The sequence below is a fragment of the Saprospiraceae bacterium genome (genome assembly GCA_016714025.1).
Lineage (GTDB): Bacteria > Bacteroidota > Bacteroidia > Chitinophagales > Saprospiraceae > Vicinibacter.
Genome location: JADJOB010000002.1, coordinates 2,363,429 through 2,478,771 on the forward strand (window position 1 = coordinate 2,363,429; position 115,343 = coordinate 2,478,771).

Consider the following 115,343-nt stretch of genomic DNA (forward strand, 5'->3'; position numbering starts at 1 on the left):
GGTGGATTAACTATGATACCGGTACCTGTTGATAACAGACCGTTATTCGCTGATGAAAGTTTTGTTAGCATTTCTAATTCATGTCCAGCTCAAATCAACTTTGGTGCACCCATGAGTCACCGGAGGATTGGATTAGGTTGGGCATCCTGGAGCCATGGCTATACAGGTGATGTGTATTATAACAATGGTGTGACTACTACTGTTATAACTCTCCCTGCTTGTTCTCGTGGTGTTTATTTTTATGTTGAACCAAATCCATTTGGATTTTTTGATGTTTCGGCATCAGCAAATGATGGAACAACTTCTGGAAATATATCAGTTGATGGTTTCGGAGGTGCTCATTATGTTGGTTTTTATACAACAAGTTCTTCTTGTTTATTGACAACGATCACAATTACATCCACAGTAGATTTTGCTATTGGTGAATTTGCTACTAATGTAAATTATGATGTTAACAATGGCGCATTAGCATGTAATGACAATGTGCAAATTAGTTTAGGTGTAAATTGTCAGGCGACCATTTCTCCGGAAATGATTTTGGAAGGAGAAAAAACTCCAATTTGTCCTTGCGATTACGTTGTTGTTGCAAGAGATTGGAATACGAATAAAGTGATCGATGTTGATCCAAATACTCCTGGAACTCAGATTGGTAGAGATCAAATTGGAACTACTTTAAAAATCACTGTAACGGATCCTTACACAGGAAATTCTTGTTGGGGAAAAGCATACATTGAAGACAAGTTACCACCAACACTTACCTGTCCAGACAATGTGACTATTGAGTGTTTTGAGGATATTTCACCTCGTTCAACAGGTGAACCAACAGTGTTTGAAGGTTGTGGATTTTACACATTGTCATATAAAGATGTGGTATCTAAAGGTTCTTGCAATTTAGGTTATGATAAAGTAATTACAAGAACATTTACTGCAGTTGATGAAACTGGAAATAAATCTACTTGTGTTCAGTTTATCACAGTTAGCTTAGGAAACCTTAACAATTTATCTTATCCATTAAATTACGATGGATTGGTATTACCAGGACACACTTATGCTTTAAAATGTGACGAGAAAATTGATAAAAATAAAGATGTCACGCCACATTTATTAGATGCGCCAACTTGTGTTGATGGATATTTGTTGGATTCTGCATATTGGCTTTCAACTAGTTTACGGGTTCCTAAAAAACTTGGTTGGAACTGTTTGGACTACGGTCAATATATTGGTCATCCAAATCCTCATGCTATCTATTATCCTGCTAAACCAGGATGTTGGGGAGAAAATGAATTTGTAATGTGGGAAGGTACAGGAGAACCTGGTAATGCAGGTTGCTCAAATATTGCTGTTACTTTCAGAGACATTCGTATTGATATATCCAAGCCAGGCTGCGATGCAGGACCGGTTGGATGTTATAAAGTATTACGTGTATGGACATTGTTGAATTGGTGTACAGGAGAGGTTAAAGACACCAATCAAATTATTAAAGTAATGGACAATGTTCCACCTAAAATATTATACCCGGATAGTCTGGTAGTTAGCACTGATCCATGGAGATGCGAAGGTCGTTGGGACGTCGCACCAGCATGGTTAGCTGACAATTGCTCTAATGAAATTCACTACACGATTCGTGTAGAGGATGGCACAGTATTAGGCAATGACAAATCAGGTTATGTCGTGGTAAATCTTCCTCTTGGTATCCAAAACGCTTATATTGTTGCAGAGGACTGTTGCGGTAATGTTACCGAGAGACGGATAGTCCTTGACGTTCAAGATAATACTCCTCCAAATGCAGTTTGTGATCAAAAAACTGTAGTCACCATTTCAGGTACTCAAAGCCCTGGTGACAACACAGCAAAAGTTTTTGCAGAAACTTTTGATGATGGTTCTTTTGATAACTGTTCTGCTCATTTGTCCTTTAAAGTAATCCGTATGGATGAACTGTTAGGAACGAATAATGGAAGTACTAAAGATAATACTGCAACCTGTAATGGCGTAAACGGAGATGATGATCTACGTGAACTCGGAAATCAGGTTTACTTTGATGATTATGTAAAATTCTGTTGTGCAGATGTTGGTAAATCCATCATGGTTGTATTCAGAGTTTATGATGTAAGCACAGGAGCAGGTCCGGTTCATCCAAATGCTATGAATCAAGGTGGCTATTTATTCGGTCATTTTAGTGATTGTATGGTTGAAGTAGAAGTACAGGATAAAAGTATCCCGACTGTTGTAGCTCCACCTGATGTCGTAATCAGTTGTAATTTCTGGTTTGATGTCAATACATTAGACAATCCAAATGATGCAACTTTTGGTAAAGTGGTTAATGATTTAGCATGGAGAGCAAAAGTGAAAACTTCAGATATTGTATGTCCATATTATTGCCAAAAGAATTTAATCACAGGATATCCAGGTGGTGTTGCAGGCAAACCAGCAAGTTTACAAACTGCTGCTGATAAAGCTTGTGAAGCATATACAACTTTATTTAATCCTGCTCATCCTGATGACAAGTATGATATTGTTTGGGGATTTGATGGATATGTCTTGTCTTCTTGTAATGTTACTCCATTAATTAATGTGAGGGATTTAAGGGTTTGTGGACAAGGAAGAATTTTAAGAGACGTAACGGCTAAAGGTCCAAATGGAGTTATAATTACAGCTACTCAAACAATTTGGGTTGTAAACTGTGATCCATTTTATGTAAACAGAGGCAATAATTGTGATCCAAATGATGATATTATCTGGCCTGATTGTCAAGGTTTAGGAACAACCATTGATGGTTGTGGTGCGGATATTAGCCCTGACAATCCAAAATTAGGTAGACCTGAAATTGTAAATGGCGCAAGAAATCATTGCAATTTGATCGCTATTGAACCTTTTGATGAAATCTTTACAATAGAACCAGACGCATGTTATAAGATATTGCGTAAATGGATTGTGATTGACTGGTGTCAGTATGATCCAAACATTGATCCTGAAAAAGGTCGTTGGGAATTTACTCAGATCATTAAAGTAAGAGATCAGGTAAAACCAATAGTAACTTGTAATGTTGGTAATTGCGAACCAGCGGTTTACAACACAAGCTTGCAATCATGTGTTGGTCATATTAACTTAACAGTTACAGCAACCGATTCATGCACGCCGAATGACTGGTTATTGGTTGAGTACAAATTAGATGCTTTCAATAACGGAACATTTGATTACAATGTTGGTAAATTAACTTTGAAGGAGTACAATCAGGGAATTAAACCTTCTATTCATAACAATCAATTTGCTGATAATCCGAATAATCCATTTGATGCAAGCGGTGTATATCCAATCGGTATTCACAGAATTTGTTGGTATGTTGAAGATGGTTGCGGAAATATTGGTCAGTGCTGCACATTGTTTGAAGTAAAAGACTGTAAAGCACCAACACCATATTGCTTGACAGGAATTATTACAGTTCCAATGCCAGCTACAGGTTGTATTGATATCTGGGCAAAGGATCTTGATTTTAATAGTTCTGATAACTGTACTCCAAGAAATAAATTGAAATTCTATTTTGATGGTGATACAGCTAAAAGAAGCATCCGAGTATGTTGTGATGATTTCGTAAGACAGCAAAAATCAGATGAATTGAGTATTTCAGTTCAGGTTTGGGTTGAAGACGAAGAAGGAAATAAAGACTATTGCGTTACAACAGTGATAGTACAAGACAATCAAAATATTTGTCCTAATCCTCCAACTGCAAATTCTGGAAATGTGAACGGTTTGATCCGCACTGAAAACGGTGACCTCACTGCAAAGGCAGGAGTAGAATTGTACAATAAAAATTTATTGACAAGAGAAACAACTACCAATAATTCTGGTTCTTATTTGTTCGGTGATTTATCATTGAATACAGAATATCAATTGAAATCTAAACGCAATGATGAAGCTGCAAATGGAGTTTCTACTGCAGACATTGTAAAAATTCAAAGACATATTCTTGGAATTGAAGAATTGGCAACTCCTTATAAACTGATAGCAGCGGATGTAAACAAATCCAATTCTATCACTGCATCAGATATTTCTGAAATCAGAAAACTGATATTAGGTATAAATGCTGAATTTACCAAAGTACCATCTTGGGCTATTATTCCATCTGATTACGTGTTTGTTACTCCTAAACAACCATGGGACTACTCAACTGAAAAGACCTTTGTTACGTTGAGTCAATCAAGCAAAGTTGATTTCATAGCTGTTAAAATGGGAGATGTTAACAATACTGCAAATGCAAGCAATGCGAATGGAAATGCAAGCACCAGAAGTGGTTCTAGCTTAAATCTGTTTGTTGATGAAAAACAACTTATTGCAGGTGAAAGTTATACTATGGACATTAAAGCAATGGATTTCAATAACGTAAATGGATTCCAGTTTACCTTGAATTTTGATCCTGCAGTTTTAGCTTTTGATGGTTATGAATCAAAATCGTTAGCTGTTGATGCATCTAATTTTGGAACTGTTAAATCTGAAAATGGTTTATTGACAATGAGTTGGGATGCAAAACAAGCAATGAATTTAGATGAAAATCAAATTTTATTCAGCTTGAAATTTAATGTACTTGCCAATTCAGCTAATAACAAGTTATTTGCAATTACAAGTGATATTACAGCTGCGGAAGCTTACAATGACAAACTTGATGTTAAGTCTGTTAAATTAAGTGTGCGTTCTGGTAAATCTATTGTTGAGTCAAGTATGTTTGAGTTATATCAAAATGCTCCAAACCCATTTGACAAAATAACAGAAATTAGTTTCAGAATGGCTGAAGATGCAATTGCAAATTTGAGTATTTATGATGTTACAGGTAAAGTAATTTACATCAAACAATTAAATGCTCAGAAAGGCCTGAACACAATTAAAGTTGAGCGTGCCGACTTAAATGGAGCCGGAATGTACTACTATCAATTGGATTCAGGAAACCATACAGCAACTAAGCGTATGGTGATTATCGAGTAATTCAGGTTTAATTTTAAATTAAAATACAAACAGCCCTTGCAAACAGTTGTGAGGGCTGTTTTTATTTTATACAAATTCTTCCTTTAATTCTAATGTTCTTTATATGTCTTTTATTTAGAACAAATAGGTTTCAGAATTAATGTTTGATAAATGATTTGGAGTTAATTCAAATTACACTATTAATTGCTGAAAACAAATGGAAGCTTCATGTGGTAGCCTTTTTGTGATTTCCAATATTTATATTCTGTATAGTAAGGATATAATTCGGGCATTTCTGACTTTAGTATGGATTTTGCCAATACTTCACTTTGATCTTCCTTTTTTCCTTGGATTGCATCGATCCATTTTTGCATCGGATCTTTTTGTGTCGGGAATTCTGAAATTCTATATTTGTCGACGGAAGCCATTCTTGAAGCACATTGTATCGCGTCTTTTAGTTCACCCAAAGCATCAACGAGTCCGATTTCAATTGCTTTTGTACCACTCCAAATCCTTCCTTTTGCTATTTCCTGAACTTTATCAATTTCTAATTTGCGGCCTTCGGATATCACAGAAATAAAACGATTGTATGTTTCGCTGATGTTTTCTTGTAGAATTCTGGCCTCATCAATTCCCCATGGTAACATTACATTAAACTTGCAGGCCATTGAGCCAGTTCCAACTGTGTCAATGTCAATGCCCATTTTATCACCACTTATTTTTGTGAAATTGGGAATGAGTGCAAATACCCCAATGGATCCAGTTAAGGTATAGGGATTGGCAAAAATACTGTCAGCATGGCAAGCGATATAATAACCTCCTGAAGCAGCATAGTTACCCATACTCACAACTACAGGCTTTCCTGCAGCTCGTATTAAATCTATTTCTTTAAGAATTTCATCACTTAACATGGCGCTGCCTCCGGGTGAGTTTACCCGCAATACCAAAGCTTTAATACTTTTTGTAGTTCGGATATCTCTAAAGATTTTAATGTATTTTCTACCAATCTGACCTTCTTCTCCAGTGGCATCAGTAATATCACCTTCTGCATAAACTACAGCTATTCGATTTGAACTGGAATAATCTTCATTTTTAGATTTGGCTGCTTCAAAATAATCTTCGATGGAGATGAAATTCAACTTGTCGGTTTCGTTTAATCCCATTTTGCTTCTCATATTGGTATATACATCTGACTCATAAGCAATAGAGTCGATGAGTTTATTTGTAAGTGCTAGTTTAGGAGAATAGCATTTATATAAATCAAATAAATTTTGCAATTCACTTTTATCTATCGATCGGGAATTAGCTATTTCAGTTAAATATTCTTGATATTCACTTTGTAGAAACTCTCTAAGTTGAAGCCTGTTTTGCGCAGACATTTTATTAAATCGAAATGGTTCTGTTGCGCTTTTAAATTCACCGGCATAATAAATATTAAAATCAATTCCGAGTTTGTCAAACAATTCCTTAAAATGCGGAACTGATGCCTGGAATCCTTTTAAATCTATGAATGTATATGGATGCGCATAAATTGATTGGGCAACAGATTGAAGATAATAACTTTTGTGATCTATAAATTGAGCATAAGTCACAATGAATTTGCCGGAGTTTTTAAATTCCAATAATGCATCGCGAATCACTTTCAGGCTTGCATACGGATGATTAAATCCACTGCTTTGAAGATAGATTCCTTTAATATTTTCATCAGTTGCAGCATTTTTAATAGCTTTAGTTAAATCATGCAAACCAATACTGATAGAATTATCCAAGTTAAATTTTTGCAAGGGTCTGTTATTTGACTGTTCTGGTAGTTCTTCCGGAATTACCAGTTTCAGAATAGAATTGGCTTGAACATGTTTTGTAGCATTTGATGTTGCTATAAAAGTTGAGCCAATACCAACAAAAACCAATATTAATACAACCAATGCCAATAATGTACCCAGACATGAAGAAAGGATGGATCCTAAGAATTTTTTCATTTGTTTAATTTAAAATTTTAATATGATGTAAACCTGGTGCGTATTTTGTGAATAATACCGTTGTTAATTCATTAAATAAATTTTGATTTTGAGTAAAATCCTGATCTGCAATGTCTATTACTACAATAGGAATTACAGTTTGGTTTTTAAAAAAATCAAAATAACTATCTTGTATTTTGTTGAGGTAGGTATCTGTTATTTCGTTTTCAAATAAGCGCCCTCTTTTGGAAATGTTGTTTTGAACGTGTTTGATTTCTCTGTGAATGTATACGATTAAATCTGGCTTTGGCAAACCTTGGGTCAAAGCCTGGTATACTTTAAAAAATAATTTGTATTCATCCGCTTCAAGATTGGCTCGTGCAAACAATAAACTTTTTAAAATTGTATAATCAGATATAATAAAATCGTTAAACAGATCTAAATTAGATGCTTCTTGCTGAATCTGTTTTTGACGTTCGGTAAGAAAAAATAACTCGACTGTCAATGCATATCGATTCGGATCTTTGTAGAAATATTCCAGAAAAGGGTTTTCAGTAAATTGTTCTAATATGATTTTACATGGAAAGTCTAGACTTATCAATTGACAAAGAGTGGTTTTGCCCGCTCCAATATTTCCTTCAATGCATATGTATTTGTTAGGATTGCTTTTCATAATGATGGTATTTTGTTATTTGGCCTATGTCTTCACAATCAATCAATAATTGTCTAATTGAAGTGGAAAATAGGGGATGGATGATTTCGCTATCTAGCTCTGCAAGTGGTTCCAAAACAAATTTTCGTTTTTGCATTTGAGGGTGGGGTATTGTTAGATTGTTATTTTTAAAATACATTGTGCCTAATAAAATAATATCTAAATCAATCGTTCTGGGACCAAATTTTATATCACGAAGTCGACCCAGATTTTTTTCAATATCAAAGAGTAGATCCCAGATTTTAAGTGGATGCAATTCGGTTTCAACTGAAATTACTTGATTTAAAAACGACTCTTGTTCTTTGAATCCCCATGGTTCTGATTCGTATATGGAAGAGCACATCAGTGCTGTACTAAATTTTAAACCAATTTGCGATTTGGCTGAATTTAAATAATGCAACCGATCACCTAAATTGCTACCAAGTCCAATAAAGAGTTTTCTAATTGCCATTATTAAAATATTTTCCGGACCATTTCAATTTGTCGGAAGTAAGTGTAATAAAATATATACCTGCAGGCATTTGAATCGCTGTCAATGGATTGGTTTGGTTGCCTAAAATATCTATTTCATGTGTTTCGATTAAATTCCCTGAAACAGAATAGATCTTGATTAATGCATCATTAATATTTATAGTAGAATTAAGTTGTAATATGTTGTTTATGTCAGAAACTGTAATTTTATCATTAACCCCATCTTGAATAGCCGTTCTCAAATCAACACTAATTTCAGTAGACACGCCATGTTGTGTTTCGGCCAATTCCATAAGAGTCGCAATGGATGCTTTTGTAACTTGGCTCATAAAATCAAAATTTAGAAATTTAACAGAATCCCTAATTGTGTGGTAATTCTTGTTTCTGAAATTGGCAGCATCTGTAATCATTAATGCGGGTATATTTTTAAGCCAAAAAGCAAAATGATCACTCCTGGTTAAATCTGGGGCAATTGATCCGTTTCCGGGTACATCAAGAGAAATAACCTTTAACTCCGGAACCCAGCTTGAAGCAAACTGTTGGAATTTTGAACGTAATGAATAGGATAATGTATTGCCCACATTTGTAATAAAATCACCTTTCCGGTTGTTTGCAATGACTTGATTGTAAGCATCAGGAAAGAGTATGTTGAATCCTGTTGGGAGATCTTGTGAATTGGCTTGTTCTGAATAAAATCCGATCATTTCAAAGTTTATCACACCTTGTATGCTATCCTTGGGATTCAATTGATTCGTTACATAATAAGTGCTTCCAACAAGTCCGGCTTCTTCTAAATCAAAAAGAACATATCGGATTGATTTTTTGCTGGCGTAATCGCCGAGAATACGAATGGCTTCTAAAACTCCTGCTACTCCGGATGCATTGTCATCAGCACCTGGTGCATTTGAATATGAATCGTAATGTGCATCAATTAAATAAAGTGCAGCTGGTTTTTCATAACCCAATTTTGTCGCTTCAAAATTTTTACCATTGTATTGTCCGGTATTGAAATTCAATTCGCGGGTAGGAACTGCTGAATTTAGCGTGGTGTATAAATACTCACGGGTTTGATCATAGAAAACCTGATTTCCAGTATTTCGTCTGCCTTGCAATAAGGTCACTTGCGCTTTTAGATTATTTGAGTCCACTTTAGAAATGATTTCCTGGATATTAATTGATTCGCGGTCCAACGCTACAAGTACAATTGATAACTTTTGATAAGGTAGGGCAGAGTTAAAATGAATACTAATTTGTTTATTTATTCCTTTGCCAATTGGAAATCCAATGTCTCCTGTGATTTGATCCGGTACGATTTCAATATATTTTGTTGTAGCATCTGCGCTAAATAGTTTGCATTGGACTTCAAGCATTGAGTTGTCAGCATCATCTAAATCAAAATTGATCAAGATTGTATTATTAAAAGCATCATAATTCAATATCTTATTTGATATTATAGGCAATTGATTTTGTGTCAATGCTTTTATATTCAATAACAAACAAATTGAAACGACAAGTAAATTTTTCATATGCTAAAATTAATAATTGCGAATTCTTTGATTTATTGGAAAGTAATTTTTTAAACCATTCTGATTTACTTTAAACCAGCCTAAGTGTGCAGATTTATAAACAGCTAGTAGCCATTTTGCTTTGATTTCTTTTTGTAAAGGGGCATAGGTTGCACGCAGAAAATTTAAGGCTTCCTTTAAGTCCAGGTCATATTTATGAATTTGTTCATTTAAGTGAATGCTCAATGCTAAACCGTGTTCAGGATAAACTGCAATTCCTTTCATTTGACAAACAGGAATCGCGCCTCCCGAGAAACGTAAAAACGAATTTAAATATGCAAACTGTTCTAGATGATTTTGATGCACTGCATAAAAGAGTTCTCTTACAGAGATAATTTGATATGCAGTTGAATTGTTTATCCAATCAGCCGGATTAAATTCCTTGTTGAATTTAATAGATGCTGATTTTAATTTAAAATTAAGTGAAATTAGTTCTTCTTGTTTTTGGATAACGCTTATAGTTAGACCTTCTGATGATAGTTTGTGAGGATAAAATCTATAAACAAAGACCTGCTTCTCTAGGTATTCTTGTGCAAAGTAATTGGGTAGTTGAATGCTTTTGAAACGTCCACCCAGTACATAAGGTGTTAATTGTTGCTCGTTTTCTTCTGAATTGTAAGTACAGGTTGAATAAATTATATAACCACCAGTTTCGCACAAGGCATCTGCAACTTTTAATATATTTTGTTGCATAACGGTGCAGGCTTTTACTTTTTGGGGACTCCATTGTTTTAGGGCCTCAGGTTCCTTTCGAAACATTCCTTCACCACTACAAGGAGCATCAACCAGAATAATTTTATAGCGCATTGATGAATTCGATAATTGTTCAAGAGATCCTTGGCTTACATAGGTATTATTTGTACCCCAGCGTTCCAGATTTTGTTTTAAAACTTTAGCGCGGTGTGGGTCATATTCATGACAATGGATAAATGCATCTTCAGAAAAATAGGATAATAAAAGCGTGGATTTTCCACCAGGTGCACTGCATAAATCTAAAACATTGCAATTTTTAGGTATTTTTAGTGCATTCAAAATATATTCTAAAAACATGGATGCAGGCTCTTGTACGTAATAATGACCTGCATGAAAAAATGGATCCAAAGTAAATGAAGGCCGTTCTGTTAAATAGTAGCCAGAAGAGCACCATGGAATCTGATCAGCTTTATTTAAGGTAAAATCATTTGTATTTTTATAGGGGTTTAAACGAATAGATACCGGTGAGTCTTTGTGTAAAGCATTTTCAAATTCAGGAAATTCCTCATTTAAAAGGCGCTTCATTTGTGTTACAAATTGTTCAGGGAGTTTCATGTGAAAAGGGTTCTCAATGAAGGCGTTTGATAAATGAATTGATCTACGATTTGACTGGTTTTAGGATCAATCTCTAATTCAGGTGCATGATGAGGTTTTTTCCTTGAGTCAATAACTAAAGTATTTTTACAAAACCAATGTTTATGAAGGAAACCGGAACTTACTCCATAAATGTCATTTGATGGATTGCTTCGTGTAAAGGTCACCCATAAGAAATTAGAATAACTAGCCGAACAAAATTCCGTATTGTCACATATTATTATAAGTGGAAAGCCGTGAAATTTTGACTGATTCAAATAGTCAGTAAGTACATTAAGTTCTTGTAGAGAGTCTATATAATTTGTAAATGGCTTTGTTTCTATTAAAACAATTCCCTTTTGAACCAATTTGCAGTTTTTATACACTGAGGGCATGTCATTAAAAGCTTGCAGGTCAATTGCTAGTTCTCTGCTTTTGTTTCTATTGCAGGCAATAACAAGTTTGGAACCACCATTCCATTGATCACCTGAGTAATCAAGCGTGTCAATGGTTGTATTCGTGTAGAAATGTAAATCTTTACTCCAGTCAATTCGTTCTAATATAAATTCAAAAAAATCTTTGATATTATGAACGTCTAATTGGCGACCTGGCTCTTCTGCAGCAATAAATACATACTTAGATAATGATGTTTGACCTTTGCCTAGAAGAAGGTTTGCACTGGTAAGCAATTCTTCTGGCTTTCTGTCCCGAAATGGCATGTAACGTTCAGATCCGACTGCCAATAATAAAGGATGTACACCTGTAGCATCTACAGCATGCAATTGTTTGATGCCTGGATATTCAACGGATGTTAATTCGGATACCATCTTGTGAATCAAATATCCAAAAGCAGAATCTTCTTGGGGAGGACGGCCGACAACGGTAAAGGGATAAATTGGATTCGGTTTATGGTATATTTTGATATCAGTTAAAAAAGGAAAAGGGTGTTGTAAACTATAATATCCTAAATGATCGCCAAAAGGTCCTTCTTGTTTTAATTCGTTCATCGAAACCTTTCCAGTAATACAAAAATCAATATCCTGAGGAATGAAATACGAATTATCTATGCAGTATCGATACCTTCTATTGTTTAAAAAACCACTAAAAAGAATTTCACTGAGTCCTTCAGGCAGTGGAAATATGGAAGCTAAAGTATATGCTGGGGGGCCACCAATTCCAATACTGATTCTAAAAGACTCCTTTGATTCTTTATATTGTTGATGATGAATTCCAATGCCTCTGTGCAATTGATAATGCAATCCAATTTCTTGATTAGTTTTATAATCATTACCATCCAATTGAATTCTATACATTCCAACATTAGCTTTCTTAGGATCTAGTGTTCCAGGTGGAAAACTGATTACTTGTGGGAGTGTAATAAAGGAGCCTCCATCTTTTGGCCAGGCTCTTATTTTTGGAAGTTCACTGAGGCTACATTCATGGTTTAAAACCTGTGCGTTTATTTTTTTAGGCAATCCTTTTATCAAAAAGGGGATATGTTTTAAAAGGCTGAAGGGCCTTTTTATTATTTGTTCTGGATCTGCTTTCAATTTGATTAACCATTCCAATTTATGCAGGACATCTTTAAATAAAAATTCACTTCTGACATTGGTCCCAAACAAATTGGAGACCCCTGGAAATTTTGAACCTTTAATTTTCTCAAAGTAAAGTGCAGGTCCCTGAATGGCTTGAACCCTTCTGTGCAATTCTGGAATAACCAAATTCCCATCAAGTTCATCCGGAATCCGGATTAACATCTTATTTTTCTCTAAATCAACACAGGCCTCCTGGAGGCTTTTGTAGCTCATGTTTTGGTTTGGCTGTAAAATTAAGTCCTTTTAGAAGGAGTAAAGAAATATTTGAAAAAATTATATTAAGAATATTTTAATATGTTTCTTTGCTTTCGAATTTAATATATGCAGGACTATTTAAACCTTCTCCGTAAGGTTAAGGATGAGGGAATTGAACGGACGGATCGGACTGGCGTTGGCACTAAAAGTATTTTTGGGTACCAGATGCGGTTTGATTTAGCAAATTCTTTTCCATTATTAACAACCAAAAAGCTGCATTTAAAATCGATCATTTACGAGTTGCTATGGTTTTTAAATGGAGATACCAACATCAAGTATCTCAATGATCATGGAGTTTCTATTTGGAATGAATGGGCAGATGAAAATGGAGATCTTGGACCTGTTTATGGAAAACAATGGCGCTCTTGGGAAACCAGAGAGGGTCATGTAATTGATCAAATGGCAGAATTGTTGAAAACCTTAAAGACTAATCCTGAATCTCGCAGATTGGTAATTTCTGCCTGGAATGTTGGGGATTTGTCCAAAATGGCCTTGAGTCCATGCCATTGTTTGTTTCAATTTTATGTGGCAGATGGCAAATTGTCTTGTCAACTTTACCAACGCTCGGCTGATGTTTTTCTGGGTGTACCGTTTAATATTGCCTCCTATGCTTTATTGACATTAATGGTAGCATCAAGTTGCGGTCTGAAGCCAGGGACATTTGTCCACACGTTTGGAGATGTTCATTTGTATTTAAACCATATAGAGCAAGCTGAATTGCAATTAAGCCGAACTCCTTTTAAAAGTCCAAAGATTATTTTAAATCCCACGGTAAAGGATCTTTTTAATTTTAAGTTTGATGATTTTGAACTGGTTGATTATCAGTGTCATCCATCAATTAAAGCACCAATTGCTGTTTAATTCATAACTAAATGCAAATGGCAAAACACGGATTAACTTAACGATATTTTAACTGTTGTGTTAATTAGGAAATTGAACTTTTTTACATATCAAATAAAACAATTTGATCAGATGTTTTGGGAAACACATTTCTGGGGTATTTTTGCAGGCGATTCGTTATGCGATTTAAAACATCGTTGTTTTTTGAAATCATATTCATCTAGTTTTCAATAATTTATGAGCTACAAAGGGATATTTGGAACTATTTTATTTGTGTTTATTTCGATTGGGGCTCTGATTTCTGCACCTGATATCGAAGTTGGCAAAAGTTCTTTTAAGAATAATTGTGCCAGTTGCCATAATAAAAACATGAAAGACCCTCTTACGGGACCAGCATTAGGTGGTTCTGTTGAACGTTGGGCTGCTTTTCCACGAGCTGATCTGCATAATTGGGTCAGAAACTCTCAAGCTTTAATAAAAGCGGGTCATCCAAGAGCCACTGAGCTGTGGAACCAATTTAAACCCACCGTCATGACAGCTTTTCCTAATTTGTCTGACGAAGAAATAGAAAGCATTTTCTTGTATGTTGATGGGGTTTATAAAGGAACCTATGGTCCAAAACCAGTTGCAGCCGTTGGCGGAACTCAAGCTCCTCAGAATCAACAAAGTGGACTTTCATTTTGGATCTATCTGATCTTTGCTTTGTTGATTGGGCTGGCTTTGTTTTTATGGAATTTAATGACAGATCTGGCTTATCAAATGAAAATTAAAGCTGGAGATACCACAGCTAAAAAACAATCTGTCTGGCAATTGATGACGAGTAAATCAGTTATCAGTTTTGTAATTTTTGCTCTTGTTTTATTTGGCGGGTATACTACTGTAAATAATGCAATTTCATTGGGCAGACAGCAAAATTATCAGCCGGATCAACCCATAAAATTTAGCCATGAAACGCATGCTGGGTTAAATAAAATTGATTGTAATTATTGCCATGATGGCGCAAGGAGGTCAAAACAATCATTAATTCCAGCCACAAATACCTGTATGAATTGCCATGCTGCAATAAAAAAAGGCAGTCAATTTGGTACAGCTGAAATTTCAAAGATCTATGCATCAATTGGTTATAATCCCAATACCGATAAATATATTGATCAATATGAGAAATTGACTGAGGATGAAATCGCAGCAATTTATAAGAAATGGATCGCTACAACGTATGCAAAAGACAACAATTTACGCGAAGGAGCTGAATCTGCAATTCGTGAATCAGAAACCCAATGGGAAGGAATTAAAAGTTCTTTGACCAGTGATACGAAATCAACCATTCCGGGTCCAATCGAATGGAAGCGAATTCATAATTTACCAGATCATGTTTATTTTAATCACTCCCAGCATGTGACCATTGGGAAATTGGCATGCCAAACATGTCATGGAAAAATTGAAAACATGCCGGTGGTCAAACAGTATGCACCACTTTCAATGGGTTGGTGTATTAATTGCCACAGACAAACGGACGTAAAATTTGCTGATAATAAATACTACGATAGTTATAAAACCTATCATGATGAATTAAAAGCTGGAACCAGACAATCTGTAAAAGTCTCTGATATTGGAGGTCTGGAATGTCAAAAATGCCATTATTGATCAGAAGCTATTAGAATAAAATGAAAATGAACGAATCAACAATTTGGATTGGAGAAGAAGATCTGGTAAGAGATCCGGATTTTATTGCTGCCAATAATTCTGAAATAAATCCTGTTAGTTTAGAATCTATATTGGATGATGAAAAAAGCGGAATGGTAGAAAGCAACCGCCGTGATTTTCTAAAACTTCTTGGATTTGGTATTGGAGCTGCCACTTTAGCTTCTTGTGAAATTCCAGTAAAAAAGGCAATTCCTTACGTAATTAAGCCTGATACCATCGTTCCTGGAATCGCAAATTATTATGCTTCAACGTTTGTAAACGGTGGAGACTATTGTTCTATATTAGTTAAAACAAGAGAAGGCAGACCTATTAAAATTGAGGGAAACGCACTCTCTTCTATTACTAAAGGAGGAACTAATGCCAGGGTTCAAGCTGCTGTTTTAAGTCTTTATGATTACAACCGAGTTAAATTCCCTGCTAAGTTGAGTCAAAATCAAAATTCGGAACTTAGCTGGAATGATTTAGACAATGAAATAAAAGCTGCTTTAGCATCTAGTAAAAATATTCGAATTGTAAGTAGCACTCAACTGAGTCCTACGGCATTGCAAGCTGTATCAGAATTTTGTACAAAATATTCTGGTGCGAAACATATTATGTATGATGCAATATCATCTGCTGCATTATTGGATGCTGGATTGCAATGTTTTGGAGAGCGCATCATTCCGGAGTTTAGATTTGATCTTGCCGAGTCCATCGTGAGTTTTAATGCAGATTTTTTAGGTACCTGGATTTCGCCTATAGAATATGCATCTATGTATGCTAAAACCAGAACTATTAAAGCAGATGCACCTAAAATGTCACAGCATACTCAAGTTGAATCACATATGTCCTTAACTGGATCAAATGCTGATAACAGAATTTTAGTAAGACCATCAGAGCAAGGCGCAGCTATTGCATTTTTATATAATGAGGTTGCTTCTAAAATGGGAGCTGCTACGGTTCCTGCTTTAGAATTAAACGATAAAGCTAAAGCAGCATTTAAAAAATTAGCGGAGCGATTAGTAACACAAAAATCAAAGTCATTAATAGTTTGTGGAACAAATAATGTTGGCGAACAAATTCTTTGTTACAGTTTAAATAATCTATTAGGTAATATAGGAACAACCATTGCTTTTGATAATGTTTCTTATCAAAGAAAAGGAAGTGATGCAGACCTGAATCAATTGATGGCTGAAATGAAAGCATCTACTGTGGATGCTATTATATTTTGGAATGCCAATCCGTGTTATGATTTACCATTTGCGTCAGAATTTGCGCAGAGTCTTGAAAACGTTAAAACAAAAATTAGCTTAAATGCTATAATTGACGAAACAAGTTCGCATTGTAATTATTTAGCTCCAGATCATCATTTTTTAGAATCTTGGGGTGACGTTGAAGCAAAGCGTGGAATTTTAAGTTTAATTCAACCCACCATAAATCCAATTTTTAATACGAGAGCAAGCGGGCATTCATTTCTTTCGTGGGCGACATCCCCAAATTTGAATGCTTCAGCAGAGCAACCTTATTATGATTATTTGAAAAAACAATGGGAAGGAAAATATTACACCAATTCTGCTTCGACAGGAGGTTTTCAGAATTTCTGGGACGAATGTGTACATAATGGCGTTTTTTCTTTCACAAAAGCAACTGCGATTCCAACCTTTAAAGGAGATCCATCTTTTGCCGCTTCTAAATTAACAAAACCTTCCGGTGCAGCACTTGAAATATCTTTCATAGAAACCGTCGGAATCGGAAATGGTGTATATGCTGTTAACCCTTGGTTGCAGGAAATGCCGGATCCAGTGACTAGATGTGCATGGGGTAATTACCTTATGGTTCCTATAAGTTTTGACGGAGATCGCAGATTCATAGCTTTCAACAATGTAAAGGAAAATGGGGAGTTAATTGATCTGTCCATTTCAGGTTCCAAGACTACTGTTGGTGCTGTTAAACAATTTGGTCAAATGCCAGGCACTTTAGCCATTGCCTTAGGTTACGGAAGAACGATGGCAGGAGATTGCGGTACCGGAGTTGGAACAGATTTTTATTCAGCTTGTAAAGTAGTTGATGGTTATATCCAATATTTTAATACAGAAATTGAAGTTTCACAGAGCAGCGGCAACATTGAAAAACATTTTGCATGTGTGCAACATCACCATACCTTAGGAGTCACAGCCATCGAAAAGAGTAGTGGTCAGAAATTTAATGCTGATGAAGCTGCATTGGTTGATGATGCTTTCAAAGGAATTGCAAAAGGATTTCAAGGTTCATTAACGGACCGATCTGTATTAAGACACAGTCATTTAAATGAAATAAAAGAGAAAATTGAAAGCTTAAAGGAAGAACGTGCAGAATTTCAAAAGTTGAATTCTCACACACTTTATCCTGGACATGAATACAGTTACAATACAGGCCATCATTGGGGTATGCATGTTGACTTAAATTCGTGCATCGGTTGTGGAACCTGTACCATTGCCTGCATGGCAGAAAACAATGTTCCTGTTGTTGGTAAAAAAGAAATTGCCAGACATCACGAAATGGCTTGGTTGAGAATTGATCGCTATTATTATGGCGATGTAGAAAATCCAAATGTTGTTTTCCAGCCAATGATGTGCCAACATTGTAATAATGCACCTTGTGAAAATGTGTGTCCAGTAAATGCAACCAATCACTCATCCGAAGGCATCAATCAAATGGCCTATAATAGATGTGTTGGAACCAGATATTGTGCAAACAATTGCCCTTATAAAGTAAGACGTTTTAATTGGTATGATTATACGACCGCAGATCTGTTTCCTGTTAATCAATTTAACATAGCAGGGGAAAAGAGCCAACCATTCTATTCTGATAATTTAGTTAGAATGGTTTTAAATCCAGATGTTACAGTTCGGTCAAGAGGTGTAATAGAAAAATGTTCTTTTTGTATACAACGGATTCAGGAAGGAAAGCTTTCAGCAAAACGTGAAAATCGCACGTTGACCGACAATGACGTAAAAACAGCTTGTCAAACAGCGTGTCCAACAGAAGCAATTACTTTTGGAGATATGAATAATCATGAAGGTTCTCTGTTTAAGAAAATTGAGAACCCATTAAATTATATTGTACTGGAAGAAGTCAATGTTAAATCTGTTGTGCACTACACCATGAAGGTGAATAACAGAGATGAAAATTTAGACGCATAAAACTATAAATACTAAAGCATGTCAGGAGGATTTGTAGCACCCGTAAGAAGGCCCTTGGTTGAAGGACACAAAACCTATCATCAAATTACTGAAGATTTGTGTTCTCCAACAGAAAGAACCCCTAGTAAAGCATGGGTTATAGCATTTATCATTGCAGCTTCAACGCTTGCTTTTGGTTTGTTTTGCATATGCTGGACGATCTGGATGGGTATTGGTTCCTGGAATGTGAACCGGACGATCGGTTGGGCTTATGATATTACAAACTTTGTATGGTGGATTGGTATTGGTCACGCCGGTACTTTGATTTCAGCCATCTTATTGTTATTTAGACAGCGTTGGCGTACAGGTGTAAATAGAGCTGCCGAAGCCATGACTATTTTTGCAGTTATTTGTGCAGCATTATTTCCGGTAATTCACGTTGGGCGTTTATGGGTTGTATTTTATTTTCTTCCTTATCCTAATACAAGAGGGTCTCTTTGGCCAAATTTTAATTCCCCTTTATTATGGGACGTATTTGCAATTTCAACCTATTTTTCTGTTTCATTATTGTTTTGGTATACAGGACTAGTGCCTGATTTTGCTACAGTAAGAAATCGTGCAACAGGTCTTCGTAAAAAAATATATAATTTCTTATCATTTGGGTGGACAGGTTCTGCTAAACAATGGCAACGTTGGGAATCCTTATCACTGGTTCTAGCAGGCTTATCAACTCCTTTGGTATTGTCAGTGCATACCATCGTTAGTTTCGACTTCGCTACTTCTGTTATTCCTGGTTGGCATACAACTATTTTTCCACCTTACTTTGTGGCTGGAGCAATTTTTTCTGGATTTGCAATGGTTCAAACACTCATGGTGATGACTCGTAAAATCCTTAAATTAGAAGAATACATTACGCTGGAACACATTGAATCCATGAACAAAGTAATTCTTGTAACAGGAACCATCGTTGGTGTAGCTTATTTGACAGAATTATTTATTGCCTGGTATTCAGGATATGTGTATGAGCAATTTGCATTTTTTAATAGAGCAATGGGTGTTTATTGGTGGTCATATTTTGGCATGATGGCCTGTAATGTGATTTCACCGCAACTTTTTTGGGTTAAAAAATACAGACGGAGTGTTTTTCTTACATTTTTCATGTCTATTTTCGTAAACATCGGTATGTGGTTTGAGCGATTTGTAATTATTGCTACTACATTGGCAAGAGATTATCTGCCTTCTTCCTGGAGTTATTATAGACCTACTTGGGTAGAGATTGGAATTTTTGTTGGAACACTTGGTTTGTTTTTTACACTTTACCTGATTTTTGTGCGTGTTGCACCAGTTGTTGCCATCGCTGAGATTAAGCACATTCTGAAGGTTGGAGGAGATCAGTATATAGGTGAGCATGCAACGCATAAACATCCTGTTTCAACTTCAGATTCACATGAACATCATCATTCCTAAATAAAAATAAATCATCCTAGCATGAGACAATTAAATAAAGATGTTATTTACGGAATATATTCCGATGAAGAAGAACTCTTAAGTGCTGTGCGGTTAGCAAAAAGTAAACATCTTGATATCATGGATGTCTTTACCCCTTTTCCTGTTCATGGAATGGAAAAAGCACTTGGTTTAGAAGAGTCCCGTTTGCACTATGCTGGATTTGTTTACGGTGCAATTGGTACTTTGACCGCTTTTCTTGGTATGACTTGGATTATGACAAGTGATTGGCCAATTATTTTTGGTGGAAAACCATACTGGCCGGTTCCTTCTTTCATTCCTATCGTATTTGAGTTGACAGTTTTGTTTGCTTCTTGGGGTATGACAATTACGTTTTATACAATAAGTGGATTGTGGCCAGGAGTACAAAACCCTCAATTGGATTTAAGAACTACGGATGATAAATTTTGTCTCGCTTTTGATCAACATCATATTTCCGAAACTGAAGCCAGATCTTTCTTTCAGGAGACTGGAGCAGAAGAGGTAAATGTTAAATCTATATAAATGATGAATCGGATTATTTTCATATTCATTTCAATAGTTAGCGCATTGAGTTTGTTTCAATGCAGTCCTGCAGGAGGCAATGCTACAGGAACAGAATACATGCCAGACATGGTTCATTCCGTTGCTTATGAACCAAATGTCAACAGTTATTATTACTACCATACTTGGGGAACATCTGCAGAAATTGCAAAATTATCTGCACCTAGATTTCCAGTAAAAGGTTCGATTGCTCGTGGAGGAATATCAATTTCAGATTCTGCACACGCAGCAATGTATACAGGCAGTTTGAGTTCAAATGCCATCCATACTCCAGTAAATGGATCTGTAAATTATTACTATGGAAATACAGAAGAGGAACGTCTTAGAGCTTCCAGAGAGATCACTACCAACAAGGTAAAGCTTACAACAGCAGGTCTTAATGAAGGAAAATTACTCTATAATATTTATTGTGGTATTTGCCATGGTGAAAAGGGTGATGGCGCAGGATATTTAGTACGGGATGATGGAGGAAAGTATCCTGCACAACCTGCTAATTTTCTTAAAGATGAATTTATTGCTGCATCAGAAGGTCGTTTTTATCATGGAATTATGTATGGAAAAAACATGATGGGCGCTTATGCTGATAAATTATCATATAATGAAAGGTGGAATGTTATACATTATATACGCTCCTTACAAGCAGCTTCTAAAAACTTAAAATATTCAGAATCAGAAAATACGTTTTCAGGTTCGCAAGCAGTTTTGGATGCAGCTAAATTAGCTGCAGCTGCAACTGCTCCGGTGGTTAATGTTAAAAAATAATTTGAATTTCAAGTAGGAAACAAAATGAATACGATACAGATACCAACAAAAGATAAAGTTGTATTAGGAGTGATGGGTTTTATAGGAATCCTGTCTCTGGTTACAATTTTGCTTACGGATGATGCTTATTTTACTCGCTTTTGGAGTAGTCTTCTGCAAAATGGTGTATTTTTTACATTAATTGCTTTAATGGCCTTGTTTTTTATTTGTGTCAGCCGAACCGCTTATGCAGGATGGAATGTTGGTTTTAAGCGAGTTTGGGAGGCGATGTCTGGATTTTTATGGGTTGGTTTTGCTATTATGTTTTTTATAGCCCTTGGGGTATATTTTAACTGGCATCATTTATACCATTGGTCTGATTCAGATATAGTTGCAAATGATGAAGTGCTTAAAGGCAAATCCAGTTTTTTAAACAAGCATTTCTACAGTGTTGTTGGTTTAGGCATTTTGGCAAGTTGGATATTTTTTGCTTCTAAAATGCGCAAATTAAGTGTTGAAGAAGATGATCATGGGGATCAACATTTTGAACACTATAATAAAATGAAATTTTGGGCTGCAATATTTTTACCAGTAGCTGGATTTTCAAGTGCTGCTGTTATATGGTTGTGGTATATGTCAGTTGATCCGCATTGGTATAGCACCATGTTTGCCTGGTATACAGGAGCCAGTTGTTTTGTAAGCATGATTGCACTAACCATCTTATTTCTGATTTATCTTAAATCCAGAGGATATTACCACAATGTAAATCAGGAACATTTTCATGATCTGGGTAAATTTATGTTTGCCTTCAGTGTTTTTTGGACCTATTTGTGGTTTTCACAGTACATGCTTATTTGGTATGGAAATATTGGAGAGGAAACAGTTTATTTTCAAACCCGGATTCAACAATATCCAATATTATTTTATGGGAACCTGGTTCTTAATTTTGCATTGCCTTTTTTAATTTTAATGCGAAATGATAATAAGCGTAAATACGGAACTTTAATTGCAGTTGGAATCATCGTATTTTTTGGCCACTGGTGGGATACGTTCCAAATGGTAAAACCAGGTACGTATCATACTTCACTTGAAATGAGTATGGAACATCACACTGGACCTGCAACAAATGAAGCATTGACTAAAGATACACATGCCGCGCCTGCACAACATGAAGTTAATGAACATGAAGGCCATGCAAATGATAAACACATGCCACCAGTAGGATATTTTATTCCAGGCTTGGCTGATATTGGGCTGATGATTGGTTTTTTGGCTTTATTTTTTGCAACCACCTTGCATTTTTTATCTAAAGCACCTTTAGTGCCAAAGAACGATCCATTTTTACAAGAGAGTTTACATCATCATGTATAGCAAAACGAAAAATTAAGACATGACTGCTTTAATTACAATATTTTCTATCATATTGCTTTTTGTAGTTCTACTTCAAATTGCTAAAATTAATGAGATCACTGCTGAAATGCGTGGTAAAGAGGAAACAGAGACTCACAGTGCCAATCAAAATGGCAAGTGGCTATTGATTTTTGGAGTCCTGTTTCTTGGTTCTTTTTTCTGGGGATCATTATACTATGCAAATCGGTTGCTAGGCTATGGACCCTTAAAAGCTGCTTCTGAACATGGTAGTTCTATTGACAGTATGTTTAATGTTACCTTGATTTTTACAGGAATCGTATTCTTGATTTGTCATGTTGCATTATTCTGGTTTTCCTATAAATTTAGGTATACAACCGGGAAGAAAGCCTTGTTCCTTCCACATGACAATCGGTTGGAAGTAATTTGGACCGCATTGCCTGCATTGGTCATGACAATTTTAGTTGTTCAGGGACTTGTAACCTGGAATAAAGTAATGGCTGATGTTACCAAAGGAGAAGATTTTATAGAAATAGAAGCAACAGGATGGCAGTTTGCATGGAACTTAAGATATCCAGGTCAGGATGGTAAATTAGGTGTTAAAGATTTTAGATTAATAAAACCTGGCGTAAATGAATTAGGTCAGGATTGGAACGATGATCGAAATCACGACGATTTTAATGCTGATGAACTGGTCATTCCCAAAGGGAAAAAAATACGGGTTAGAATTTCAGCCCGCGATGTATTGCATAATTTTTATTTACCTCATTTTCGGGTTAAAATGGATGCGGTTCCTGGAATTCCAACCTATTTTATTTTTACACCCATTAAAACCACAGAAGAGTTTCGTCAGGAATTAAGAAAGTATCCTGAATACCAAATGCCTTCTGATCCAAATGATCCCGCAAGTCCACCAAAATGGAAAACTTTTGAATACGAATTGGCATGTGCTGAATTATGTGGCAAAGGTCATTACAGCATGCGCAGATTGGTGAAGGTAGTTTCTCCGGAGGAATGGGAAATTTGGAATAAAAAACAAAAATCATATTATTTAAGCTCCATCCGAAATACAGATGAGGATCCATTGAAAGGCAAAGCAATTAAAGCAGAAGCTTTTATAAAAACCGAAGAAATGAAATCCATGCTTTTAAAGGCATTGGATTCAACCAATACCAATGCAGCAGATCGGATCATTCGATTGGATAATATATATTTTGAAACAGGTTCCGCAACATTGGATTCTATTTCTGAAATGGCATTGAATGTTTTAAAAGAAACTTTTGATCAATATCCAAAATTGAAAGTTGAAGTAAGTGGCCATACAGATAATACAGGCGCAGCAGATCTTAATTTAAAATTATCCAATGAAAGAGCAGCTGCTATAAAAAATTATTTGGTATCAAAAGGAGTGAGCAATGATCGGATTTCCGCTTTGGGAAATGGATCAAACAAACCAGTTGATTCAAATGATACAGAAGAAGGTCGAGCTAAAAACAGAAGAATTGAATTTAAAATTTTATCTTTTTAAAACATAAATTATGTCAGCTAATCATTCACCACTTGTTGAAAAAGATAAACTAATCCAGGAATTGGGTTATGATGATCATTTTCATGAACACCATCATGGCGACAAATACCAGACTAATTTTTTAACAACTTATATATTTTCGCAAGACCATAAAATGATTGCGAGACAATTCCTTATGACAGGAATTTTTTGGGCTGTTATTGGGGCTGCGATGTCTATCATATTTCGTCTGCAATTAGGCTATCCGGATGCAGATTTAAGTTGGCTAAAACCTGTTTTAGGTAAATGGATTACAATTAATGATGCCGGCATTGGCAGATTGGAACCTGAGTTTTATTATGCCTTAGTTACGATGCATGGAACGATTATAGTATTCTTCGTATTAACTGCAGGCTTGAGTGGTACTTTTAGTAACTTATTGATTCCACTGCAAATTGGAGCTAGAGACATGGCGTCTCCATTTTTAAATATGCTTTCCTATTGGTTCTTTTTCTTATCATCTGTAGTTATGTTCTACAGTTTGTTTTTAAGCACAGGACCTTTTTCTGGTGGATGGACTGCTTATCCTCCTTTAAGTGCATTGCCGCAAGCTTCTATAGGAAGTGGTGCAGGGATGACATTGTGGACTGTATCGCTTGTTTTATTTGTTGTTTCTGTTTTGTTAGGTGGTATGAATTATATCACAACTATTTTAAATCTCCGGACAAAAGGAATGAGTATGTGGCGTATGCCACTTACAGTTTGGGCTTTTTTGGTCACTGCAATTTTAGGACTTCTTTCGTTTCCTGTTTTGGCTTCTGGATTTTTTCTGATGCTATTTGATAGAAGTTTAGGTACAAGTTTTTACTTATCTGATATTTTTATTAACGGACAAGCATTGGACAGGATAGGAGGTAGCCCCATTTTATACCAACACATATTTTGGTTTTTAGGTCACCCTGAAGTTTATATCATTATTTTGCCCGCAATGGGTATTGTTTCTGAAGTATTATCAGTCCATGCCAGAAAGCCAATTTTTGGATACCGTGCGATGGTGTATTCAATTTTAGCCATTGCATTCCTTTCATTTATAGTATGGGCACACCATATGTTTATGTCAGGTGTAAATCCATTTATATCCAATTTCTTTGTAGTATTTACACTGATTATAGCAGTCCCTTCAGCAGTTAAGGTATTTAACTGGATTAGTACGTTATATGGCGGTAACATTCGACTAAATACTCCCATGCTATTTTGCATTGGATTTGTATCGATGTTTATTTCCGGTGGACTTACCGGAATCTTTTTAGGAAATTCTGCAATTGATATTCAGCAACACGACACGTATTTTGTTGTTGCGCATTTTCACATTGTTATGGGTGTCGCTGCTTTTTTTGGAATGTTTGCAGGAGTTTATAACTGGTTTCCTAAAATGTTTGGACGATTTATGAATGAAACTTTGGGTAAGATTCATTTTTGGGTCACTATGATAGGGGCATATGCAGTTTTTGGACCTATGCACTATCTGGGAATGGCAGGAGTTCCAAGACGTTATTATCGTTTTGATAACTTTGATGCATTCAAAGATTTTACAGACATGAATAAGTTTATAACAATAGCTGCAATTATTACATTTTTTGCACAATTATTATTTGTTGTAAATTTTTTCTGGAGTATGTATAAAGGTCGTAAGATGACAGAACAAAATCCATATGGCTCAAATTCTTTGGAGTGGACAACTCCAATTGAAACAGGTCATGGAAATTGGCCTGAAAAAATTCCAACAGTTCAACGTTGGGCTTATGATTACGGAAAAGATAATAAAGAGTTTATTCAACAACACGTTCCTTTGGCAGAAGGAGAGGAACACAGCAGCCATTAATTTCAATTAATTGAATCAGACAAACTCATCGGCATTAAATTATTCCTTTATCAAGGATATTGGTATATTGGTTAAGTTTAAACTTAGCCTGATGGTTATTTTATCATCAACTCTGAGTTATGTTATACTTGCAAAGGACCTTTTTAATATAAATACATTTGTATTTTTAATTTTAGGAGGAAGCTTTATAACCTTTGCTGCCAATGCAATTAACCAATGCCTGGAAAGAGACTATGATAAATTAATGGTGCGCACCGCATTGAGACCGGTTGCTGATGGCCGTATGTCGATTGCCACTTCCGTTTTAATCAGTGGTATATTTTGTACTTTGGGTGTATTGTTTCTTGCAATGATAAATCCGGTTGCAAGTTCTTTGGGTATGCTGTCTTTTGTTTTATATGCTTTTGTTTACACACCATTAAAAAGGTTTTCAACATTGGCTGTTCCTGTGGGAGCAATACCTGGAGCCCTTCCAACATTAATTGCCGGAGTAGCTGCCTCCAATGGATTTACCTTAGAAGCATTTTGTCTTTTTGGCATCCAATACTTATGGCAATTCCCTCATTTTTGGTCAATAGCATGGCTTGGTCATTCTGACTATCGAAAAGCAGGCTTTAAATTGGTAAAAGATGTAAACGGTAAACCGGATCCTAAATATGGATTTTATGCCGCCGTTTATTCTGCATTGAGTTTTGTATTCTTATTTTGGTTTGTCGTGAATGGCCTATTAAATACATTTGTTATTATTGGAATTTGCTTGTGTATTTTATTTTATATCTATTATAGTTTGAATCTTTTTAAACATAATAATGAGCAAGCCGCCAGAAAACTAATGTTTTGCTCTATCATTTATCTGCCTGTTCTATTATTCTTATTGCTCACTAATAATTTGCTTCATTGATGCCAATTATTCAGATGATCGATAAAAATCTGGCTCCAAGTCGCTATCAAGCATTAAAATTTGGACTGTGGATTGGAATGGCTTCAATCACCATGATGTTTGCTGCATTAACCAGTGCTTACTTGGTTAGGAGACCTGCAGGCAATTGGTATGAGTTTAAATTGCCTGTTCAATTTTTTGTAAGTACAATAATTATTATTGCTTCTTCAATTACTATGGAATGGGCATATAAAAGTTTAAAAAACCAGAATCAAAAGAATTATAATTATGGAATTGTTTTGACATTTGGATTAGGAATCTTGTTTTTGGTATCACAAATATTGTCTTGGAAAGCTTTGGTAGCAAGTGGCATTACCATTGATTTAAGTGTATCCGGTTCTTTCCTTTATGCATTGTCGGGAATTCATGCAGTCCATGTAATTGGAGGGATCGCTGCAATTATGGTTTGCGTTGCAAATGCTTTTTTGAATTCATTCACAGTCAGTTCTATGAGATTATTAAAAGTTGATCTTGTTAGACAGTATTGGCATTTTGTAGATATCCTTTGGATTTATTTGCTTCTGTTTTTAATATTACAATAGTATAAAATTAATATAATGGCATCCGATCAAACATTACAGGCGCAACAGGGACACGAAAACGAATCCGTATGGATGGGCGCAAAAGAACCGTTTAAAGCCAGTTATGGGAAATTAATGATGTGGTATTTCCTGCTTTCTGATGCATTTACGTTTGCGGGATTTTTAATTGCATATGGTACACTTCGTTTTAGTAGTCCAACATGGCCGGTTCCTGATTTTGTGTTTTCATCACTACCTGGAGGGATTCATCATAAACCTTTGATTTTTGTAACATTCATGACCTTTGTACTTATCGTAAGTAGTGTAACGATGGTTCGTGCTGTGCAAGAAGGACATCGCTACAATAAGAAAGGCGTTGTTTTTTGGATGTTGATGACCATTTTTGGTGGATTGTGTTTCCTGGGTTGCCAAGCATGGGAATGGACCACTTTGATGGGTGGAGAAAATATGTCAATCCATACAAATCCTTTTGGCACGCATACGGAATCGGGGGTTTACCTGGAAGGGGATGGACATGATATTAAAGCAGGGGATGCGTTTCATGCACATCAGACATATCTCATTCATCAGCATAATGGGGAATGGGCTCCACTAAAATATAAAACTGAATCTGGCTTAATAAAGGAACAACAGTTTGGGCCAAAAGCATTTGGTGCTCTTTTCTTTTTTATTACAGGATTTCATGGATTTCACGTTTTGAGCGGAGTCGTATTTTTATTGATCATTATGATCAATGTTGCAAGTGGCGTTTATGTCCAAAGGCGAAATCATTATGAAATGGTTGAAAAAATAGGATTGTATTGGCATTTTGTGGATTTGGTTTGGGTATTTGTGTTTTTAGTATTTTATCTGCTATAAATTAAACAATAGGATGGCACACTTAAATTACGAGGAAGGAAAAAAAGTTGTATTCAGAGGATTTGTCCTTTTAGGAATTGTTACTCTGTTGGAAGTTATGGTCGCTTTAGTAGGTAAAGGCTATATCATAGAAGGATTTCATTTACCTAGATTTATCATGTATTCATTAATGATTGGAATGTCTTTGTATAAAGCATATTTCATTATTTATGAATTTATGCATATGCGCTATGAAGTGCCGGGATTGGTAAGAAGTGTATTGATGCCTACAATGTTATTGATTTGGGCTATCATCGCTTTCTTTTATGAAGGAAATACCTGGTATCATTGGCGTAATAATATAAATGATAGACCAATTCTTGAGCTTACAGGTGGGGTTACAAAGCAAGTTGAAAAACATCCATCGAGCGGTGCTCATGACGCATCAGAAATGCATCAGGAAGCACCTGCTGCTGAGCCAAAAGATTCAAATGCCATTGAAAAACATCATTAATTTAAATTTGTATCTGATCATTTCAACAGATTAAATGAGAAAAGCATTTAATCTTATTTTAATCGCTGGTATCCTGATAGGACTTCCAATCTATGCTTGGTATTACTTATCAAAAGGAACCCAAATGCGAAAAGATGCAATGGCTGATTTAAGCCCGAAAGCTGAACTGACTAATTTTCAATCAAGTCTTGAAGATGATTCGATTTTCTATTCTGACAGCCTTTTGGGTAAAAATTGGATCGTAGCTGTTATTGGTGCAGATTCTCTTAGGGTTAAGCACTTGGATGTGTTGCGTAAAATATTCAATCAATCTAAAGAAGAGTTTTCAATCAACATATTTACAATTATTGGTTTATTTCCAGGTGAACTGATAAGAGACATGTCTCAAACGCTTCAAATGCCTGTTTCTAAAACCTGGCTCAAATCTTATATGGCAGCTAATCATGTTTATCCATTTAGCACAGAGGCGTATTCAATACCAGAGCAGTATAAGGATCAAGATGTGGTTCTTTTGTTAGATAAAAATGGTAAAGTCAGAAATTATTACAGTTTAAATAATCAAGAGGAAATTTTGGAACTCGTAAGGCATATCCCTGTATTTCTAAGTTTAAAAGATTCTAAATGAGTTGGACTCCGCAAGAAATCAAAAGACTAAATATTGCAGCGTCTTTTTTTAGTGCTTTGATTTTATTGGTAGTCGTTTTTATGCGCAAAATTCATATAGAAACAAACATTGATTTTTCTTTTTTACCAATTTTTCATTCAAGCCTAAATGCAGTTGCAGGGATTGTTTTGATTTTTGCATATATACAAATTAGGAAGGGTAACATTCAAAACCATAAACGATTGATGTCAACAGCATTGATCATGTCGGGTGTTTTTTTGATTTCTTATGTACTTTATCATATCACCACTCCTGAGCTTAGATATTGTGGAGAAGGTCCGATTCGCGCGGTTTATTTTTTGCTTTTAATTTCTCATGTGGTTCTATCAGGAATCTCATTTCCATTTATTTTATTTACGTTTATTCGAGGTCTAACTGATCAACGTGTACGGCATAAAAAATTGGCTAAAATTGTATTCCCGGTTTGGCTGTATATTTGTATAAGTGGACCCATATGTTTTTTAATGCTTTATCCATGCATGCGATAATTTTAACCCTATGAAAAAATTCATTTTTATAATAAGCATTATGTTGCTTTTCATTTTAATGCAACAAACTGGATTTTCTCAATGTCCTATGTGTAAGATGGCTGCTGAAAGTAATATGAAGAGTGGGGGTAGTGTTGGTAAGGGTTTAAATACTGGGATTTTATATTTACTCGCTATGCCCTATATAATTGTTACAGTTCTTGCCTATTTATGGAAACAAAATAAGCAAAAGGGCGAATCCATTTCTTAAAATCCATTTCTAAAAGAAAAAATAAAATAAGGGGAAAAAAAAAAGGGGGGGGTTTTGAAAAACATGCGACAAAATACGTGTGCCCATTCGTTCAATAAATTTACCGCAAATTAAACCTGACATAAAAAAAGCCTTGATGTTTCCATCAAGGCTTTAAATTATAATCGAATGATTTAATTATTTTAGTACATATCGAACGGCAATGCCTCCATAACCACCACCGAATCCATCTCCGAATCCGTTGACAAAAAATGTAGGAATCCAATCCAAACTAACATTTAATGGAATATTGGCAAATTTGTAATCGAAGCCTATTACTCCTGAAATACCAAGGGAAAAAGAAGAGTAATCATTATTTGGATAATAATCATTGTCAAATGACCAAATGTAAGCATTAGCTCCTCCACCTACATACCAAGATAAATTGTCTACACTTTTAATTGGCATGTGATGCTGATAATAACCACCGAAATTAAACCAATTGTAATATGTCCAACTTCTATAGCCGGCGGTAATTTCAATGGCGCCTTTGTCATTGATAAACGTTTTGTAAGAAACACTTAAAGGATAACCCAGACGCAATCCGATAGCGGATTTATAATCTTGGGCGTCAGCTGAATAGGAAATTGCTGCAATAGCAAGAACTAACAGAATTCTGAATTTCATAATGATTTGTTTTGAAGGTTTTTAATAAGCAAATTTATCTGATTTCTTGACACCATCAAAGCAGCTGACCGTTATTTATAGCTAAGAATTAAATTAATAACTTAACTAATTCACAATACATTGATTATGAGCCATATAATAAAAATTAAAGTCGTTCATTTCGAATGATATTAACTAATTATTAATCTAATATTTCCCAATCTATGGCAGCTTTTCCATGTTTTTGTAAATATTCATTGGTCAGTTTGAAATGATTGTTTCCATGAAACTTCCCACCTGCCAAAGGCGATGGGTGCGCACTTTCAAGAATTAAATGGCGGTTGGGGTTTATCAATGTTCTTTTTGATTTTGCAAAATTTCCCCAGAGCATAAATACCAGGTTTTCTTTGTGTATACTGAGTAAATTGATAACCTGATCTGTAAATTGATGCCAACCCAAGTTTTTATGTGAATTTGGAATTCTGTGCTCTACGGTTAATGAAGCATTCAAAAGCAAAACCCCTTGACTAGCCCATGAACTTAAATCTCCGTGTTTAGGAATTTTATAACCAAATTCTCTGTTTAACTCTTTATATATATTTTGAAGAGAGGGTGGAATTGGAATTGTTTTTGGAACGGAAAAGCACAGTCCCATTGCTTCTCCGGGTCCATGGTAAGGATCCTGCCCTAGAATGACAACCTTTAATTTGTCCAGTGGGCTTGAGTCAAATGCATTAAATATTAGCGGACCTGGAGGATAAATTGTTTTTCCAGCTGAAATTTCTGATTTTAAGGTCTTAATTAAATTTTGGAAGTAAGCCTTTTCAAATTCGGCTTTCAAAAAATCTTTCCAGCCGGCTTCCATTTTCAAGTCTTTCATATTAACTTGGCATAGTCTTTTAATAGATAAAGGTATTTAATTAAATGTTCAAAATTTTAAAATGAAAAAGTATCTCATAGTCTTCTGTTTGTGTGGAATTAATCTGGTTTTAACCGCACAGCCAAATAAAGTTTGGAGTAAAATATTTGGAGGAAATAATTCAGACGTTTGTACGACAATTTCGCAATATAATGACACCATGCTGATCGCAGCGGGCAAAAGTGCTTCAACAAATGTAGGTGGAAATAAAGGGGCCGATGATTTCATGGTCTGCCAGTTTAGACCAAATGGGGATCAAATTCGAATTAAAACCTTTGGAGGGCCTCAAATTGAGCAGATCAGCAGTTATGTTACGCTTGCAAATGGGAATCTAATATTGGGTGGATTTACCAATGGAAAAGGTTCGGATGTATCAAACTTGTATGGTTTAACGGATATATGGGTTGTAGGTTATAATCCACATACCGGAACTAAGCTTTGGGAAAAAAGTATCGGCGGTACCAATAATGATCAGTGCAACGATTTGTTTTACCTGGAACCGGGTAGGGTATTTATTGCGGGTCACACCAAGTCCTTAGATAAAGACGTTGTTGCAAGTCCTACTAAAGGGGGAAATGACGTTTTAATTACTTCAATAGATGAGAATGGTGCAATCATCAAAGCATTTACATTTGGAGGAACAAAAGATGAAACAGCTAAGAAAATTCTTCGTTCAGATGCGTTTGGTGGACAAATGTTAGTTTTTGGCGAATCTGAATCCAATGACATGGATTTTAATGGCTTGAGTAAAGGAAAGAAAGATATATTCATTTTAAAGATCAATAGAAATATTAATAAAGTATTTCTCACCACCATTGGAGGGCCGGGAGACGATCTGTTTGGAGATGCAATTAATTTAGGAGATAATGGAATGATAATTTTTGGAACCGTTGCTACTCCGGGTGGACAGGTTGACAGCTTAAAAGGGGCAAAAGATATATGGATGGCGAAATTGGATAAAAACGGGGTCTTGGAATGGACTAAGAATATTGGCGGTAAAAATGACGAAACGTCGGTAAAAGCGCAATTGGACAAAGATGGGAATATTATTTTTTTAGGAAACTCAAATTCGAGGGATCAGGATATTACTGGTAATTATGGAGGTAGTGACGTTTTACTAATGAAATTAGATACTTCAGGTACTATTTTATGGCAAAAAAACTATGGAGGAACAGCTGGAGATAATGCAGGAGCATTTTGTTTTGGAACAGATGGTTCAGTTTATGTTGTTTCTCAAAGTTTTAGTATTAACAACGATCTTCCGGCTAACAATACGGCTGCTCCGGATTTTTGGACACTTAAAGTGTTTGAGTGCACAGCAGTTGAATCAAATCATACTAGCTCAGTGTGCATAGGGGATACCATACTTATAAACGGAAGGAAATATTATTCTGGATTTGAAAGTGGTGTAGATACTTTAAAAAGGTCAACGATCAATGGCTGCGATAGCATCGTTCATGTAACAGTTATTGTAAATCCATCTTCTATTAACCAAATTGTCGATACATTGTGTTATGATGATTCTGTTCGCATCAACAATGTTGTGTTTACAAGACAAAATCCAATTCAGACATTTAAATTATCAAATCAATATGGTTGTGATAGTTTTCTGTTAGTAGATCTATTATTTAATTCTGAACTTTTACTAAAAGATAGTATCATAACAAAAGATGATGGAAATGGTACAGGCTGCATTACCATTGAGATGGAAGGAGGATGTCAACCGTATTCGTATCATTGGAATAATGGTGTATCCGGACCTTTAAATTGCAATTTAGTAACAGGAGTTTACACTGTTGAAGTAAAAGATTGTTTAGGTTGTACGAAAATATACACTTTTAAAGTTGGAACCACTGTTGGCAATAACAATGGCATTCCGGAGCCATTCCAATATTTAGTAACAAATGAAAAAATTCTGGTTCAATCTAATTTGGAATCAATAGTTTCTTATGAGCTGATAAGCTCAGATGGACGAATCATTCAGTCGAGATCGGTCAGGAATGCTCATTTTGAACTAATCAGAAGTGATATCCCAAGAGGCTGGCTAAATCTGAATTTTAAACTTAAAAATGGCCAAATCCGACAATTTAGTTTTGTGAACTAAGCGGTATTTCTTGGTTTTGTTTAATTTTGTGCGCTTTTTAAATAAGGGTTTTGATTTTTTGAGATATCGAGTCCAAAAATATCAAGGATACCAAAGCAATCTGTTTATAGAATTTTGGTCCCGTAGCTCAATTGGATAGAGCAACTGCCTTCTAAGCAGTAGGTTACACGTTCGAACCGTGTCGGGATCACTTCTTTTAAAATTCAATAATTTATGATCAGAAATTTAGTTGCCATTTCTTTCTTGTTTTGGCTCTGCACGTTTAATTCATTTGGACAATTTTCTAAAGGCATGATTCGAATGGAGGTTGCAGGTATGAAAATGAATGGAGAAGATGCACCCCCAGAAATGGCTTCCATGTTGGGCAATATGCAGGTTATTGTTTATTCTAATGGTATAATTCAAAAAAATGTAATGTCCATGATGATGATGAAAAATAGCACGATCCTGGACTCCAAAAAAGATTCTGTATTTCTTTACATGGATATGATGGGCAAAAAGTACTTAATCGCTGATCAAATGAATAAAGCTAATAAGGATGCCATTAAAGACAGTCCTGAGCAAGCCATTTCTGTGAAAGAATTTCCTGAAGACACGAAAGAGATTTTAGGGCATGTTTGTAAACGGGTCGATTTAAAAATGATGGTGCCTTCAATGGGTACAGAAGGGGGGAGCAATTCTGCAAATGAAATAACTATAAAGACATACGTGACAAAGGATTTAAATTTTGATCCATCCTTTATCAGTCAAAATAACCGTACCATAAAATTGGACGGGACTCCACTTGAATTCTCCATGCTGATGGGTACCGGTAGTTTCCAATTGGAATTGCAAATGGTAGCAAAAGAATTAAAAGCCGAAATTAATCCGGACGATTTATTGCCTCCATCAGGTAATTTCAAAAGGTATACAATGGAGGAATTTCAAAAAGAAGTTTCGAAAATGGGCCGTTAAATTTCGAGGAAATATTTGTCTCTTATAGCATCACTTGCTTCTTTAGAAATACTCGATTTCAAAACTTTTATAAAGCTTTTTGAATCTAATTGGAGCTCAATAACAAGATCATCAATTTTAGTTATCCGACCAATAATTCCTGATTGCGTTACAACCTGATCACCTTTTTTAATTTCTGTAATGAAAAGATTTTGAGCTTTTTGTTGTTTGGTTTTTGGAAGTATAAAAAATACATACATGATTCCAAAAAGAATTACATAAAGAATAATAATACTCATAAATAGTTTTTATTTTAGTACGTTGCCTATTAATTGAACTTTTGTTATCGCAGGATTTGTATTGGAATAGATGGTAAACGTTTTCTCTTGAGTTCCAATTTGGTCCTGCGTTGTAAAAATAATGTTTAATGAAGTAGAATCACCTGATTCTATTTGGTTTTTTGAAATTTCTGGTTTAGCGCATCCACAAGAACTGCTGACATTGCTGATAAGCAAGCTTGCTTTGCCGCGATTATATATAACAAACTCTCGACGGATGGTATCTCCACGATGTACCATTCCAAAATCGAGTACGCGCTCTTTAACATCCAGGATGGGTATGCTGACCGAATCAAGAATTCCTGACGCAGTAGTAGGGTTGTGAATCAGCTTATTGTATTCATTTACAGGGAGTTCTGTTTTGTTTCGACATGCTCCCCAAACTGTAAAAAATATAAGATATTTGCAGTAAGTAGTATTCACGCTACAAAAGTATTAAAAGCAATCTAATTGAAATGTCCACCTCTTAAGCCAAAACTTAGCCTGATTGGTATGCCAGGATCTGGTAAAACCTGGTTAGCGAACGCGCTGAAAACGGAATTAGGCTTGGATGTACTGGATCTGGATCATTATTTTGAAGCGCAATCCGGAATGACGATTCCTCAATTTTGGAAGCAATATGGAGAAGCACAGTTTAGAGTCCTGGAACGATATTATATGTTTGAATTGCTTGATTCTCAGGTTTCAATAATTGCAATGGGTGGCGGAACGCCTTGCTTTCTTAATAATCTGGATTGTATTAAAAAACAAAGTTTCTGTCTTTATCTTAAGGCTGATTTAGCTCAATTGGAAGCTAAAAATGATTTTAATAACAGGCCACAATTTGCAGGCAATGCAATTAATGCTTACTTTTTGGAAATGCTTTACCTAAAACGAAGGAAGTGGTATGAACGTGCTGATTTGATTGTTGAGAATGATTTCAATGAACTAAATGTACTTGATAATGTTAAAAATATTTGTATAAATTACTTTAAGAGCAAGTTACTTTAAAATGGAAAACAAAATTCATCATACGATAATCATTGGTTCTGGTCCAGCCGGTTACACAGCGGCCATCTACGCCGCACGTGCCAATATGCATCCACTGTTATTTACTGGCATAGAACCAGGAGGTCAATTAATGATTACTACAGAGGTAGAAAATTATCCTGGATATTTTGATGGTGTTCATGGGCCTAAAATGATGGAGGATTTTCAAAAACAAGCACAGCGATTTCATACAGACATACGATATGAAGTGATCGCTAAAGTTGACTTTTCAGGTCCAGTGCATAAAATCTGGACAGAATCAGGGGAAGAGTTTTTAGCACATACCGTAATCATATCAACTGGTGCAAGTGCTAAATGGCTTGGGCTTGATTCTGAAAAAAGATTAATGAATAAGGGAGTTTCTGCATGTGCTGTTTGTGATGGATTTTTCTTTAGAGGAATGGATGTTGCAGTGGTGGGTGCCGGTGACACAGCTGCTGAAGAAGCCAGTTACCTGGCTAAACTCTGTCCAAAAGTACATTTATTGGTTAGGCGTGATGCGATGCGGGCATCTAAAATTATGCAGGAACGCGTATTAAATAATCCGAAAATAATTGTTCATTGGGATACTGAAACCCAGGAAATATTGGGTAATGAAGAAGTAGAAGCAGTCCGTGTAATCAATAATAAAACACAAGCTATTTCTGAAATACCTGTTAAAGCATTTTTTGTTGCAATTGGCCACCAACCAAATTCTGGGCCATTTGTAAACTGGATAGACATGGATGAACAGCAATACATCAAAACTATACCTGGGACAAGTCGTACCAACCGCCCGGGGGTATTTGCATGTGGAGACGTTCAGGATAGAATCTATAGGCAAGCAGTAACTGCAGCTGGCACTGGTTGCATGGCAGCCCTTGATGCGGAGCGCTATCTGGTAGAAAACCACATAATTTAATTAATAACAACGGTGTTTAATAAGCTGGCAATGTAATTGCGCTGGTTTACAATATGTTGATGGGATTTTAATTCGAGTTGCAATTCTTCTTCAGGGATTTCATCAAGACGGATCCTTCGTTCGAATTCTGTTATGGCCTTATTGAATTTTTTCAACTTAAACCGCAGTATGGAATTCTCAATGTCTGATTTATAATTAAATTCCGGGGCTTGTTGTGTGCTTAGAAAAATGCCGTGTTTTTCTTCCCAATTGCTGCTGTATTCGTACTTATTTATACTAAAATTTAAAGCCAATTTTGAAATATTCGAATCTTGATGATTCAAATAATAATTTAAGTCTGGCGTTTTGCCATGACTGAGTTGATTCGAAACATCAAGAATAAATTGTTTTAGCAATTCGTTTTCAAAAAATGCAAGAGTATCCGCTATGTTTTCAATAATAAATTCTGCATAATGGATGTCATCTTGAGAATTTACTTTATGATGACCATATAATATAAGAATTCTACAAATGTCAATTTCTTGAAATTCATCATTTGAAATTGATATTTGGCCAGAATGTGATTTGATTGTTTCATCAGATGAAATTTCATTCAGTATTTTTTGATCATTTTCTAATGCTTCTCTTTTTTGCCTGAATGCTTTGTTTTTAATTTCGTCGCTGATTATCTTGTTGCATGCAGAAATTAAACTGACTTCATCAATTCCAAGAATTCCGGCAGCCTGCTGAAGATAGATACTTCTTTTTATTGGATCATCGACTTTTGCTATGGTTTGAATGATATCTTTTGCAGCAATCGATTTTTTTATCGGATCATTCTTTATTTCAGTAGAATGTAAGTTTAGTTTATAAATTATAAAATCTTTCGCCTCTTCTGCTACAAATTTTTCAAATGCTTCGGATCCGATTTTGCGAATAAATTCATCAGGGTCCTCATTTCCCGGGATTAATATTATTTTAACGTCCAACCCTCCTTGAATCAGTAAATCAATTCCGCGCATGGCCGCTTTGATTCCTGCGGGATCTCCATCATACAAGAGACTTACTTGTTGTGTGAATCGCTTTAGTAAATGGACTTGCTCTTCTGTCAACGAGGTACCCGATGATGCAACCACGTTTTCAATGCCGGCTTGGTGTAAAGCCATGACGTCAGTATATCCTTCAACTAAGAAACAATTGTTTTTGTCCCGAATGCTTTTCTTGGCTAAATGTAAACCGTAGAGTGTTTTGCTTTTGTGGTAGAGTTCGGTCTCTGGTGAATTAATATATTTTGGAGATTTAGAATCTGTAACCAAATGCCTTCCTGCAAATGCAATTGGTTTTCCTGTTAAATTATGTATAGGAAAAATGACACGGTTCCTAAAAAAATCTTTCTGTTGCGCGCTTACCAATCCAAGCTTTTGAAGGAATTCCAATTTATATCCTTCTTGCAACGCTTTTTTTAATAGGCCATCCGTTTCATCAAAAGCGAAACCTAATTCAAATGTTTCGATGGTTTGTTCAAGAAATCCGCGTTGTTTAAAATAGGATAATGCAACAGATTGACCAATTGGATCATTTGTTAAATTGTTTTTATAATAATTTAGAGCAAATTGGTTTATGATGTATAGACTCTCTAATTCCTGTTGTGTTTCTGGATTTACATCTGGTTTAAAAGTCTCTTCAAGTGTTATCTGATATTTTTTAGCAAGCGTTCTTATTGCTTCAGGAAAACTGAGTTGTTCAACTTCCATTACAAATTGAACCGTGTTGCCTCCTTTACCGCAACCGAAACATTTAAAAATATTCTTTGAAGGAGACACAGAAAAAGAAGGAGTTTTCTCCTTATGGAAAGGACATAAGCCAATTAAATTAGATCCGCGATTTTTTAAATCTACATAATCCCGCACTACGTCTTCAATACGCGCTATTTCAAATACTTCTTCAATTGATTTTGAACTAATCATATTCCTAATAAGAAACTCATAATAAGCTAAAGTGTTGACAATTAGATTAAATAGAATTTAATCCTAAAACATCCCGCATCGTAAAATTTCCTCTTTTTCCTATTAAAAATTCAGCTGCTAAAACGGCACCCAGGGCATATCCATCCCGATTGTGAGCGGTGTGTTTAATTTCAAGAGTATCAATAGTTGAGTTATAGTTGATTTGGTGAATACCAACTACAGGATCTTTTCGCTCAGAATATATTGGAAGTGTTTCAGATGAAAGTTGCTTGTCTAAACTCCAAGAGCTATAATTTGGATGGTTTCCAATAATATCCTGGGCCAGGCTGATTGCAGTGCCACTAGGAGCATCTTTTTTATGCGTATGGTGCACCTCATGAATTGAACACTGATATTCCGGCCTGGAACCCATTAATTGAGCCAACTTTCTATTAAGTTCAAAAAACAGTTGAACGCCAATTGAAAAATTTGATGCAAAAATGAATGCGCTATTTGATTGCTTTAAAGCATCCTGGATTTCATCCCAGGCATCTGTCCATCCGGTAGTGCCACAAATTACAGGACATTGCATTTTAAAACATGTTTTTAAATGATTTACAGCTGCTTCTGGAGAAGAAAATTCGATTGCGATGTCTGAGTCAGCAAGTGCTTTTTCAAGAAACGGTTCTTCATTTCTACCCAATTTATAAGCTACCTGATGACCTCTTAGTAAAAGTTGCTGCTCAATAGCACGACCCATTTTGCCAAATCCGATTAAACATACCTTCATATATTGCTATAAATCAATTAATTATAATTTTGTCACGCAAATTATTGCGTTAAGACTTAAGAATATCAAAATTAAAAGTCTAAGTTGGCAATTAAGCATAAATTTGTTTGTTACTAGGAAATAATTATCTAAAGAAAAGGCTTAAAATATGGGTTGGTTTAAACGGCTCAAGGAAGGTATATCGACTGCGACGAAAGTTAAAAAGGAAACCCCGGATGGAATTTGGTATAAATGTCCGGAATGTTCTGAAATGTTGACAACCAAACAATTAAAGGAAAATTTTCACAAATGTCCGAAATGTAATTACCATCAAAGGATTAGTTCTGACCAATATTTTGAAATCCTGTTTGATGGAAACTATGAGATTTTGTTTGATAATCTGGTTTCTTATGATTTCTTGAATTTTACAGATTTGCAATCTTATTCCAAACGGCTGGAAGATGCAAGAAAAACAGCGGATCACAAGGATTCCATAACTGTGGCTGCCGGAGTAATCAATGGTAGAAAATTAGTCATCGCTGCGATGGACTTTACTTTTATTGGGGGTTCAATGGGCAGTGTTATGGGTGAAAAAATCAGCCGTGCAATTGATTTTTGTTTAGAGCATAAAGCCCCCTTAATGATTATTTCTAAATCTGGAGGTGCGCGTATGATGGAATCTGCATTTTCCTTAATGCAAATGGCCAAAACATCGGCAAAACTAACTTTGTTAGCCAAAAATCAAATTCCCTATTTTTCCTTTTTGACAGATCCTACAACTGGAGGCGTCACAGCATCTTTTGCAATGCTTGGAGACATTAACTTTTCGGAACCAAATGCACTCATTGGGTTTGCCGGGCCAAGAGTTGTTAAAGAAACCATTAAAAGAGATTTGCCGGAAGGATTTCAAAGATCAGAATTCTTGTTGGAAAATGGTTTTCTTGATTTTATAGTAGACCGGAAAGATCTTAAAACTTCAGTCAGTGATTTATTGGATTTGTTTAATGTCTCTGAAAATTAAACCGTAGCTTCCTGAACTAAGTATAGTTTGTTTAAACCTGGTTCATACATTTGAATCAGGTAATTAATATAGGCTGGTCCATGTTTAAAATAATAAGGTAAAAAGTTTTGGATTCGTTCTTGAAGAGATTGATTCGGAAACAAATTGTCTTTAATTTTATGTATTTGAAGAATTTCCTGTTCCAATTTATTTTTTATTGCCTTCAAGTGTTTGTTCTCTATATGTTCTAATGACTTTATTATTTTATGAATTTCAGCCTCAATACTCGTTTTGGTTGATTGGTCCAATTGATTTGAATCTGTTTTAATTTTTTCTAATAGATTGGTGATCGCTTTAAAATCTTCCGGTTGTAAGACATGTGTATTATTTTGATTCTTAACAAATTTAGATTCTAATTGAGTGATTGGATCCAAAAAGTCAAGTTCCGTAAAGGAAGTTTTTGAAATTTTTTGAAGGATACTGGATTCAAAATAGATAGCAGAATACCTTCGGAACAGAAGGGGGTAGGGGATGTTTACATCATCGAAACAAGCTTTTAATTCGAGCCAATATGCGATTTCTCCACCTCCACCTACAAAGGCAAGATTTGGAAATAGGTACTCTTGAAATAATGGACGTAATAATACATTGGGGCTAAATCGCTCTGGATTTGATTCAAGTTCAGTTAAAATTTCTTCTTGGGTCCATTGATTTGCTGCATCAATTAATTTGTAAATTCCTGACTCAAATACCATTCGTTTTCGGCCATCTGCATGATGATAGAAAAGATTTAGTTCTCTTGGGTTTACTTGTGTATGATACCCGAGTTTTTCTATAACAGGTATGCTCTTTTTAGCATTTGAATATATAAATTGTTCAAGTAATTCCTTTTTAATAATTGGTGAAAATAATTTCTTTGCTGATTTGTTATCCGGGTTAAAAAACAACAGTCCATAAGAGCCAAAAAGTTCGTTAACAAAATGGCGGTAATAATCTACATAGGTATCTGTTTGATTAATCCATTCAATGTTTTTATTCAAAAACAATTTTGCCTGTTCTGAATTCGAAAACATTTTTTGCAAGGTTTCTATAACATGAGATAATTCTTTTGCATCTAATTGACCCACTGCATGCCCGGGAATCGTTTTCCACTCAATTTTTTGATTAAAAATCTGGAAATGGTTAATTTCTTCAAAGTCATGATCTTCAGCACCACAATAATAAACTGGGACAAAATGTTTATTGGGAAATTGAAGTTCCAAATTTTGACATAGTTTTATCGTTGTGGCAATTTTATAGATCCAATAAAGGGGACCACCCATTAAACAGGGTTGGTGTGCACAAATAACTGTAAACGAATCGCTCGATTTCAGTCGTTCGATATTTGTTTTAACACGATCCGTTAGTTTAATGCTGTTATATTGTTCGAATAATATCGTGCTAATTTCTGTTCTAAATGGAAAGTCTCTTTTTTTGCCAATTTGCTCAGAGAAATTATTTAGTTCAGCAGGATGGCTGATTAAGGAACTAAATTTAGTAGAATTTTGCCAATACGCTAAGTCAAAAGGATTGAATCCGTGTTTTATTTCAGGAAAAATGGCAATGCTTGTAAAACTATTTGATTTCTCTGGCATACTTAAGGTAAAGGTATTTACTTTTGTTTATAATCTGATTTCTCCGTGAGCTTGTTTTTGCTTAAAAAAATACTAATTGGTTTTATCTCCTTGATAGCTGTTATATTATCGATTAGTCTTATTATCTATATGGCTCCGGTAGATCCAGCCAGAATCCAGTTTGGTCAACGTGCAGATCCTGAAACCATCAATCAATTAAAAAAGAAATTTTATCTGGATCAACCCTATTACATCCAGGTCTATAGGTATCTGGAAGATCTTAGTTGTATTCAATATTTACATAATTCAGATCCTCGTTTAGAAGAATATAGTTTTCAAACGATCTTTCAATCTAATAATAACAAATTAATTGTAAAATGGCCATTTTTCAGAAGGTCCTATGTAAATGGTGAATTAGTGTCGGATCTTCTTAAAACAGCAATGATATCAACGGGCCTTCTTGGATTGTTTGCAATGCTTTTTGCACTGATTATTGGATTGATTTCAGGAACCCTGGCTGCAGTTTATTTTGGAACTTGGATTGATTCGGTGATAACTATGACCACAACGTTTTTTTATGCAATTCCCAGTTATATTTCGGCAGTAATCATTGCAATGTTACTGGGCTATTACCTGGTAGAATATACTCATTTGCCATTACAGGGATCTTTGTATTCCTTAGACGATTTTGGGAATGAAGTATTCAATTGGGATCGCTTGGTCTTACCCAGTCTTGCTTTGGGCTTGCGTCCGGTTGCAATGATTGCACAAATGACGCGGGCTTCCTTATTAGAAGTCCGATCAAAGGAATACGTAAGGACAGCCATTTCACTCGGTTCAAATACATTCAGAGTGCTTATTAAGCATATTTACCCAAATGCCATGAATCCCATAATTACAACACTCAGTGGATGGTTCGCTTCGTTGTTGTCGGGTGCTTTTTTTGTAGAATTTGTTTTTAATTTCAGAGGTTTGGGTGATTTAACCATTCAGGCTTTAAGTCAATTTGACATTCCGGTAGTGTTGGCGTGCTGCATCGTTACCGTTTGCATTTTTGTGACAATAAATATTCTTGCTGATGTAATTTATGCCTGGTTAGATCCGCGGGTTAAAATATAAGGCTAATACTACCAATGAGCCGAGAGGCTTTTTTATCAAAGTTTAATTGACTTCCAAAAAAATTAATATGATCACCATATTGGCTGAAATTCCCTTCATGGCGGATATCAATTCCAATTAAATTAAATAACTCAAAGCCAATACCTGCTTGATATCCAAAACTGGCAGTTTTAAATTTATCATTATAGCCATCTATATCGGTCAATTCAGAATTGTTGTTAATAAAAATATGCGCTACCGGACCTGCATAAAGGCGTATGATATTAAATTTAACTCCGAGCATTAAAGGAATGTCTAAATATTGATATTTTTCATCTCGTGCAGAATCTACCAACTGAGGTACATTGTAATTATTGACCTTGAAATGTGCATTATTTGAATTAAAAATAAACTCAGGATGCAAGTAAAAATTATTTAAATTAATCCGGAGTCCAATACCAAAGTGATATCCGTATGATGCATTTTTAAATGAAAATTTAAAGGAATCCAATTCGCTTTTATTGGTAACAACAAAATCCTTGGGACCAACATCAATACTATGCATTCCTCCTGTCACCGTAAAGTCAAGTTGAGCATGACAATAATATGCATTCAAACTAAAAATAATAAATACAATTATTCTACGCACGGTAATAATTTATATCAAATATACGAAAAAATCATAAGATGTAGTATGTGGATTTTTAATTTAGGATAAACTTAACGAACTTTGGACCCAATATGCATATAAAAGCACAGGAAGCTTTATTTTTAGGATCATTTGGAACCTTTGGTGAATTACCTGAAAGTCATTTGCCGGAATTCTGTTTTTGGGGCCGTTCGAATGTAGGTAAAAGCAGTTTAATAAATTACTTATGCAATCGAAAGCAATTGGCCAGGGTTTCCCGGACTCCGGGTAAAACCCAGACATTCAATTTATACAAGATGGATAACTCCTGGCTTGTCATGGATGTTCCTGGTTATGGATTTGCAAGTGTGTCAAAAAAATTAAAAGAGAAATGGGCTAAAGAGATAGGCAACTACTTAAGGAAAAGATCAAATTTATGCCTCGTATTTTTATTAGTGGATGCTTCTATTGATATCCAGAAAATTGATCTTGATACAATTAATTATTTAGGACAACTGGGGATTCCTTTTCATATCATTTTAACGAAGGCCGATAAAACGAAAGACAGACTGGTCACTGATTTTACAAAAAAATTAAAAGAAGAATTATTGAAAGATTGGAATGAATGTCCTCCAATATTTGTTACAAGTGCTGAAAAGCGGTTTGGTTCAGATGATTTGTTTTTAGTAATGGAGAATATTCTAATTCAAATTCAAAAAGAGACAAAACATGGAGGAATATAATCTGGCGAAGTATAGAAAATTTGAGCACATAGAAAAGGACATCAACAAATGGCCTATCAGTCTTTTCGCCAATACCAGAAAATCATTTTTGATTAAACTTCATAAAGATGTTTACAATTATTTTTCAAGTTTGCCTAAAGAAGATCTTGATCAGGCCATTGCCCGTGCGATCTATTTAGAAAAGCAACGCGTAAAATCCAATCCATGGAAAGCGGATCCTCCAAATGAAATGCAGTATTACCGCAAAATTCAAAAGGAATACAATGACAATCAACTGCATGCTGATAAACATGAGGCAAATAAAGAAACGCTGCTTCGTTTAATAAAACGATATTCCCTGGAAATAATTGGACATTTTAATCCTAAAACATTTTTAACGGCTCGCAAAATATGTGATTTCTTTTTTCATTTAATTCTGTATCCTTTTGGATGGCAGTCAGTAATTAATTTGAAACGAATGAACAAAAAAAATATGGAGGCAATCCATATTAATGGGCATTGTGAAGAGGTCAGAGCATTGTTTAAGGATCATTTAGTAATCTTGGTACCAACACATTCCAGTAATCTGGACAGCGTGTTGATTGGGTATACAGTAGACAATTTGCTTGGCCTTCCCGCATTTAGTTACGGTGCAGGTCTCAATCTATTCGATTCTGAATTTTTTGCTTTTTTTATGAATCGCTTGGGAGCTTACAAGGTAGATCGCAGAAAGAAAAACAGTGTTTATTTGCAGACTTTAAATAGCTATTCCAAGCTTTCTGTACATGATGGAGTAAATACCATATTTTTTCCAGGGGGAACCAGAAGCCGTTCAGGAGAATTGGAATCAAAAGTAAAATTAGGATTATTAGGATCTTTGGTACAAGCTCAACGCATTCTGATTGAAGAAAAAAGTCCAAAGAAAATTGTGGTAGTTCCTGTTGTATTGGGTTACGAAAGCGTTTTGGAAGCACGGTCCCTTATGATTCAACATTTGCAAATTACAGGGCAAGAAAAATATTCTGCAAGAGTAAAAAAAGAAGGGCTTGCCTCGTATTTAAAATTCATAAAGCGCTTGCTGGCTAAACCGACTCATATAGTTTTAACATTTGGAATGCCGATTGATGTTTTTGGAAATCGTGTGAATGAACAAGGATTAAGTCTCGATCATAAGGGAATTCAGATCAAGCAAGAGGATTATTTTCAATTGGATGGGAAAATTGTGGTGGATGCTCAGCGGGAAGGTATTTATACCCGTGAGCTAGGGGAGAAGATCTGTCAGGTTTATAAGAAGTATAATTATATTCTACCTTGTCACTTAGTAGCTTTTGCTGCATTTAAATTGTTGAGTAAGATGAACCCGCAAGCCGATATTTATGGCCTGGTTCAAATACCAGAAGAAGATTTTGTTTTTCCCCGTAATGCATTTGAAACACTTTGTTTGCAATTGCGAACCATCCTGATGGATTTGGTAAAAAACAATAAACTGATTGAGCCAATGGAACTGGAAGGGCCTATTGAAGAAGTTATAACAAAAGGAATCGCTGCATTGGGCATATTCCATATCAATCGAATTTTGTTTATAGATGAATTTGGTCGATTGTTAAGTCAGGATTTTATTGGACTACTTTTTTATTCTAATAAAATGGCTGTGCTGGAATTAGATGAACTGATTGATTGGTCGTCTGTTCAATGGAATGTGGATCGATTTTAATCAGTTCGATATACTATTTTTTATTTTAGACTATGGCTTATATTATTATTGATCTTGAAGCTACGTGTTGGAATCCCAACAGTGTGCAATATGAACAAGAAATAATAGAAATTGGAGCCGTTTATTTAGATTCTTTTCTTACGCCTGTCCGGCAGTTTTCAAAATTAGTGAGACCCGTTAAAAATCCTCAAATTTCATTATATTGTAAACAACTGACAGGATTGCAACAAATCGATCTTGACAAAGCAAAAGATTTTAAGTATGTTGTTGATGCATTTTTGGATTGGAGTTCACATCAGGAAAATAACAGTGTATTCTATACCTGGGGCTCAAAGGATTTAAAATTGATAAAAGATGATTGCAGGAATCATCGCATGGATTGCGATTGGATAAACGGACTTGTGGATTTGAAACCTCAATATGCTAAAATAAAAAATTTACCAAAACCAGTAGGACTGGATAAAGCTTTAAAAATTGAAAACATAGAATTTGAAGGAGGGCGTCATCGTGCCTTACCGGATGCCACGAATCTAGCAAAACTTTTTATTAAACTGTTTGAATATTGGGATAAATAATAATGGCCGTCATTGAGAAAGAAGCAGGACTGTGGCTCTTAGAGAAATCTTGGCAAATAATAGATGTACGATCTCCAATTGAATTTAAGCAAGGACATATACCGAGTGCTTATAATCTGCCTTTATTTAGTGATCAGGAACGTCATGACATTGGCATAGTGTATAAGAAGAACGGACCCAAGGAAGCCATGTTATTGGGATTGCAATTTGTAGGTCCTAAGTTGCGATATTTTGTGGAAGAAGTAAGCCAGTTAAAAAAAGACAGAAGTTTTTTAGTGCACTGCTGGAGAGGAGGAAAACGAAGTAAAAGCATGGCCTGGTTATTGGCAAATGCCGGCTTTGAAATCAATTTGCTCCATGGTGGATATAAGGCCTATCGTCAGATGCAAATGGAGTTTTACAGTGAAAAAAAATTTAAAATTATTATTTTAGGAGGTAGAACCGGGACCGCTAAAACGCAGCTCTTACATGCATTGGAAAAGCAAGGCGAACAAATCATTGATATGGAAGCATTGGCACACCACAAAGGTTCGGCATTTGGTTGGATCGGGGAGCCTGAACAAGAAACCAATGAACAATTTGAAAATAATCTCTTTTCAACAATTGCAGAATTAGATTATGAGCGTTGGATTTGGATTGAGAATGAAAGTCGAACCATTGGACGAAATTACATTCCGGAATTATTTTGGAAGCATATTAAAGCAGCTAGTTTAATTAATGTGGAACGTGATACATCGTTTAGAATAAATCATTTAATGGCCTTATATCAAAAAGAAGATGACAAAGCTTTGATCAGTTCATTTGAAAAAATAAGAAAGCGCTTAGGTCATGAAGCAGCGCAAAATGCAATTGATTTTATCAGCGTCCAAAATTATGAAGCTGCAGCCTGTATTGCTTTAAATTATTATGATAAATGTTATGATTACAATTTAGAGATAAATGGTTCACCTAAAATTATTAAATTGCAATTTGCAAGTCAAGGCAATGAAGCGGTGGTTGATGCATTGTTAAACTATAAAAAGAAATATTTTGAAATATAAATTAGAGCCAATTCGTCTTACTCAATTTAGTCATGGAGCTGGTTGTGGTTGTAAAATATCACCTGCGCTATTAGATCAAATTTTAAAATCATCTGGCAACAATCAATTTCCAGGATTATTGGTTGGTTACGAAGGACGCGATGATGCAGCCGTTTTAGATTTAGGAGATGAGACTGCATTAATCAGTACCACTGATTTTTTTATGCCCATTGTCGATGATCCGTATGATTTTGGAAGAATTGCATCTGTAAATGCGATCAGCGATGTGTATGCAATGGGTGGAAAGCCTTTATTGGCGATTGGAATTTTAGGTTGGCCTATAGATAAAATTGATCCATATTGGGCAGGACAGGTTTTAGAAGGCGCCAGAACCGTTTGTAAGGAAGCGGGTATTCCATTGGCTGGTGGACATTCAATCGATTGTCCTGAGCCTGTGTTTGGCCTTGCTGTGAATGGACGCGTACGAATTGAGCATTTAAAAAAGAACGACGGCGCCAAAGCAGGTGATCTTTTATATTTATCTAAAGGACTGGGAGTAGGCATTTTAACCACCGCAGAAAAGCAGTCGATTCTGGATGATAAGCATAGGAAATTGGCCAGTGATTCCATGCTCAGACTTAACCGATTGGGTGAGGAAATATCTAAATATCCTGAAGTTCACGCACTGACGGATATAACCGGCTTTGGATTCTGCGGACATTTAAATGAAATGTGCAAAGCATCGAATTTGCTAGCCAATATTAATTATGTTAAGTTGCCAGTTCTTGACCCGGTAGTATATGATTACATAGAGAAAGGGGCTATTCCTGGAGGAACCAAAAGAAATTGGACTAGCTATGGAGCACAAGTTCAGTTGGATAATCCGGAATGGTATAAATTACTTGGAGATCCTCAAACGAGTGGTGGTTTATTAATATCCATTGATCCAAACTATAGAAAAGAGTTAGAAAACATCTTGCAAAACGGAAACTGGTACGCAGAATGTATCGGGGAGTTTAGCGTGAAAGCATCTGGTGAGGCCTTAAATATCGTGGTTGAGTAGTTATCAAATAACAACTTAACATAATATAAATTATGGGAAAACCTTAGAGAGTTTATACGGGAGTTGCCGCTTACCGGAGGTACGTAAAACCAATGTAATTTATGGAACCTCAATTGTATTTTTATTCTTTTCGAACCGGAATCATCGGAACGGCAAAACCAGATTGGATTTTGAATGATGTTAAGATTCCTGCGTATGATATTAAGCAAGCAATCGTCTTGTTTTTTTGGCTCGAATGGTTTAGGAAAAAGAAAATGAATCCCTGGAAATCGAACATTGACAAAGTTTTTGCTCCGGACGCCGATTGGGTAAATTACTTTATCAGACAAGTGATTGAATATGAAATTGCGTCTAAGTCGTATTGCTGCAGAGTCAATTACAGGACAAAAAAGGTTTGGAATCATCATGAATTTGCTGATTTTTTTGCTAAAAAATAAAAACACTGGCCTGACAAACTCGCATTTGTCAGTGCCAGCATCTGTGATTGGTTTTAGACTTGACTTTGATTTAAAAAGCCCTGAAAGATGTTGTACATCAATTTGTGATGTGCTTTCATGATGTGCTTAATAAAAAAGAAAACAGCACGTTGTAGTGAACTGTCTGAAGGACCGTAATATTCCGTTGTCCCGGTCATTCCGGAACATTCATATTGGCCATTAATGTATTTGATGCTTACAACGGTTGCACCAAACAATCCAAGCAGCTCAATGTAATGATGAATCAATTGTTCACGATCTGCATCATTGACCGGTGGCTTAGCCAGGTCATCAAAATATGCACGATCTACAATCGGTGGATCCGGATTTACTACCGGTGGTTTTTTTGCCTTTCCTGAAGGCTTACTGATTTTCTTAAGCATAAAGAAATTTTTTGTGGATACAATTAAAAAGCGGCGTATCCTTTCCCGTTGCTTAAAGTCCTCAGTAAGGGCTTGCCGAATCCATTATAGACGCGGCACGGAGGTAATACGCCGCTGGATCTTCCTATAGGACATAAAAAAAGCCCTATGAGTTGTCAGGGCATCACTACCCTTACTGAAAAAACTTTAAGCGATACAAATATAAGTTGCAGTATTGATACAGTGGTGTTATAGGAGTGTTAAAAGAAAGTGGGGTGTTATGATAGTATTTTAGTAAATTTAGAAACAAAGAAAAAAAACATTTAGAGACATCTATAGTTTAGAATACTTCCAATTCCATCTTTAATACCTGATTGCCAACCATTTTTTATTAAGTCTTTATTTATTTTATTTACTAATTTGTGATATATTTTTTCAAAACACTTAATATCACTTTTTGAAATATTAATCTCATTTTTAATATTATCAAAAATTAAAGGAATTGGATATCTGCCCCAATAAGGTATAGCCTCACTTAATTTTTTTATAAGAATTAATTCATTTTTGTTCAAATTTAATCCATTAATCAGATCTAATAAATCATTTAAATTATGGGTTATAATAGGTTTATGGATTTTTCCACTGTTTATCAATTTTGAATCCTGCAAAACACAAATACCCTTTAATAAATTTTCTATAATTAAACCTGCAATTAAATAAAAACCTCTAGAAATACCATCTTTTAAAATTAATGCATTGTTATTCATTGGATCTGGGTAGGCAAACTTATGAATTTTTGAACTACTCAAATAATTTTGAGTAATTAAATCGCATGAAAATTTTAGCTCTTCAGCTGTAAACAACCAGTAAAGAGGAGCACATTTGGTTACGAATATTTCTAATTTAGTCAAAGCATTAATATTAATTTATTTTGCTTTTTTTCTTTTAACCCCTTTTGTGGGTTTATTAGTAGATTCAGAATTGATTTTTCTATCTGTATCTTCAACAATTTTAACAAAATTAACTGAAGGTAAATTTACAGGTTGATAACCAGAATTCAACATTAGATTTGAGATAAATGTCCTTAGATAAGGAAAGGCAATTGCAGGTGCACTAATTTTAGGAAAAGGTGATGCTTTAAATTCATCATTTATCTCTACATCGGTTATAAATGATGAAATTGCTTCAATATAGATTTTAAATAGATTATCTTCTGAATTCAAATTAAATTCAAAAATTACTCCAAATTTATTAGGTTCATTGGCAAGATAAGCTGGAAAGAATTTGAAATTGAATTTTAATTTTGTTGGATCAGGAACTATATCGCCTTCAAATTTTAAATTACATTCATTAATTAGAATTCCACCAAATTGTATATTCATAAAATTTTAATTGGAATTTGCTAATTTAATTTTAGTACTTTGACTAAAGTATTCATTATCGCTATTGGTTACCTTATAGCATAGATTTGTACCTCGTATTACATTTGTAAAAGGATTGCTTAAATTAGTATTAGTATCAGTACTTAGTTCTGGTGATTCGTATGATGATTTATTTTTTTCTATTTCTGTTTCGGTTAAATCTTCTTCAAACAAATCACGAATTGGAATTCCAAATTTGAAACAAATTTCACTAAGTGTGTCTATAGTAAAATTGTGATCACCACTTAGCCATTTCGTAATTTCTGAAGGTCTCTTTTTTACTAACTCAGCAAATTTAATTTTGTTAAGTTTATTAACTTCAAGCAAATCAGCTAAAGTAACTGCTAGACCAATTTTATTATTTGATTTGAATTGACTTTCTGGGTCTATTCTGTCCAAAATATTTTGGAGTAAATTTGTTAATTTGCTATTTGCTTCCATGTTTAAATATATTGTTTACTCTTCAAATTTAAAATTACCTTCAAGTTTTAATCCATCCGCAGACCAATAAAGTTCTTTGTCTTCTAACATTCTCTTAGTAATCAATTTTGAAATTTTTATCATTTGTTTCCTCTTAAAATCTAGTTCTGGATCAGATTGAATTGACCTAGTTGATTTTGGACCCCCATCTCCTAGTATAACTACTACATTTGAAAAGCGAATACACATTAGCCTTAATTTTTTTTTAGTTTCATCTGCTAATGCGCATACTCCATCTCCAGGTTTTCCATAATGATCTTTAAATAAATATTCTCTTGCTCCTAGATTTGAAATAGATTTGATTTTTTGAAATATTTCATCAATCCCTTGTTTGTATTTATCATCGTAGGAAGTAATAAAATTATCCAATAAAGTCGCTCCAGTTTTTAATTTAATAGTGTAGAAAGTACATTTACTTCCAGAGAGGGGTACTAACTCAATTAACTCAAATTCCATGCAAATTTATTATAAAATTGTCTAAAATTTTACTTTTAACTAAAATTTTGAATTTATTTGACGTTTTTGGATCGTCCTGGCTTAGCAAATATAATAAAAAAACGGCCCCTGGTTTCCCAGTGGCCGTCTGAGACTGTTCATCTCTCTAATACCCCAATCCGATCCAGCAGGTTATGCAGATCGATATCATTCGTCTATTAATGTTTAAAAAATTCAGGGTCACGGTAGGACTGGCCGGTAGCATAGCGAAGGAGCTTTGTGGCCTCCCCTATTACAACCAGGATGGTACCAAAGACTGCAGATGTCTGCAGACAAAGACCATATTGTTCGCAAATGGCCTGCAGATTTTCAGTTGAAAACATGATGTTGAAAGTACCAATTGCAGTACTTGTCCAGCCAAGGATCATTGTTTTTTTTCCACCAAGGACTTTGGAAAGTAGCAGCTGAGCTGCCCAGGAATAGATTTTATTCATTGTATGTAAGTTTTTGGGTTATGGAATTAAATCGAGGTTTGTCCAAAATTCTGTGTCTTCAGGTCCGGGCACATCCTTTTTTATTAAAAATACCGCCTTCTTCAAACAGGCTCCTGGTGAATCCATAGGCATTTACACCTAATTGAAGCCATTGGTACCATTCTGGCGAGTTTTTGGGCGGGACATAGTTTTGGCCATATCGTTGCTGAAATGCTCGTAGACGAGCTATGTATTCTTCTCTGAGCTTTTTCTTTTGGTTTTGCTGATAGTTATAATAAAACAATAAAAGTGCTCCAATCCCAAGACCACCGGCAATTAAAAATGCAGTATTTCTTTTCATTTTGAAAATAGAATTAAAGCAGCTGCAGCTGCGATTCCTAAATAGATTCCTTTTTTTGAATCCGGAGGATTTACCACCGGTGGACCTGGATCCACGATCACTGTCGGATTATCACCGGGAATGGTACCCGGTTGTGTAGTTTTTTTAGCAGGCTTACTTTTTAATGGATCCCGATTTTGAGCCGCTCGATAAATATCCTGCAGTTTATTTTCAAAAAATATTTCAGTACCGGTATACACCTGGAATGCTGGACCTTCGATTAAAACAGCTGAAGGAGTTGAACTGATGTTGTACCTGGTTGCAAGCTTATGTGCTGCATCATCTTTATTGGCTGCACCTGGAAGTAAATCTGCGTGAGTTATTCCAGCATTATTGGCTTTCAGGGATTCGATTTGATCTTTGACCAATTCGCAATGTGGACAATAAGGTTGAGTGAATATGATTAGTTCTGCGTAGCTCATTTGGATTTATTATTAAGTGCTTTAATTGTGGCCAGTGCTGCAATCAGCAAAATGATTGTCCACAGTGTTCTATTGGTACCTTTGGAATTAAGCTTGTATCCTGAATAACCTGTTAGTGCAGCAAACAAATACCAGGGTATATTAAATCCATCCAGTCCAATGGAATGCATGATGTCTTTAAGCCATTTTGGTAGTACATCAAAAGGGATTACTCCCCCACCGAAGCGTTTGTCACCAATTGGGAGTTTAAATAAAGTGGCATCACCGGTACCACCGTAAGCATCATCGATGTTATCGGAATTGAATGAATAGCGACTGGTAAGGATTTCTTCAATGACTTTTTTAAATTCAGCAAGACTTACATTTACTGGAAGCTTTCTGAATACTCGATACACTCCGGATTGATCATCAACATAGGAGAAAAAATAACCTTGTTCATTTGGAATGAGGTTAAAAGAATCTAAAATCAAGAATTGATACTCGGGATCATTGATTGAAGAAACCATATCAATGAAGCTGGCCGGTACTTGAGTTGTTCCGGAAGAGTCAAAAAAGATATTGATTTTCTTCATGTTGCAGTATTTAGACTATTTGATATTCCAGGTTCTTGATGATGGTTGTAGTATATGAAGCGATCAATTCAGCTTGATCTGTACGGTTTACTACTTTGCGGGCATTGTAATAATCTGCAGTAGCTCCATTTATAAATCGTGATAATGGAAGTCCAGTAAAGATTCCTTCCATCATTCCACGCACAGCAATGTCTGCAGATATTGCACGGTCCAAAGCAAGGTCAGGATTATTAACTAAATCAACTCGCAAGGCTTTACCCATGCGTTTGTAATTGTCCTCATGTGTAATTTGAATCAGGCCTCTTCCATAAAATCCGGTGTACCAATAAGCTTCCTGGAGTTGGTATAGTTTTGTACCTAGTTGGCCTCTTTTTTCCCGATCGAGAATCAATTTTGATTCATGCCAGGCTGTTCCAAGTATGTATGCGAGTTTTCTTAAATCTCGATCACCATAATCGATAAATGAAAGCACGATTTGTGCAATGCTTTTTGATTGGGCTTCTTTAAGAGGTCCAAATGATTTTGTAAAACTGTCCAGGAATAATTTTAACATAGCTTCATAATCGTTATAAGGTGAATTTGCTTTTGCTTTTTTTGAAAAAAGTAAAAGACCGGTCAATATGGCAATTGTAATTTTCCATGATTTTGTCATGCAATGATGTTTCCGGATTTTCTTGGTAGCCGGTTAAAGGAATTAATATTTTTAATTGAAGGAATTCCATTCATTCGGATGGTTTCAATTTCTGTGAAATCATCAAATTCAGAATCTACAATTGGTGTAGATCCTGGAATTCTTTTTGGCTTAGCAAAATGTTTAGCAACTAAATACACAGCTCCACCAAGGAGTAAGAGTTTTACAATACAAGATGTTTTCATCATTTACTATTTTTAATTTCCTTAATGTCTTGTTTCATTGCGTGGAGGCTATCTTTTACTTCAGCCAATTCTTCAGATATATTAGATAGATTGTGAGTGATTTTACTAAGTGCATCGGTTTGTACTTCAATATTTTTAATCAAAACCTGTACAAGCGGTTTCAATAAAAACCAAAGAACAAATCCAAGTACCATTGTAGGAACTCCAAACTGCGCGAATACTTTTACGACTTCCATTTCCATTTACAATTTTATTATTGTGTTTCAAACCAATTTGTTACTATTTGTGAATTTTCCTTTCGAATCGATGTGAATATTTCGTATTGATAGAATGTGGCCGGTTCCAAGTTTTCAAATAAATGACTGTTGAACTGACCTCCATTATAGTTTTGCCAAGGTTGCCATTCAGCATACACACCAGGTGATATTCGGATTCTGTACCTCAGTAAATAATTGCAGTATTGATCCGTTTCATCCCAAATAATCAAAGCAGTTGTAGTAGTTACTTCAACAGCGGTAACATTCTTAGGTGGATCAATTGACCAAGCATTCAAATGCATCGAGCAAAGCAAAATGATTATAAACTGTTTCATACTATGGATAGATTGCTCCGGTCAGGAATGATTGCAAAATTGCTGTGCGGGCAGTTGTACCGGCTGATTTAACAATGACATGGCTAGAGGTACAAGTTGCAAGACTTGGGCCTGTTTGCCAACCAAAACCAACCGCTGCCCCATCAATGTACCAGTAGTTATATCCTTCAATGTCCACTTCAATGCGGAGTGTATAATTTTTATTGGCTGCAACGGTTACACCTAGATCAATGGTTGTTTCAGAACCACCTGAATTTTTAGTAAAACCAAAGAAGCGGCCTCCATTTGTTCCATGTGTGTAACGAATTCCACAGGATGAATTTCCACCGGTTGCAGTATTGCCAGGATTGTTTGTGATTCGATATTCGTAAGTATATGTATTAGTTCCATCAGATAGTGCAGGAAAATTCACATTGCATTGTGTGTAAATAAATGCTTTGTTGAAGTAAGATAAAGTTCCTGCAGTATGATAAATTTCAGCAGCGCCAGTTGAGCTTGTAGAAGTTGACAATGTAAGACCTCCAAATGAGTTAGCTGAACTTGCAGTATTTGAAATAGATCCACCCGATGTTGCTGTACTTAATTCTGAATAATCTGAGGCTGTACTGGAATAAAGAGAAGAAAATAATTTTACTTCTTTTGTATTTTCTGAAGAATTTACCTTTGAAATAAACCAGCGTTGCAAAGTATTGTCATAAATGGCCGTTGCTTCTTCACCTGGATATACTGGAATTGTTTTTGGACATTTAATCCGATTGTTTCCTGTGCTCCATGTGTGTTCGCCGACAAAGAAAAATGGATAAGATCCGATGTTGATGAAAAGCTTTTTTTCACCATCAGATTGAGGAGCCATTCCAGCAATTGAGTTACAATTTACATCAGAGGCAAGCCTAATAATGTCTGCTGTTCCAAAACCAGTTGGATCCCAATCATGCTTTTGTTCATTTAAAGTCGTTGGCGTAATAATATTAGGAGTTGATGAAGTAGCCGCAGGATTTATTGAATCTCCGGATAAGGTAAAACCGTACCCAATTTTCAAAATTTGAGCCTCCCCTGTTCCAGAAGAGTATCGAGCAATGAATGATCTTGTAGGTATTGTATCTCCAATTGCCGGCAAGCCTTTTTGATTTACAAAATTCATTTCAGCTTGACAGTGTAATTTACTACAACAAGTTACCAGTATAATAAATGTTACAATTCCTATTATAACATTAACTAAGAGTTCTCTTGGGTCCGGAAAAGGGTTTCTTGAGTTTACCATGTGTATGAAAATATTGCGGTTCCAGAAACCCAAGTATAAGTCAGATTTTGACTAGCCAAATACTTGCATTTCTGCTCTGATTTTACAGAAAATATCATTCCACCAGATATTGTGAACGTTGTTGACGTTCCGTCATATTTTTTATTGGTTATCGTTCCAGATCCTCCTGTTTGGTATACAGTAAATGAGCTAAACTTTCCTAAGTTAAAAGTTACGGCACCCGCTACATTTTGAACTTGGTTTCCGTACATTCCTTTATATCGGCATCCTGCGATATCAGATATTTGATCGCAGGGAATCATTACAGAGGCCTCAGGTGGACACAGTACATTTTCGCCATATTGATTGATTGTATTTACAACTCCTCCTAATTCATTCCTGGTTACATCGTAGTATAAATAATCTTTGCAGTCTACAACTTCGAATGGATATTTACCACGATTAGTAGTAATTGAATCTAACATCAGATCAGTGTATTGACAAGTAATCACCCAACCATCAGAAGTAGACTTTGTATTTTCAACGGTAAATTTTCCGTAACGGTTTGTAGAAGCTAGCCACTTTTGAACGGTGTCTTGCAATTGTTTGTGATCAGGCTGGACCGTGGCAAAATAAGATCCGTTGATTGGAATGGTCGTTGTACCATTCATCATGTAAGAGATTGCTGTAATGGTATCCTTTGTTGGGATATGGCAATAATAAGTACACAGCGTGGAATCAGTACGAGCTATATAACAGTTTTGTGATGCTGGACGATCGCAATCATCTGATCGATTCGATTGGTAATTGCAATCTACACGACGGCCTAATAGTCCAAATGTTGATGCATCAGGATAAATTGGAGAAGTTCCGTAGTAAGGAAGTATGTAGTATACAGCACCGTTTTTTTCTTTACGAAATACTTCACAAACTTCTTCTGTGTTAATGCCAGATACTACTGAATTACCACCGGATTTAATGATGTATGTTGGAATTGGATCTTTGAGATTAACTGAAAAATAAGCTTCATTTAAATTGATTCTCCAATTGTTGTCTACAACATGGATTTGAAAATCTAAAGCGTATTGGCCTTTCAAAGCCCAGGTCGATGTATCAATATAGTGGATGCCTTTGCAGTTCATCCAATCTTTAATGTCATCAACAAAGCGAGTAGCTTCATTTGCAGTATTTCCGTAAGGATAGTTTAAAGGAATTGGAGTTTTAGATTTACCAGGTCCGATACCTTCGCCCAGGAATTCCTCATAGAAAATTGCTGCTAAAAATATATCATCATGGTATGACGATACATCTGATATTGCAAGCTGCCATTTTCTTTTATTACTGCTATTGGTAATGGTACGTAAGCGGCATTCACTTACACCATTCAATCTGAAACAAGGTATCACAGTGCCCGTAGGTGTATAAGTAGCCGTTCCGTCTGCAGTTTTCAGATACTCTGTTTTTAAATTGATGTTGACAATTTTTTGAAATTCAACTTGATTTGATGGACTAATTGAATCAACAAAACAATAAGATTGAATTTCCATATCATAGTTTAATCCTGCCTGGCTGAAAGCTTGTGCAATAAACCAAAGCAGGATTAAACCGATTAATCCTAACTTTTTCATGGGGTATAGATTTTATTAAGATTAGTCGCCTTTGCGGACTATTAAAAAAGTAGTGTTTCCATTAGTGGACGAATCATAATTAACTGAAGGGCAACCTAGCAATTCATTTGAAACGGGGTCTAATTGTGAATAACAAAACCACTTCATTCCAGGATATAAATCAATAGTGGTAGAGTTGCATGTGACTGTTCCTTTAACAGTTCCAATATTCATAATTTCGATAGAATGTTTTCCGGCTGGTGTCGAAATTACTCCTGTTGTATTTATAGCAGTTAAATTTATTAATGTTGTAGTAAGACGATCAGCATAACCAGCACAGTAGCCATCCATAGGTGTACCAGTTGGGGTGTATGTTGCACCTGTAGACGCGTTAAATGTACCTAAATAAGATCTTTGAGTTGCTCCTGTAGAATTTTTAGTGCCAATTCTAATCAATACGAAGTAAGGTGTTCCACCTGTAGCCGTTACCCAGTCACAATGTTCCAGGGCTAAGTATTGGTATGTCGAATCAGGAAATGATCCGCCGGATGTACACGGTCCGCTTAAGATTGTAGATGTCGGAGTGTATGACGATCCATCTGGTTTATAATTGCCGATGGTTACAGCAGTTTGTCCAGGGCGGTGAACATCTAAGCGATAAAATGTTGTTGCTGTGGCTGAATCGCAAAGCCAACGTTGTTCATAGTCATAAACTTGACCTTGCAAACCTGCTTGAGCGTTTGCAGTAACTAATGCTGCAGTAAGTGCAAGCATTAAAAGTAAAAATTTAAAAATGTGTTTCATTTTGGATATGGGTTTATTGGTTAAATTGAATCGGGGTTAACTGCTGAATTCGAAGGATATGAAACCATGATTTCAATATCATCTCCAGGATTCGGAGTAACTATAATTTCTTTTGATAATTCCCAGGTTTTAGTTACCGGATTTAATTGTGCGGTAAACGTATATGATCCACCGGGTCTTAATAATTCTGGATTTCCGGTACCATATTTAATTGTTGAATCAAACAAGCCTCTGGAAACAATAGTAACGATCATTGCTCCTGCAGGCACGGTTGTAGCTGCTGCAATTCTCCATTGCCTTGTTTTTGCAAAAGCATTGTTGTATGGATCGGTTCCACCACCGGCTCCAGCTTGTCCGGCACTAACACTTATTCCGAACATCAAGCAAATCATGATAAAAAGATTCCTTGTGGTTGATAAGATGAAGTGTATAGTTCACACAAAACAGATTCAATGATTTCCAAACGATTATTGCCAACAGCATTAAATGGATCTATAGGAAAATCGTAAGAGTAAATTTGATAATTGAGATCTGTATTGTTTGATGATCCAAACTGCAGTGATGAGTTTGGAGTTAATTTAATATTGCCATTGATGTAGCAATCAGTAGTGCCAACGTTTCTAAAAATGATAATGTTTCGAACGTTATCGATTTTACCATTTTTAAAAACAGCTGGACGTGTAAGTATGATAAATTCGTTTATGGGACGGCCATCTTTTGTTTTTAACTGTGCCCGTGGATTATCCTGGACTATGTTATTATTCCAAACCGGTAATTTGATTCCTACAATTTTTGCTATAACTGGATTCATCATAATTATAAGTTTGATAAAAGTGATTTTGCCATTGCAGGATTTTTTTCAATCCATGCAGCAAGTTTTTGCATGCAACCTGGAACATCATCAAAATGATTTTGAATGCGTGCAAGTGCATCATTAATTAAATCGATTTGTTGCTGTGTTAATTCGACTTGTTCAGGAGTGCCATTTATTGCGGTAGCAGGCATCTTTGCATTGATTCCTAAAAATTTATTTATTACTCCAACCAGAATTTCTTCAAGCGGCATGTTGTCTCCAAGGCGGTTAAGTATGCGATTAATTCCTGATCCTGCATTTTTTTCAGCAAGTTGCTCTTCGAGTTCTCGAATGCGGCGATCCTTTTCCATGGATTCAATTTTAGCATTTACTTGTTCGCCAATGTGATCTTCCAGTGATTTGCCATTAATGCCAAATGGAGTTACTGCGTGGATTCCTTGTATACCTGCAACTTGATTTGCAAATTCAATAAATTCCGTAGCTCCTACTGAACTTCCCCATTTTTCGGTAACAAAAACTGTTAACCGACCTCCGGACGGAGATTTACGATTAAGTGTTGCTTGTAAAATTTCCCATGATTCTTCTAAGTCATGTGTATCACTATTATAAGCAGCGCGATCTTTTAAATCTTTACCATGGCCATTCCATAATGACCAGAATGGTAATTTCATTTGAAAAAACCATTCTTTAACATCATTTACTGATCTCAGTGCTGCTTTCATAGTTGATTACAGTGGATTTTGACAATTTGCGTCTTCATCAGGCAAATAATACCAAACCAAAACGAATGATTCATTTGCAGTGATGGTAACACCATCAGCAATTTGGATGTAAGAAGAATTTGGAACAATGCCTCCAGGGATTGATAGTTGCATGTATTCACCAACACCTGCAGTACCATCTGCTTTTTTAGAAGCAAGTGCAATCGGAAAATCCCTGAGTGTATCACGTTGGCCGGATCGGATTGTCAAAAAAGCTGCATCCATTACAACATCTGAAACGATGGTTCGTCCTGATGGTGACTTGGAGTTAGTTAATTTTCGAATGACTGCAAGACCAATGATGTGCTTATTCTGAAGTAAGTTATTGTCATTTAATTGGATACGACGTTGTCCATCCATGACCACTTCTTCAGTATGTGTATAACGTGCAGGATGCGCTCTGAAATGCGGATCCATTTGTTGCATAAGTCCATTCATGTTTTTGTTTTTAAAAGGATTTGAAAATTAGGAGGCCTAAGGATAGGCCTCCTAATTCTAATTTATTTAAACCAAACGCAAGACGTTTATGCAGCGATTGGGCAGTTTCCTCCGCTGTTCATGAGGCCAGAGAAATTCCAACCATATAAATCAACTTCAAGTAAGTTGTAGTTTGCACCTCCTGCAATTGCAGCCTGGTACCCTTTCAACAATACTTTAAGTTGATTTACTTTATTGGTATCCATAACCAAGTTTGGAGCTGCTTGATGATAACCTTTGTCCTCTAAAGTTGGACCGTATGCAGGCCAGAATGGTTGAGCTGATGCTACCAATTCGTATTGTTGTCCAGGATTTCTGCGGAAGTTATCATTTAAGAATGACACAGTCCTTGCAGAATTGTCAGTCAAGATGTCGATGTTGCCATTAAACAATGCATACATTGAGTTAAGCTCATTGGCTACCGTTAAGTAGTTTGCATCTTCATGTGAAAACAATGGATACAAAAATTTATTCGTTGCATCCCATTTACGGTAACCTACACGAATAAATCCAACAAAGAATTCTACTTTATCAGGTAATAATTGCTCAAATGTTTGGATGTCAGTATTGGTTGCATTTTTATTTTTTGGATCCAATGTGTAAGAATTATTTGTATTGGATAATTCTTTTAACATTCTGCATGTGTATTGTTGCAATCCTAATTCTGAAATGTCCGAAACATTGTATTTAGCTTTGAAAGTTTCAACACAGCGAGAGAAAGCTGCACGAAGTGGATCTGGTGCCACTACCATCATAGAAGCACATGCAATTGATTCATGATCGAAAATAAATCCGCATGCAAGGGATGCTACAATTGCAAGCACAAGGCCAAGATATGTTTTTAAATTTTTCACGGTTACGATTTTGAGTTGATTAATTAATGAAATTGAAATTATGCGAATACGCTAGTGTGTGTGACTTCCTGAGCACAACCAACGCGCGTATGACCGCCAGCAATGAGTGGTCTTTGACGGGGTTCTAAAAGCCCATTCAATCCACCTGCTAATGCAGCTGGAGACGTTGATGGAAAAAATTTAGTGGTCAGATCGATGACTCCACCTGCCATAAGACCGTTTGCGATGTTTCCAACGGTACCTTTTTTGGATCCTAGAAATAAACCGATGCCAATTTTTGCAATTGATGCAACGGTTGCATTATTCTGAACCACGGTTAGATTGTTCAAGATGTTACTCGCAAACAACCCACCCGCCACTTCCAATGCGGGTTGGAAGTTTTTGAAATTGAGTTTTTTCATGCTTAATGAATTTATACGTGATTTAGATTTGTTACGATGAGAGCGTCTGCGTCTACCAATTCCACTTACAGCAGATTTGCGGGCACAAGACTTACAGGCTATGTTTCCAGAGCACATGACTTAAGATTTTTTCTTATTACGTGTGAATGTGCAATAGCCACCTGCAGGATTTTTCTTCACAAATGCAGATTTACCTGCACGTTTAGAAGAATTGGCAGATGCCTGAGCAGCTGCTTTTGTTTTACTGCAGGATTTTCTGGTGTAAACCTTACCAAATAATTTGGCCGTTGCACCAATTGCTTTTCGCGCCGCTGGTTTGCGAGCTACTTTGCGACGACCGGTAGTTGATTTTTTACGGCGTCCGATAGAAGATTTTTTTGCCATGATATGATTTTTGAGTTGATAAAAATTTATGTTTTGGCTTTATTGGATTGAGGTCCTTTAGAAGCTTTTGGTTTTACCTTCGGAGTTGGTTTGCTTGAAGCAACCGGCTCCACATTGCGAGTTCTGCGACGTCTTTGTCTCATGATTAGAATTTATTTTTTAAGAATTTGAGGTACTACAAATAAAGCAGCTGCACCACCCAGGATCCAGGGCAGGTAATCAGTGAATGAACTATCATCTAAACCAGATCCAGGTCCACCTGGGATACCTGAATCAAATCCAGACCAATCGGGACCATCTGCAGAAAACTCTGGAGATCCATATCCTCGATTGGAAGCTTCAAACGCAAGTTTGCGTTTATCCTTCATGTCGTTTTTAAATTGCTGTGCAGCTTTAATAGCTGCAGTCAAAAGGCCAATTAATGCAACTGCAATTGTTACAGGTTCATTAATTCGTGCTCTTGGATCGTTTAATTTTGATGCATTCTTCAAAATATCAATGCTATCTTTTGGAGTGATTTTATTTAAATCTGGTTTGGTTGCATTTTCTGCCATGATTCCATTTTCAACCATGATGCGAACATTGGACCGGTCGATGTATGCAAGCTGGCCAATGGAAGTAATTGCCAGTTTATGCAAAACAGTTTTGGTACCTACTGTATTAGGAGCTTCATTGGGTTTATCCACAAACTCATACAGTACGTGGTGTGAAGTTTTGCCAATGCGCTTATCTACAAGTTTTGCAAACTCCTGGCTTAATGCGCATTCGTCAAGATCCTTGTAGATTTTATTTCGCCATTCTCCAAGCTCCTTGTATCGTTTTCCATCTCGTTTATATGGATCTTGAAAAGACAATTGATTGAATTCTGATAGTAATTTTTTATTCTCAGGTGTGTTTAAAATATCATTGCAATTTTCAGGATACTTACCAGGACGTTCATAGGGAATTTCACCAATTCGATAATGGGTACCATTGATTCGAATATTTTTTGAGGCTTGCTGAATTTGCTCAATTAATATATTTAAACGAGGATCTATGTAGCCGGTTGGCAATGTATTGTTGTAATGAAAGTTTCCACGCTTTGCCTGAAAAATAATGTTACGTGCTTTTTGTAAGATTCCATCCGGATCACCATAAAATGATATCAGGATCCGTAGTTGCTCATCGAGTAGTTCCAGGGTAAGTAGGCCTCCTGTCAATGTAGTGATGTTGATATTGCGTTTAGGTGCAATGCCTTTAGGAGCATCAGCAATGCGCTGTGCTATTGTTGGTCGTGCATTGCCGATGATTGCAATTTTACCAGGTCCGCTTAATTGATATATTCGTGTAGGCATTTTATCCCATTTTTTTGTGTAATCAGCTTCATCATCATATTTTGTGTGAACTGAGTCGATAATAATTTCTCGACCTTTTAGATGTGCAATCACATAGACATGCGTAGGATCCGAATTTTGATTGTATGAAGTAAATCGGTATTTATACCGAACTCCAATGCATCGTAAAACAGAAGCGACGAAAAGACTAAAACTCTTACAATCTCCAAATCCATCCTTCCAGGTGACACGCGGATCTTTTACTTTTTCATAGCCTGGTTTATCTGCTATGTATTTGATGTTTTTACGCACCCAATACCACAAATCATAAAGTCCTTCATAGGTCGGTTCAAACTGTTGAGCAAAATCACACATGTAATTGCTCATCTTTCGATCCGATGACATGATGACATTTATTATGTCCCAGGTATTGCCATCCTTATGTCTTAAGACATTTTCACCATCCGGCTGAGGGATTAAGCTTGTATCAATAGATACTTTGCTTATACTCATGCAAATGGATTGATTTCCTTATCAATAGGGAAATCAACACCTTTTACAGTGAGATATCCTCGGATCCTGACACCTTGCAAATATTTACCACTTTTGATAATGTCTGCAATGGATGAACTGAGGTTTATTAGATTTAAAGCTGATTTTACACTTACAATGCTGATCCTGTGAGGCTCGATGACAACAGAACTGGAAATATTGATTGGAGCAAGTTCATTATTACCGTATGTCATGTATCCTGAAAATGCATCCAGAGGTAGTGCATAGGATGTATTGTTGCGGACATGAAGATTTAAGGTAAAAGGCACTCCGGTCAGGCTAACTTTTCCGAAGCTTAATGTTGCCTTATCAAGGCTAAGATTGTTTGAGATGTGCTTAGAAGCACTGGTAAAAAGCCAGTAACCGAATGCGCCAATGCCGATAAGAGCCAGTAGGTTTTTCAAATAGAACTTTTAAATGAAAAAACGTTAGGCTACGAAATTACCATTGACAAAGTGGAAATTGCCAATCAGAGCGAATTAACAGAAGTTAACCTGAGCTAGTTGAGGAATTTAGACTTTATAAAGGGAGTTAGCTTGAAGTATTCGAGGATTTTTTTGGTTTGGATGGTATCGAATTTGCGTTTTTGCTTGTATAAGTCAGGCTCTATTCCTAATGTTTTGAGGGCTTTATCTGTAAAATACTCCCGACGAAGGGCTGTATAGTCTATTTTACCTCCTGGATGGATCAGTCCGAGCCAGGTACATATTTGCTTTTTCGTTACAGTTATATCGAAAAACTCCATGATCACTAATTTGTCAATACAAAAATAGAAAAATAAGTGATATAAAAGTTATGTTAAATTAAAAAGGGCTATTTTTTTCTTTAAAACAATATAGTATCTTTGCGTCACCAAACTAGGATAACGATCTAGTTAACCTACCCTTATGCCGTATTAAAACCAAACTGTTTACCTAATTATTTTATTTCTATGAAGGATCGCAATCTTTATGGTGAAAATCTTCCCGATGATAGGTTTAATGAGCTAAAAATCTATGATTTGGCACTTGAAAATTTAGTTCAAATGCAAGATCCTGAAGTCTTTGAAAATTCAACAGCTGAGCATGCTTTAATTGTATTTGGTACAATATTTAAAAATTGCAATTCCAAATTGAAGGTATTTGCAGATAGATTTACAGGTAGAGTTTCAAATCAAAAATTTTTTTAAAATCATTGGAGGAATTTTTATTAAAAGAAGGTTCAAGTTTAGATATCATTTTTGAAAATGAACCAAATCAAGACTCTTTAGCTTTGAAATTAATTAATGGGTTCAAAGGCAAAGTTAATACTTATAGATTAAACCCCAAAGGTTTTAGTCATGAGTATCCTAATAAACCAGGCTATTTTTTAATTGGCGATGGAAAAATGTTTAGGTTGCAAAAATTGGAAAACCAAGAAAAATATAATGCATTTTGTTCTTTTAATAATCCAAAAATAGCTAATTCTCTGGAAAATATTTTCAATATTTTATTGAAGTATTCTACCCCAATCAATAATAATTAATTGAAAATTTATGTTAAATTTTCATGACTTCGGCCATATCTATGCAACTGCTGGAGCTTATAATTTAGCTAATGTTAGTTTTAATGAATTCGCTGACAAAATTTCTGATTTATTTTCTAATCCTATTAGGAATTCTGCATATAGTGAACGTTTTAAATTATCAAATAAAGTTAGGACTATTGTTGATTCCCATTATATAAGGGTTATTGGTAATGAAATTTCATTACCTGAAGAAATTACTTCCGGGTTTGAGTCATATTCTGAAGAGCTTAAACTTATTTCCGAATCAAATATTGATAGAGAGTATAAACCTAAATTTAGGCCTATGTATTTAATAGGTGGTTTGTTTTCTTTTATAGTATTATTAAATTCTGGATTTAGTCATTATTATGACGAACTCTATTTATATCAAAGTACATTTTCAATATCTATTTTTTGTTTAGTAATTTATGGCTATATTTTTTTAACAACATATTTCGGGGAACTTTCTTCTGTTTCAACATCATTTAGTTTAATTGCAATGTTGGTTGTAATTGGTTTTTCTTATTTCCCTATTATTAGTTTTGAAAATTGTAATTGCATTGTTTTTACTTCTTTATTTATAACACTTGGCCCATTGTTGCTACATACTATAAGAATTACGGGTTCAATGTTTATTCTGTTTAAACGAATTAGAAAATTAAACAAAGAGTATTCAAGTAAATTGGATAAACAAATCAATTCTATTGATACAGTGTTAGAAGCTCAATCAGAGATTGAAAGGTTGCAAGCCTTAATTGACAGTTTTAAAAAGCACTAAATAGATTTGGCCTATGATTGGCAAAAGCCAGAAATTGCATCAAAAGCAAATAATTTGATGCAAAATGTATACTAATCAGCGTTTTACGTCAATTTTTTAACTGATATAGAATAGGCCTCAGATGAGGCAATGTGCCCAAGCTATGATATAGTTACATGGAGTCTGGTATCTATGAGGTTAAATTATTGATTGTAGCGTTAATTTATTTGCGCTGGAGTAAATTTCTTTGCTCAATTATAAATAGCTTGATTCGTTGAATTCAATTTAATGTAGTATTCAATTTACTAATTTGCATTTACAAAATAATATATTGTAAATTGGCAAAACCACAGAATCACCACCCTAGCCATCCTGCACCGTGGAAATCCCCGAAATTTACAACTGCTCAAAAGTTTTTGGTAAACTGGGTTTTTGGTAAAACTTAGACATGCCTAAAAAAGTTCTTGGTAACTTTCCTACTTTCGATGATACTTTTACCAAAAACTTTTTTCAAATTCCTTAAAACTTGTAAGCCTAATTTATTATTAAAAATTGATTATAAAATTGTATATCAATTGATTAATAATTGTGAGTGTAGATTTTTACCAAAAACCCAAAAACTTTTTTGAAATCAGAAAAAATGGGGAAATTTTGTGAATATGTTGTTAATTTTTGCCTTATTGTTACCAATAACTCTCCTACTTTCATTTTCGTTTTTGGTAAAAAATGCGTGTTTTGGACACTCTTACCAAAAACTTTGCCTTTGGCCAGAGATCGATTTCAAAAAATGACTGTTTGGAAATTTTGTATTAAAGCAGGCTAATCAGTATAATGTATCATTAGTACTGATAATCACAAAATAATATTTACTAATAAAAATCCGAAATTCCTGATCCTCCTCGTCGTGATCCTGGTCGAGTGGTTGATTTTTATCTTAAATAGGCTTAGTATAACCTGGACTGCAGAATGTCCTGGTCGGAAATGTTGTATTTACATACAATGATATTGAATAGAATCATGAGGTTTCTGACGTCCTCTAAATTGTAGACGATAACATGTTGCTTTTTGATAGGATGCTCCCAGTCTTTCCAAATTGTAAAAACACTGGTTTTGTATTTGCGCTTTTTACGCACAATGGCGAAGAGTTCTTCAACGTAGGCCAGTTTATAGCTTCGAAGTCCTGGAAGTGATTTTCGGAAGACCTGAAGTGCATTGATGCAAATGATTTTATTGCGCAGATCGATCTCAAAATACTTTTCAAGCATAGCAATGTCCGGACCGTATACAATTACATAATTTACTCCCTTCAGGAGTTGCATAAAATATTTTTTAGTGAGCTTAGGTCCGTATATCGAACCTACAGAGCCATCAGAATAGGCATATCCGATGAGAAATATATTTTGATCGAGTGTCCATTCACAATCCAGATAGAGTGTCATTGCTTTTAATTTTTCGTTCTTTCAAAAGAAATTCTAATAGAGTTTCTTTAGTTTCATTTTCTAAAGCTTCATCGAGTTGTTTTTCCAATAATTTTAAATCAAGCATGGGTTAGATTTTATTTAAAAAAAAGGAGCGAACATCATTATGCATCGCTCCTCAAACAAAATATTTATAATATGAATTATAAAGGCATTAAATAACCCAGCCATTTTTTGGCCGGACTTCCATTTTTTGTCTACCGCCGGCATCCATGTACCAGATCCGTTCCCAGTTTAATTTTTTAAATGCAATTACATGTTGATAAGACATTGGAATATTGCGCATGTCAGCAAGTACTCCATTCAATGGATTGCGAGCCAGGATCGATACCGGTACTGAAGGAATTACGAATGGCTTTACCAGGAATGATTTGATTTCGTAATTATTGACAATTTTATTGATCGCTGTTTCCAGTCCCGGTTTAATATACATGTAAGCAGGAACGATAAGACCATCAACAATTGCATACGATGCAAAAGCATGATGTTGGTTTTCAATCCAAAGGTCTACGGTGCGCTGAGGTAGTGTTCCTTCATAAGCAAAGAAAATTTCAACTACATCATGATTAGAGGATCCATATCCTCCGGTAGCGATGATATTAGCTTTTTTAATGCCAATGCTTAAAAGCATATTTTCAACAAAATCATTGTTGATTTCATCAATTCCTATTTGGAATGCTTTGCCAAGATACTTGATAGTAACTCGTTCATTTGGGTTGTAATTGTATGCAGTCTTATAGATAAGATTGCCTGTAACAATTCTAGTCATGATTTTTGATTTATTTAATGAAAAAAGATTTAGTAATTTTTTTAATGGATGGTATTTGATAGAAGTGTTATAAACAAAATCCAGATACTCCTGCCTGTGTGCAAGTGATTGTCCACACAACCAAGTAAGAGTATCTGGATTGGAAAATGTCATAACTGGCCGTGATCAGCAAATGAATAATATGAATCCGGAGTAATGATGATGTGGTCCATCAGTTTGATATCAATCAAAGCAGCACCTGCAGCAATTCTTTTGGTAAGCTCGATGTCTTGATTTGATGGATAAAGGCTTCCGGAAGGATGATTGTGGCTTATCATAATGCTACATGCGCCGGATATTAAAGCGGTAGTTAGCATTATGCGAGGATCCGCAACCGTGCCGGTGATTCCTCCGGTAGAAACTTTGACATAGCCAAGTGTTTTATTTGCACGGTTCAAAAGCAGCAAAAGAAACTCTTCGCGATATTCAATGAGATCAGCATCATAGAATTTGCGGAATAAATCTGCAGCTTCAGAAGAATCCTTAATAGAGATTTTTTGAAATTCACCTGATTTATACTTCAGGGTTATTTCAGGCAGTACATTTTTTTTGTAATCATTCATAATATTGAAGTTTGTAAGCACTTCAATACCTGGTCGAGCATTACTATGCAAGGTCATGGCAACAAAAAATACGACCCTTATAATCTCACTAATTAGGGTGGAGATTTTTTGTGCCATGCCTATAAGGGAAACCTTGCATAGAACCTGAGTATAGCTATACATTTGCTTACTAAACTCAATAGAATGAATTACAAAATGCCTGACAATAATATGAGTTGATATGTGATTTAAAAAAATCATCATTTATTCTTGAACGTAGATAAATTCAGACATATTAATTTGCCTTTTGCTGTTTGGGAAATAAAAGTTCGCCTGACTTATATTTTCGTATCTCAACCTTTGAAGACATTTCATCTTCAAGTTCTTTGCGCATTTTCAAAGCATACTTAGCTCCATTTTGAGCACAAGCTTTTATAATGCTAATAAGTGAATTTGCGATGGATTGTAAATCTGATGCATCCTTTTTATTGTTGATGACATCATTAAATCGAGTATTAAAATCATGGTATCGATTGTGCAGGGATTGTTTATGCATCTGCATATACTTTTGAGCATCGATTGGTGAATTAACTGGCATAACTAAGATTTTTTGATGGTGAGTATTGATTTACAGATTTAGATTTTACCAGGTATTTGGAAAGGACGATTTCTCGATATCCGGATTGAAATTCTATAAAACATTTTCCGCATGATTTGCGAATGACAATTCTGCAAGCGGTACCGTAATATGTTGGGAATTCTCCACCGGTGTATTCGTAGTTGAATTTTTTAGTGCTTGATATTTTACGATGAAAAATCATAAGGTATCATTAGAATAAAAAACCGGGCACCATCCTGTGAGTGATACCCGGTCTGCTATTGCTAGCACGTTCAACTTGCTTTTTAATGATTTGCTTTGAGTTTGAGACTGCAGCCTGATGATAGTCAAGCTGCAGCTCAGCGGTTCTATGTACTCCGGACCTGAAAATTGCCGCTTACCGGTTGGGGTACAGATTACTGTTGTTGGTTGGGCTAAACAAACTACCCGGACCGCCTTGGAAGACACTAGCAATGGATTACCATGACGGTGACCGGGATAATTAAAAGGTTCTATTATAATTGTCGGATTGATCATCCACTGCTATTGATATGACAAAGATGAAATTATACATTGACAAATGCAAATATTGGACTCTTAAATTTATCTTAAAACTGAAACCAATCTCAATAAAGTAAATTTAGAATGAATACTTAGGCATTTAATTGAACCTGCTTTGTTAGTAAATGGCGGATTTGTCTATACGAACGAACAAAACTCTGTCGGTCCGCAAAATCAAAGCATTCTAAATCGGGGGATGTCATAGCAAGGAAAAACAATTCATCCAGATCTACCAGGAGTAGATCCAGGTCAAGGTAGGCTGGTTCATCACCAGCGGGATTGGTTTTGTTGTATGTCATAGATTTGAGTTTTCATAGTGGATTAGGTAGGGCACTATGAAGTACCGGAATTCAGCTCCGGATTATTTAAAAAAAGCTTAAAGTTGATTTGTATTTTATTGTTAAATCAACCTTTGAAAATAATTTAGAAATAAAAAAGCAAAATTAGAGTAAGGGTTTACCCTGAATTTTATCAGGGTAAACCCTGATTTTTTTAAAATAATTAATAAAAAACTTGACATTTGTTAATAATATTCACTATATTCGTTTACATTTTTTTATTCAGTATCAGGCGATTTTCAATTTTTTCCATATTGATGCCTGATGCAGGAATACACCTTTTGTAAAATTATTATTGACATCCATGACACCAACAGTTAAAATTGAATGTGGTTGGAACTATATGCCACATTAAGAATTATAATAGTAGGAAGTCCGAATCCTTTAATCAAGACATAATTTATTAAAGTTATATTTATGAAAAAATTAGCTTGGTATTTTGCAATTCCAATTTTTTTATATTGGAGTTGTTCAGATCCTGTTGAGGTTAATGATAGCGATTTTAATGATGATTTAGTGAAAAGAGGGATTGTTATGGAGGAATATATATACAATTCTTATCATTATAAGCTTTACTTTAACGAAGATGATACTTCAGGAATTCCTTTAAATGAGTCAACGGAGGATTCAATAATTGCAGCTATTGGTAGCAATGATGTTTATCCTGTTAGTGATTTAAACTATCCTGATAATGTTTTTTTCTTAGAAAATGTTAGTAGTGGTCAAAATGGAAATGATACAACTTTTTCTATGCCTACAGGCGCTCCTTGTTATTTCTTTAGTTTCTATTCTGATTCAGATTTTCAAGGTGACAACTTTTGTTTCAGTAATCAATTTTTTAATGAATATGGAGAAATTTACAATAATGGTGTTATCGCTTCTCAATTATTTCAAGCTTCAAATTTAGCAAATAATTCTTTTTCAGGCGGTGGAACATGGAATGATAAGATTTCTTCATTTAAAATCTATAGGGATGGCCCATCTAGGGAATGGTACGATTCTCATGCTTATACTGGTATAAATACCGGAATTGCTATATGGTTACATAGAGATTCAAATTATAGTATGGGGCGATCAAAAGTTAGGAAATTTGTAATAAGTTTACCGTTTGGAACAGATCAATCACCAAAGCAATACTCAAACCTTAAAGATGTTAAATGGAGTTGGATAGACGCTAATTTAAATGATAAGATAAGTAGTATAAGTTTTGCTCCTTGTTCCTCTTCTTATTCTGGTTGCTTAACACCATAACTTTTAGAATTATGTGTACTTTAAGATGGATACTTCTATTTTTTTTTATTAATTTATATGTGATTACTCTTAATTGTCAGGTCAGTATATATTTTACAGGAGGACTAAATTATTGTAAATTGCTTCCAAATTTAATAAGTCAGCCTTGGTACGATTTTGATAAAAAGCATAATAGATATGCTTTTTTTTACGATTATGGAATTGGATTAGAATATTTAAAAATGAAGTATCAATTTAATGCATCTATTGGTATTTCAGAAAGAGGCACCAAAGTTGTTAACACTGTAGCACCTAATTCAGATTCAAAATATTATATATATTATACTTTTCTTGAATTTCCATTTGTAATAAACTATAGAATTATTGATTGGTTATCTTTAGGTTTTGGACTTCAACCATCTATAAGAATTGGAGAATCTATTGAAGTTGATGGAGAAACAAATAGTAATAAATGTTTGGATATAAAAGTTCAAACTCCAATTAGAATAAATAGAAGAATTAGTTTGATCGCAAGCTATACATATGGTAATTTTGACAAATTGATTGCCAATAGAAAAGATACTTATTTGCATTCCGTTTTTGCAATAAATCTTAATTTTAATTTCTTAACATTCAAAAAACAGACTAAATAAAATATTGGCCCCCAACAATCTAGGTCAACGATTGAACATATTTTTGTTTTTACATTAAATGTTAGGAAATATGAAAATGAAAGAATTTATTTTGCCTCTAGGTTTGTTGATAGTTGTTTTTTTTGCTCCTTATGTATTTACTAGGAGTTTTGGTTGTTATCAATTTAATGAATCAACTGGAGCTATTGGAGATACCATTGGAGGAATAACAGCGCCTATTTGTAGTTTAATTGGATCAATCCTTGTTTATTTAGCATTAAAAGCTCAAATTGATGCCAATAATTTAATAAATAAACAATTTGAATATCAGAAATTGAATTCATTTATTACAGATCAAGTAAATCTAATAAGATCTGATATTGATAGCTTTACTGCTATAAGAACAACAAAAAATTGGGATACTAATGGAAGACTAGTAGCTGAAAAAGAATATTTAACAGGTAAAGATGCAATTCACTTTATTTTATATTTATATTCGGAATATAAATTCGATGGTTCTGAAATTGATTACCTTGAAAAAAACATAGATTTACATCAAATTGATTTATTTTTGAAAAGAATAGTTTATCTCTTTGAAAAAATTGAATCCTCAAAACTCGATAAATCTGATGCAGACTATTTATACAGTATCTTTTCATATACTTATGAATCAAAATTGAAATCTGTGTTAAAACTATATGAATCAAATAGGGCTTCCAAATCAATTACACATTATGACCAAAGCAATATCGTAGTAGGATTACCTGAATTAATTTACATGAAATATGATCATTTAAATCAAATTTATAGACATTAGTTCTAAATCTTTAACTAGTGTACCAAAATAACTTTTGAGATCCATCTCCATTTCGTTTTATCGTTAATATTTGTCGCTGTTTGCATCTCAAGCAGCGTCTTTGCATTCTCAATGTCCTTCCGCGTTGGTCTGTAAGATTTTCAATGCTCCAGGCGTGACCAAGCAGACACTTCTTCCGGAAAGACTTGATTTTATTGATTAGAATCACAAGCCAGAATCTTGCAGTACTAGCTTTGGGTTTATTTTTCATGCTACTTTAAAATTAGAGTTATACAATTTTAAAGCTTTAAGCTTTTTTAGCGTAGCCTCAAATTCAATAATTTTGTCATCACAGGAGCTGATCAGCCTTTTGATGTATTGTGTTTTTTTGCCGTTTCTAGTTTCATTTTCAAGCCTCATTTCCAAACGGTGCTTAAGTCGGCCGACAAAAGATTTTTGTTTTGTAATTGACAAGATTCTGGACTCGATGTCATTGTTATTTAGCAAACCGATTAGATTTTCCATTGATATTAAATTTTGGATTATTAAAAATATTTCTGATTTCGCAAGTAGTTTTGAATGCTTCATCCCTGTATGTAATTAATGATACATACAACGATGTAAACTGTCCATCTAATTGATGGTCATTAATTTGCTTTACATTGACTTGCAAAATAGCTTCAATGTATTCAAGAAATTTATTTTTACCTGTTTCCCTATAGATAGACTGCGTAACTAACAAGATCCAGGACCTAATTTCATTTGAAGGTTGATGATTAGTTTGGTTTTCCATTTATTTTAAATTTTGGGTTATTAAATATTTTCATTGATTTCGTAAGTAGTTTGGTATGCTTCCTGGAATGTGCCGCACTCCTTGATTAGCATCTCCAAAGCATTGTTTGATCGAGGTTTGAATACATCCACTTTACGAAGTATTTCCTTGTTGCGGATATTGAATTTTTTCCAAAACAGTGACTTGCCATATAGATGCAATTCTTTTTTCTCCATTTCAAATATTTGCACGTTTGTGAACGTATCAAATATTTGCTCTAAGGAAAATACACTGGATGCAGTGATAGTATATGGAGTAGATTTCTTAAAAACAGTAACAGTTTTTTCTACTTGTTCCAGGTTATCGTATTCCATTTTATACTTTTCATACTCCCGGTTTACTCCGGTATTTTTTAAGCCCATTTTTTGCTCTAATGCCCATCTTAGCGTACTGAGTTTAGTTGTGTTTTCTTGGATCAATTCTTTTAAATCCGGAGTACTTAATTGCACTACGGCTTTATTATGCATTGACATGTAATCGCGTACAACTTCTTCAATGGTTATTTCCATGCTGGATCTGGATTCACGTACAATTGCATCCAGGGCTTCTGTTTTTATTAATTCCGGAGCAAACCATTGCCGGTGTTCGTATTCCGTGGCCATGGTTCGCCTTTCCAAATAATAAAGCAATGCAGGAATTTCCTTGCGGAGTTGTGTAAACCAAGTCTTATATTGTTTTTCCTGAGGAATTGGTTTGATTTTTCGGATCCAGTAACGGACTTCTTCATCAGTTATTTGAACAAATGATTCTTCATCATTTGAACTTCCTCCAACTTTTAAAAAATTATCGATTATATCAGAATCAACACCTTTGTATTCAAGTTTTCCTTTTTCTGAAGCAACCAATGACTTAAGCTTTTCCATTGTTTCTTTTTTGTCCAGGAATGCTTCGTCTATGTAAACAAGTAAGGAAGATGCAAACAAAGATGTAAACTGACCATTTAATTGATGTGAATTTATTGGTTTGACATTACCTTGAAAAATCGCTCCAACCCACTCCCAAAATTTTGTTTTACCAGTACCACGTTCGTTAGATACAAGAAATAGGATGGGAAGCATTTGACATGGATCCATATAAAGCAGCTGCAGATAATCAAGACCTAGATCCCATTCGTTATAAACTTTCCCATTGTGAGTAATAGTCCCTGTTCCAAATATGTGTTTTATAAAATCAAGACTGAGTGGAATGTCTCCTTCCTCCGGATTATGGGACAACGGAAGGTATTTATTGTAGTATTTCATTTCATGACCATCCTTGTCATGAACTACAAATTCCTTTTTGTAATCAAGGTGACCCGGTCTATTGATAAAGCCATTGTAGTATGGAATGTCGTAAAGCAATTTGCCGATGAAGATTTTAAAGGATTCTTCATTTATAAATGCTCTGGATTTATTTTTGAACATTCCCTTGATTCCTGCAGGTTTGATGGGCTTTAAAACATTTTCAACTTCACCGTACTTGGTAGGAATTCCTCCATTTATAAAGTAGGTGGAGTCAACCATTATAAACTGAGCTGATTCACCACATTTTTCATACTTTACTTTGTTAGTAATTTCATCCCAGATATATAAGCCGCGTAAGTATACAAATGGCCTAAGTCCTATGATGTGCTCGTATTTGTTGTAAAAGGATTTTACATCATCATCTATACCAAAGTATTCTTTGATTTTAGTGATTGTTTTTGATCCTAGGTCCATTTTATTGAAATGCGTGGTGGATCCTGTGTTTGCTATTAAATCATTAATGATCTGTGCAGCTTCATTTTTATTGTCGATTAATAAATCGTCAATGCCTTTACTTAATGATTTCTCATTGATATGAGCATAGTACTGTTTACAACCAAAATCGCGTGTACGCTCTTTAAATTGAATTACTGCATTACAAAAATTCTGAGGCCTTTTACCAAGGTCCTTTCCTTCTTTCCATTCTACAGCTAATGTATCTGCATCTGACAAGTAAATTAGGACTTCAACCTGGCAGGTGGTTATGATATTGGCAATTGCTTGAAATATTCCACTTTGTCCTCCAGCGTTCCAAATTTGGATCCCCGGGATCCCTACGATATCCAAGCCATATTTAGAACCAACGTATGCTTTGATCTGCCCTTCAGTAATTACCAGAGTATTAATCTTAGTTTTGGTTTTGAATTTTTCAACAACACTAAGCGGTATGTATGGATAAACTCCTTGGCCAGATACAACGGGAGTAATCTTTTTCTCTTCGCCATCTATGATTTTTGGCTCAGACCAACGAATGAAGTGAAAAATTTTATTGTCAAGTTTTGACCTGGAGGCTTTAAGGTCAACGGTTATGAATTCCCGATCCAGACCAAATACCCCGATACACAGATTGTCTTTGTCATCAGCCCAAAAGATAGGTTTCTTTTGAGCCTGTCCAAAAGGCTCGTCCGGATTGGCTTTGAAAAAAGCATAATCCGTATCCGGATTGAAGCCAATTGATTTAAGGCGAGTTTGTGCGTAACCACTCATTTGTAATGCTCAGCTACGTTCTCAACATTGATTCCAACGATGTCACAGACCTTGATGAGGTCTGTAAACAAGAGGTTGTCTTCTGAGAAGAGCAGCTCAGTCCATTTTCGGGTGGATATACCAGCCTCATCGAGGACTTTTTTCTGATAAGGGTTAAGGAGTTTGCCATTGGTTAGCCATCCGATCTGGTGACCGGTTGCCATGGTTTTCATGATGTCGATAAGCATAAGTCTTGGGTTTGAAGTACAAAAATAGAAAAATATGTGATTTAACATTGACATAACGGTGATTAAAATAATAAATAATTCATTTTGGCTATTATAATTTTACAATCTAAATTAACCAAATGGCAAGAAAGTATCAAGAAGTCCTTTTTGATGGGCTACACATTGGCAATATTGTACGTGATGTGCTCAATAATCTTAAAATACAGCAAATTGAAGCTGGGGAATCCATTAATATTAGTCCTACGGGCATATACCATAGACTTAAGAATCCGGAATATGCTTCGATATATGATTTGATCAAGACATCCATAGCAATCAAGACTGATTTATTGGGTATCGTTTACAATGAATTAAACAAAAGGTTTCCGCAATTATTTAATTATCAGTCTTTTACAGATGCATTGGTCAAACAAGATTCCCTCATCCAGGAGAATAATCGTCTCCGGAGAGAACTAGAGATTTGCACTGAAGAAAACCAAGATTTGCTCAAAATCATAAGCCGCAGAAGCTCCCTGTAGAATTCCGATTTTCTTTTTATGTAATTCGTATTGCCTGGTAGGTGAGCAATATACCCTATTTGATAATCAACACTGTAAAAGTGGCGATTGATCACTAAGTATAAATTATGGGAAAATTTTTACATAAATATTAATGAATTCAATTTTAATGAAAACATGATTTGAAGGTCAAATAGTGCTTTGGTTTAGAAGAAAGACTATGGATTATTTTAATAAGAAAAACTATTTGGCATTCAAACCTAGGTCAAGGAAAAATATATACATATTAATTAATTAATACTTCGCCCAGAAATTCACTTGTTGTAAACGCACAGTATCTGGTTCGGTTCGAATTTCACCTGGGCTGTATAGAATTTCAAAATAATATTGAGCAGAAAATTGACCTTTTATAATTCTGCTTGTGTTATCAATAGATGTTATTTTCAAATAATTATTTTTGGATGTATCTAATTGGTAAGCTGCCCAAACGTAATCATCTTCATTTCTGAATGATGGTATTTTTTGCATATTTAATGGATAATAGCCAACAATAAAAGGTATGTTATTAAAGGTATAAGTTTCTCTTAAATAGCTTATATTTTTATTTTTATTGAAATATGTGAAAAGATCTATGTCTCCGATTTTATTGTTAGTGTCTTTTAAAGTTGCAGTAACATTGGCTCTAAAATTATAACAATTTTTATATCCGATGGCTATGCCACTTGTTGTGTCATGTTTTGTAAAATTAATATCTGGTTTTTCGTATTTTCCAATATAGCAAACAATCTTTGGTTGGCTTGTTGTGGTGTCAATTGGATCAACTGGATCTATGTTAATGTCAATGGGATCCTTTTTGCAAGAAGACAAAATGTAAATGGAACCAATAATTAGGAATAAGATTTTATTTAATTTCATCCTATCGACTTGAATTAAAATGATTAGCTATCTTAGAGCTTGTAATTAGACTTTAATCAAATATACAAATATTCCAATTACAGTTTTAAATTAATTCAAAATTTGTAATTCTCAATTTGTTTCAACTGATAGAACTATGCCAAACATCACTTCCCAGCACATTTTAAATACAGCCTCTACCCTCTTGGGATTATGCCTGGTTGTGATCACCTCCTTGCATTTGACAAGCCAGCAGGAAAATAATTTAATAGATGAAATCACCTCTGTAATTTCCTTGTTGCTGGCAGCTGCCTGCATTGTTTCATTTATTTCATTGCGTACTCAAAATCCTAAGCTGGAGCGCAGCACCGAACATGTTGCAGACCTCTTGTTTATGATTTCCCTCTTTTCTATCTTGGTCTTGATCATCTACATCGCTTATGTTGTGATCTGATTTTACCATAAAGGCAATTGGCCGTTTTTAATTCTTATAAATAAATCGCTACGCAATGTGACTTTTTGTGGATTGGGATAGTAGCGTTTATAAGCTAGTTTGAATTGTTGCCGAATGGAATCTGAAAGGGTACCACTCCCCTTCATTCGTGTTTTAAAATTTGAATCATTCAATTGACCCTGGTGGCATTCTTTGATTGCATTGAGAATTCGTTGCTTGCGATCCGGGTATTGTTCATCCAGCCATGCCCCAAACAATTCGGGCAGTTGACCATTAAGTCGCACGATTTGATAGGATGCGCTGCTTGCTCCGGCATCTGCAGTTAGTTTTACCATTTCCATTAATTCAGAATCATTAATCCCTGGAATAATCGGTGCAAGCATGGCATGTACCGGAATTCCGGATGCTCTCAATTTGCTAATTGTTTGCAGTCTGCTTTCAATGGTGGATGCACGCGGTTCCATGATTCGTCTTGTTTTGTCTTCTGAGGCAGTTACTGAGATCGCAACAGACACCAAATTAAATGAATTCAGTTCGCACAAAACAGAGAGGTCTTTCAGAATGAGTGCATTTTTAGTGATGATCATGACCGGATGTTTTAAAAAGAGGAATAGGTCCAGGATTTTTCGTGTCAGGCCAAATTTTAATTCAGCTGGTTGATAACAATCCGTGTTTCCTGAAAGCATGATGGGTTTAACTACATAGTTTGTAGACCCTAATTCATTCTTTAAAACCTCCAGTGCATTTTGTTTTACCAATATTTTTGTTTCAAACTCATCTGCGATGCTGTAGCCCCAGTAATTATGGGTCAATCGGGCATAACAGTAAGTACAACCGTGTTCACATCCCTGATAAGGATTTAAGGAATAATCCATGAATAAATCCGGACTTGCTACAGGATTGATCATTGATTTAGCCACAATTGGGATGTATTGCGTCTTTGATTTCTCAGTACCAGCATCTTGTTGTGAAAGCTCAAGATCCGCTGCCGTTTGAAGTTTAAAAAATCGATTTGGAATGTGCATTTCGGTTCCCCTTCCTGGCAATTTGGATTTTTTCATAGACGATATATTAAACAATATATGCCGAAATATACGACCATATTTAAATCATTGATTTGTTTTCTTTGTCCTATTTTTGTATAAAATATCATAATGGCTTTATTTGATACTATAAAATCTTGGTTTTCAAAACCTTCCAATTCCAATAGTCAAATAGATGGGATTGATTATCAGGATACTAGATTTTCTGAAATCGAAAATCAGCAGCAAGTAAACCAAGCTAATGATTCAAGCCGGGAAGGCAGTGGATCCTCAGAATTTTTGGAAAAAGCAAAGGATTTTGTAGCAGATTCTGTAGATGAAGCAAAAGAACAAGGAAAACAATTGTGGTCAGAAATCAAAGAAAAGATTGAGATACTGGATGATTCTACTCGTGAGTTGAGAGAAAATATTGCAGAAAAAGCAAAAGAAGGTTTGGAAAAAATGGATCGTTTTATTGATGAAACGGTCGACAAAGCAAAAAAATTAGAGGCGGAAGAAACCCTAAAAGATCAGGACAAAGATGGAATCGCTGATAAACCCATTGATTTTGGAAAAAATTTAGAATCTAGCCATCCTGATTTTTTCAGTAAAGCTGAAAAATGGTTGGAGACACAAAAAGATCATACTAAAGTTGACCAAAAGAATTTGGATCCTAACGATTCAAAACAAAAAACGATTACACCGGTAGAGTTACCTGACGATACAACTACAAATTAATTTATTTTACAATTTAAAATTGATAGCATGGCAATGAAAGATTTTTTTAGCAAGCTTTTCGGAATAAGCAAAGAAGCTACACAACAAGCAATTGATAATGCAGAAAAAACTAAAGATCTGATTGAAAAACAAACAGAGGAATCCATAGAAAAAGCAAAAGCCTGGGCAAATACAGCCATGCAAGAAGCAAAAGAAAATACCATGGAAGCTGTTACAAAAATTCAAGAATCAGAATTTGTAAAAAAGGCGGAAGAGGTTGCTGAAGCAAGCTGGGAGAAAACCAAGGAAATTACACACGATGTACTTGAGTCAGCTCAACATTTTGCAGAGAAGGCTGCTGATACGATGGAAGATTTGGCTGAAAAATTACAACCAAAAGATACTAACCCAAATCCAAGTGATTCCAATAAGCCGGAAGATCAAAAACCAGCTTAATCAATGAGATCCTGGTTTTGTCTTCTGTTTTTAGTTTTTGGTTTGGTTTCATGTAAAGTAAAGGAAAATCAAACCTATTTTTATGTGGATGAGTCCTGGATTGAAGTTCATTTTAAAAAATCAATGCCAACCGAACAACTAGTTGATATCAGGGATCGATTGCTCCCTTACGGAGTCATTGTAAAATACCTGACGATTCAGCGGGATGATGCAAAAAATATCAGTATGTTTCAGATAGAAGTTCAGGATGGAAAAGGTAAAATAGCACGATCCAGAACTGAATTTTTAGATGAGATTCCATACGGCATTAGAATCCATCGAGGGGATTTATCTGATGAAGGCTTTAAGGTCGGCCCTCTTTATGAAAAGCGACCCCAATAACTAGTTAAACGAAATCTATTTATTTAGAACCATTTCTAAATTGGCTGGACTGTAATTTATGGATTTTAATACTTTGCCATCTTCAGTACGGTAAACCAAAAAACGATCTCCTTTTTGCTTGATTTCTGATACAGTTTGCTTTTGTTCCAGATACAAGGATTGCGTATTTTCGGCTTCTTCTATCGAGCTGCACGCTTTGCTCATATTTGACCGCTGTACCTCCTGAAACAAATCGTAAAAATGAGATCCCAAACCGAATTCATGAATAGCACCGGATAAAACATATTGTAAATCACAAAAAGCATCGGCTGCTGCTATAAGATCACCCTGTTCAATCGCTTCCTTGAGTTCTGTTAATTCTTCTTCCAACAAAGACAACCTAAGCTTACAACGGTTTGCATCCGGAATTTGAGGTTGCTCAAGAATAGGCAAATCAAATAGATCATGAAAAGCCCCTACTCCATTCAGCGCTTCAACTTCTTTGAATTTCTTTTCATCCATATCACTGTAAAAACTAGCTTGATTAATTACCTAAACTTTCCAATTTTGTCTTGTAAGCATTCGATTTATCAAACTGTGATTTTTTAGCAAAAATTTCTTTTAATGCGATCAGTGTATTTTTATCTTTTGGTTCTATTTTTTCAGCTTGTTCGAAATAAGGCAATGCTTTATCGAAATAGCTTTCCATTTCTGCTTTCTTTTCATTGTATTTGCGTGTCCCTTCTTTGCTGTAGTCTGAACTGAGTTTATTGGCTTCTTTAGAAATCAAAGCAGCCTTATTGTAATACAATGCGCCTAAGCTATAAAGACTGTTAAAATCTGTGGCTGCAATTGTTAAAGCTTCTTTATAATATTTTTCAGCTTGAGCATAATATTCATTGCCTTTTTCAAAATTTCCACCTTCCCATTCTTTCTGGCAAAGGTTGTCATACACATTGCCTAAGGTAGTTCTAACTGAAACGTTACCAGGTTCTTTTTCAACGGCAATTTTTAATTTATCGACCAATTCGTTTAATCGGCCTTTTTTCAAGTAATGATTGATTTCATTAAATAATAAAGCAGTTTCATTTGGAAATTTTTGACGGCCTTCCGCTAAAGCTTCTTCTGCCTTTTTTTCATCGCGATCTAAATAGTATTTATATAAACCTTCATAAATAAATGATTCGCTGTAATTTACCTTGCGAAGGTCTTCTAAATAAGGAAAGGCTGTTTCTAACATATTCGCATTAATCGCACATGCAGCAGCAAGGTATTTTTGTTTATTCAAATCTTCTGGTGTAACTAAAACACCTTTCATTCCACCTGCTAAGAGCAGATCGTTAATTTTAACTACTGCATCAAAGTGGTTGAATGCTGCTTTGAAATCACCACCTTCATAAGCCTGAATGCCATAATTATTGAGATAGCGATAAGTTTCGCTTAAGGCTTCCAATGCATCTTTTGATTCGTGACTTTTTGTAGCAAGTTCTTTCGATTTAAGCCATGAAGTATAGGCTATTAAAGCGGCATCTTTGTGTTTAACTTTATAAGGTCTTCCAAATTGTTGGCCAATAAGTATTGAATCACTTTCATGGGAACAAATGGCATTATAAACTTTTCCTTTTACAGACCAGGTACGTGCAGATTTGCTGACCAATTCATTGTCACTTGCACCATCAATCAATGCTTTTGCTTCCCATAATTTGGAAACATTTGCAGTAGGATCCAGATAAAAACTGGCGACTTTACTATCTGCTTTTTTTACATCTTTTTCAGGTTCCTGAGCAAATACAGCAAAGGATAATAAAATTAGAATGAGAGAAAATAGTGGTTTCATATTTTGCTTTTATTAATACTATAACTAAGAAGCATTAAAATTAATTCGTTTCTTGGAAACGAATTTAGTTAAGTTTTTTTTAAATAAATTATTCTTCCGAATCGTCAAAACTGGGTGAAATGATAGGATTTTCATTTTCCTGAATTTCTTCAGCGAGTTCTTCTTCCCGATCAATAACTGCCACATCCCCAATTTCATCGCCTTCATCGAGTCGAATTAAGCGAACTCCCTGAGTCGCCCGGCCCATGACCCTCAAATCAGAAACATGCATTCTGATGATGACCCCTTGCGTAGTTGTGATTATTAAATCCTGGGTTTCATTTACGTTTTTGATTGCGACCAAAGAACCTGTTTTTTCAGACAATTTTAAGGTGCGCACCCCTTTTCCTCCCCGGTTGGTAACACTGTAATCACCTAAATCAGTGCGTTTGCCATTGCCCTTGTCTGAAACAACCAATATGGTAGCTTGCGGATCCATTGGATCCACACAGATCATTCCAACTACCTGATCATTTCCATCTTCATCAAGTTTAATGGCCCGAACGCCTGCAGCTCCACGGCCCATAACGCGTACCTTGTTTTCAGGAAAACGAATTGCGCGTCCCTTTTTATTTGCAATGACAATTTCAGAAGCACCATTTGTTAAACGGGCATCCATCAATTGGTCACCTTCATTTATGCTAATTGCTATAATACCATTTGATCTTGGACGGCTGAAATCTTCGATACTGCTTTTTTTAATGATTCCATTTTTAGTGCACAATACAATAAAATGATTTTCTAAAAATGCCTTGTCCTCCAAATCTTCTATATTGATATAAGCACGCACTTTGTCTTCTTTTGGAAGATTTATAAGATTTTGAATGGCACGACCAAGTGTGGTTTTAGTTGCTTCAGGAATTTCATAAACGCGTAACCAATAACATTTACCCAATTCTGTAAACAAGAGTAAATAATTATGATTGCTGGCTACAAACATGTGTTCGATAAAATCTTCTTCCCGGGTTTTACTTCCTGTTGAGCCTCGGCCTCCCCTGCTTTGCGTTCTGTATTCGGAAGTTTTTGTGCGTTTAATATATCCCTGATGTGAAATGGTAACGATCACCTGATCGTTTGCAATCATATCTTCAATATTGATATCTCCTTCAACTTGTGTAATGGATGTTCGACGTTCATCGCCGAATTTGGAAATGATCAGTTGTAATTCAGATTTGATAATTTCTTTTTGCAAATTAATATTATCCAATATTTCCTGCAATCTTTTTATCTCAAGAATTAAAGCATCATATTCTTCTTTTATCTTTTCGCGCTCTAATCCGGTGAGTTTTTGAAGACGCATATCCAGAATAGCGCGTGCCTGAATTTCACTTAGATTAAATTGATTAATTAACCCATTGCGAGCATCCTCCACGGTGCGGGATCCTCGGATTAATGATATGATAGCATCCAGGTGATCTAAAGCAATCAATAAGCCTTCCAGTACATGTGCTTTTTCCTGGGCTTGACGCAGTTGAAATTTAGTACGCTTAACGACAACTTCAATTCGAAACTTTATAAATTGAAATATAATTTCTTTTAATCCAAGTGAAACGGGTCTCCCTTGTACTAAAGCAATGTTATTAATACCAAAAGACGATTGTAGCGGCGTGTATTTATATAAATTACTCAATACTACATTTGAAATTGCATCTTTTCGCAATTCAACTAAAATTCGAATGCCTTCTCTGTCTGACTCGTCGCGTACATCGCTGATACCTACAATTTTTTCTTCATTAACAAGATCTGCGATTTTTTGAATTAAGAGAGCCTTATTAACCTGATATGGGATTTCAGAAATTAAAATGACTTCCCGATTATCAATCACTTGAATTTCAGCTTTGCCTCTTAAGAGAATCTTGCCTCTTCCTGTTTCATACGCATCCCGAATACCTGATATACCGTAAATCGTTCCACCTGTTGGAAGATCTGGGCCAGGAATGCTTTCCATTAACTCATCCAGGGTGATATCCGGATTGTCAATCATTTTTATAACTCCATTACAAACTTCCGTAAGATTATGAGGTAACATGTTGGTGGCCATTCCGACGGCAATTCCAGATGAACCATTGATCAGTAAATTTGGAATTTTAGCCGGCAATACGGTGGGTTCTTCCAGGCTATCATCAAAATTTAATCTAAAGTCGACGGTTTCTTTGTCAATGTCATCCAATAACTCGTCAGAAATTCGGGCCAATCTGGCCTCAGTATATCGCATCGCTGCCGGACTGTCACCGTCCATTGAACCAAAGTTACCCTGGCCATCAATCAATGGATACCGCATAGACCATTCCTGCGCCATACGCACCATGGCATCATATACTGAACTATCCCCATGGGGATGATATTTTCCTAATACCTCCCCTACAATCCTGGCTGATTTTTTATAGGGTTTATTATAAGACATTCCCAATTCACTCATGCCGTATAAAACACGTCTGTGTACTGGTTTTAAGCCATCCCTCACATCCGGAAGGGCTCGGGCAACAATTACAGACATCGAATAATCGATATAAGAGGTCTGAAGCTGTTTTTCAATATTTACCGATATAATTTTGTCGTGATCAGACATAGCGAACGGGCCTTTTTTATTAAGTCCGCAAAAATAATAAAAAGATGCCCTAATTCCAAGGATTATTTTACAAAAAACAGCTTTTAAAAATCAGTATTTCAGTCTATTAAAAATATTTATTTTTATAATATATACCCCTTTAAACGATCTCGTTTTTTTGAATGTACCTTTGTTTTGAAATTCAAGAAAAATTGGTTAATCCATACACTACAGAAGGTTCTAAAAAACAACAGGTCATCCGGATGTTTGATAATATTTCAGGCACCTATGATTTGTTAAATTCAATACTTTCTTTGGGAATTGACCGGTATTGGCGTAAAAAAGCATTGAATTTGATTTCCAAAGCACCGGGTGATTCCCTAAAATTGCTGGATATAGCGTCCGGTACTTGTGATTTGGCTATTCAAGCCGCAAGAACATATAAAAATTCCAAAATCATTGCTACGGATGTCTCGGAAAAAATGTTGGAAATTGGTCGGGCAAAAGTGATAAAGCAACACCTTCAAAATCAGATTGAATGTCAGTTTGCAGATGCTGAAAATATCCCGTTTACTGAAAATACCTTTGATGTAATTACGGTTGCTTTTGGAGTGCGAAATTTTGAAAACTTGGAAAAAGGCATTTTAGAAATGCATCGTGTTATTAAACCAGGTGGACAAATTGTGATTTTGGAATTTTCAAGACCTTTGATTTTTCCAATCAAACAAATTTTTCAGTTTTATTTTAAATACATATTGCCTTTGATTGGTCGCATGCTTTCAAAAGATCAAAGAGCGTATAATTACTTATTTGAATCCGTGCAACAATTTCCCGATTTTGGGCGTTTTACTGCCATTCTAGAAGCATCTGGATTTAAAAATTGTTCCTATAAACCATTGACTTTTGGTATATGCAGCATCTACATCGGATACAAATAGTATTGATTTTTATATTAGTGTGTATATCACAGGAATTGCTGCATTCACAAGTGAATTCGCACAGTTATAACTATCTTAGTTTTAGAAAAAAAGCGCACTATTTTGGTTTAACCATTGGGTACAATTCTTCAGGATTTAAAATAGAGCATTCCCGCAGATTTATAAATAATGGAAATTACAAATGGAATGAAGGCCTATCCAATTCAGGTTTGACCCTTTCAATGATTACCAATTTTAAAATTGGTGACTACTTTGATTTTAGAGTTTTGCCCAGCATTGCCTTGTCTTACAGAAGTCTTGCTTATCAGGATTTAAATACAGGCATTGAAACAAAGGAGCGAATCGAATCCGTGTTTGGAGAGATTCCTTTATTGGTGCGCTTTACTTCGGCTCCTTATAAAGATAAACGTGTTTACTTTATTACTGGGGTTAAATACTCCTATGATTTCTCCTCTAACAGTCGATCAGATAAAAATCAATTTAAGATAGTTCGGATTTCTCCACATGATTTTCAATTAGAAATAGGTGTAGGAATGCAATTCTATCTCCCCTATTTTATTTTTTCCCCTGAAATAAAATTTTCACATGGATTAAATAACATATTGATTTTCGACAACAAATTGCCAGAGTCTACTATTATTGAAAAATTGTTTACCAAAGCGTTTACTTTGTCATTTCACTTTGAGGGTTAAAGCGTTGTGAGGTTTCGGTTTTGCATTCCATATAAAATTTATTAAAGTATTCTGTTAGTTGATTTTCATGTGCTTCTACTATTGGTAATATTTTTCTAAAATCAACAGGGAATTTTGCTTTTTTATTCATTCTTATACACACGTTTTCAAGCCTGTTTAGATTGGTGTACTGCATAAGCCATTTGTCCTGAATCATCATGTTGCAAATAGCACCAATTTTTAAGGGCATAAACTCAACCATCCGATTCAATTTGTTATAGCAATCTTCTTGAAAATTCTCAAAGCTTTTTAAATTATGTAAATCCCAGTTTCTATATAGTAAATAATCGCATACAATATCAGTACCAACCGGTGCATATTTATGGATTAGTGTGTGAAATAATTTATTTATCTGGAGTATTTCATTGTGATTATTTGAAAAGTGATCAATCCAACGATGCATTCTAATTCCAACTTGAAATGATTCGTGGACCTCTTTTTCCTGGTGCTTTGTAATAAAATCACAGATATAATTACCTGCAAGCAGTTGTTCGGAAGGATACGCAAGGTTTAAATGAGCCAGAAAATTCATAAAAGCAGAAAGTTAATGATTTTCAATTGCATAAATTGGCTCTGGCTTTTTTCTAATTTTGTGAAAATATAAAATGATATGGGTTTGCAATGTGGAATCGTGGGATTGCCGAATGTAGGTAAATCAACTTTGTTTAATGCGTTGACCTCTGCTGGTGCATTGGCAGCAAATTATCCATTTGCAACAAAGGATCCGAATTTAGGTGTAATCACGGTACCTGATGTCCGTTTAAAAGAGTTGGCGGCTATCGCAAATCCGCAGCGGGTTGTTCCAACGACTGTTGATATTTTAGATATAGCCGGTCTTATAAAAGGGGCTTCAAAAGGTGAAGGACTGGGAAATCAGTTTTTAGCCAATATTCGGGAAGTTGATGCAATTATCCATGTAGTTCGTGCTTTCGATGATGATAATGTGGTACATGTGGATGGATCTGTAAATCCAATTCGGGATAAAGAAATTGTGGATACTGAATTAATATTAAAAGATCTGGAAACCAGTGATAAGCGTATGGATCGTCTTCGCAAGCAGTCTAAGAGCGGAGATAAGGAAGTACTCAGAGAATTGGAATTTCTTGAACAAATCAATAAACATCTTGAATCTGGCAAACCTGCAAGATCTTTTATAACGGATGCTGAAACAGCAATCCTGGTTAAAAATAGTCAGCTTTTAACTGGAAAACCCGTATTGTATGTTTGCAATGTTGATGAAGCATCTATTCATACCGGCAACGCTCACACAAAATCTTTTATAGAAGCAGTAAAAGATGAGCAGGCAAAAGTCATATTGATATCAGCGGGCATTGAAGCCGAAATTTCTGAGTTGCCTGAAGAAGAACGAAGTGAGTTTTTTAAAAGTATGGGTTTGGAAGAACCAGGTATCAATTTAATCAGCCGTTCGGCTTATGAATTACTGGATCTTGTTACGTATTTTACTGTAGGGGAAAAAGAAGTTCGTGCCTGGACAATTGTTAAAGGAACAAAAGCTCCACAAGCGGCAGCTGTGATCCATACTGATTTTGAAAAGGGATTTATCCGGGCTGAAGTTATTCAATACCAGGATTACATTACATTTAAATCAGAAGCCGCCATTAAATCAGCAGGAAAAATGTCAACTGAAGGGAAAGAGTATGTTGTAAAAGACGGTGACATTATGCATTTCTTATTTAATGTTTAATGTCCGAAAAGAATTATTGTTTTCTGAAAATATAAATTTGACTGGAATAGCGATTGTTTTTTGAAAAGGATGCAATTGCATTTGAAATGAACCCAGTTACAAATCCTCTTGCCAATCCTGCAAAATTTCCTTTGTATTTTTCACTTAGCATGGCTACATAATACGCATCAAAATACATTGGCCTGGTTTCAATATGTGAAAAAGAGTAACGATTTAATAAATTTATTATAGTCTCTGGAGTAAAATGCCATAAATGCCTTGGCACATCATACCCTGCCCAATATTCCTTGTAATAGCCGGTATCAAATGAATTGCAATTAGGTACAGCAATTATTAAATATGCATTTGGCTTTAATATTTTTCTGATTTCTTCCAATCGTTGATTTAATTCCGGAACATGTTCTAAAACATGCCACATCGTTATGACATCAACGCTTTCTGCAGGTATTTGATTTATATACAATTCATCAAATACCTGGATATTAAATTTGTTGATCGAATTGGATCTTGTATTGAGATCCGGCTCTATCCCAAAGCAATTGAACCCTTGAGTTTGACATTCATTTAAAAAGTATCCGGCGCCACTGCCTATATCCAAAAGTCTTGGATTTTGATGAAACTTCCTTATTAATGCTATTTTTTGCTTTATTGTAAATTGTCTTATTCTGCGATAGATTTTATTAACAAGACCAGTGTTTGTGTCACTATGAGAAATATAGTTTTCCGATAGATAATAGGCTCCTAATTGCTCTGTGTCAGGTCTCGGCGAGGTAATTATAAAGCGGCAGGATGCACAAATTTCTAAATTAAAATATTCACCAGAAATCGAATGGTCTTTGATTTTTAAGAAGCTTTCAAACCGTTCCAGTTTGCATATGGGACATTTAGTAATCGAAATCATATGCAAATGTAAATTGATGGTTTTAAAATTAAATCGAAGGCTGTAATTTTATTTAAATAATGGTTCTTATTTTAATAAAGTAATATTGCCTTTCTTTGAGTATTCTTTGTTTTCGAAACATTTAAACTTCAAGCCATAGCCAAATACATCCGGACTAAGTAACTCGCCTTTATAACGCCCGTCCCATCCTATGTTAATGTCAGTAGTTTTGAATACGCGTTCACCCCATCGATTATATATCTGAAAATCTATTTCAGTTACAGCACTGGAACGAGACCTTACAAAAAGAATATCATTTTTTGAATCATTGTTTGGGCTAAATGCATTGGGAACAAAAACAGATTCTGAACAGTCGTTAACTATAATTGTAATAGTAGCAGAAGCAGTGCAACCATTTTCATCAACAATGGTCACAGTATAGCTAGTTGTTTTAGTTGGTGTTGCTATGGGATTATAAATTGAAGAATCCGATAAGCTGCCATCATTAGGTTTCCAACTGTATTTCCAATTTGCGTTGAAAGTAGCAGTAAGCTGTGTTTTTTGACCTGGAACTATTTGTTTAGGATCAGCATCAACTACTAATTGATTTTGGATATCACTTACTTTTACCAGATAGCTTGCTTCCCAGCTGCAACCAAATGAATTTGTAACGATAACTTTATAAACTTGATCAAAATCTGGTTTCACCAGAATGCAAGTATCTTTATCATTGCCTGAAATACTTTCTTTCGGAAACCATTCAAAATGGAGGCTATCCCCTTTTGAAATGTGTAATATTAATTTCACACTATCTCCTTTGCAGATGATTGGCTGGCCAGATATGTCGGCAATAAATTCGTATAAGGTTACATGCACCGTATCAGACTTTTCACATCCATAAGCATCAACAGCTTTAACAATGTAAAAAGTTGTTTTTTCAGGTTCCACTTTGATTTCAGGGCCTGAACCAATTTCCTTATTATCTGAATTGCACCAAGTCAATTTAAGTCCGGTGATATTGCTATTGGCTTTTAGAAGGATGCTGCTTTTAGCACACAGTGTGGTATCGGGTCCGGCAAGCAATTGGATTGCTGGTGGAACTACAATACATATACTATCCCTGATAAAACAACTATCAGGATACCTGGGGTCATAAATTTTTACATAATACTTTTTGCTAGAACTAAGGGTGGTTTTTGGATTCGGGATATTCGGATCATCCAATCCTTCACTTGGTGACCATTCATATTTAAATGAAGTGTCTGCTGAAGGATTGAGGTAGATAATGCCATCACAGCTTACTAAGGAATCTAATACTGTAGAAAATAATTTAATAACAGTAATTTCACGTTCAGTGGTTCGTTTACAAACTGAATCTGATTCCAATACAATTCGGTAAGTTCCAGTTTTGTTATAAACGTAACGATCTATTTTATTAGTGGATTGTCCTATTCCGTCACCAAAATCCCAGTGTATTTTTCCGGTACTGGTTGTTGTTACTTTTATTTCTAATGATCCGCAAGTTGTTTCAACGGTAAGATCTGGTAATGAAGCGTTGGCTGCATTAATTATGATGCTATCAGAAAGACCGCAATTAAATTGATTTTTAATTGTAAATCTCAACACATAGCGTCCAGGGCTTGGACAAGATACTTGAATGTTTGATTGATTTAAAGGACTGATAATAATTGGGTTTGCTTCCCATGCTATTAAAAGGGTATCCGCAGTATTGAGATTTTGAATTGATATTTGTATCGAATCGCCAGCACAAATTAAATATTCTTTTTTGTATTTCAGATTGAGTGCTTTGTTTGAAATTGTAATTGAATCTATTGCGGGACATTGTGCACCAATGCCAGCCTTCACATAAAATTTTCGAGTTCCACTAATCGTATCTGAATAATGAGAGCCGGTAAAATAAGTTGGATTAAATAAACGGTTGTTTGACCAGGAAAAAACGGTTGAAGAATCGGATGAAGCTGTTATATCAAATTTTCCATTACAAACAATGGTATCAGCTTGTAACTTTAAATTCAATTTATCTTTAACGAGTATTTTAATTTGCCGGATTGCTGAACAAGGTCCATCTGTTATTGTAACAGAATAAGTTGTTGTTGAGGATGGTTTTGCAATGGGGTCACTTGGGTTTGACAGATCCAGGGTATTGGTTGGACTCCATTGGTAAGTCAAACGGGGGTTTGGGTTTTTCACCAGGTGTACAGAATCTCCGTTGCAAATACTCAATTCACTGGCGATTAAATTAACTTCGATCAGATTTACCAAAATGGATTTTTGAATGCTTGCTGTGCATCCATTTTCATCTGTTATGGTTAAACTGATTTCAATCAGGCTATCTCCTTGTAATTTAAACACAGGATTTAAATCCATAGAATTTAAATTGTCCTTGGGACTTTTAAGATTCCAATTTCGTTTCACAATTTGGCCGGAAGCAGAGGATTGATCAAGAATAGATATTTTAACAGTAGAATCACAATCCGTTTGAATTTGAAAGTCGGGCTTTAGTTGTGGATCTATAACTTGTATGAGTTGCTTTGATGTATCATCACACTCTCCATTTTTTACGATCAACACCACTTCATAAATTCCTGCTTTTGGATATTTAATGCTTGGATTTATAGCAGTTGAATTTAGATTTCGATTATTTTGAAAATCAAAATACCAAAAATAGCTTAATGCATTTAAACTTTGATCAGTAAAGGAAACATCCAATCCATCACATAACAAAGAACTTCTTGTAAATTTTGCTTCAGGTTGAATACCACATGGAACCATATTTACCTCATAATCTCTTTTGGTATACCCTATTAACTTACCATTCCTATATTCTGAAACGCAAATTCCAAATAAGAACTGCCCACGAATTGTAGGTGTAAATGTGATTTCACCTGTTTGGGAATTAATAAAAACCGGACTGCCAACTAAATTACTTAAATCGTAATTAGGTGCCCATACTACCGTATCATAGGGAGGAAAATCAGGTCTTCCTGCAGGATCAAGACGAGTTTTGCCTTTAAACGGAGTACAAAAACTATAGACTAAGGAATCCCCATCCACATCTACGGCTCCATGATTAAAGTAATAAGGTTTATTTACACAGGCATAAATTGGAGGAAAAGCTCCAAACACCGGATTTGAATTTTTTGCTTTCAAGTTGTCCGCAGTAATATGGGCTGTGTAGGTTGCACCGGTTTCCAACGGTTCCGTGATATTTAATAAGGTTTCATTTCTACAACATCTTTGATACGCTAAAATGTATCCTCGTTCATCAAAGGGCAATAAAATGGTATCCCTATAAATCGTTTGGTGCACACACACTTCATTAAATTTTCCAGGACAAAAATTGTCAACTGTTTCTTGAAGTGTATCATTGTTCATTAGTTTTAAAGGGACAACCCCATCAAAGCCAACCCGAATTGCTTTTTGGCCATTTCCATAAAATATTCCAAGCAAGGCTGGATTGTCAAAGGGCACGGTGTCTGCGCCAAATATGCAATCTCTGCGCACAATGACGGTAACTTCATAATAATTATTACCAATGCTTCTGTAATTAAGTTGACCACCCACCAGGTGAGTAGCTTTTAATTCATCTGATGAACACAAAAGAACAATGCTCAAAACAACCAAACTCCGCAGGCTTTTTACTAAGCTTAGAAATTGATGCTTACTTATTTTGAAGTTGTTCATTAGATAGGGTTTATGCTATTCCTTAATTTCAATAATATCAACACGTCGTTCTCTGGATGCTTCAATTGTAAAAATTGATCTGAGATCTTGTTTTTTATCACTTATACCTGTAGGTGCATTAGTTTCACCAAATGGTTTTTGACTTAATTTTAATTGTTTAGATCGTATGTATTCAATCAATACACCATTATTATGTCTATAAAACTCATTGTAAATTGAAACAATTCTACGCTGACTTAAATTTAGATTGTATTCAGGCTTAGCAAGAGGGGAAGCGTAACCTTTTACAAATATTTCATACCGCTTGCCATTTGCAAGATCTTTTTCCAATAGTTTTAAAAATTTATCAAACCGCTCTTTTCCATATTTAATTTGATTTTCAAAAAATGTATCCATTGGATAGCCTGATGTATCTCCATTCATTTTTTGAATCGCAAGATACTTGCTTAAAAAATCAATTTTTTTAGCGTAATAAGCTTCGTATGTTTTTGAATACTTTAAAAGAGTATGCCGTTTAAATGTATTTGGGTCGGGTCGGTCATTATCAAAATATAAACTTATTGGAAGTAAACTATATATTTCAGGTTCTAAAAATATTTTTTGTACCACGATACTATCGGTTGCACAGTCAATGTTTAAATACACAATGGTGGTTGCGAAATCAGGTTTTGATCCGATAATTTTATACTTATGACAGGGTATTATATTGAACTGACTTAAATTTGTATTTAGATTTGTTACTACGATCGGTTCTCTTTGAGGATCATCCAGATCAATTAAACTAATTGTTACGGCATTCAAGGTGTCTTTTGTGATTTTATGAAAACTCAAGACATCAAGTGAAATTGCGTTGGGTTTTAAAAATAATTTCTTAGTTATATTAGTAAATTCTGCCGGTTTGCCAGTATTGAAACTTATGGAATCAGGTAAATAACCTTGTTTGGTAGCTATTAATTTGTAGTTTTTATCACATAAAATTGCAAATCGATACGTATTGGTTTGTTCTGTGTTAATGGTAATTCGTGGAGCAGTTGGCCGGTCCAGGTCAATAAGACTTATGTTTACATTTTTCAGTTCCTTTTTAGTATAATATTGATAAACGAATGCATCTAAATTAATATCACAAGGCAGTAGATTAATTTTAAATAAATCAAGACAACACGCTTCACTAGCATCATCTAAAAACTGTGTTCCTGTCCTATTGGAAGCTAAATAAGCTATTGTATCAAGATTGGTAATCACATAGTATACATCATCAAAGCTGCTATTTACAGGAACTCCTGTGTTTTTAGGAATTGCCCAGGAATGATCAACATATTTAGATTGGTAGACATCAAAACCACCCATTCCCAGATACCCTTTTGAAGAAAAGTAAAGCGTTTTAGATTTAGGATGATAATATGGAGTTATATCATCTGTATTCGTGTTTATGTCTGCACAATTTACTGGCTCTGAATAATTTCCGGTTTCATCTATTTTTACATACCAAATATCCAGGCCTCCTTTTCCCTTAGATCTATTAGACACGTAAAACAATGTTGGATTCACATCATTATCTAAGTAACAGAGATGAGGTTGTGTGCTGGTACTACCCGCAATATTTATATAATCAGGCAATTTAACCGGACTTGACCAATTTCCTGAAACATCAATTGTACTGGTAAATAAATCACAGCGTTTGTCATAATCATTTAAATCTTCACAAATAGTAAAATAGACTTTTGTATAATCTTTATTATAACTGGTGTGTGCTATGTTTAATCCTTCAGCAACATAATCTGGAGGAAGTAATTCAACAGGAAATTCAGATTTATGACTTATTAGAATTTTTGAATTGTATCGCTTTGGAATCGTTGTAATCTTCTTGTTTTCAAAACGAAGTGAAGAATAAACTAAATCATCTTTAAATAATTCGGGTGCAAAGTCTGAAAACTGGGAATTTACCTGATCAGACATCCTTTCCATGGTCAATCCTTTTATAGGGTATTTAAGTTGTTCGGAAGCCCACTCGCAAGCCTGGATTTCTTTTTTTGCTACTGTAAGATAGCTTGAATCTTCACCGGAATGCTCAGAATTGAAAATTTTATAAGCAAGAATTGCATTTGAATAATCCCCTTGAATTTGCCTTGTCTGCCCTAACCAAAATCCAGCTAAAGGATAAAAATTATTTAATTCATGGTGCAGCACACTATCATAAAACATGGCAGCCATTTTATATGCCCCAAATAATCTGGCACATTCCGCAGTTTTATATAAATAAGATGCATTTGTGGGTTCAAATTCTAAGGCTTCTCTATATTTAGAGTATGCATCATAATAATTTTTTGAAGCAAGTGACTTTTCTGCAGCCTCTAAAATACGCGATAAACTTTGTCCATTGGAATCAATGATAACCAATTGAAACATAACAAGAATTATTCCTACCGTTCTACCCCACATACAATGCGATTAAAATATTGGACAAGATTTTAAAACAGTCAAAGGATGTGCTTTTACTAAAATATACATTAGTGAAAATTCGGGTCCACCTCGATTGTTCACAACGTTTTTAAAACCCGAAGTCGTTATATCATAACTAAATCCAGCATACCAGGTTTTATATTCTACTGCAATTTTTGGAACAATCGCATCATCCAATCGGCTAGCTAATCCGACTAATAGATTTAATTCTTTGCCACGTTTTTGATTGAGATAAAATTTTCCATAGCCACCTAACACCAATTCACGGTAAGCTTGTTGAAGTTGATACTGTCCATGCAACAACAGGTCAAATGAACTTGCAAGTTTAATGGCAGGCTGCATATTTATATTAAATCGGATCGGAAGCTTAATGGATAATGATTGGTCAAAAAACTTTTGATCAGGTCTCGTCAAGTGATAGGCAGCAGTCCCCAAATCGACTTTTGTCCTGCTTGATTTTTGCCATCTGTAATTGATTCCTGTACCGAAGTCAAAATATTGATTTGATGTATTGGATAAATTTTCACCGGTAGGCCTGTTTGGATCAAAATTATCAATCCATTGGGCATCCCACTGCAATTCTTCGGTTTTAAATTGTCTTTGTGAAAATCCTCCTAAAATACCCAGGCTGATCAAATTGTTATTAGTGATTGGATAAGTATAGGATATACTTAAACCTAAATTTGCCAAACCTAATTTAGAATCTCCGGCTTGGTCGTAATTAAAAAGTAATCCCGCATTCCATCGTCCCTTTGTTTTCCATTTTTTTGGATAAATCCGGATATCATAAGAGCCGGTAAGTGTCATATACCGAACAATGTCTTCCACAAACCATTGTCGGCGATAATTTAGAACCAACCTTTGATCCCCATTAAAAATACCGGTTAAACCGGGATTTAGATTTAAAGGAGAAGTATAAAATTGAGAATGGTGTATATCCTGTCCATATATAAGACAGTACATATTAAGAAAAACGATCAGTAAAATAAACCGCCGGATACGACTCATATTCAGTATGCTAAGGTATTAAATATTGCAAATTATTGTAATTCAATAATTTACAATATTAAAAGCCACCGGTTTTTGGTTGGTCCATTGTAGCTTTAACTGAGATAAAGGTAGTTTATTCCAGATATATTAAATAATTATTTATATTTATTTTAATAATGTGACGTTTCCTTTTTTTGAATATTTCTGGCCGTCGTTGCAGACCACTTTAAAATAATAACCATAAACATCCGGTGGAAGTTCCGAACCTTTATAACTGCCATCCCACCAATTTGTAATGTCCTTAGTTTCAAACACTTTTTCACCCCATCGATCGTAAATATACATTTCAACAGATTCAATAAATTTACTTTCAATCCGGAGGATATCATTATTGTTATCCTGATTTGGACTAAACACATTGGGCATAAAGACATCTTCTTCATTGCATTTAGGCCTGATTACAATTACGGCCACATCAGCACTTTCTTCACATCCATCAGCATTTTCAGCTTTTACAGTATATAAAATTGAATATTTTGGGGATGCAATCGGATCTGTACAGTCCAAACAACTTAAATCGTAGGGAATTATCCACTGATATTTATTAAATCCCGGGGTTACATGCAATGTGGTTGATTCACCTAAGTAAATGGTATCAGGATCTGCAGTTGCTTCTAAGGGAGGATCAAAGCGACTGATATTAACCTGAAAACTATCCTGAAAGGAACAGCCATATTCATTTACATAATAAACATGGTAAACAGTTGTATCTTTTGGTTTTACTATAATGCGATACAGCGTATCCAATGAAATGATATTTTTTCCTGTCCAATTTAATTTATACTTGTGATTATTTAGGGGTATAAATTCAACAAATCCATCCGCACCAGGGCATAAGTTGTGTTTGCCATCTATTTTGTGCAATGGATAAATTGGAACGACTTTAAAGGAGTCAACATCCCCACAACCATATATATCTGTTGCATAAGCATACACATACATTGAATCTGTAAATTTCCTGGTGACTTGATATCCATTTCCAATCAAAATTCCTATTTGATCAGTCCAATCAATATTTTGTACTACAGAGTTGGAATCCGTATAAGCTTGCAGCATTAGGGTATCATTGTAACACAAAACAATATCTGAATTTACTCTAAGATTAATTGGTGGTGGTACAAATACAGTCACTTCCCGATCAATAAAACAATCCGGTATGAACTTATCATAAATCCGAACCCGGTAGGTTGTTGTTTGCGAAACCGTTGCAGTAGGATTTGCTAAGAATGGATTATCCAATCCTGTAGCTGGAAACCATTCGTAGGTATAATTAGTATCCGCATTTTCATTCAATTTAACGGGTTTTCCAAGGCAACTCACGATGCGTTCCCGGATATTTACCATGATAAATCCTACATCAATGGATCGAATGATCTCATTAGTACACTCCGCTTCGACCTGGAGTTTTACAATGTATCGTCCAGGTTTGGAATACACATGAACAGGACTTTTTTCTTCGGATACGTTTGCATCTCCAAAATCCCATTTATAACTTCCCTGTGAACTTAAATTTGTGAACGTAACGATGGTATTATCACAATTCTTGTCTACTTTAAATTCTGCAGTTGGTTTGCAAATTGCTCTAACAGTTACAGAATCTGTTGCTTTGCATTGAAACTGATTTTCTAATTCAACGTTAAAAGTATATTGACCACAATGTGCAAGGGTGGCCTTAATTTGATCAGTTCCTTGTCCACTGACAATCGAACTATCAGGTTTCCAAATTATGGTCAGTTGATGATTTGCATTGGAGTTTAGCAATTTTAATTCAAAGGAATCTTGCTCGCAAATAACTAAAGAATCAATGCTGGTTTGGATTTGTACTTTTTGATTTTCAACGGTGATACTATCTGAGCCTGGACAATTAGCGCTGCTTTTAGCTCGTACATAAAATGTTTTTTTGTCCAGAGTTGATCCGGAATAATTAAAAGATCCACTCTTAAGAATATTCGAAAAATCAGGAGTATCAGACCATTCAACAGAAGATTCTACACCCCCGATTGCCTTAAGGAATAAACTATCCTGACATATGATTCCATCACCTGAAATATCGATGTCTAATAAACGGGATACCTTAACTAAAATAGAATCTGATTCTGTACAATTTCCATCTGTAATCACGACTTTATAAACAATATCCGAACCCGGACTGGCAATTGGATCCGGACAGTCATCACAACTTAAATCAGTAGAAGGAGTCCAGGTATATTTAAATCTGCTATCGGGATTGCTAATTAATTTTGTAGCTTCTCCAATGCAAATAGGAATATTATCGGATAGGAAAATTGGTTTTAAACGATTTAACTTGAATTCCTGTTCAATGGTGTCTTTACACCCTCCGGATGAAGTTACAATGAGTGACACATGTAATTGCCCGGTGTCGGTTGTAACAAGACTTGGATTTTGAAGCGTTGAAGTATTTATTTTACTATTCAATTGCATAAACCAATTCCAATTTGAAATTTGTAGCAAGGAATCTACCGATTTGTCTTCAAATGAAATATTTATACTATCCGAACATGAACCATATTTTGCATCAAAATTTGCTTGCAATAAATTATCATCGTATAAATAGATATCCTTATAATTAGTATCAATACAATCCTTTGCACGAACGGCAATTAATGCTACCCGATATTTTCCTGCTTTAGGGAAATTAAATTCTGGATTTGTGTCATGTGAAACATAATTCGTATTTGGATAATCAAAATACCAGGTAAAGGATTTTGAATTGATACTGTTGTTTGTAAATTTAACAAGACTATCCCCTTTGCAAAGCACAGATTTATCCGCATCGAATCTTGAAACCGGATTGGTTGTACAAAAACGGACATTATATTGAAAGTCCCTTCGAACTCTAGAAAGTAATTTGCCATTTCGATATTCATCAACACAGACACCCACTAAATATTGTCCAATGGCAGCAGGTTGCCCGGTTATAAGACCGGTATTTCGATCTATTTTAAGAGTAGGAGTACCCCCTAATAAATCATTTATACTAAATGGAGATTTATAATTTATTAAAGGAAATGGTGGTTTGCTTGGTCTGGTAGGTTTTGAATTTGCGGTATCTGCCCCTGCAAATGGGACACACAAACTATAAACCAATGAATCCCCATTTTCATCCTTTGCTGAATCATCAAATACAATCATTCGGTCACCACAAACATAGATTGGTGGAAAAGCACCAAATTTTGGAGAACTGTTACAATAGCGCAATGCATCCTCGGAAATCACGATACTATAAGTTGCTCCTACCAGGTCTGGATCCGTTATATTTGTAATCGTTTTGTTTCGGCAACACCTTTGGTAAGCAAGTGTATAGCCGCCTTTAGCAAAGGGAAGTTCAATTTTGCCTCGATACGTAGTTGTATGAACACAGACATCTCCACCGACAACTTCACATTCTGTTTTTAATATTTCGTTGAGTGTATCATCATTTCTAAAATCCAATAACAATAATCCGAATTGTCCTACATTTCTTGCAGGGTTTCCTTCTGTATCAAATATTCCGATATGTGCAGGATCATCAAACTCAGCTTCAGGACTTCCATTAAAACAGTCTCTCCTTAAAGTTAAAGTGATTTCATAGACCTGGCCACCTAGACATCTATAGGTCATTTCACCGCCAACAATATGACTGGCTGTTAATTTCGTAACAGAAAATCCAACTAGTAAATAGATGCCTATTAATAAAGGAATTCTTTTAATAAGCGTTTGTATCATCGAACTGATTTTATTAAAGTTTGCCATTTTCTTCAACTCCTTTTAAAATTTCTAAAATTTCAACTCTTCTTTCATATGCAGCCTTTAAGCTGTAAATAGAATTTCTTGTGTCTTCTAATTTATCACTAACATCAGTAGATGATAGCGATTCTCCAAATGGAATTTCCTTGATTTTAAAATTGCGATTTACAATATAATCATGAAATACTTTATTGCTGTATCGATCAAATTCATTTCGCACACTATAAACCCTTCTCGAAGATAAATGTTGATTGTAATCTGATTTTGCACGAGGCGAAGCAAAGCCTTTCAAAAATATATCTATTTCATGTCCTTCTTCCAGAATAATAATGAGTTTATCCATGAATAATTTTAACTTCTCAGCATTTGCTTTGACATTTCTTTCAAAAAAAGTATCTATTTCTAAAATGGAGCGATCTTTCGAACTGCCACGCATTTTATTTGTAAACTCGTAAATATATTTTGATTTCTTATTGTAGTATTCATTGTAAATATCCAGGAAGCCCACCGATGTTGTATCTGATTGCGAACGAATGTCGGGCATGTCATTTTCGAAAAACAAGCGGATGGGCAATAATTTTCTTAATTCTGCAATGGCAGTTAATTCAAGATATAAATTTCTTCTTAAGATAGATTCTTTGGCAGTTTCTAAAGGAGTGATTAAAACCATCGCTGATTCATATTTGTTTTTCTTAGCGGATAATTTATAATTAGTTCCTTTCAAAATTGTAAAATCAAAGAAATTACTATCAAGTTTTGTAGTAGTTTTAATTAATTTATTATGATCCATATCCCATAACTCAATGGTTACTCCTTTTAGAGGAACATTGGTAGTGCGTTCAAAAGTCAATGCTTCTAAAGACTTAATTTCCGTGAGATATAAGTTTTTAATGATGGGATCAAAATTCTCAAGATCTATGGCACTGCAAAATACAGTGTCCCCTATCCAATTTGGTTTATTTGCCGTAATGCGATATTTGCGATCTTCTGTAATCTTAAATTTTTGCGCTGGCTCGTCGGGTGTTGGGGTTGTTAAATAGCTCGAATCTAAGTCTGTAACGTCTTTAACAATAAGCGTCACTTTTCCTAAAGGGGTCGAATCATATTTATCATAAGTATTTACGGTAAGTTCGATCGTTGCAGGGACGTATTTGATTTTATAAATATCATAGCAACAAGCCTGTACTTCTTCGTCTACATAAAACGAAGTAGGTCTGTTGGAAACTAAATATCCCTTTCTTTTCTTTAAATCTTCTGAATAATATAAATCATCGTAACTGCTGTTTACAGAGGGTCCTAAATTATTGATTTGACCGGCCATTTTACCTTTAAAGGCATAACTAAATACATCTAGGCCTCCAAAGCCTTTATGTCCTTTGCTACTGAAGTAGAGTGTATTTTCAGAAGTATTATAGAAAGGGCTAAATTCATTTTCTTCAGTATTAATAAACTCGATGTTTTCAGCCGGAGTGGGTTGGTTATTTTCATTAAGGAGAACAGAGTATATATCATACCCACCTTTGCCACCAGGGCGATTGCTTGCAAAATATAATTTATCAAGTTGAGTAGAAGGGTCTTTAGTAATAAAAGGTTGAGAGGAAGAATAATTTGGTTTATTAACGGGTTCTGGCATTTTGATTTTTGGCCCCCACCCTTTTGATGTTTTTGTTTTTGAATAGATGTCACATTTTAATGTGGTTTTATTTTCTTCATAATTACAAATTGTAAAAAACAATTTTGTTCCAGCTTGATTAAAGCAAGCATGGCCCAGCATGAGATCTTCTTCAAAAAGTACTTTATCGTCTGGCAAGGGTTCCATTGTGCTTTCTCTCAACTTTATGATTTTACCACTATTCTTTGCGACTTTACCTTTTTTGGTTTTTTCAAATGTATTTTGGCTGGTGATGTAAAGAAAGCTATCCATTAAAAATGGAGCAAATTCATTTTCTTTAGTATTGACTTGTTCGTCCAATCGTTTTATTTGAATGAGAGGATCCTTTTTGGCTAAGTTTTCTTTGGCCCACATGACAGCATCAATCCTCTTTTTTCCAAGATCATACATGTGTCCTTCCTGAACGGTTGTTGCAAGATACGATTTGTAATATATGAGGGCATCTGAATAGAACCCTTGATAATATTGTGATTCTGCAAGGTAAAATTCGATTTCAGGATGTCGTTCAATTATTGACCGGTCAACAATTATTTTAAAGTGTTTAGTAGCCCTTGAAAAAGCATTTAAATTAAATGCAGCCATACCGGCTAACATATGAAATGAATCTACTTCGGTATCAAACTGTAGCGCCTGTTCAATTAAACTATAAGCTTCATAGAAATCTTCCTTGTTTAGGCTGTTGGTAATTTCAGTTTTATATTGATTTAATGATTGTCCCAAGCAATTGTGAAACAATCCTATCATCAAACAACTAAATATAAATAATCTCATTGGGTAATATTCAATTTAATAAATAGGGCATTTTTTATATAATCCAATTGGTTCAATTCCTTTAAAAATATATTGAACTGCAATTTCAGGTCCGCCCCGGCTATTTGTAGCTGTTTTAAAATCAGAAGTGGTGATATCATATGATCCAGAAATCATCCAATTATTGTATTCAAATCCAAGCATTGGAAAATAAGCATCATCTAAACGAATTCCGCAACCAGCTAACAAATTAAACTTAGAACCTGGCTTTTGATTGATATAAAATCGGATTAAACCAGTCCCTAATTTTTCTTCATAAGCGTCCTGTTTTTGAAATTCACCATTTAGTAATAGATCCAGATAAGCTCCCAGACCCAGATTTATACTTCCATTTAATACGTTCCGCTGAGGCAGTTTAATTTTGTTTTGACTGAGGCCATAGAAAGTTTGATCAGGTTCCAATAGGTGAAAAATTGCAGCTGAAGCCATTAAGCGAGTACGCTTAGTAAATGAATATTGGTATGCTAATCCACCGGATAAGTCAAAAAACAAATCCCCAGTTGTATTAAAATTTTCATTTGGGGATCGATTTTTATCATAATGGTCACCAGTCCATTGACTTCCCCATTTAAGCTTTTCATCTGATAAGCGTCTTTGGCCAATATTGGGGCTCAATCCTAAGATGATTAAATGCCCTTTACTTAAAGTTAATCCATAATTCAAACCGATGTTTAAAGAGCTGAGGCTTAATTCAGAGTCTCCTGCCCGATCGTAATCGAAACCGATACCGGCTCCAATATAATCGCCATTTGATTTTAATTTGATCTTACTGTCGTAAAACAAACTAAAACTCATATATGGCACAGGTACAGTTTGCCATTGGTTTCGGTAATTGGCCGTAATCCGATGATTTCCGTTGTAAAAGCCAGATTGGATCGGATTTTGACTTGGATAATGGTATATAAATTGCGAATAATGAATGTCTTGTGCTTCAATTTTCGCATAAAAACACATCCAAATACCTATTAAAATACAAATAGGTTTAAAAGGCATAATTAATTGTATATTAATTAGTTAATAAATTTTGAGCAAATGAATATTGAAATAAAAACGGAGTGTTATGGAGATTAATCCCATTAGGACTAGCAATATTATGAGATTTAGGACAAATATTCAAACATATTTTGATTTATTTTATATATTATATTAAAATTTTTCTTAATATTTGTTAATTCAACCAAGATATACTCTTATGGGTTTAGAAAACACAATCAAGTAAATCGATGAAACCAGTCTACAATGCCATACAATTAAAGGCATGGGATCAATACACTATTGAAAATGAACCCATTAAGTCAATTGCCTTAATGGAACGCGCAGCAGATTGTTTTGTAAATTGGATGATTTCCTCTTTTAATTGCGCAGATCCAGTAATTGTAGTTTGTGGTAATGGCAATAATGGCGGGGACGGTTTGGCCATTGTAAGAAAATTGCAATCATTCAATTTTAAGGTTCATATTGTTTGTATTAAAATAACTGCTAATAACTCAGCTGATTATGATATTAATCTAGCTCGTTTGGAAAGTGGGTTGCTTTCTCAGTTTGTTAATCCGGACAGCCTTGAAGAGCTTCTAACCCAGGCTAAAAATCCAATTCTTATCGATGCATTGCTAGGATACGGAATGGGTCGGAGCCTTTCAAGTGAACTGGCAGCAGTTATTAAACGGATGAATGCTGTGAAAGCAACCAAAATTTCCATAGACCTCCCTTCAGGTTTATATTCAGACAAGATGAATGATTCAATCTGTATTCATGCGGATTTTACATTTACCTTTCAAGTGCCGAAACTCAGTCAATTAATTGCAGATACTGGAATTCATTGTGGAAAGTTAATTATTGGAGATATCAAATTAAGCCGAGGTTTTATAGCGTATAACCAAACTGAATTTTTCTTTATAGAGTTGGATGATATTAGGAATATTTTCAAAAGCAGAAATCAGTTTGCCTATAAAAATCAATTTGGACATTGCTTGTTAGTTGGAGGATCTTTTGAAATGCCAGGTGCGATCCTGCTTAGTGCTGAAGCAGCTTTGCGCAGTGGAACCGGTTTAATTTCAGTAAGTACGGTAGCATCCAATCGCGACTTGTTGCTTTTGAAATTGCCGGAAGTTCAATTTGTCAGTTCATCTAACATGGAGCTTTCTAAATACAAATCCTTATTAATAGGACCTGGTATGGGGCGCACAATAGAAAGCCAGAATCTATTATATGAAATGCTAAATCTAAATATTTTAAATCTGGTTCTGGATGCAGATGCCCTCAACATGATAGCTGAAAACCATTGGCAACATTTATTGACTCCAAATACGATCATAACACCTCACATAGGTGAATTTGATCGTTTGTTTGGTAAGTCAGTAAATGGATTTGAACGTATTGAAAAAGCCAAAGAAATGGCTTCAAAATATTCTATTTATATCGTATTAAAAGGAAAATATACTGCAATCTGTACACCTCAACACAAAGTATATTTTAATAGCAGTGGAAATGCAGGATTGGCAAAAGCAGGAAGTGGCGATGTATTGGCGGGTATATTAGTTTCCTTGTTGTCTCAATCTTATAGTTTTGAAGAGGCATGTTTACTGGGTGTTTATTTACATGGATTGAGTGCAGATATTTGTGCAAAGACCCTGGCAGAAGAGTCGATGACCCCTTCAGATGTTATTTCTCATTTATCCCAGGCATTTAAAGCGCTCAGATTGTGAAAGCCAAATTGGTTGTCTTAACTGGAGCAGGAATCAGTGCGGAAAGTGGCATTAAAACATTTCGCGATGCTGGTGGCCTCTGGGAAGGACATAATGTGATGGAAGTTGCAAGTATTGAAGGATGGTATAATAACTATCCCTTGGTACTGGACTTTTACAACCAGCGCAGAAAGCAATTATTAAATTCAGAGCCCAATATGGGTCATTTGATTTTGAAGGAATTGGAACGTTATTTTGATGTTTGCATTATTACTCAAAATGTGGATGACTTGCATGAAAGAGCAGGCAGCAATAATATTTTACATCTTCATGGAGAACTTCTAAAATCGCGAAGCACAAGTGATTCATCTTTAATTTATACATGTACTCAGGATATTTTACCTGGAGACGTTTGTGAAAAAGGGTCCCAATTGCGACCACACATCGTTTGGTTTGGGGAAGAGGTTCCACTGATCCCTTTGGCAATAAATAAAATAAGAAATGCAGACTTAGTAATCATCGTTGGAACATCTTTGCAGGTTTACCCTGCTGCCGGATTAGTAGCCTATGTAAAACCATTAACGAAAATCTATTATGTTGATCCAAAGCCAAGCTTGAATTATGAAATTTCAAAACATAAATCACTGGAAATTATTCAAGAAATTGCAAGCCGAGGTTTGGAAATTATATTTCAACGGATTACTCAAAAAAATTAAAATCTGCGTTCCTCCCATCGCCCCATTCGCTCGCGTTCCCGATCAGGTGCAAATTGTGTAGAAGGCTTTTTACCGGAATTGTAATTTTTAATATTATAAGTGAATGACAGCAACAAAAATCTTTTCACACTATTGCTTCTGGCATCCTCTATATATGAATCAGATACAATTTGCTGGATATTTTCATTTTGATTAAGTAAATCGTTAATTCCCAGAGAAATTTCTCCTCGCTTGTTTTTAAAGACTTTCATGCCAAAGGCAAGGTTTATTAAATTTATTGTTTCATTTTGGCTGTTAGTAATGGTTTGATTTGATTTTGAATTAAAATCTCCTCTAAAAACAAAATCACCGTAAAACTGCCATGCAAGTCTTAGTTTATTATCAAAATAAAAATAACGATCATTTGAGTTTTGTGAAGCGTAGGTATTAAACGTAGGCCTAAATTGAAAACCAAAATCTAATTTGGGGCCCACATTACTAGAGAGGCCAAGACCGCCAGAAACTGTATTTTGCTTAGAGTTATATTTTAGGGAATCAATCCATCCAGGTGTTAGTGTGTATTGATAAGATCCATCTATTGAAAGATTGCATTTAATATAAGGAATTGGAAGGCTGTATGTAAAAAAGCACCTCCCTTGGTATGAATTTCCGTTGTTTTCCGGAATGCTTAATTGGCTACCAATTGGAACGTTGATGATATTAAATATGGGATGCGATCTGCTTCTTATAAATAAATGATTTGTAATGTAATCTTGGGTAATTGACCCAAACAAAGCGACAAAAAATACACTTGCATCTTTATTGGAGCTGGTATAACGCAAACTGATATTGTGACTTGTTGTTTGATCTAAATTTGGATTTCCAGTACTTAAGTGAACTGGATTTGTATTATTTATTACATTTTGCAATTGGCTCACACTTGGCAATTGCGTATTGCTCCGGTAGTTAAATTGCAAGGTTTTGTTTCGATTGATTGTGTACCGAAGGAATGCAGATGGAAGTACATTGTTAAAGTAACTCGTATTGATTTTATCAATGGGAATTAATTGCTCATTTCTAATTCGACTTAATTGATAATTTACTCTAATATTGATATTAAGTTTTTGTTCCTTGTTGAATTGATATCCAATTCCAGGAGTATGAGAATCTGTTTTAGATATAAAATGATTCGATAATTTTGAATTAAATTGTTTTGTAAGTCCGTCCTGAAATGGAATATCAAAAGTTTTAAGATCACTTTCTTCCCGTTGGATTGCTTGTCGGTAATTTAGTGAAATGGATTGCCTTGAGTTTATAGGCTCCGTATATTCCAAACTAGAATTTAGTCCCCATTTGTCTGTTTCATTCTCAGATTGCTGATTAATGGTATCTATAAAATTTCTGTTTTTATTAAGGTATTCAGTGAAGTTTTGCAGCGTGTTATTTTCATTTTTTGGAGCCAAGGATTGTCCAAATTCAATGGAAATGGTTCTGCCCGTTTTATTAAATTTATGCCTAAATAAAATCGAGTTGTTAAAATTTATTCCCGAGTTATCGATTTGCTGCACAGCTTCGCTTGAATTTGTTAGCGTATCTCTAATTAATGTTTTGGAATTTAATTCAGAAACACTTTTGTTTGATTGAAGGGTCAATCGAGGTCTAAAAACAAATGAATTGAAACTATCTAATTTGTATTCTATACGAGCGTTTAATCGATGATTTTGATTTGTAGGTTTGGATGTGCCCGTTTCAAAATATTGTTGATTAAGTTTGCCGTCTTCCAAATAGTCACGGCTTAATTCATTTTGAATGCGATTGGTGTTATTATTATAAAAGTATGAAAAATTTAAATCTAATTTTGAGTTTAAAATATCAGTAAAATTAATACCAATGGCATGAGATTTTGCTATGCCACCAGATTGTGGTACTAAAAAATCACCGGGACCTCCTGAATTAGATCCTCTGGAATCTCTACCGCCCGGAGGTCTTTGAAAATTTGCAGAACCTCCTCCTCTGTTTCTTGAATTCCCGGTATTTCCAACAACACTTAGAATGTCGTCGATGGAAAAATTTTGAACATTAATATTATTTGACATTCCGATTAAACTAATTCTCCTGGAGCCATCAAATAAATTGTAGTTCGCTCCCATTTGATATTTGTCAGGAATACCATAGCCAGCGTACGCTTTGCCAAATTGCCCGTTATTTAATCCGGTTTTCGTTACGATATTTATAGTTTTAACTGTATTGCCATCATTAATTCCAGTAAATTGACTTTGCTCACTTAATTGGTCAAAAATTTGGACCTTATCAATTAAATCAGCAGGTAAATTTTTTAGAGATAAATTGGGATCGCTTCCAAAAAAAGGTTTCCCGTCTACCAGTATTTGTTTAACATCATCTCCCTGAGCCTTAATAACACCATTTTCTTTAGTAATGGTTGGAACTTTGTCAACCAATTGATCTGCTGAAGCATCGTCCATAGTTTTAAATGAACTTGCATCAAATTGGAGAGTATCGTTCTTAACTTTTGCGATTGACTTTTTATCTTTTACAGTTACTTCTGAGAGTTGTTCCCTTTTAGTAATTAAATAGAACAATTTTAATTGATTTGAGCTGCTGTCAACATAAAATACCTCATTTAATGGCTCGTATCCAAGTTGACGGGCTTTAAGGGTATAGGAGCCGGCTGCTAAATTTTGAAATTTAAAAATTCCAATTGAATCTGATTCTACTTGGTGGCGAATTCTACCATTTTCAGAACTAATATGAATTTGAATATGACTAAGTTCCTTACCATTTTCATCTAAAAGTTGTCCATTAAATTCGAATGATTGTGCTAAAATCCACTGATTTAAACAAAGTAGTAAAATGATATAGGAAATTCTTTTCATAGGGTCACTTGGTACACTTTAAATACAATTTACTTTTTACTTTGTTTAAAACTCAATAAATGGATATTCCAAGTAATAACGGTCTGGGTTATTATACAATGTCTTGCTTATATAAATGATTTGGATATATAATTGTATAATGTCATTTCGAATCGCTATTTGATCTATATTAATTTTCGCCAACTCCTGTCGAATTTCTGCAATGAAAACAGGATCGCTTAATTCAGAAGATGCCAGTGTATCTGGATTAAATTTTTTTAAAATAAACCGTTGATTTTCTACTAAATTATCGTATGAAGCAATCAACTGATAAAGTTGGTTCTTTAATTCAACCAATTTTAGTTCCGCATCATCATTTTCTTGCAATTGCTCTAAACTTAGGTTTAGTCGTTTGATTTCATATTCATCTTTGATTTTTTGATTGCTTCTCATCATTGGAATACGAAAACCTGCCCCAACGGTAAGTTTTTGATTTACAAGGTTACTTGGATCATCGTGATAATGAATTTGTAAATAATCTAATTTTTTAGTTGCTTCTCGAATTTCTTGCTTATATTCTAATTGCTGTTTATTTAGCTCATTTAAATAGAGTGAATTGTTGAAATTTGCAATTTCTAATTGGTTCGTTACTTTCAAAATATCTTCATTTGAAATTAGCTTATTAAATAGTAAATCCAGATTATGATTTAATAGGCTATCATTTTGCAGGATACTTTGCTTGTTGCTTAAGTCATTAAATTCATTTTTAGCATTTAATAATTTAAGATTTAAATCTAAGTGTTTTTCAAAGTTGATATTTGAAACAATTCCAGATTTATAATTCAATATATCCAATTGCTTTTCAATGCTCTTTATATATTGATCCTGCGCATTTTTTAACAATAACACACCGAGCAATTTGGTAACAACTTTATATTTTTTATATAATTGACTTGTGTAGAGAATTTTCTTTTTAATTTGCCACTCTTCTTGTTCAAGCTTGTTTATTTTGTTTTGGTAATTATTATAGCTGATGCTATTTGTTTGAGCTCTTAAACTATATTCCTGTCGATTTAACTTAAATTCATCTGTTTCAGTTCGGAGACTAAGTCTGGAAATAAATGGCTTATGTAATCTTGAGGTATTATAAAAATTAATAATGCTATCAATTACATTTTCAGTTTTAGAATTACTAGATTTTAAATAATCAAATATTGGGTTTTGTGAATTTAGTTTTAAATTAAATAGAATCAATAGAATTATAAAGTAAATTTTGCAGAACGCAGTAGTCATATTAACTATTTTAATAGTTGAATTTTGACTTTTTCTCCTTGCATGAAAATATTATCAGCTGGAATTTTAATTTGTACTTCCCTGCCCCAGGCACGTAATTCTGGAATCTTTTTTAAGCGCTCAGGCAATGGACTTACCCTGGTTCCTAAATTAGAAACTTTTCCCGGCACCTTATATTCTGGATTACTAAGCGAACTAATACTAAGTGAATCGCCTTCTGCAAGAGTTGTCAATTGCCTGTCGCCAATATAACTGGTAACGATGTATGGATGGGTTCCATAGATTTTTAAAATGCTGTTGTATGACTGAATTTTATCTCCTAAATTATAATCCAATTGTCCGATAATACCGGTTTCAGGAGCTAACAATACCGCATTTAATTTCATTTTATCTAAAACAGTAATCTCATTTTTTATTTTTAATATTCTTACCAAATTGGCGGACTCACTTACCTTCATTTCATTAATTAAATTTTTTATCCTGAGATTTGTTTCAGCGTTTTCAGTTTTTTCTTTTTGATTTAATGCTTCTTTTAATAATTGATACTTTTTATGGAATTCTTGTAAGCCAATTTCAGAACTTACACTTTGCAAAAGCTTTAACTGAAGTTCTTTTTCATGTTCTAATTCTAATCGTTTAGCCTGATACGTTTCATAGGTTGCGTGTAATTTATTTTGCAATAAACTTAATTCGCTGCGATTGATTTCAAGATTAACCTGATTTCGTTTTTCTAATTCTAATTTTTCATATTCGAGATTCTGTTTTTGGCGTTCCTGGTCCAATCTGCTGTATATTAAAAGTGTATCCCCAAGTTTTACAGATTCCCCGAGTGTTTTATAGATTTTAATTACTTCAATCGGATAATCTAAATTAATATTTCGAATTTGATTTTCTGCTATACCAAAAAACTCATTGTTCGTTTGTAGTTTATTTTTTATTAGCGGTAAAAACATTAGAATACCTGCTAATGCAATTAAGTATATGTAGTTGAACCGTTGCAAATAGTATGTTTGTTAGTCTCGCTTAGTAAATTTTTGAATCTGAGTACCTGACTTTAAAAGATAAATACCGCCAGGAACATCTTGTAAATCTATTTCTAGAACACGGTCCAATTTTAATTCTTGAATTAAAATGCCATAACTTGAAAATAATTTTAATGGGTGGATTCCAGATGCAGTTGTCTCTACAATTAAAAACTGAGAAGCTGGGTTTGGATATAATTTTAATACAGGAGGATCTAATTTATCAGTTGCTGAAACCAGGTCATTGCTTTTGTTAAATGTAGCTTCTTGAATTACAAAATTACCTGTACCATTGGGATTTCTGGCATAACTCAGGTCTTGAATTTGCTCATAATAGATTATTTTATCAACTTGTGTTGCATTTGAGTCAAGCAGATATAGTTCTTCTCCCGATGCAGAAAGTTTAAAATTTGCGTGCATTCCCGTTTGTTTGCCATCTTCATCAGCCCAAATGATTAAATAGGATTGCGGAAGAATTTTTGTCCCAGCAGGAAATCGAAACTTATCAAGATTTGTTGAATTGTCTGTTAAGATCCAATTACTAATATCTACCGTATCATTTGATTTATTAAATAATTCAATCCAATCGTCATATTCGCCGTCCTGATCGGCAACGGTCTTCGTATTGGAGGCCATGATTTCATTGAGTACGATTTGGTTTGAACTGGATTGGATCAGATTTACCTGATAAATATAAACATCATGTTCAGCACCTTCGGGCATATAGGAGCATGTTCCTTGTGTATTGTTAGCAATGGCTTCGATGTAATAACGCACAAAGACTCCATTGGGAAAAGGTGGTATAGTGCCTCCATAAATTCCATCCCCCGCTATTCCATCATCATGCAATCCATCATCAAACATTTGACTGACATTAAAATAGCCATCGAAACCCGGTGCATAGTGTAGATTCACCCGTTTTACGCCATTTGTTTTGTTAGTTATTTTGGCATTGATTTGAACAGTTTGTGTTTCGTCAGGAGTTTGATTCAGGACACCATTTGAAGAAGCGTTAATCGCTTCAATCGTGCACCCTATTTGTTTGAATTCAGAGTTAGCTTGTATCGTATTTCTTCTGTTGCGCATCCAGTTAATTAAATTGTTTTTCTCTGACTGAAATGCTTGATAGGTCATAAGTTTTTTTGGATCTGCTGCAACCAGACTATCTATAAAACTGTATTGTTTGTTTAATTGGGTGACAAAATTTGTTGAATCCAAACATTCTTTAAACATTGTTTTAAAATGAGCCAGATAGCGTTGTCTTAAAGATGGTACAGCAAACAATCTGTTACACAATGGAAATTTTGTATCTGCTTCTTTGAGAAAGATAGACCAGTTTGCAGTTTGACCAGACATCACTGAGTTAGCATCGTATTCTAAAGGAATTAATCGTTCGACATCTTTTTGATAGATTGCATAATAATCCATTCCACCTTTGTTTACATAGCTATCATCATCTCCAAACATAATTTCTTTGGCAATAAACCAGAGTGCTCTGTCTATATCTAAAACTTTTTTTAAGCTATCTTCCAAAAGAGCCAATGGTACTGTATTTAAAACTTTAGTTACTCGAGCTAAATCTGACCAAGGATTTTCTAAGGTAGTATGTTTCAAGGTATAGTTTGGCTTATATGCGGTGGTATCGTCACCTAAATAATTGAGTGTGGAAGTTCCGGCACCAAAACCTCCTCCTCCTCCGGGACCTCCGCCGCTTGTGCGTTCACATCTCCAACGCGATCCTTCATTACTTAAGAACCATTCTTTTACATAATTACCATCTAAAGCTTGTACATTCGGATAGATACCCCAATCCTGGTTATTAATGTACAGATGAATGTAATTTGCTTTAAGTGAGCTTGAAAACGGGCGTGTAATGTTTTCATAAAAGACTTCACGCATAAAACTATTGTCTTCAAATGAATTGTTGAAGTTTAACGTTTCATATCCTTTTAAATCTTGAGTTGGATCAAGAAAATCCATGGTGATATTAAATGATTTTTTTTGTCCTGTCACCCGTTGATACGAAGTTTGGCCTTTAAAACGAACGCCTACATTGGGAAAAGTATCTCCTTCCATAATGAGGGTTGCTGGAATATCCGTTTTCGACTGGTAATTGGCAGTGAGTAATGCCCAGTAATCTGTTTGATCAAATTTCAAATCGATGCGTCTTATTTTGTTTGGATTGTACAATCCTTCAACTGCCTGACTTCCTGAAACTAGCCTTTTTGAATCCGGACTAAAAGTCATTTCAGATGGCAGTTTTTGCGATTTGATTTCTAAACAAACCACACTTAAAATCAAAATGATATTAATCTTCATTTACAAGTAATTATATAATTTCTTCGTCAGAGCGTAAGCTGAGTCTGACGGTTTTAACATGTTCAATAGTAGATAAATCTTTAACGATGGTAAGTTCATCAGAAGTTGGGA

At 35.0% G+C, this 115,343-nt stretch carries 114 protein-coding genes and 1 tRNA gene (2 of these 115 running past the window's edge); 46 read left to right on the top strand and 69 right to left on the bottom strand.

What is annotated here, in order from left to right; all coding sequences use genetic code 11:
• Positions 1 to 4,974 carry the 3' portion of a T9SS type A sorting domain-containing protein gene (locus IPJ80_12590; protein ID MBK7914319.1) on the top strand. The gene continues 138 nt to the left of window position 1, outside the view, so 4,974 of the gene's 5,112 nt are visible here — the last part of the coding sequence; the start codon falls outside the window, past its left edge; the stop codon is at positions 4,972 to 4,974.
• A gap of 179 nt (positions 4,975 to 5,153) precedes the next feature.
• Here IPJ80_12590 and sppA read toward each other — a convergent pair whose 3' ends face one another.
• From sppA to IPJ80_12620, 6 genes are read right to left on the bottom strand one after another with little or no spacing between them, the layout of a single operon-like run.
• Positions 5,154 to 6,932, bottom strand: a complete 1,779-nt coding sequence (gene sppA, locus IPJ80_12595; GenBank protein MBK7914320.1) for a signal peptide peptidase SppA — start codon at positions 6,930 to 6,932, stop codon at positions 5,154 to 5,156.
• A gap of 4 nt (positions 6,933 to 6,936) precedes the next feature.
• Positions 6,937 to 7,584 (bottom strand): deoxynucleoside kinase, encoded by a 648-nt coding sequence (locus IPJ80_12600; GenBank protein MBK7914321.1) that lies wholly within the window; start codon positions 7,582 to 7,584, stop codon positions 6,937 to 6,939.
• Positions 7,568 to 8,074, bottom strand: coding sequence for a 2-amino-4-hydroxy-6-hydroxymethyldihydropteridine diphosphokinase (folK, locus tag IPJ80_12605; protein ID MBK7914322.1), 507 nt, complete (start codon positions 8,072 to 8,074; stop codon positions 7,568 to 7,570). The genes IPJ80_12600 and folK overlap by 17 nt, the downstream gene beginning before the upstream one ends.
• A complete protein-coding gene (locus IPJ80_12610) occupies positions 8,064 to 9,620 on the bottom strand; it encodes a M28 family peptidase (protein ID MBK7914323.1) in 1,557 nt (518 codons plus the stop codon). Before IPJ80_12610 ends, folK begins: the two co-directional genes overlap by 11 nt.
• 9 nt (positions 9,621 to 9,629) lie before the next feature.
• Positions 9,630 to 10,937, bottom strand: a complete 1,308-nt coding sequence (locus tag IPJ80_12615) for an RsmB/NOP family class I SAM-dependent RNA methyltransferase (GenBank protein ID MBK7914324.1) — start codon at positions 10,935 to 10,937, stop codon at positions 9,630 to 9,632.
• Between the two features lie 26 nt (positions 10,938 to 10,963).
• Positions 10,964 to 12,793 carry a UbiD family decarboxylase gene (locus tag IPJ80_12620; GenBank protein MBK7914325.1) on the bottom strand — a complete coding sequence of 610 codons (1,830 nt, stop codon included), beginning with the start codon at positions 12,791 to 12,793 and terminating at the stop codon, positions 10,964 to 10,966.
• A 108-nt stretch (positions 12,794 to 12,901) separates the two neighbouring features.
• On the opposite strand from IPJ80_12620, the gene IPJ80_12625 reads away from it, so the two are divergent.
• From IPJ80_12625 to IPJ80_12700, 16 genes are all read left to right on the top strand, one after another.
• Complete coding sequence (locus IPJ80_12625; protein MBK7914326.1) at positions 12,902 to 13,696, top strand: thymidylate synthase; 795 nt, start codon at positions 12,902 to 12,904, stop codon at positions 13,694 to 13,696.
• Between the two features lie 216 nt (positions 13,697 to 13,912).
• Positions 13,913 to 15,319 (top strand): c-type cytochrome, encoded by a 1,407-nt coding sequence (locus IPJ80_12630; GenBank protein ID MBK7914327.1) that lies wholly within the window; start codon positions 13,913 to 13,915, stop codon positions 15,317 to 15,319.
• A gap of 20 nt (positions 15,320 to 15,339) precedes the next feature.
• Positions 15,340 to 18,540: a 4Fe-4S dicluster domain-containing protein gene (locus IPJ80_12635; GenBank protein ID MBK7914328.1), complete on the top strand. Its 3,201-nt coding sequence runs from the start codon at positions 15,340 to 15,342 to the stop codon at positions 18,538 to 18,540.
• Between the two features lie 18 nt (positions 18,541 to 18,558).
• On the top strand, positions 18,559 to 19,986 hold the full coding sequence (gene nrfD / locus IPJ80_12640) for a polysulfide reductase NrfD (protein MBK7914329.1): 1,428 nt from the start codon (positions 18,559 to 18,561) through the stop codon (positions 19,984 to 19,986).
• Between the two features lie 21 nt (positions 19,987 to 20,007).
• Entirely contained in the window at positions 20,008 to 20,529 is a 522-nt protein-coding gene (locus IPJ80_12645) for a DUF3341 domain-containing protein (protein ID MBK7914330.1), read from the top strand.
• Positions 20,530 to 21,330, top strand: coding sequence for a cytochrome c (locus IPJ80_12650; GenBank protein MBK7914331.1), 801 nt, complete (start codon positions 20,530 to 20,532; stop codon positions 21,328 to 21,330).
• 24 nt (positions 21,331 to 21,354) lie between these two features.
• Entirely contained in the window at positions 21,355 to 22,680 is a 1,326-nt protein-coding gene (locus IPJ80_12655; protein MBK7914332.1) for a hypothetical protein, read from the top strand.
• 19 nt (positions 22,681 to 22,699) lie between these two features.
• Positions 22,700 to 24,205, top strand: a complete 1,506-nt coding sequence (locus IPJ80_12660; GenBank protein MBK7914333.1) for an OmpA family protein — start codon at positions 22,700 to 22,702, stop codon at positions 24,203 to 24,205.
• Positions 24,206 to 24,215: 10 nt separating this feature from the next.
• Positions 24,216 to 26,066, top strand: a complete 1,851-nt coding sequence (locus IPJ80_12665) for a cbb3-type cytochrome c oxidase subunit I (GenBank protein MBK7914334.1) — start codon at positions 24,216 to 24,218, stop codon at positions 26,064 to 26,066.
• 10 nt (positions 26,067 to 26,076) lie between these two features.
• Positions 26,077 to 26,967 (top strand): protoheme IX farnesyltransferase, encoded by an 891-nt coding sequence (locus IPJ80_12670; protein ID MBK7914335.1) that lies wholly within the window; start codon positions 26,077 to 26,079, stop codon positions 26,965 to 26,967.
• Between the two features lie 14 nt (positions 26,968 to 26,981).
• Positions 26,982 to 27,548, top strand: a complete 567-nt coding sequence (locus IPJ80_12675; protein ID MBK7914336.1) for a cytochrome c oxidase subunit 3 — start codon at positions 26,982 to 26,984, stop codon at positions 27,546 to 27,548.
• A 15-nt stretch (positions 27,549 to 27,563) separates the two neighbouring features.
• On the top strand, positions 27,564 to 28,406 hold the full coding sequence (locus IPJ80_12680) for a cytochrome c oxidase subunit 3 (GenBank protein ID MBK7914337.1): 843 nt from the start codon (positions 27,564 to 27,566) through the stop codon (positions 28,404 to 28,406).
• A 13-nt stretch (positions 28,407 to 28,419) separates the two neighbouring features.
• Entirely contained in the window at positions 28,420 to 28,899 is a 480-nt protein-coding gene (locus IPJ80_12685) for a cytochrome C oxidase subunit IV family protein (protein ID MBK7914338.1), read from the top strand.
• A 34-nt stretch (positions 28,900 to 28,933) separates the two neighbouring features.
• The gene (locus tag IPJ80_12690) at positions 28,934 to 29,524 is read left to right on the top strand and encodes a hypothetical protein (GenBank protein ID MBK7914339.1); all 591 of its coding nucleotides are present in this window, start codon (positions 28,934 to 28,936) and stop codon (positions 29,522 to 29,524) included.
• A complete protein-coding gene (locus IPJ80_12695) occupies positions 29,521 to 30,051 on the top strand; it encodes a DUF420 domain-containing protein (GenBank protein ID MBK7914340.1) in 531 nt (176 codons plus the stop codon). The genes IPJ80_12690 and IPJ80_12695 overlap by 4 nt, the downstream gene beginning before the upstream one ends.
• Before the next feature lie 10 nt (positions 30,052 to 30,061).
• On the top strand, positions 30,062 to 30,301 hold the full coding sequence (locus IPJ80_12700) for a hypothetical protein (protein ID MBK7914341.1): 240 nt from the start codon (positions 30,062 to 30,064) through the stop codon (positions 30,299 to 30,301).
• A gap of 177 nt (positions 30,302 to 30,478) precedes the next feature.
• Here IPJ80_12700 and IPJ80_12705 read toward each other — a convergent pair whose 3' ends face one another.
• Positions 30,479 to 30,967 (bottom strand): hypothetical protein, encoded by a 489-nt coding sequence (locus IPJ80_12705; GenBank protein MBK7914342.1) that lies wholly within the window; start codon positions 30,965 to 30,967, stop codon positions 30,479 to 30,481.
• 181 nt (positions 30,968 to 31,148) lie between these two features.
• Entirely contained in the window at positions 31,149 to 31,826 is a 678-nt protein-coding gene (ung, locus tag IPJ80_12710) for a uracil-DNA glycosylase (protein ID MBK7914343.1), read from the bottom strand.
• A 61-nt stretch (positions 31,827 to 31,887) separates the two neighbouring features.
• Between ung and IPJ80_12715 the strand changes: the two genes are divergently transcribed.
• The 3 genes from IPJ80_12715 (at position 31,888) to IPJ80_12725 (ending at position 34,923) form a co-directional block, all read left to right on the top strand.
• Positions 31,888 to 33,969 (top strand): hypothetical protein, encoded by a 2,082-nt coding sequence (locus IPJ80_12715; protein ID MBK7914344.1) that lies wholly within the window; start codon positions 31,888 to 31,890, stop codon positions 33,967 to 33,969.
• 116 nt (positions 33,970 to 34,085) lie between these two features.
• Positions 34,086 to 34,159, top strand: a tRNA-Arg gene (locus IPJ80_12720).
• A gap of 23 nt (positions 34,160 to 34,182) precedes the next feature.
• The gene (locus IPJ80_12725; protein ID MBK7914345.1) at positions 34,183 to 34,923 is read left to right on the top strand and encodes a hypothetical protein; all 741 of its coding nucleotides are present in this window, start codon (positions 34,183 to 34,185) and stop codon (positions 34,921 to 34,923) included.
• Here the strand turns inward: IPJ80_12725 and yajC are convergent.
• A complete protein-coding gene (yajC, locus tag IPJ80_12730) occupies positions 34,920 to 35,201 on the bottom strand; it encodes a preprotein translocase subunit YajC (GenBank protein MBK7914346.1) in 282 nt (93 codons plus the stop codon). The genes IPJ80_12725 and yajC overlap by 4 nt on opposite strands.
• A 9-nt stretch (positions 35,202 to 35,210) precedes the next feature.
• Entirely contained in the window at positions 35,211 to 35,663 is a 453-nt protein-coding gene (locus IPJ80_12735; GenBank protein ID MBK7914347.1) for a DUF1573 domain-containing protein, read from the bottom strand.
• Between the two features lie 27 nt (positions 35,664 to 35,690).
• Here IPJ80_12735 and IPJ80_12740 point away from each other — a divergent pair, with 27 nt between their 5' ends.
• Both IPJ80_12740 and trxB read left to right on the top strand, forming a co-directional pair.
• Positions 35,691 to 36,230 carry a shikimate kinase gene (locus IPJ80_12740; GenBank protein MBK7914348.1) on the top strand — a complete coding sequence of 180 codons (540 nt, stop codon included), beginning with the start codon at positions 35,691 to 35,693 and terminating at the stop codon, positions 36,228 to 36,230.
• Between the two features lies 1 nt (position 36,231).
• Positions 36,232 to 37,170 carry a thioredoxin-disulfide reductase gene (gene trxB / locus IPJ80_12745; GenBank protein MBK7914349.1) on the top strand — a complete coding sequence of 313 codons (939 nt, stop codon included), beginning with the start codon at positions 36,232 to 36,234 and terminating at the stop codon, positions 37,168 to 37,170.
• Here the strand turns inward: trxB and IPJ80_12750 are convergent.
• Together IPJ80_12750 and dapB are read right to left on the bottom strand one after the other, a co-directional pair.
• Complete coding sequence (locus IPJ80_12750; GenBank protein ID MBK7914350.1) at positions 37,167 to 39,116, bottom strand: DNA primase; 1,950 nt, start codon at positions 39,114 to 39,116, stop codon at positions 37,167 to 37,169. The two genes, trxB and IPJ80_12750, sit on opposite strands and share 4 nt — an antisense overlap.
• A gap of 46 nt (positions 39,117 to 39,162) precedes the next feature.
• Positions 39,163 to 39,885, bottom strand: coding sequence for a 4-hydroxy-tetrahydrodipicolinate reductase (gene dapB, locus IPJ80_12755; protein MBK7914351.1), 723 nt, complete (start codon positions 39,883 to 39,885; stop codon positions 39,163 to 39,165).
• 148 nt (positions 39,886 to 40,033) lie between these two features.
• Here dapB and IPJ80_12760 point away from each other — a divergent pair, with 148 nt between their 5' ends.
• Complete coding sequence (locus IPJ80_12760; protein MBK7914352.1) at positions 40,034 to 40,885, top strand: acetyl-CoA carboxylase carboxyltransferase subunit beta; 852 nt, start codon at positions 40,034 to 40,036, stop codon at positions 40,883 to 40,885.
• Here IPJ80_12760 and bshC read toward each other — a convergent pair.
• On the bottom strand, positions 40,882 to 42,498 hold the full coding sequence (bshC, locus tag IPJ80_12765; GenBank protein ID MBK7914353.1) for a bacillithiol biosynthesis cysteine-adding enzyme BshC: 1,617 nt from the start codon (positions 42,496 to 42,498) through the stop codon (positions 40,882 to 40,884). The two genes, IPJ80_12760 and bshC, sit on opposite strands and share 4 nt — an antisense overlap.
• A 129-nt stretch (positions 42,499 to 42,627) precedes the next feature.
• Here bshC and IPJ80_12770 point away from each other — a divergent pair, with 129 nt between their 5' ends.
• The gene (locus tag IPJ80_12770) at positions 42,628 to 43,596 is read left to right on the top strand and encodes an ABC transporter permease (protein MBK7914354.1); all 969 of its coding nucleotides are present in this window, start codon (positions 42,628 to 42,630) and stop codon (positions 43,594 to 43,596) included.
• On the opposite strand, the gene IPJ80_12775 is transcribed toward IPJ80_12770, so the two are convergent.
• The gene (locus IPJ80_12775; protein ID MBK7914355.1) at positions 43,586 to 44,224 is read right to left on the bottom strand and encodes a PorT family protein; all 639 of its coding nucleotides are present in this window, start codon (positions 44,222 to 44,224) and stop codon (positions 43,586 to 43,588) included. The two genes, IPJ80_12770 and IPJ80_12775, sit on opposite strands and share 11 nt — an antisense overlap.
• 92 nt (positions 44,225 to 44,316) lie before the next feature.
• Between IPJ80_12775 and IPJ80_12780 the strand changes: the two genes are divergently transcribed.
• The 6 genes from IPJ80_12780 (at position 44,317) to IPJ80_12805 (ending at position 49,733) form a co-directional block, all read left to right on the top strand.
• A complete protein-coding gene (locus IPJ80_12780; GenBank protein MBK7914356.1) occupies positions 44,317 to 44,946 on the top strand; it encodes a YihA family ribosome biogenesis GTP-binding protein in 630 nt (209 codons plus the stop codon).
• Complete coding sequence (locus IPJ80_12785; protein MBK7914357.1) at positions 44,933 to 46,639, top strand: 1-acyl-sn-glycerol-3-phosphate acyltransferase; 1,707 nt, start codon at positions 44,933 to 44,935, stop codon at positions 46,637 to 46,639. The genes IPJ80_12780 and IPJ80_12785 overlap by 14 nt, the downstream gene beginning before the upstream one ends.
• Positions 46,640 to 46,671: 32 nt before the next feature.
• On the top strand, positions 46,672 to 47,214 hold the full coding sequence (locus IPJ80_12790) for an exonuclease domain-containing protein (GenBank protein MBK7914358.1): 543 nt from the start codon (positions 46,672 to 46,674) through the stop codon (positions 47,212 to 47,214).
• A gap of 2 nt (positions 47,215 to 47,216) precedes the next feature.
• Positions 47,217 to 48,254 carry a tRNA 2-selenouridine(34) synthase MnmH gene (gene mnmH, locus IPJ80_12795; GenBank protein ID MBK7914359.1) on the top strand — a complete coding sequence of 346 codons (1,038 nt, stop codon included), beginning with the start codon at positions 47,217 to 47,219 and terminating at the stop codon, positions 48,252 to 48,254.
• Positions 48,244 to 49,296: a selenide, water dikinase SelD gene (gene selD, locus IPJ80_12800; protein MBK7914360.1), complete on the top strand. Its 1,053-nt coding sequence runs from the start codon at positions 48,244 to 48,246 to the stop codon at positions 49,294 to 49,296. The genes mnmH and selD overlap by 11 nt, the downstream gene beginning before the upstream one ends.
• 101 nt (positions 49,297 to 49,397) lie before the next feature.
• Positions 49,398 to 49,733, top strand: coding sequence for a hypothetical protein (locus IPJ80_12805; protein ID MBK7914361.1), 336 nt, complete (start codon positions 49,398 to 49,400; stop codon positions 49,731 to 49,733).
• A 53-nt stretch (positions 49,734 to 49,786) separates the two neighbouring features.
• Here IPJ80_12805 and IPJ80_12810 read toward each other — a convergent pair whose 3' ends face one another.
• The 26 genes from IPJ80_12810 to IPJ80_12935 form a co-directional block, all read right to left on the bottom strand.
• On the bottom strand, positions 49,787 to 50,155 hold the full coding sequence (locus tag IPJ80_12810; protein MBK7914362.1) for a hypothetical protein: 369 nt from the start codon (positions 50,153 to 50,155) through the stop codon (positions 49,787 to 49,789).
• 302 nt (positions 50,156 to 50,457) lie between these two features.
• Positions 50,458 to 51,045, bottom strand: coding sequence for a hypothetical protein (locus tag IPJ80_12815; GenBank protein ID MBK7914363.1), 588 nt, complete (start codon positions 51,043 to 51,045; stop codon positions 50,458 to 50,460).
• Between the two features lie 15 nt (positions 51,046 to 51,060).
• Positions 51,061 to 51,516, bottom strand: a complete 456-nt coding sequence (locus IPJ80_12820) for a protein-export chaperone SecB (GenBank protein ID MBK7914364.1) — start codon at positions 51,514 to 51,516, stop codon at positions 51,061 to 51,063.
• Between the two features lie 6 nt (positions 51,517 to 51,522).
• Positions 51,523 to 51,996: a helix-turn-helix transcriptional regulator gene (locus IPJ80_12825; protein MBK7914365.1), complete on the bottom strand. Its 474-nt coding sequence runs from the start codon at positions 51,994 to 51,996 to the stop codon at positions 51,523 to 51,525.
• A 15-nt stretch (positions 51,997 to 52,011) separates the two neighbouring features.
• On the bottom strand, positions 52,012 to 52,491 hold the full coding sequence (locus IPJ80_12830; protein ID MBK7914366.1) for a hypothetical protein: 480 nt from the start codon (positions 52,489 to 52,491) through the stop codon (positions 52,012 to 52,014).
• Positions 52,492 to 52,688: 197 nt separating this feature from the next.
• On the bottom strand, positions 52,689 to 52,964 hold the full coding sequence (locus IPJ80_12835) for a hypothetical protein (GenBank protein ID MBK7914367.1): 276 nt from the start codon (positions 52,962 to 52,964) through the stop codon (positions 52,689 to 52,691).
• Between the two features lie 58 nt (positions 52,965 to 53,022).
• Positions 53,023 to 53,304, bottom strand: a complete 282-nt coding sequence (locus tag IPJ80_12840; GenBank protein ID MBK7914368.1) for a hypothetical protein — start codon at positions 53,302 to 53,304, stop codon at positions 53,023 to 53,025.
• Positions 53,301 to 53,765, bottom strand: coding sequence for a hypothetical protein (locus tag IPJ80_12845; GenBank protein ID MBK7914369.1), 465 nt, complete (start codon positions 53,763 to 53,765; stop codon positions 53,301 to 53,303). Before IPJ80_12845 ends, IPJ80_12840 begins: the two co-directional genes overlap by 4 nt.
• Positions 53,762 to 54,337 carry a hypothetical protein gene (locus IPJ80_12850; protein MBK7914370.1) on the bottom strand — a complete coding sequence of 192 codons (576 nt, stop codon included), beginning with the start codon at positions 54,335 to 54,337 and terminating at the stop codon, positions 53,762 to 53,764. The genes IPJ80_12845 and IPJ80_12850 overlap by 4 nt, the downstream gene beginning before the upstream one ends.
• Positions 54,338 to 54,347: 10 nt before the next feature.
• On the bottom strand, positions 54,348 to 54,989 hold the full coding sequence (locus IPJ80_12855; protein ID MBK7914371.1) for a hypothetical protein: 642 nt from the start codon (positions 54,987 to 54,989) through the stop codon (positions 54,348 to 54,350).
• On the bottom strand, positions 54,986 to 55,216 hold the full coding sequence (locus tag IPJ80_12860; protein ID MBK7914372.1) for a hypothetical protein: 231 nt from the start codon (positions 55,214 to 55,216) through the stop codon (positions 54,986 to 54,988). The genes IPJ80_12855 and IPJ80_12860 overlap by 4 nt, the downstream gene beginning before the upstream one ends.
• A complete protein-coding gene (locus tag IPJ80_12865) occupies positions 55,213 to 55,449 on the bottom strand; it encodes a hypothetical protein (GenBank protein MBK7914373.1) in 237 nt (78 codons plus the stop codon). Before IPJ80_12865 ends, IPJ80_12860 begins: the two co-directional genes overlap by 4 nt.
• Before the next feature lie 17 nt (positions 55,450 to 55,466).
• Positions 55,467 to 55,805: a fibronectin type III domain-containing protein gene (locus IPJ80_12870; protein MBK7914374.1), complete on the bottom strand. Its 339-nt coding sequence runs from the start codon at positions 55,803 to 55,805 to the stop codon at positions 55,467 to 55,469.
• A gap of 1 nt (position 55,806) precedes the next feature.
• The gene (locus IPJ80_12875) at positions 55,807 to 57,066 is read right to left on the bottom strand and encodes a hypothetical protein (protein ID MBK7914375.1); all 1,260 of its coding nucleotides are present in this window, start codon (positions 57,064 to 57,066) and stop codon (positions 55,807 to 55,809) included.
• Positions 57,060 to 58,673: a hypothetical protein gene (locus IPJ80_12880; protein MBK7914376.1), complete on the bottom strand. Its 1,614-nt coding sequence runs from the start codon at positions 58,671 to 58,673 to the stop codon at positions 57,060 to 57,062. Before IPJ80_12880 ends, IPJ80_12875 begins: the two co-directional genes overlap by 7 nt.
• Positions 58,674 to 58,694: 21 nt before the next feature.
• The gene (locus IPJ80_12885) at positions 58,695 to 59,456 is read right to left on the bottom strand and encodes a hypothetical protein (protein ID MBK7914377.1); all 762 of its coding nucleotides are present in this window, start codon (positions 59,454 to 59,456) and stop codon (positions 58,695 to 58,697) included.
• A 20-nt stretch (positions 59,457 to 59,476) separates the two neighbouring features.
• Positions 59,477 to 59,836: a hypothetical protein gene (locus IPJ80_12890; protein MBK7914378.1), complete on the bottom strand. Its 360-nt coding sequence runs from the start codon at positions 59,834 to 59,836 to the stop codon at positions 59,477 to 59,479.
• Between the two features lie 8 nt (positions 59,837 to 59,844).
• Positions 59,845 to 60,270 (bottom strand): hypothetical protein, encoded by a 426-nt coding sequence (locus tag IPJ80_12895; protein ID MBK7914379.1) that lies wholly within the window; start codon positions 60,268 to 60,270, stop codon positions 59,845 to 59,847.
• A 2-nt stretch (positions 60,271 to 60,272) separates the two neighbouring features.
• Positions 60,273 to 60,992, bottom strand: a complete 720-nt coding sequence (locus IPJ80_12900) for a hypothetical protein (protein ID MBK7914380.1) — start codon at positions 60,990 to 60,992, stop codon at positions 60,273 to 60,275.
• Between the two features lie 6 nt (positions 60,993 to 60,998).
• Complete coding sequence (locus IPJ80_12905; GenBank protein MBK7914381.1) at positions 60,999 to 61,469, bottom strand: hypothetical protein; 471 nt, start codon at positions 61,467 to 61,469, stop codon at positions 60,999 to 61,001.
• An 86-nt stretch (positions 61,470 to 61,555) separates the two neighbouring features.
• Positions 61,556 to 62,362, bottom strand: a complete 807-nt coding sequence (locus IPJ80_12910) for a hypothetical protein (GenBank protein MBK7914382.1) — start codon at positions 62,360 to 62,362, stop codon at positions 61,556 to 61,558.
• 38 nt (positions 62,363 to 62,400) lie between these two features.
• Entirely contained in the window at positions 62,401 to 62,763 is a 363-nt protein-coding gene (locus tag IPJ80_12915; GenBank protein ID MBK7914383.1) for a hypothetical protein, read from the bottom strand.
• Between the two features lie 120 nt (positions 62,764 to 62,883).
• Complete coding sequence (locus IPJ80_12920) at positions 62,884 to 63,147, bottom strand: hypothetical protein (protein MBK7914384.1); 264 nt, start codon at positions 63,145 to 63,147, stop codon at positions 62,884 to 62,886.
• 152 nt (positions 63,148 to 63,299) lie between these two features.
• On the bottom strand, positions 63,300 to 64,973 hold the full coding sequence (locus IPJ80_12925) for a transglutaminase domain-containing protein (GenBank protein MBK7914385.1): 1,674 nt from the start codon (positions 64,971 to 64,973) through the stop codon (positions 63,300 to 63,302).
• Positions 64,970 to 65,416: an LEA type 2 family protein gene (locus tag IPJ80_12930; protein ID MBK7914386.1), complete on the bottom strand. Its 447-nt coding sequence runs from the start codon at positions 65,414 to 65,416 to the stop codon at positions 64,970 to 64,972. The genes IPJ80_12925 and IPJ80_12930 overlap by 4 nt, the downstream gene beginning before the upstream one ends.
• Positions 65,417 to 65,511: 95 nt before the next feature.
• On the bottom strand, positions 65,512 to 65,757 hold the full coding sequence (locus IPJ80_12935; GenBank protein ID MBK7914387.1) for a hypothetical protein: 246 nt from the start codon (positions 65,755 to 65,757) through the stop codon (positions 65,512 to 65,514).
• A gap of 186 nt (positions 65,758 to 65,943) precedes the next feature.
• Here IPJ80_12935 and IPJ80_12940 point away from each other — a divergent pair, with 186 nt between their 5' ends.
• Genes IPJ80_12940 through IPJ80_12950 form a run of 3 tightly spaced genes read left to right on the top strand, consistent with a single transcriptional unit; the run spans position 65,944 to position 67,314 of the window.
• Positions 65,944 to 66,180, top strand: coding sequence for a hypothetical protein (locus IPJ80_12940; GenBank protein MBK7914388.1), 237 nt, complete (start codon positions 65,944 to 65,946; stop codon positions 66,178 to 66,180).
• A gap of 5 nt (positions 66,181 to 66,185) precedes the next feature.
• On the top strand, positions 66,186 to 66,515 hold the full coding sequence (locus IPJ80_12945; GenBank protein ID MBK7914389.1) for a hypothetical protein: 330 nt from the start codon (positions 66,186 to 66,188) through the stop codon (positions 66,513 to 66,515).
• A gap of 10 nt (positions 66,516 to 66,525) precedes the next feature.
• Positions 66,526 to 67,314 (top strand): hypothetical protein, encoded by a 789-nt coding sequence (locus IPJ80_12950; protein MBK7914390.1) that lies wholly within the window; start codon positions 66,526 to 66,528, stop codon positions 67,312 to 67,314.
• Positions 67,315 to 68,237: 923 nt separating this feature from the next.
• On the opposite strand, the gene IPJ80_12955 is transcribed toward IPJ80_12950, so the two are convergent.
• The 7 genes from IPJ80_12955 to IPJ80_12985 all read right to left on the bottom strand — a co-directional run bounded on the left by IPJ80_12955 (position 68,238) and on the right by IPJ80_12985 (position 71,579).
• Positions 68,238 to 68,732, bottom strand: coding sequence for a ribonuclease H-like domain-containing protein (locus tag IPJ80_12955; GenBank protein ID MBK7914391.1), 495 nt, complete (start codon positions 68,730 to 68,732; stop codon positions 68,238 to 68,240).
• A 193-nt stretch (positions 68,733 to 68,925) separates the two neighbouring features.
• The gene (locus IPJ80_12960; protein ID MBK7914392.1) at positions 68,926 to 69,693 is read right to left on the bottom strand and encodes a hypothetical protein; all 768 of its coding nucleotides are present in this window, start codon (positions 69,691 to 69,693) and stop codon (positions 68,926 to 68,928) included.
• Complete coding sequence (locus IPJ80_12965; GenBank protein ID MBK7914393.1) at positions 69,690 to 70,142, bottom strand: JAB domain-containing protein; 453 nt, start codon at positions 70,140 to 70,142, stop codon at positions 69,690 to 69,692. Before IPJ80_12965 ends, IPJ80_12960 begins: the two co-directional genes overlap by 4 nt.
• Positions 70,143 to 70,416: 274 nt before the next feature.
• Entirely contained in the window at positions 70,417 to 70,719 is a 303-nt protein-coding gene (locus tag IPJ80_12970) for a hypothetical protein (protein MBK7914394.1), read from the bottom strand.
• A complete protein-coding gene (locus tag IPJ80_12975; GenBank protein MBK7914395.1) occupies positions 70,709 to 70,942 on the bottom strand; it encodes a hypothetical protein in 234 nt (77 codons plus the stop codon). The genes IPJ80_12970 and IPJ80_12975 overlap by 11 nt, the downstream gene beginning before the upstream one ends.
• Positions 70,939 to 71,256: a hypothetical protein gene (locus IPJ80_12980; GenBank protein ID MBK7914396.1), complete on the bottom strand. Its 318-nt coding sequence runs from the start codon at positions 71,254 to 71,256 to the stop codon at positions 70,939 to 70,941. The genes IPJ80_12975 and IPJ80_12980 overlap by 4 nt, the downstream gene beginning before the upstream one ends.
• Positions 71,257 to 71,372: 116 nt before the next feature.
• On the bottom strand, positions 71,373 to 71,579 hold the full coding sequence (locus IPJ80_12985; GenBank protein ID MBK7914397.1) for a hypothetical protein: 207 nt from the start codon (positions 71,577 to 71,579) through the stop codon (positions 71,373 to 71,375).
• Positions 71,580 to 72,035: 456 nt separating this feature from the next.
• Between IPJ80_12985 and IPJ80_12990 the strand changes: the two genes are divergently transcribed.
• The 3 genes from IPJ80_12990 (at position 72,036) to IPJ80_13000 (ending at position 74,297) form a co-directional block, all read left to right on the top strand.
• Positions 72,036 to 72,869: a hypothetical protein gene (locus IPJ80_12990; protein MBK7914398.1), complete on the top strand. Its 834-nt coding sequence runs from the start codon at positions 72,036 to 72,038 to the stop codon at positions 72,867 to 72,869.
• A 119-nt stretch (positions 72,870 to 72,988) separates the two neighbouring features.
• Complete coding sequence (locus IPJ80_12995; protein ID MBK7914399.1) at positions 72,989 to 73,501, top strand: hypothetical protein; 513 nt, start codon at positions 72,989 to 72,991, stop codon at positions 73,499 to 73,501.
• A gap of 70 nt (positions 73,502 to 73,571) precedes the next feature.
• Entirely contained in the window at positions 73,572 to 74,297 is a 726-nt protein-coding gene (locus IPJ80_13000) for a hypothetical protein (GenBank protein MBK7914400.1), read from the top strand.
• Between the two features lie 246 nt (positions 74,298 to 74,543).
• On the opposite strand, the gene IPJ80_13005 is transcribed toward IPJ80_13000, so the two are convergent.
• The 4 genes from IPJ80_13005 to IPJ80_13020 are packed head-to-tail and all read right to left on the bottom strand — an operon-like array spanning position 74,544 to position 77,872.
• Positions 74,544 to 74,801 carry a hypothetical protein gene (locus IPJ80_13005; GenBank protein MBK7914401.1) on the bottom strand — a complete coding sequence of 86 codons (258 nt, stop codon included), beginning with the start codon at positions 74,799 to 74,801 and terminating at the stop codon, positions 74,544 to 74,546.
• Entirely contained in the window at positions 74,773 to 75,069 is a 297-nt protein-coding gene (locus tag IPJ80_13010; GenBank protein ID MBK7914402.1) for a hypothetical protein, read from the bottom strand. The genes IPJ80_13005 and IPJ80_13010 overlap by 29 nt, the downstream gene beginning before the upstream one ends.
• Before the next feature lie 20 nt (positions 75,070 to 75,089).
• Positions 75,090 to 77,597: a DUF3854 domain-containing protein gene (locus IPJ80_13015; protein ID MBK7914403.1), complete on the bottom strand. Its 2,508-nt coding sequence runs from the start codon at positions 77,595 to 77,597 to the stop codon at positions 75,090 to 75,092.
• Entirely contained in the window at positions 77,594 to 77,872 is a 279-nt protein-coding gene (locus tag IPJ80_13020; GenBank protein ID MBK7914404.1) for a hypothetical protein, read from the bottom strand. The genes IPJ80_13015 and IPJ80_13020 overlap by 4 nt, the downstream gene beginning before the upstream one ends.
• Positions 77,873 to 77,943: 71 nt before the next feature.
• On the opposite strand from IPJ80_13020, the gene IPJ80_13025 reads away from it, so the two are divergent.
• Positions 77,944 to 78,342 carry a hypothetical protein gene (locus IPJ80_13025; GenBank protein MBK7914405.1) on the top strand — a complete coding sequence of 133 codons (399 nt, stop codon included), beginning with the start codon at positions 77,944 to 77,946 and terminating at the stop codon, positions 78,340 to 78,342.
• A gap of 273 nt (positions 78,343 to 78,615) precedes the next feature.
• On the opposite strand, the gene IPJ80_13030 is transcribed toward IPJ80_13025, so the two are convergent.
• The gene (locus IPJ80_13030) at positions 78,616 to 79,236 is read right to left on the bottom strand and encodes a hypothetical protein (GenBank protein ID MBK7914406.1); all 621 of its coding nucleotides are present in this window, start codon (positions 79,234 to 79,236) and stop codon (positions 78,616 to 78,618) included.
• 136 nt (positions 79,237 to 79,372) lie between these two features.
• Here IPJ80_13030 and IPJ80_13035 point away from each other — a divergent pair, with 136 nt between their 5' ends.
• Positions 79,373 to 79,669, top strand: a complete 297-nt coding sequence (locus tag IPJ80_13035; protein ID MBK7914407.1) for a hypothetical protein — start codon at positions 79,373 to 79,375, stop codon at positions 79,667 to 79,669.
• 2 nt (positions 79,670 to 79,671) lie between these two features.
• Here IPJ80_13035 and IPJ80_13040 read toward each other — a convergent pair whose 3' ends face one another.
• Positions 79,672 to 80,730 (bottom strand): PA0069 family radical SAM protein, encoded by a 1,059-nt coding sequence (locus IPJ80_13040; protein ID MBK7914408.1) that lies wholly within the window; start codon positions 80,728 to 80,730, stop codon positions 79,672 to 79,674.
• A 93-nt stretch (positions 80,731 to 80,823) separates the two neighbouring features.
• On the opposite strand from IPJ80_13040, the gene IPJ80_13045 reads away from it, so the two are divergent.
• The 3 genes from IPJ80_13045 to IPJ80_13055 are packed head-to-tail and all read left to right on the top strand — an operon-like array spanning position 80,824 to position 82,245.
• Positions 80,824 to 81,429, top strand: coding sequence for a hypothetical protein (locus IPJ80_13045; protein MBK7914409.1), 606 nt, complete (start codon positions 80,824 to 80,826; stop codon positions 81,427 to 81,429).
• Between the two features lie 27 nt (positions 81,430 to 81,456).
• Positions 81,457 to 81,864 carry a hypothetical protein gene (locus IPJ80_13050; protein ID MBK7914410.1) on the top strand — a complete coding sequence of 136 codons (408 nt, stop codon included), beginning with the start codon at positions 81,457 to 81,459 and terminating at the stop codon, positions 81,862 to 81,864.
• Between the two features lie 3 nt (positions 81,865 to 81,867).
• The gene (locus tag IPJ80_13055) at positions 81,868 to 82,245 is read left to right on the top strand and encodes a hypothetical protein (GenBank protein MBK7914411.1); all 378 of its coding nucleotides are present in this window, start codon (positions 81,868 to 81,870) and stop codon (positions 82,243 to 82,245) included.
• A gap of 15 nt (positions 82,246 to 82,260) precedes the next feature.
• On the opposite strand, the gene IPJ80_13060 is transcribed toward IPJ80_13055, so the two are convergent.
• From IPJ80_13060 to gyrA, 3 genes are all read right to left on the bottom strand, one after another.
• Positions 82,261 to 82,746, bottom strand: coding sequence for a nucleoside triphosphate pyrophosphohydrolase family protein (locus IPJ80_13060; protein ID MBK7914412.1), 486 nt, complete (start codon positions 82,744 to 82,746; stop codon positions 82,261 to 82,263).
• 22 nt (positions 82,747 to 82,768) lie between these two features.
• Positions 82,769 to 84,061 (bottom strand): hypothetical protein, encoded by a 1,293-nt coding sequence (locus tag IPJ80_13065; protein ID MBK7914413.1) that lies wholly within the window; start codon positions 84,059 to 84,061, stop codon positions 82,769 to 82,771.
• Positions 84,062 to 84,149: 88 nt separating this feature from the next.
• Complete coding sequence (gene gyrA, locus IPJ80_13070; protein MBK7914414.1) at positions 84,150 to 86,669, bottom strand: DNA gyrase subunit A; 2,520 nt, start codon at positions 86,667 to 86,669, stop codon at positions 84,150 to 84,152.
• Between the two features lie 161 nt (positions 86,670 to 86,830).
• On the opposite strand from gyrA, the gene ubiE reads away from it, so the two are divergent.
• Positions 86,831 to 87,586, top strand: a complete 756-nt coding sequence (gene ubiE, locus IPJ80_13075; GenBank protein ID MBK7914415.1) for a bifunctional demethylmenaquinone methyltransferase/2-methoxy-6-polyprenyl-1,4-benzoquinol methylase UbiE — start codon at positions 86,831 to 86,833, stop codon at positions 87,584 to 87,586.
• The gene (locus IPJ80_13080) at positions 87,559 to 88,278 is read left to right on the top strand and encodes a PorT family protein (protein MBK7914416.1); all 720 of its coding nucleotides are present in this window, start codon (positions 87,559 to 87,561) and stop codon (positions 88,276 to 88,278) included. The genes ubiE and IPJ80_13080 overlap by 28 nt, the downstream gene beginning before the upstream one ends.
• Here the strand turns inward: IPJ80_13080 and IPJ80_13085 are convergent.
• Positions 88,250 to 88,849, bottom strand: a complete 600-nt coding sequence (locus IPJ80_13085; GenBank protein MBK7914417.1) for a DUF479 domain-containing protein — start codon at positions 88,847 to 88,849, stop codon at positions 88,250 to 88,252. The genes IPJ80_13080 and IPJ80_13085 overlap by 29 nt on opposite strands.
• Before the next feature lie 78 nt (positions 88,850 to 88,927).
• On the opposite strand from IPJ80_13085, the gene ychF reads away from it, so the two are divergent.
• Complete coding sequence (gene ychF / locus IPJ80_13090) at positions 88,928 to 90,022, top strand: redox-regulated ATPase YchF (protein ID MBK7914418.1); 1,095 nt, start codon at positions 88,928 to 88,930, stop codon at positions 90,020 to 90,022.
• Positions 90,023 to 90,035: 13 nt separating this feature from the next.
• Here ychF and IPJ80_13095 read toward each other — a convergent pair whose 3' ends face one another.
• The 7 genes from IPJ80_13095 to IPJ80_13125 form a co-directional block, all read right to left on the bottom strand.
• Positions 90,036 to 90,923: a class I SAM-dependent methyltransferase gene (locus IPJ80_13095; GenBank protein ID MBK7914419.1), complete on the bottom strand. Its 888-nt coding sequence runs from the start codon at positions 90,921 to 90,923 to the stop codon at positions 90,036 to 90,038.
• Between the two features lie 66 nt (positions 90,924 to 90,989).
• Positions 90,990 to 94,607 (bottom strand): gliding motility-associated C-terminal domain-containing protein, encoded by a 3,618-nt coding sequence (locus IPJ80_13100; GenBank protein ID MBK7914420.1) that lies wholly within the window; start codon positions 94,605 to 94,607, stop codon positions 90,990 to 90,992.
• A gap of 15 nt (positions 94,608 to 94,622) precedes the next feature.
• On the bottom strand, positions 94,623 to 97,046 hold the full coding sequence (locus IPJ80_13105; protein MBK7914421.1) for a PD40 domain-containing protein: 2,424 nt from the start codon (positions 97,044 to 97,046) through the stop codon (positions 94,623 to 94,625).
• 9 nt (positions 97,047 to 97,055) lie between these two features.
• A complete protein-coding gene (locus IPJ80_13110) occupies positions 97,056 to 98,075 on the bottom strand; it encodes a PorP/SprF family type IX secretion system membrane protein (GenBank protein ID MBK7914422.1) in 1,020 nt (339 codons plus the stop codon).
• A gap of 147 nt (positions 98,076 to 98,222) precedes the next feature.
• A complete protein-coding gene (locus tag IPJ80_13115; GenBank protein ID MBK7914423.1) occupies positions 98,223 to 101,843 on the bottom strand; it encodes a gliding motility-associated C-terminal domain-containing protein in 3,621 nt (1,206 codons plus the stop codon).
• Positions 101,844 to 101,856: 13 nt separating this feature from the next.
• Entirely contained in the window at positions 101,857 to 104,307 is a 2,451-nt protein-coding gene (locus IPJ80_13120) for a hypothetical protein (GenBank protein ID MBK7914424.1), read from the bottom strand.
• Between the two features lie 15 nt (positions 104,308 to 104,322).
• The gene (locus IPJ80_13125) at positions 104,323 to 105,339 is read right to left on the bottom strand and encodes a PorP/SprF family type IX secretion system membrane protein (GenBank protein ID MBK7914425.1); all 1,017 of its coding nucleotides are present in this window, start codon (positions 105,337 to 105,339) and stop codon (positions 104,323 to 104,325) included.
• Between the two features lie 230 nt (positions 105,340 to 105,569).
• Between IPJ80_13125 and IPJ80_13130 the strand changes: the two genes are divergently transcribed.
• On the top strand, positions 105,570 to 107,051 hold the full coding sequence (locus IPJ80_13130; GenBank protein MBK7914426.1) for an NAD(P)H-hydrate dehydratase: 1,482 nt from the start codon (positions 105,570 to 105,572) through the stop codon (positions 107,049 to 107,051).
• The gene (locus IPJ80_13135) at positions 107,048 to 107,746 is read left to right on the top strand and encodes an NAD-dependent deacylase (protein ID MBK7914427.1); all 699 of its coding nucleotides are present in this window, start codon (positions 107,048 to 107,050) and stop codon (positions 107,744 to 107,746) included. The genes IPJ80_13130 and IPJ80_13135 overlap by 4 nt, the downstream gene beginning before the upstream one ends.
• On the opposite strand, the gene IPJ80_13140 is transcribed toward IPJ80_13135, so the two are convergent.
• The 5 genes in view from IPJ80_13140 to IPJ80_13160 are tightly spaced (at most 45 nt apart) and all read right to left on the bottom strand, a layout consistent with a single transcriptional unit that may run on beyond the window.
• Positions 107,743 to 110,619 carry an outer membrane beta-barrel protein gene (locus IPJ80_13140; GenBank protein MBK7914428.1) on the bottom strand — a complete coding sequence of 959 codons (2,877 nt, stop codon included), beginning with the start codon at positions 110,617 to 110,619 and terminating at the stop codon, positions 107,743 to 107,745. The genes IPJ80_13135 and IPJ80_13140 overlap by 4 nt on opposite strands.
• 45 nt (positions 110,620 to 110,664) lie before the next feature.
• Positions 110,665 to 111,891, bottom strand: a complete 1,227-nt coding sequence (locus IPJ80_13145) for a hypothetical protein (GenBank protein MBK7914429.1) — start codon at positions 111,889 to 111,891, stop codon at positions 110,665 to 110,667.
• 5 nt (positions 111,892 to 111,896) lie between these two features.
• The gene (locus IPJ80_13150) at positions 111,897 to 112,892 is read right to left on the bottom strand and encodes an HlyD family efflux transporter periplasmic adaptor subunit (protein MBK7914430.1); all 996 of its coding nucleotides are present in this window, start codon (positions 112,890 to 112,892) and stop codon (positions 111,897 to 111,899) included.
• Positions 112,893 to 112,904: 12 nt separating this feature from the next.
• Positions 112,905 to 115,232, bottom strand: a complete 2,328-nt coding sequence (locus IPJ80_13155; protein MBK7914431.1) for a CotH kinase family protein — start codon at positions 115,230 to 115,232, stop codon at positions 112,905 to 112,907.
• Between the two features lie 10 nt (positions 115,233 to 115,242).
• A protein-coding gene (locus IPJ80_13160) for a DUF4956 domain-containing protein (protein MBK7914432.1) crosses the window boundary here: on the bottom strand, positions 115,243 to 115,343 show its 3' end. It continues 592 nt past the right edge of the window; the window shows 101 of its 693 coding nt (coding positions 593-693); its start codon lies off the right edge, out of view; its stop codon occupies positions 115,243 to 115,245.

What these genes read in the sequence shown, in the direction of transcription:
- IPJ80_12790 (MBK7914358.1), top strand. Translation starts at nt 46,672, where the DNA reads ATGGCTTATATTATTATTGATCTTGAAGCTACGTGTTGGAATCCCAAC.
- IPJ80_13055 (MBK7914411.1), top strand. Translation starts at nt 81,868, where the DNA reads ATGAGATCCTGGTTTTGTCTTCTGTTTTTAGTTTTTGGTTTGGTTTCA.
- IPJ80_12725 (MBK7914345.1), top strand. Translation starts at nt 34,183, where the DNA reads ATGATCAGAAATTTAGTTGCCATTTCTTTCTTGTTTTGGCTCTGCACG.
- ung (MBK7914343.1), bottom strand. Translation starts at nt 31,826, where the DNA reads ATGAAAGACTTGAAAATGGAAGCCGGCTGGAAAGATTTTTTGAAAGCC.
- IPJ80_12830 (MBK7914366.1), bottom strand. Translation starts at nt 52,491, where the DNA reads ATGGAATTTGAGTTAATTGAGTTAGTACCCCTCTCTGGAAGTAAATGT.
- IPJ80_12975 (MBK7914395.1), bottom strand. Translation starts at nt 70,942, where the DNA reads ATGATTTTTCATCGTAAAATATCAAGCACTAAAAAATTCAACTACGAA.
- IPJ80_12620 (MBK7914325.1), bottom strand. Translation starts at nt 12,793, where the DNA reads ATGAGCTACAAAAGCCTCCAGGAGGCCTGTGTTGATTTAGAGAAAAAT.
- IPJ80_13145 (MBK7914429.1), bottom strand. Translation starts at nt 111,891, where the DNA reads ATGACTACTGCGTTCTGCAAAATTTACTTTATAATTCTATTGATTCTA.
- IPJ80_12990 (MBK7914398.1), top strand. Translation starts at nt 72,036, where the DNA reads ATGAAAAAATTAGCTTGGTATTTTGCAATTCCAATTTTTTTATATTGG.
- IPJ80_13040 (MBK7914408.1), bottom strand. Translation starts at nt 80,730, where the DNA reads ATGAAAAAATCCAAATTGCCAGGAAGGGGAACCGAAATGCACATTCCA.
- IPJ80_12675 (MBK7914336.1), top strand. Translation starts at nt 26,982, where the DNA reads ATGATCGATAAAAATCTGGCTCCAAGTCGCTATCAAGCATTAAAATTT.
- IPJ80_12925 (MBK7914385.1), bottom strand. Translation starts at nt 64,973, where the DNA reads ATGAGTATAAGCAAAGTATCTATTGATACAAGCTTAATCCCTCAGCCG.
- IPJ80_12610 (MBK7914323.1), bottom strand. Translation starts at nt 9,620, where the DNA reads ATGAAAAATTTACTTGTCGTTTCAATTTGTTTGTTATTGAATATAAAA.
- IPJ80_12635 (MBK7914328.1), top strand. Translation starts at nt 15,340, where the DNA reads ATGAAAATGAACGAATCAACAATTTGGATTGGAGAAGAAGATCTGGTA.
- IPJ80_12810 (MBK7914362.1), bottom strand. Translation starts at nt 50,155, where the DNA reads ATGCTTAAGAAAATCAGTAAGCCTTCAGGAAAGGCAAAAAAACCACCG.
- IPJ80_13155 (MBK7914431.1), bottom strand. Translation starts at nt 115,232, where the DNA reads ATGAAGATTAATATCATTTTGATTTTAAGTGTGGTTTGTTTAGAAATC.
- IPJ80_12865 (MBK7914373.1), bottom strand. Translation starts at nt 55,449, where the DNA reads ATGGAAGTCGTAAAAGTATTCGCGCAGTTTGGAGTTCCTACAATGGTA.
- IPJ80_12875 (MBK7914375.1), bottom strand. Translation starts at nt 57,066, where the DNA reads ATGGTAAACTCAAGAAACCCTTTTCCGGACCCAAGAGAACTCTTAGTT.
- IPJ80_12900 (MBK7914380.1), bottom strand. Translation starts at nt 60,992, where the DNA reads ATGAAAGCAGCACTGAGATCAGTAAATGATGTTAAAGAATGGTTTTTT.
- IPJ80_12915 (MBK7914383.1), bottom strand. Translation starts at nt 62,763, where the DNA reads ATGAAAAAACTCAATTTCAAAAACTTCCAACCCGCATTGGAAGTGGCG.
- ubiE (MBK7914415.1), top strand. Translation starts at nt 86,831, where the DNA reads ATGTACCTTTGTTTTGAAATTCAAGAAAAATTGGTTAATCCATACACT.
- IPJ80_12600 (MBK7914321.1), bottom strand. Translation starts at nt 7,584, where the DNA reads ATGAAAAGCAATCCTAACAAATACATATGCATTGAAGGAAATATTGGA.
- IPJ80_12905 (MBK7914381.1), bottom strand. Translation starts at nt 61,469, where the DNA reads ATGAATGGACTTATGCAACAAATGGATCCGCATTTCAGAGCGCATCCT.
- IPJ80_12805 (MBK7914361.1), top strand. Translation starts at nt 49,398, where the DNA reads ATGGAACCTCAATTGTATTTTTATTCTTTTCGAACCGGAATCATCGGA.
- ychF (MBK7914418.1), top strand. Translation starts at nt 88,928, where the DNA reads ATGGGTTTGCAATGTGGAATCGTGGGATTGCCGAATGTAGGTAAATCA.
- IPJ80_12840 (MBK7914368.1), bottom strand. Translation starts at nt 53,304, where the DNA reads ATGAAAAGAAATACTGCATTTTTAATTGCCGGTGGTCTTGGGATTGGA.
- IPJ80_12970 (MBK7914394.1), bottom strand. Translation starts at nt 70,719, where the DNA reads ATGCCAGTTAATTCACCAATCGATGCTCAAAAGTATATGCAGATGCAT.
- IPJ80_13035 (MBK7914407.1), top strand. Translation starts at nt 79,373, where the DNA reads ATGCCAAACATCACTTCCCAGCACATTTTAAATACAGCCTCTACCCTC.
- IPJ80_12940 (MBK7914388.1), top strand. Translation starts at nt 65,944, where the DNA reads ATGAAGGATCGCAATCTTTATGGTGAAAATCTTCCCGATGATAGGTTT.
- IPJ80_13065 (MBK7914413.1), bottom strand. Translation starts at nt 84,061, where the DNA reads ATGAAACCACTATTTTCTCTCATTCTAATTTTATTATCCTTTGCTGTA.
- IPJ80_12980 (MBK7914396.1), bottom strand. Translation starts at nt 71,256, where the DNA reads ATGATCAATCCGACAATTATAATAGAACCTTTTAATTATCCCGGTCAC.
- IPJ80_13140 (MBK7914428.1), bottom strand. Translation starts at nt 110,619, where the DNA reads ATGAAAAGAATTTCCTATATCATTTTACTACTTTGTTTAAATCAGTGG.
- IPJ80_12690 (MBK7914339.1), top strand. Translation starts at nt 28,934, where the DNA reads ATGAGAAAAGCATTTAATCTTATTTTAATCGCTGGTATCCTGATAGGA.
- dapB (MBK7914351.1), bottom strand. Translation starts at nt 39,885, where the DNA reads ATGAAGGTATGTTTAATCGGATTTGGCAAAATGGGTCGTGCTATTGAG.
- IPJ80_12625 (MBK7914326.1), top strand. Translation starts at nt 12,902, where the DNA reads ATGCAGGACTATTTAAACCTTCTCCGTAAGGTTAAGGATGAGGGAATT.
- IPJ80_12920 (MBK7914384.1), bottom strand. Translation starts at nt 63,147, where the DNA reads ATGGCAAAAAAATCTTCTATCGGACGCCGTAAAAAATCAACTACCGGT.
- IPJ80_12695 (MBK7914340.1), top strand. Translation starts at nt 29,521, where the DNA reads ATGAGTTGGACTCCGCAAGAAATCAAAAGACTAAATATTGCAGCGTCT.
- IPJ80_12655 (MBK7914332.1), top strand. Translation starts at nt 21,355, where the DNA reads ATGAATACGATACAGATACCAACAAAAGATAAAGTTGTATTAGGAGTG.
- IPJ80_13085 (MBK7914417.1), bottom strand. Translation starts at nt 88,849, where the DNA reads ATGAATTTTCTGGCTCATTTAAACCTTGCGTATCCTTCCGAACAACTG.
- IPJ80_12750 (MBK7914350.1), bottom strand. Translation starts at nt 39,116, where the DNA reads ATGATTAGTTCAAAATCAATTGAAGAAGTATTTGAAATAGCGCGTATT.
- IPJ80_12985 (MBK7914397.1), bottom strand. Translation starts at nt 71,579, where the DNA reads ATGACATACAACAAAACCAATCCCGCTGGTGATGAACCAGCCTACCTT.
- yajC (MBK7914346.1), bottom strand. Translation starts at nt 35,201, where the DNA reads ATGAGTATTATTATTCTTTATGTAATTCTTTTTGGAATCATGTATGTA.
- IPJ80_12835 (MBK7914367.1), bottom strand. Translation starts at nt 52,964, where the DNA reads ATGAATAAAATCTATTCCTGGGCAGCTCAGCTGCTACTTTCCAAAGTC.
- IPJ80_12705 (MBK7914342.1), bottom strand. Translation starts at nt 30,967, where the DNA reads ATGAAATTCAGAATTCTGTTAGTTCTTGCTATTGCAGCAATTTCCTAT.
- IPJ80_12855 (MBK7914371.1), bottom strand. Translation starts at nt 54,989, where the DNA reads ATGACAAAATCATGGAAAATTACAATTGCCATATTGACCGGTCTTTTA.
- IPJ80_12665 (MBK7914334.1), top strand. Translation starts at nt 24,216, where the DNA reads ATGTCAGCTAATCATTCACCACTTGTTGAAAAAGATAAACTAATCCAG.
- IPJ80_12700 (MBK7914341.1), top strand. Translation starts at nt 30,062, where the DNA reads ATGAAAAAATTCATTTTTATAATAAGCATTATGTTGCTTTTCATTTTA.
- IPJ80_12860 (MBK7914372.1), bottom strand. Translation starts at nt 55,216, where the DNA reads ATGATGAAAACATCTTGTATTGTAAAACTCTTACTCCTTGGTGGAGCT.
- IPJ80_12630 (MBK7914327.1), top strand. Translation starts at nt 13,913, where the DNA reads ATGAGCTACAAAGGGATATTTGGAACTATTTTATTTGTGTTTATTTCG.
- IPJ80_13105 (MBK7914421.1), bottom strand. Translation starts at nt 97,046, where the DNA reads ATGTGGGGTAGAACGGTAGGAATAATTCTTGTTATGTTTCAATTGGTT.
- IPJ80_12820 (MBK7914364.1), bottom strand. Translation starts at nt 51,516, where the DNA reads ATGAATATACAATTTGGTGGAATTCTAATTAATGAATGTAATTTAAAA.
- IPJ80_13050 (MBK7914410.1), top strand. Translation starts at nt 81,457, where the DNA reads ATGGCAATGAAAGATTTTTTTAGCAAGCTTTTCGGAATAAGCAAAGAA.
- IPJ80_13080 (MBK7914416.1), top strand. Translation starts at nt 87,559, where the DNA reads ATGCAGCATCTACATCGGATACAAATAGTATTGATTTTTATATTAGTG.
- IPJ80_13125 (MBK7914425.1), bottom strand. Translation starts at nt 105,339, where the DNA reads ATGCCTTTTAAACCTATTTGTATTTTAATAGGTATTTGGATGTGTTTT.
- IPJ80_13110 (MBK7914422.1), bottom strand. Translation starts at nt 98,075, where the DNA reads ATGAGTCGTATCCGGCGGTTTATTTTACTGATCGTTTTTCTTAATATG.
- IPJ80_12660 (MBK7914333.1), top strand. Translation starts at nt 22,700, where the DNA reads ATGACTGCTTTAATTACAATATTTTCTATCATATTGCTTTTTGTAGTT.
- IPJ80_12785 (MBK7914357.1), top strand. Translation starts at nt 44,933, where the DNA reads ATGGAGGAATATAATCTGGCGAAGTATAGAAAATTTGAGCACATAGAA.
- nrfD (MBK7914329.1), top strand. Translation starts at nt 18,559, where the DNA reads ATGTCAGGAGGATTTGTAGCACCCGTAAGAAGGCCCTTGGTTGAAGGA.
- IPJ80_12650 (MBK7914331.1), top strand. Translation starts at nt 20,530, where the DNA reads ATGATGAATCGGATTATTTTCATATTCATTTCAATAGTTAGCGCATTG.
- IPJ80_13130 (MBK7914426.1), top strand. Translation starts at nt 105,570, where the DNA reads ATGAAACCAGTCTACAATGCCATACAATTAAAGGCATGGGATCAATAC.
- IPJ80_12935 (MBK7914387.1), bottom strand. Translation starts at nt 65,757, where the DNA reads ATGGAGTTTTTCGATATAACTGTAACGAAAAAGCAAATATGTACCTGG.
- IPJ80_13060 (MBK7914412.1), bottom strand. Translation starts at nt 82,746, where the DNA reads ATGGATGAAAAGAAATTCAAAGAAGTTGAAGCGCTGAATGGAGTAGGG.
- IPJ80_12955 (MBK7914391.1), bottom strand. Translation starts at nt 68,732, where the DNA reads ATGACACTCTATCTGGATTGTGAATGGACACTCGATCAAAATATATTT.
- IPJ80_12960 (MBK7914392.1), bottom strand. Translation starts at nt 69,693, where the DNA reads ATGACATTTTCCAATCCAGATACTCTTACTTGGTTGTGTGGACAATCA.
- IPJ80_12870 (MBK7914374.1), bottom strand. Translation starts at nt 55,805, where the DNA reads ATGAAACAGTTTATAATCATTTTGCTTTGCTCGATGCATTTGAATGCT.
- IPJ80_12895 (MBK7914379.1), bottom strand. Translation starts at nt 60,270, where the DNA reads ATGATGAATCCAGTTATAGCAAAAATTGTAGGAATCAAATTACCGGTT.
- IPJ80_12615 (MBK7914324.1), bottom strand. Translation starts at nt 10,937, where the DNA reads ATGAAGCGCCTTTTAAATGAGGAATTTCCTGAATTTGAAAATGCTTTA.
- IPJ80_13115 (MBK7914423.1), bottom strand. Translation starts at nt 101,843, where the DNA reads ATGATACAAACGCTTATTAAAAGAATTCCTTTATTAATAGGCATCTAT.
- IPJ80_12760 (MBK7914352.1), top strand. Translation starts at nt 40,034, where the DNA reads ATGGGTTGGTTTAAACGGCTCAAGGAAGGTATATCGACTGCGACGAAA.
- IPJ80_12845 (MBK7914369.1), bottom strand. Translation starts at nt 53,765, where the DNA reads ATGAGCTACGCAGAACTAATCATATTCACTCAACCTTATTGTCCACAT.
- mnmH (MBK7914359.1), top strand. Translation starts at nt 47,217, where the DNA reads ATGGCCGTCATTGAGAAAGAAGCAGGACTGTGGCTCTTAGAGAAATCT.
- IPJ80_13095 (MBK7914419.1), bottom strand. Translation starts at nt 90,923, where the DNA reads ATGATTTCGATTACTAAATGTCCCATATGCAAACTGGAACGGTTTGAA.
- IPJ80_12885 (MBK7914377.1), bottom strand. Translation starts at nt 59,456, where the DNA reads ATGAAACACATTTTTAAATTTTTACTTTTAATGCTTGCACTTACTGCA.
- IPJ80_12890 (MBK7914378.1), bottom strand. Translation starts at nt 59,836, where the DNA reads ATGTTCGGAATAAGTGTTAGTGCCGGACAAGCTGGAGCCGGTGGTGGA.
- IPJ80_13030 (MBK7914406.1), bottom strand. Translation starts at nt 79,236, where the DNA reads ATGAAATTAAATAAAATCTTATTCCTAATTATTGGTTCCATTTACATT.
- IPJ80_12715 (MBK7914344.1), top strand. Translation starts at nt 31,888, where the DNA reads ATGAAAAAGTATCTCATAGTCTTCTGTTTGTGTGGAATTAATCTGGTT.
- IPJ80_13025 (MBK7914405.1), top strand. Translation starts at nt 77,944, where the DNA reads ATGGCAAGAAAGTATCAAGAAGTCCTTTTTGATGGGCTACACATTGGC.
- IPJ80_12950 (MBK7914390.1), top strand. Translation starts at nt 66,526, where the DNA reads ATGTTAAATTTTCATGACTTCGGCCATATCTATGCAACTGCTGGAGCT.
- IPJ80_13000 (MBK7914400.1), top strand. Translation starts at nt 73,572, where the DNA reads ATGAAAATGAAAGAATTTATTTTGCCTCTAGGTTTGTTGATAGTTGTT.
- IPJ80_13010 (MBK7914402.1), bottom strand. Translation starts at nt 75,069, where the DNA reads ATGGAAAACCAAACTAATCATCAACCTTCAAATGAAATTAGGTCCTGG.
- IPJ80_12880 (MBK7914376.1), bottom strand. Translation starts at nt 58,673, where the DNA reads ATGAAAAAGTTAGGATTAATCGGTTTAATCCTGCTTTGGTTTATTGCA.
- IPJ80_13020 (MBK7914404.1), bottom strand. Translation starts at nt 77,872, where the DNA reads ATGTTAAATCACATATTTTTCTATTTTTGTACTTCAAACCCAAGACTT.
- folK (MBK7914322.1), bottom strand. Translation starts at nt 8,074, where the DNA reads ATGGCAATTAGAAAACTCTTTATTGGACTTGGTAGCAATTTAGGTGAT.
- IPJ80_13005 (MBK7914401.1), bottom strand. Translation starts at nt 74,801, where the DNA reads ATGGAAAATCTAATCGGTTTGCTAAATAACAATGACATCGAGTCCAGA.
- IPJ80_12685 (MBK7914338.1), top strand. Translation starts at nt 28,420, where the DNA reads ATGGCACACTTAAATTACGAGGAAGGAAAAAAAGTTGTATTCAGAGGA.
- IPJ80_12825 (MBK7914365.1), bottom strand. Translation starts at nt 51,996, where the DNA reads ATGGAAGCAAATAGCAAATTAACAAATTTACTCCAAAATATTTTGGAC.
- sppA (MBK7914320.1), bottom strand. Translation starts at nt 6,932, where the DNA reads ATGAAAAAATTCTTAGGATCCATCCTTTCTTCATGTCTGGGTACATTA.
- gyrA (MBK7914414.1), bottom strand. Translation starts at nt 86,669, where the DNA reads ATGTCTGATCACGACAAAATTATATCGGTAAATATTGAAAAACAGCTT.
- IPJ80_13015 (MBK7914403.1), bottom strand. Translation starts at nt 77,597, where the DNA reads ATGAGTGGTTACGCACAAACTCGCCTTAAATCAATTGGCTTCAATCCG.
- IPJ80_12780 (MBK7914356.1), top strand. Translation starts at nt 44,317, where the DNA reads ATGCATATAAAAGCACAGGAAGCTTTATTTTTAGGATCATTTGGAACC.
- IPJ80_13120 (MBK7914424.1), bottom strand. Translation starts at nt 104,307, where the DNA reads ATGAGATTATTTATATTTAGTTGTTTGATGATAGGATTGTTTCACAAT.
- IPJ80_13045 (MBK7914409.1), top strand. Translation starts at nt 80,824, where the DNA reads ATGGCTTTATTTGATACTATAAAATCTTGGTTTTCAAAACCTTCCAAT.
- IPJ80_12965 (MBK7914393.1), bottom strand. Translation starts at nt 70,142, where the DNA reads ATGAATGATTACAAAAAAAATGTACTGCCTGAAATAACCCTGAAGTAT.
- IPJ80_12680 (MBK7914337.1), top strand. Translation starts at nt 27,564, where the DNA reads ATGGCATCCGATCAAACATTACAGGCGCAACAGGGACACGAAAACGAA.
- trxB (MBK7914349.1), top strand. Translation starts at nt 36,232, where the DNA reads ATGGAAAACAAAATTCATCATACGATAATCATTGGTTCTGGTCCAGCC.
- IPJ80_12645 (MBK7914330.1), top strand. Translation starts at nt 20,008, where the DNA reads ATGAGACAATTAAATAAAGATGTTATTTACGGAATATATTCCGATGAA.
- IPJ80_13100 (MBK7914420.1), bottom strand. Translation starts at nt 94,607, where the DNA reads ATGAACAACTTCAAAATAAGTAAGCATCAATTTCTAAGCTTAGTAAAA.
- bshC (MBK7914353.1), bottom strand. Translation starts at nt 42,498, where the DNA reads ATGCCAGAGAAATCAAATAGTTTTACAAGCATTGCCATTTTTCCTGAA.
- IPJ80_12770 (MBK7914354.1), top strand. Translation starts at nt 42,628, where the DNA reads ATGGCTCCGGTAGATCCAGCCAGAATCCAGTTTGGTCAACGTGCAGAT.
- IPJ80_12850 (MBK7914370.1), bottom strand. Translation starts at nt 54,337, where the DNA reads ATGAAGAAAATCAATATCTTTTTTGACTCTTCCGGAACAACTCAAGTA.